General features: G+C 70.9%; 94 protein-coding genes, 2 pseudogenes and 1 riboswitch (1 of these 97 running past the window's edge). Of the genes and pseudogenes, 38 read left to right on the forward strand and 58 right to left on the reverse strand.

The window, feature by feature from the left end; all coding sequences use genetic code 11:
* Positions 1-122: 122 nt before the first annotated feature.
* Positions 123-986: a hypothetical protein gene (locus ACFU8W_RS12470; protein ID WP_384035369.1), complete on the reverse strand. Its 864-nt coding sequence runs from the start codon at positions 984-986 to the stop codon at positions 123-125.
* On the opposite strand from ACFU8W_RS12470, the gene ACFU8W_RS12475 reads away from it, so the two are divergent.
* Complete coding sequence (locus tag ACFU8W_RS12475; protein ID WP_384035372.1) at positions 985-1122, forward strand: hypothetical protein; 138 nt, start codon at positions 985-987, stop codon at positions 1120-1122. The genes ACFU8W_RS12470 and ACFU8W_RS12475 overlap by 2 nt on opposite strands.
* A gap of 12 nt (positions 1123-1134) precedes the next feature.
* On the opposite strand, the gene ACFU8W_RS12480 is transcribed toward ACFU8W_RS12475, so the two are convergent.
* Entirely contained in the window at positions 1135-3111 is a 1977-nt protein-coding gene (locus ACFU8W_RS12480; protein WP_384035375.1) for an acetoacetate--CoA ligase, read from the reverse strand.
* A gap of 181 nt (positions 3112-3292) precedes the next feature.
* Between ACFU8W_RS12480 and ACFU8W_RS12485 the strand changes: the two genes are divergently transcribed.
* On the forward strand, positions 3293-5647 hold the full coding sequence (locus ACFU8W_RS12485; protein ID WP_384035378.1) for a glycoside hydrolase family 31 protein: 2355 nt from the start codon (positions 3293-3295) through the stop codon (positions 5645-5647).
* A gap of 5 nt (positions 5648-5652) precedes the next feature.
* Here the strand turns inward: ACFU8W_RS12485 and ACFU8W_RS12490 are convergent, their stop codons facing one another.
* The gene (locus ACFU8W_RS12490; protein ID WP_384036190.1) at positions 5653-6165 is read right to left on the reverse strand and encodes an NUDIX domain-containing protein; all 513 of its coding nucleotides are present in this window, start codon (positions 6163-6165) and stop codon (positions 5653-5655) included.
* A gap of 109 nt (positions 6166-6274) precedes the next feature.
* On the opposite strand from ACFU8W_RS12490, the gene ACFU8W_RS12495 reads away from it, so the two are divergent.
* The 5 genes from ACFU8W_RS12495 to glpK all read left to right on the forward strand — a co-directional run bounded on the left by ACFU8W_RS12495 (position 6275) and on the right by glpK (position 10593).
* Positions 6275-7081 (forward strand): M15 family metallopeptidase, encoded by an 807-nt coding sequence (locus ACFU8W_RS12495; RefSeq protein WP_384035381.1) that lies wholly within the window; start codon positions 6275-6277, stop codon positions 7079-7081.
* A 126-nt stretch (positions 7082-7207) separates the two neighbouring features.
* The gene (locus ACFU8W_RS12500) at positions 7208-7555 is read left to right on the forward strand and encodes a DUF962 domain-containing protein (RefSeq protein ID WP_345511880.1); all 348 of its coding nucleotides are present in this window, start codon (positions 7208-7210) and stop codon (positions 7553-7555) included.
* Between the two features lie 81 nt (positions 7556-7636).
* Positions 7637-7780 (forward strand): hypothetical protein, encoded by a 144-nt coding sequence (locus ACFU8W_RS12505; protein ID WP_384036242.1) that lies wholly within the window; start codon positions 7637-7639, stop codon positions 7778-7780.
* A gap of 263 nt (positions 7781-8043) precedes the next feature.
* A complete protein-coding gene (locus ACFU8W_RS12510) occupies positions 8044-8805 on the forward strand; it encodes an MIP/aquaporin family protein (RefSeq protein ID WP_384035384.1) in 762 nt (253 codons plus the stop codon).
* 270 nt (positions 8806-9075) lie between these two features.
* Positions 9076-10593, forward strand: a complete 1518-nt coding sequence (gene glpK, locus ACFU8W_RS12515) for a glycerol kinase GlpK (protein ID WP_384035387.1) — start codon at positions 9076-9078, stop codon at positions 10591-10593.
* Positions 10594-10748: 155 nt separating this feature from the next.
* Here the strand turns inward: glpK and ACFU8W_RS12520 are convergent, their stop codons facing one another.
* Genes ACFU8W_RS12520 through ACFU8W_RS12535 form a run of 4 tightly spaced genes read right to left on the reverse strand, consistent with a single transcriptional unit; the run spans position 10749 to position 15143 of the window.
* Entirely contained in the window at positions 10749-11354 is a 606-nt protein-coding gene (locus ACFU8W_RS12520) for an ATP/GTP-binding protein (RefSeq protein ID WP_384035390.1), read from the reverse strand.
* Positions 11335-11772 carry a DUF742 domain-containing protein gene (locus ACFU8W_RS12525; protein ID WP_345511884.1) on the reverse strand — a complete coding sequence of 146 codons (438 nt, stop codon included), beginning with the start codon at positions 11770-11772 and terminating at the stop codon, positions 11335-11337. The genes ACFU8W_RS12520 and ACFU8W_RS12525 overlap by 20 nt, the downstream gene beginning before the upstream one ends.
* Before the next feature lie 9 nt (positions 11773-11781).
* Positions 11782-12225: a roadblock/LC7 domain-containing protein gene (locus ACFU8W_RS12530; RefSeq protein WP_327247502.1), complete on the reverse strand. Its 444-nt coding sequence runs from the start codon at positions 12223-12225 to the stop codon at positions 11782-11784.
* Complete coding sequence (locus ACFU8W_RS12535; RefSeq protein WP_384035394.1) at positions 12222-15143, reverse strand: nitrate- and nitrite sensing domain-containing protein; 2922 nt, start codon at positions 15141-15143, stop codon at positions 12222-12224. Before ACFU8W_RS12535 ends, ACFU8W_RS12530 begins: the two co-directional genes overlap by 4 nt.
* A gap of 412 nt (positions 15144-15555) precedes the next feature.
* Here ACFU8W_RS12535 and ACFU8W_RS12540 point away from each other — a divergent pair, with 412 nt between their 5' ends.
* The gene (locus ACFU8W_RS12540; protein ID WP_384035397.1) at positions 15556-16002 is read left to right on the forward strand and encodes a hypothetical protein; all 447 of its coding nucleotides are present in this window, start codon (positions 15556-15558) and stop codon (positions 16000-16002) included.
* 35 nt (positions 16003-16037) lie between these two features.
* Here ACFU8W_RS12540 and ACFU8W_RS12545 read toward each other — a convergent pair whose 3' ends face one another.
* The 9 genes from ACFU8W_RS12545 to ACFU8W_RS12585 form a co-directional block, all read right to left on the reverse strand.
* Entirely contained in the window at positions 16038-20918 is a 4881-nt protein-coding gene (locus tag ACFU8W_RS12545) for a hypothetical protein (protein WP_384035400.1), read from the reverse strand.
* Positions 20919-20971: 53 nt separating this feature from the next.
* Positions 20972-21907, reverse strand: coding sequence for a hypothetical protein (locus ACFU8W_RS12550; protein WP_384035403.1), 936 nt, complete (start codon positions 21905-21907; stop codon positions 20972-20974).
* 337 nt (positions 21908-22244) lie between these two features.
* Positions 22245-23771, reverse strand: a complete 1527-nt coding sequence (locus ACFU8W_RS12555; RefSeq protein ID WP_384035406.1) for a hypothetical protein — start codon at positions 23769-23771, stop codon at positions 22245-22247.
* An 18-nt stretch (positions 23772-23789) separates the two neighbouring features.
* On the reverse strand, positions 23790-27443 hold the full coding sequence (locus tag ACFU8W_RS12560) for a hydantoinase B/oxoprolinase family protein (protein ID WP_384035408.1): 3654 nt from the start codon (positions 27441-27443) through the stop codon (positions 23790-23792).
* A complete protein-coding gene (locus ACFU8W_RS12565; RefSeq protein WP_384035411.1) occupies positions 27440-28456 on the reverse strand; it encodes an SGNH/GDSL hydrolase family protein in 1017 nt (338 codons plus the stop codon). Before ACFU8W_RS12565 ends, ACFU8W_RS12560 begins: the two co-directional genes overlap by 4 nt.
* Positions 28453-29616: a glycosyltransferase gene (locus ACFU8W_RS12570; protein WP_384035414.1), complete on the reverse strand. Its 1164-nt coding sequence runs from the start codon at positions 29614-29616 to the stop codon at positions 28453-28455. Before ACFU8W_RS12570 ends, ACFU8W_RS12565 begins: the two co-directional genes overlap by 4 nt.
* Complete coding sequence (locus tag ACFU8W_RS12575) at positions 29613-30791, reverse strand: glycosyltransferase family 4 protein (RefSeq protein WP_384035417.1); 1179 nt, start codon at positions 30789-30791, stop codon at positions 29613-29615. The genes ACFU8W_RS12570 and ACFU8W_RS12575 overlap by 4 nt, the downstream gene beginning before the upstream one ends.
* Positions 30792-30931: 140 nt before the next feature.
* Complete coding sequence (locus ACFU8W_RS12580) at positions 30932-32350, reverse strand: HEAT repeat domain-containing protein (RefSeq protein WP_384035420.1); 1419 nt, start codon at positions 32348-32350, stop codon at positions 30932-30934.
* Between the two features lie 218 nt (positions 32351-32568).
* Entirely contained in the window at positions 32569-32961 is a 393-nt protein-coding gene (locus tag ACFU8W_RS12585; protein WP_384035423.1) for an ankyrin repeat domain-containing protein, read from the reverse strand.
* A gap of 314 nt (positions 32962-33275) precedes the next feature.
* On the opposite strand from ACFU8W_RS12585, the gene ACFU8W_RS12590 reads away from it, so the two are divergent.
* Both ACFU8W_RS12590 and ACFU8W_RS12595 read left to right on the forward strand, forming a co-directional pair.
* Complete coding sequence (locus ACFU8W_RS12590) at positions 33276-33470, forward strand: hypothetical protein (RefSeq protein ID WP_266988092.1); 195 nt, start codon at positions 33276-33278, stop codon at positions 33468-33470.
* 38 nt (positions 33471-33508) lie between these two features.
* The gene (locus tag ACFU8W_RS12595; RefSeq protein WP_384035426.1) at positions 33509-35134 is read left to right on the forward strand and encodes a hypothetical protein; all 1626 of its coding nucleotides are present in this window, start codon (positions 33509-33511) and stop codon (positions 35132-35134) included.
* Between the two features lie 220 nt (positions 35135-35354).
* On the opposite strand, the gene ACFU8W_RS12600 is transcribed toward ACFU8W_RS12595, so the two are convergent.
* Positions 35355-36854, reverse strand: a complete 1500-nt coding sequence (locus ACFU8W_RS12600; protein ID WP_345511898.1) for a PLP-dependent aminotransferase family protein — start codon at positions 36852-36854, stop codon at positions 35355-35357.
* A 102-nt stretch (positions 36855-36956) separates the two neighbouring features.
* Between ACFU8W_RS12600 and ACFU8W_RS12605 the strand changes: the two genes are divergently transcribed.
* From ACFU8W_RS12605 to ACFU8W_RS12620, 4 genes are all read left to right on the forward strand, one after another.
* The gene (locus tag ACFU8W_RS12605) at positions 36957-37658 is read left to right on the forward strand and encodes a YitT family protein (RefSeq protein WP_384035429.1); all 702 of its coding nucleotides are present in this window, start codon (positions 36957-36959) and stop codon (positions 37656-37658) included.
* Positions 37655-38419, forward strand: a complete 765-nt coding sequence (locus ACFU8W_RS12610) for a glycerophosphodiester phosphodiesterase (RefSeq protein ID WP_384035432.1) — start codon at positions 37655-37657, stop codon at positions 38417-38419. The genes ACFU8W_RS12605 and ACFU8W_RS12610 overlap by 4 nt, the downstream gene beginning before the upstream one ends.
* Before the next feature lie 47 nt (positions 38420-38466).
* A complete protein-coding gene (locus ACFU8W_RS12615; protein ID WP_384035435.1) occupies positions 38467-39843 on the forward strand; it encodes an MFS transporter in 1377 nt (458 codons plus the stop codon).
* 264 nt (positions 39844-40107) lie between these two features.
* A complete protein-coding gene (locus ACFU8W_RS12620) occupies positions 40108-40482 on the forward strand; it encodes an RNA polymerase-binding protein RbpA (RefSeq protein ID WP_007262928.1) in 375 nt (124 codons plus the stop codon).
* Between the two features lie 283 nt (positions 40483-40765).
* Here the strand turns inward: ACFU8W_RS12620 and fxsA are convergent, their stop codons facing one another.
* The 4 genes from fxsA to ACFU8W_RS12640 form a co-directional block, all read right to left on the reverse strand.
* Positions 40766-41356, reverse strand: a complete 591-nt coding sequence (fxsA, locus tag ACFU8W_RS12625) for an FxsA family membrane protein (protein ID WP_384035437.1) — start codon at positions 41354-41356, stop codon at positions 40766-40768.
* A 47-nt stretch (positions 41357-41403) separates the two neighbouring features.
* Positions 41404-42171, reverse strand: a complete 768-nt coding sequence (locus ACFU8W_RS12630) for a polyprenol monophosphomannose synthase (protein ID WP_345511904.1) — start codon at positions 42169-42171, stop codon at positions 41404-41406.
* A 527-nt stretch (positions 42172-42698) separates the two neighbouring features.
* On the reverse strand, positions 42699-44345 hold the full coding sequence (locus ACFU8W_RS12635; protein WP_384035441.1) for an amidohydrolase: 1647 nt from the start codon (positions 44343-44345) through the stop codon (positions 42699-42701).
* Between the two features lie 46 nt (positions 44346-44391).
* Positions 44392-44832 (reverse strand): Lrp/AsnC family transcriptional regulator, encoded by a 441-nt coding sequence (locus ACFU8W_RS12640; protein ID WP_024493538.1) that lies wholly within the window; start codon positions 44830-44832, stop codon positions 44392-44394.
* Between the two features lie 204 nt (positions 44833-45036).
* On the opposite strand from ACFU8W_RS12640, the gene ACFU8W_RS12645 reads away from it, so the two are divergent.
* Entirely contained in the window at positions 45037-45438 is a 402-nt protein-coding gene (locus ACFU8W_RS12645; RefSeq protein ID WP_266988076.1) for a hypothetical protein, read from the forward strand.
* 498 nt (positions 45439-45936) lie between these two features.
* Here ACFU8W_RS12645 and ACFU8W_RS12650 read toward each other — a convergent pair whose 3' ends face one another.
* Positions 45937-47109 carry an acyl-CoA dehydrogenase family protein gene (locus tag ACFU8W_RS12650; protein ID WP_384035444.1) on the reverse strand — a complete coding sequence of 391 codons (1173 nt, stop codon included), beginning with the start codon at positions 47107-47109 and terminating at the stop codon, positions 45937-45939.
* Between the two features lie 344 nt (positions 47110-47453).
* Here ACFU8W_RS12650 and ACFU8W_RS12655 point away from each other — a divergent pair.
* A pseudogene (locus ACFU8W_RS12655) lies at positions 47454-47687 on the forward strand (chitinase); the annotation flags it as partial.
* A 78-nt stretch (positions 47688-47765) separates the two neighbouring features.
* On the opposite strand, the gene ACFU8W_RS12660 reads toward ACFU8W_RS12655, so the two are convergent.
* A complete protein-coding gene (locus ACFU8W_RS12660) occupies positions 47766-47915 on the reverse strand; it encodes an SCO1431 family membrane protein (RefSeq protein WP_345511906.1) in 150 nt (49 codons plus the stop codon).
* 117 nt (positions 47916-48032) lie between these two features.
* Complete coding sequence (locus tag ACFU8W_RS12665) at positions 48033-49400, reverse strand: peptidase C39 family protein (protein WP_384035447.1); 1368 nt, start codon at positions 49398-49400, stop codon at positions 48033-48035.
* Positions 49401-49575: 175 nt separating this feature from the next.
* Here ACFU8W_RS12665 and ACFU8W_RS12670 point away from each other — a divergent pair, with 175 nt between their 5' ends.
* Positions 49576-50205 (forward strand): uridine kinase, encoded by a 630-nt coding sequence (locus ACFU8W_RS12670; RefSeq protein WP_384035452.1) that lies wholly within the window; start codon positions 49576-49578, stop codon positions 50203-50205.
* A gap of 360 nt (positions 50206-50565) precedes the next feature.
* Positions 50566-52479 (forward strand): AAA family ATPase, encoded by a 1914-nt coding sequence (locus tag ACFU8W_RS12675; RefSeq protein ID WP_384035455.1) that lies wholly within the window; start codon positions 50566-50568, stop codon positions 52477-52479.
* Between the two features lie 121 nt (positions 52480-52600).
* On the opposite strand, the gene ACFU8W_RS12680 is transcribed toward ACFU8W_RS12675, so the two are convergent.
* The 10 genes from ACFU8W_RS12680 to ribD form a co-directional block, all read right to left on the reverse strand.
* Complete coding sequence (locus ACFU8W_RS12680; protein WP_345511910.1) at positions 52601-53746, reverse strand: hemolysin family protein; 1146 nt, start codon at positions 53744-53746, stop codon at positions 52601-52603.
* Positions 53743-55113 (reverse strand): hemolysin family protein, encoded by a 1371-nt coding sequence (locus ACFU8W_RS12685; RefSeq protein WP_384035458.1) that lies wholly within the window; start codon positions 55111-55113, stop codon positions 53743-53745. Before ACFU8W_RS12685 ends, ACFU8W_RS12680 begins: the two co-directional genes overlap by 4 nt.
* Positions 55114-55296: 183 nt before the next feature.
* Positions 55297-55761 carry a PH domain-containing protein gene (locus ACFU8W_RS12690; protein WP_345511913.1) on the reverse strand — a complete coding sequence of 155 codons (465 nt, stop codon included), beginning with the start codon at positions 55759-55761 and terminating at the stop codon, positions 55297-55299.
* A 43-nt stretch (positions 55762-55804) separates the two neighbouring features.
* On the reverse strand, positions 55805-56653 hold the full coding sequence (gene hisG / locus ACFU8W_RS12695; RefSeq protein WP_037696727.1) for an ATP phosphoribosyltransferase: 849 nt from the start codon (positions 56651-56653) through the stop codon (positions 55805-55807).
* Between the two features lie 66 nt (positions 56654-56719).
* A complete protein-coding gene (locus ACFU8W_RS12700) occupies positions 56720-56992 on the reverse strand; it encodes a phosphoribosyl-ATP diphosphatase (protein ID WP_018524273.1) in 273 nt (90 codons plus the stop codon).
* 35 nt (positions 56993-57027) lie between these two features.
* The gene (ribH, locus tag ACFU8W_RS12705; RefSeq protein WP_266988058.1) at positions 57028-57513 is read right to left on the reverse strand and encodes a 6,7-dimethyl-8-ribityllumazine synthase; all 486 of its coding nucleotides are present in this window, start codon (positions 57511-57513) and stop codon (positions 57028-57030) included.
* Between the two features lie 29 nt (positions 57514-57542).
* Positions 57543-58841: a bifunctional 3,4-dihydroxy-2-butanone-4-phosphate synthase/GTP cyclohydrolase II gene (locus ACFU8W_RS12710; RefSeq protein ID WP_384035463.1), complete on the reverse strand. Its 1299-nt coding sequence runs from the start codon at positions 58839-58841 to the stop codon at positions 57543-57545.
* A complete protein-coding gene (locus ACFU8W_RS12715; RefSeq protein ID WP_345511917.1) occupies positions 58838-59482 on the reverse strand; it encodes a nicotinamide mononucleotide transporter family protein in 645 nt (214 codons plus the stop codon). The genes ACFU8W_RS12710 and ACFU8W_RS12715 overlap by 4 nt, the downstream gene beginning before the upstream one ends.
* Positions 59479-60087 (reverse strand): riboflavin synthase, encoded by a 609-nt coding sequence (locus tag ACFU8W_RS12720; protein WP_384035468.1) that lies wholly within the window; start codon positions 60085-60087, stop codon positions 59479-59481. Before ACFU8W_RS12720 ends, ACFU8W_RS12715 begins: the two co-directional genes overlap by 4 nt.
* Positions 60088-61188, reverse strand: a complete 1101-nt coding sequence (gene ribD, locus ACFU8W_RS12725) for a bifunctional diaminohydroxyphosphoribosylaminopyrimidine deaminase/5-amino-6-(5-phosphoribosylamino)uracil reductase RibD (RefSeq protein ID WP_384035470.1) — start codon at positions 61186-61188, stop codon at positions 60088-60090.
* Positions 61189-61348: 160 nt separating this feature from the next.
* Positions 61349-61479: riboswitch (FMN riboswitch) on the reverse strand.
* Positions 61480-61732: 253 nt separating this feature from the next.
* Here ribD and ACFU8W_RS12730 point away from each other — a divergent pair.
* Positions 61733-63818, forward strand: a pseudogene (locus ACFU8W_RS12730) (chitinase C-terminal domain-containing protein).
* A gap of 251 nt (positions 63819-64069) precedes the next feature.
* Here ACFU8W_RS12730 and ACFU8W_RS12735 read toward each other — a convergent pair.
* Positions 64070-65260 (reverse strand): ROK family protein, encoded by a 1191-nt coding sequence (locus tag ACFU8W_RS12735; protein ID WP_384035473.1) that lies wholly within the window; start codon positions 65258-65260, stop codon positions 64070-64072.
* A gap of 148 nt (positions 65261-65408) precedes the next feature.
* Here ACFU8W_RS12735 and ACFU8W_RS12740 point away from each other — a divergent pair, with 148 nt between their 5' ends.
* The 4 genes from ACFU8W_RS12740 (at position 65409) to ACFU8W_RS12755 (ending at position 70528) form a co-directional block, all read left to right on the forward strand.
* Positions 65409-66638: an MFS transporter gene (locus tag ACFU8W_RS12740; protein ID WP_384035476.1), complete on the forward strand. Its 1230-nt coding sequence runs from the start codon at positions 65409-65411 to the stop codon at positions 66636-66638.
* A gap of 399 nt (positions 66639-67037) precedes the next feature.
* Positions 67038-68429, forward strand: a complete 1392-nt coding sequence (locus tag ACFU8W_RS12745) for a uracil-xanthine permease family protein (protein ID WP_266988038.1) — start codon at positions 67038-67040, stop codon at positions 68427-68429.
* Between the two features lie 329 nt (positions 68430-68758).
* The gene (locus ACFU8W_RS12750; protein ID WP_345511922.1) at positions 68759-69667 is read left to right on the forward strand and encodes a UTP--glucose-1-phosphate uridylyltransferase; all 909 of its coding nucleotides are present in this window, start codon (positions 68759-68761) and stop codon (positions 69665-69667) included.
* A 159-nt stretch (positions 69668-69826) separates the two neighbouring features.
* The gene (locus tag ACFU8W_RS12755; protein WP_384036193.1) at positions 69827-70528 is read left to right on the forward strand and encodes a DUF5995 family protein; all 702 of its coding nucleotides are present in this window, start codon (positions 69827-69829) and stop codon (positions 70526-70528) included.
* 18 nt (positions 70529-70546) lie between these two features.
* Here the strand turns inward: ACFU8W_RS12755 and ACFU8W_RS12760 are convergent, their stop codons facing one another.
* The 6 genes from ACFU8W_RS12760 to ACFU8W_RS12785 all read right to left on the reverse strand — a co-directional run bounded on the left by ACFU8W_RS12760 (position 70547) and on the right by ACFU8W_RS12785 (position 78124).
* On the reverse strand, positions 70547-71488 hold the full coding sequence (locus tag ACFU8W_RS12760; protein WP_384035480.1) for a GNAT family N-acetyltransferase: 942 nt from the start codon (positions 71486-71488) through the stop codon (positions 70547-70549).
* A complete protein-coding gene (locus ACFU8W_RS12765) occupies positions 71485-73620 on the reverse strand; it encodes a peptidase C14 (protein WP_384035483.1) in 2136 nt (711 codons plus the stop codon). Before ACFU8W_RS12765 ends, ACFU8W_RS12760 begins: the two co-directional genes overlap by 4 nt.
* A gap of 76 nt (positions 73621-73696) precedes the next feature.
* Entirely contained in the window at positions 73697-74536 is an 840-nt protein-coding gene (locus ACFU8W_RS12770; protein ID WP_384035486.1) for an SDR family NAD(P)-dependent oxidoreductase, read from the reverse strand.
* Between the two features lie 191 nt (positions 74537-74727).
* Positions 74728-75573, reverse strand: coding sequence for an amidohydrolase family protein (locus ACFU8W_RS12775; protein WP_384035489.1), 846 nt, complete (start codon positions 75571-75573; stop codon positions 74728-74730).
* Positions 75570-76757 (reverse strand): mandelate racemase/muconate lactonizing enzyme family protein, encoded by a 1188-nt coding sequence (locus ACFU8W_RS12780; RefSeq protein ID WP_384035492.1) that lies wholly within the window; start codon positions 76755-76757, stop codon positions 75570-75572. The genes ACFU8W_RS12775 and ACFU8W_RS12780 overlap by 4 nt, the downstream gene beginning before the upstream one ends.
* A complete protein-coding gene (locus tag ACFU8W_RS12785; protein ID WP_345513237.1) occupies positions 76757-78124 on the reverse strand; it encodes an aspartate aminotransferase family protein in 1368 nt (455 codons plus the stop codon). The genes ACFU8W_RS12780 and ACFU8W_RS12785 overlap by 1 nt, the downstream gene beginning before the upstream one ends.
* Before the next feature lie 291 nt (positions 78125-78415).
* Between ACFU8W_RS12785 and ACFU8W_RS12790 the strand changes: the two genes are divergently transcribed.
* From ACFU8W_RS12790 to ACFU8W_RS12835, 10 genes are all read left to right on the forward strand, one after another.
* Positions 78416-79264, forward strand: a complete 849-nt coding sequence (locus ACFU8W_RS12790; RefSeq protein WP_384035496.1) for an IclR family transcriptional regulator — start codon at positions 78416-78418, stop codon at positions 79262-79264.
* 208 nt (positions 79265-79472) lie between these two features.
* Positions 79473-81623, forward strand: coding sequence for a peptidase C14 (locus ACFU8W_RS12795; protein WP_384035499.1), 2151 nt, complete (start codon positions 79473-79475; stop codon positions 81621-81623).
* A 41-nt stretch (positions 81624-81664) separates the two neighbouring features.
* Positions 81665-82921 (forward strand): Gfo/Idh/MocA family protein, encoded by a 1257-nt coding sequence (locus tag ACFU8W_RS12800; protein WP_384035502.1) that lies wholly within the window; start codon positions 81665-81667, stop codon positions 82919-82921.
* A 47-nt stretch (positions 82922-82968) separates the two neighbouring features.
* On the forward strand, positions 82969-84225 hold the full coding sequence (locus ACFU8W_RS12805) for an extracellular solute-binding protein (protein WP_345513233.1): 1257 nt from the start codon (positions 82969-82971) through the stop codon (positions 84223-84225).
* 319 nt (positions 84226-84544) lie between these two features.
* Positions 84545-85450, forward strand: coding sequence for a carbohydrate ABC transporter permease (locus ACFU8W_RS12810; protein ID WP_266988015.1), 906 nt, complete (start codon positions 84545-84547; stop codon positions 85448-85450).
* A gap of 2 nt (positions 85451-85452) precedes the next feature.
* Complete coding sequence (locus ACFU8W_RS12815; protein WP_384035506.1) at positions 85453-86403, forward strand: carbohydrate ABC transporter permease; 951 nt, start codon at positions 85453-85455, stop codon at positions 86401-86403.
* Positions 86404-86409: 6 nt separating this feature from the next.
* Positions 86410-87438, forward strand: coding sequence for an NAD-dependent epimerase/dehydratase family protein (locus tag ACFU8W_RS12820; RefSeq protein WP_384035509.1), 1029 nt, complete (start codon positions 86410-86412; stop codon positions 87436-87438).
* Positions 87439-87446: 8 nt separating this feature from the next.
* On the forward strand, positions 87447-88508 hold the full coding sequence (locus tag ACFU8W_RS12825) for a dihydrodipicolinate synthase family protein (protein WP_266988009.1): 1062 nt from the start codon (positions 87447-87449) through the stop codon (positions 88506-88508).
* Positions 88492-89505: a hydroxyacid dehydrogenase gene (locus ACFU8W_RS12830; protein ID WP_384035513.1), complete on the forward strand. Its 1014-nt coding sequence runs from the start codon at positions 88492-88494 to the stop codon at positions 89503-89505. The genes ACFU8W_RS12825 and ACFU8W_RS12830 overlap by 17 nt, the downstream gene beginning before the upstream one ends.
* 42 nt (positions 89506-89547) lie before the next feature.
* The gene (locus ACFU8W_RS12835) at positions 89548-90396 is read left to right on the forward strand and encodes a fumarylacetoacetate hydrolase family protein (RefSeq protein WP_384035516.1); all 849 of its coding nucleotides are present in this window, start codon (positions 89548-89550) and stop codon (positions 90394-90396) included.
* 6 nt (positions 90397-90402) lie between these two features.
* Here the strand turns inward: ACFU8W_RS12835 and ACFU8W_RS12840 are convergent, their stop codons facing one another.
* Positions 90403-92109, reverse strand: coding sequence for a flavin monoamine oxidase family protein (locus tag ACFU8W_RS12840; RefSeq protein ID WP_384035520.1), 1707 nt, complete (start codon positions 92107-92109; stop codon positions 90403-90405).
* Positions 92110-92159: 50 nt separating this feature from the next.
* A complete protein-coding gene (locus ACFU8W_RS12845; protein ID WP_384035522.1) occupies positions 92160-92957 on the reverse strand; it encodes a carbon-nitrogen hydrolase family protein in 798 nt (265 codons plus the stop codon).
* A gap of 306 nt (positions 92958-93263) precedes the next feature.
* Between ACFU8W_RS12845 and ACFU8W_RS12850 the strand changes: the two genes are divergently transcribed.
* Positions 93264-93833, forward strand: a complete 570-nt coding sequence (locus tag ACFU8W_RS12850) for a Repetin (RefSeq protein WP_384035524.1) — start codon at positions 93264-93266, stop codon at positions 93831-93833.
* 15 nt (positions 93834-93848) lie between these two features.
* Here ACFU8W_RS12850 and ACFU8W_RS12855 read toward each other — a convergent pair whose 3' ends face one another.
* On the reverse strand, positions 93849-94304 hold the full coding sequence (locus ACFU8W_RS12855) for an Lrp/AsnC family transcriptional regulator (protein ID WP_345513222.1): 456 nt from the start codon (positions 94302-94304) through the stop codon (positions 93849-93851).
* A 156-nt stretch (positions 94305-94460) separates the two neighbouring features.
* Between ACFU8W_RS12855 and ACFU8W_RS12860 the strand changes: the two genes are divergently transcribed.
* Entirely contained in the window at positions 94461-95435 is a 975-nt protein-coding gene (locus tag ACFU8W_RS12860; RefSeq protein WP_384035527.1) for a GDSL-type esterase/lipase family protein, read from the forward strand.
* A 322-nt stretch (positions 95436-95757) separates the two neighbouring features.
* Here ACFU8W_RS12860 and ACFU8W_RS12865 read toward each other — a convergent pair whose 3' ends face one another.
* Entirely contained in the window at positions 95758-97224 is a 1467-nt protein-coding gene (locus ACFU8W_RS12865; protein ID WP_384035530.1) for a GuaB1 family IMP dehydrogenase-related protein, read from the reverse strand.
* Between the two features lie 306 nt (positions 97225-97530).
* Between ACFU8W_RS12865 and ACFU8W_RS12870 the strand changes: the two genes are divergently transcribed.
* On the forward strand, positions 97531-98586 hold the full coding sequence (locus tag ACFU8W_RS12870) for a terpene cyclase (RefSeq protein ID WP_384035533.1): 1056 nt from the start codon (positions 97531-97533) through the stop codon (positions 98584-98586).
* A 146-nt stretch (positions 98587-98732) separates the two neighbouring features.
* Here the strand turns inward: ACFU8W_RS12870 and ACFU8W_RS12875 are convergent, their stop codons facing one another.
* The 3 genes from ACFU8W_RS12875 to ACFU8W_RS12885 all read right to left on the reverse strand — a co-directional run bounded on the left by ACFU8W_RS12875 (position 98733) and on the right by ACFU8W_RS12885 (position 102166).
* Positions 98733-99749, reverse strand: coding sequence for a sugar-binding transcriptional regulator (locus tag ACFU8W_RS12875; protein ID WP_037695464.1), 1017 nt, complete (start codon positions 99747-99749; stop codon positions 98733-98735).
* A 176-nt stretch (positions 99750-99925) separates the two neighbouring features.
* Positions 99926-100609, reverse strand: a complete 684-nt coding sequence (gene rpe / locus ACFU8W_RS12880) for a ribulose-phosphate 3-epimerase (RefSeq protein WP_384035536.1) — start codon at positions 100607-100609, stop codon at positions 99926-99928.
* Between the two features lie 123 nt (positions 100610-100732).
* Positions 100733-102166: an RsmB/NOP family class I SAM-dependent RNA methyltransferase gene (locus ACFU8W_RS12885; RefSeq protein WP_384035539.1), complete on the reverse strand. Its 1434-nt coding sequence runs from the start codon at positions 102164-102166 to the stop codon at positions 100733-100735.
* A gap of 73 nt (positions 102167-102239) precedes the next feature.
* Between ACFU8W_RS12885 and ACFU8W_RS12890 the strand changes: the two genes are divergently transcribed.
* Positions 102240-102476, forward strand: a complete 237-nt coding sequence (locus ACFU8W_RS12890) for a hypothetical protein (protein ID WP_384035542.1) — start codon at positions 102240-102242, stop codon at positions 102474-102476.
* A 244-nt stretch (positions 102477-102720) separates the two neighbouring features.
* Here the strand turns inward: ACFU8W_RS12890 and fmt are convergent, their stop codons facing one another.
* Positions 102721-103653 carry a methionyl-tRNA formyltransferase gene (gene fmt, locus ACFU8W_RS12895; RefSeq protein ID WP_384035545.1) on the reverse strand — a complete coding sequence of 311 codons (933 nt, stop codon included), beginning with the start codon at positions 103651-103653 and terminating at the stop codon, positions 102721-102723.
* A 229-nt stretch (positions 103654-103882) separates the two neighbouring features.
* Between fmt and ACFU8W_RS12900 the strand changes: the two genes are divergently transcribed.
* Entirely contained in the window at positions 103883-104431 is a 549-nt protein-coding gene (locus ACFU8W_RS12900) for a hypothetical protein (protein ID WP_384035548.1), read from the forward strand.
* A gap of 87 nt (positions 104432-104518) precedes the next feature.
* Here ACFU8W_RS12900 and ACFU8W_RS12905 read toward each other — a convergent pair whose 3' ends face one another.
* From ACFU8W_RS12905 to carB, 9 genes are all read right to left on the reverse strand, one after another.
* Positions 104519-106663, reverse strand: coding sequence for a primosomal protein N' (locus tag ACFU8W_RS12905; RefSeq protein ID WP_384035551.1), 2145 nt, complete (start codon positions 106661-106663; stop codon positions 104519-104521).
* Positions 106664-106786: 123 nt separating this feature from the next.
* Positions 106787-108010 carry a methionine adenosyltransferase gene (gene metK, locus ACFU8W_RS12910; protein WP_266987981.1) on the reverse strand — a complete coding sequence of 408 codons (1224 nt, stop codon included), beginning with the start codon at positions 108008-108010 and terminating at the stop codon, positions 106787-106789.
* 232 nt (positions 108011-108242) lie between these two features.
* Positions 108243-109454 (reverse strand): bifunctional phosphopantothenoylcysteine decarboxylase/phosphopantothenate--cysteine ligase CoaBC, encoded by a 1212-nt coding sequence (gene coaBC, locus ACFU8W_RS12915; RefSeq protein ID WP_384035555.1) that lies wholly within the window; start codon positions 109452-109454, stop codon positions 108243-108245.
* 148 nt (positions 109455-109602) lie between these two features.
* On the reverse strand, positions 109603-109875 hold the full coding sequence (gene rpoZ / locus ACFU8W_RS12920) for a DNA-directed RNA polymerase subunit omega (protein ID WP_037695306.1): 273 nt from the start codon (positions 109873-109875) through the stop codon (positions 109603-109605).
* An 83-nt stretch (positions 109876-109958) separates the two neighbouring features.
* A complete protein-coding gene (gene gmk, locus ACFU8W_RS12925) occupies positions 109959-110576 on the reverse strand; it encodes a guanylate kinase (RefSeq protein ID WP_376341605.1) in 618 nt (205 codons plus the stop codon).
* Positions 110577-110614: 38 nt separating this feature from the next.
* Positions 110615-110938: an integration host factor gene (locus ACFU8W_RS12930; RefSeq protein ID WP_014157387.1), complete on the reverse strand. Its 324-nt coding sequence runs from the start codon at positions 110936-110938 to the stop codon at positions 110615-110617.
* Positions 110939-111182: 244 nt separating this feature from the next.
* Entirely contained in the window at positions 111183-112022 is an 840-nt protein-coding gene (gene pyrF, locus ACFU8W_RS12935) for an orotidine-5'-phosphate decarboxylase (protein ID WP_384035559.1), read from the reverse strand.
* Entirely contained in the window at positions 112019-113128 is a 1110-nt protein-coding gene (locus tag ACFU8W_RS12940; protein WP_384035562.1) for a quinone-dependent dihydroorotate dehydrogenase, read from the reverse strand. Before ACFU8W_RS12940 ends, pyrF begins: the two co-directional genes overlap by 4 nt.
* Before the next feature lie 56 nt (positions 113129-113184).
* A protein-coding gene (gene carB / locus ACFU8W_RS12945; RefSeq protein WP_384035565.1) for a carbamoyl-phosphate synthase large subunit crosses the window boundary here: on the reverse strand, positions 113185-115343 show its 3' portion. The gene runs 1150 nt beyond the window's last position; only the last 2159 of its 3309 coding nucleotides appear in the window; its start codon lies beyond the right edge, outside the window — the gene reads right to left on this strand; the stop codon is at positions 113185-113187.

Genomic DNA, 115343 nt, shown 5'->3' on the forward strand with positions numbered 1-115343 from the left:
TTCTTCCGTCCCTGCGGCTTCGCCCGGTCCTTACGGATCTCGAAATCCATCGCACCCCTTGAACTGGGGTGTTGCGACGACCACTAGAACCCAAGCAGGTGGCGGGGAGCCCCTTCCTTCTCTCAGCGGTGGGCCTCCGGTTCGTCGGCGCCGATGTCGAAGCCTGCGCAGTACTCCACTCCCGACTCCGGCGAGACCGGGTCGCCGGTGTCCGCGTCGGTGCAGTAGGCGCTGAAGACCTCGCCGGCGGTGAGCGGTACGAGGCTGCCGCGGGTCAGTCGCCAGCCGTGAACCCGGTCCGGGGTCCCGGGGTTGCTCGTACGGAGGACGAGTCCGCCGTGGCTTTCGAGGGCGACGCCGACGGCGAGGACGGTGACGAACTCTGCCCCCTCTCCGGATTCGAGTCGGGCCGGCCCCGTCGCACCGCACTCGGTGTGGAGGACGGCGAGCAGTTGCTCGTTCTCCGTGGGGGTGCTGCAGACGAGGTGGTGGGTTCCCGGACCCGCCGTTTCCAGGGTGCGCATCAGAAGGTGGGAGGCCCGGTCGAAGGCGGCGCGGCCGATGTCCTGGCCGCAGTCGGCACATTCACCGAGGTCGGCCAGGAGCACCGTGGCGTACTCCCAGGTGGCCTGGCGGACCGCTCGGGAGACGAGGAGCGGGATCAGGGTGTCGATGGGTTGTCCGGTGTAGGCGACGGTGGCTCCGGCAGCCGCGACTTCGGCGGTGAAACGGCTGCGGCTGGCCGGGGCGTCGGGCGCGAGCCCGGATTCGGCGCAGTATTCCGCGTATTCCTCGGGGTCGAAGAGGGCGACCGTGGTGTGCATGCCCTGGGCCGCGAGGATTTTCAGCAGGCCCTCGACCTGCTGCAGATAGACGGTGTGGTCGTCGAAGGTGAAGGTGCGGTAGCGCCGCATGGCCGCGAAGTCCCGCTCGTCGGCCAGGAGGCCGATGGTGCTCGGTGCTTCGCGGCGCAGCGTGCGTCGCATGGACGTGGTGTTCCTGGTGTTCCTGGTGTTCCTGGTGTTCCTGGTGTTCCTGGTGTTCCTGGTGTTCCCTGTGTGCGCCATGACTCCCCCGGTGCGCTGCCGAACATTGCTCACTCAGAGTAATCGCGGGCACTGACAGTGCGGACTGTCAGTGGCGCTTGCGGGCCAGGTCCTCGTAGAAGTGGAGCAGTTCGAGGTTGTCGATCGAGCCGGGGTTGACGGCCTTGGCCAGCTCCGTTCCCTGGAGGAGGCGCTTGACCGGAACCTCGATGCGCTTGCCGGTGAGGGTGTGCGGAATGCCGGGTACCTCGATGACCTCGTCCGGGACGTGGCGCGGCGAGAGGTTGTCGCGGATGGTCTGTTTGATCCGGTCGCGCAGGCCTTCGTCGAGGGCGGAACCGTCGGCGAGGTGGACGAAGAGCGGCATCCAGTACCCCCCGTCGGGCTCCTCGAGGCCGATGACCAGGGATTCGCGGATCTCGGGGAGGCGTTCGACCGCTTCGTAGATGTCGGCGGAGCCCATCCGTACCCCCTGCCGGTTGAGGGTGGAGTCGGAGCGTCCGTGGATGATGACCGAGCCGTGGTCGGTGAGGGTGATCCAGTCGCCGTGGCGCCAGACTCCGGGGTACATCTCGAAGTAGCTGTCGCGGTAGCGGCTGCCGTCCGGGTCGTTCCAGAAGTGGATGGGCATCGAGGGCAGCGGGTTGGTGACGACCAGTTCGCCGACCTCGCCGAAGAGCGGTTTGCCTGCCGGGTCCCAGGACTGGAGGTCCGTACCGAGACAGGGTGCCTGGAGCTCGCCGATGTGTACGGGCAGGGTGGGGACCGCGCCGGCGAAACAGCTGCAGACGTCCGTGCCGCCGCTGACGGAGGCGATCCAGAGGTTGTCCGCGACCTCGTCGTGGAGCCAGCGGAAGCCGTCGGGCGGGAGCGGGGAGCCGGTGGTGGCCACGCACTGGATGCGCGAGAGGTCGAAGTCGCGGCCCGGGTGGATGTCGGCCTTGCGGCACGCCATGACGTAGGCGGCGGAGGTGCCGAAGAGGGTGGCGCCGGTCTGTTCGGCGACGCGCCACTGGGCGCTGACGTCCGGGTAGCCGGGGCTTCCGTCGTACAGCACGACGGTGGTGCCGGTGAGCAGGCCGGAGACGAGGAAGTTCCACATCATCCAGCCGGTGGAGGTGTACCAGAAGAAGCGGTCGTCCGGCCCGAGGTCGCAGTGCAGTCCGAGCTGCTTGAAGTGCTCGAGGAGGATGCCGCCCTGGGACTGGACGATCGCCTTGGGGAGCCCGGTGGTGCCGGAGGAGTACAGCACCCACAGCGGGTGGTCGAAGGGGACCTGCTCGAAGACGGGCTCGGTGTCCGCGGAGGTGAGTGCGGACCATTCGAGGGCGCCTTCGGGGGCGGGGGTGCCGAGCAGCGGGATGTGGACGACGGCGCGCAGGGTGGGGAGTTCGCGGCGCAGTTCGGCGACCGTCTCGGAGCGGTCGTGTTCCTTGCCGCCGTACCGATAGCCGTCGACGGTGAAGAGGACGACGGGTTCGACCTGCTGGAACCGGTCGAGGACGCTGCGGGCACCGAAATCCGGGGCGCACGAGGTCCAGACGCCGCCGACGGCCGCGGTGGCGAGAAGCGCGACGACCGACTGCGGAATGTTGGGGAGGTAGCCGCTGACGCGGTCGCCGGGGCGAACCCCCAGGGCACGGAGTTCGGCGGCGAGGGAGCCGACCTGACGGCGGAGTTCGGACCAGCTGACCGGGACCTGGGTGTGGGTCTCGTCGACATGGAGGAGGGCCGGTGCGCCGGCGCGGAGGGGGTCCTCGGCGGTGCGCAGGGCGTGTTCCGCATAGTTGAGGGTGGCGCCGGGGAACCACTGGGCGCCGGGCATGGTGCGGTCGCCGATGACGGTCTCGTACGGGGTGGAGAACCGGATGTCGAACCAGTCGGCGACGGCCTGCCAGAAGGTGTCCAGTTCGTCGACGGACCAGCGGTGCAGCTCCGGGTAGCCGCCTTCGGCCGGTGCTCCGTACCGCTCGGCCGCCCAGCTCTGGAAGCGGGTGACCGCCGCGGCGGCGATGCGCTCGGGGTCGGGCTGCCAGAGCGGGGCTTCGTTCGCTGCTGAGGTCATGGGGCGGCTCCCTGGCTGTACGGGTACGCGGGGTGGGCGTGTCACGGACGATGCCACGTGATCGTCTTCCGCACCAGGGTTCCCCACCCATGGTTACTTGTCCGGCTATGTGGTCCGGCCACGGGTGAACGGAAGTTGAACGGAGCCCGCTGACGCCTCGTCGGGTGGCAGGGTGAGCTGCATGAACGGTCGTGACCTGGTGCGCTCGGTGAAAATGGTGGGTTCGGTGCGGGGGATGCGCACGGTGCGCTCGGCCTGGCGACGGCAACGTGCGGATGCGCGGGCGCTGTCGCCCCGCGGCCCGGAGCGGGCCAGGGTGCCCGGTCTGCTGGCGGGGGCCGAGCCCGGGCCCGGTGGTGGTGTGGTCAGGTTCGCCCGTTCGGAGCTCTGCATCCGGGTTTCGGCGGGCGGTGCGGTGTTCTGGGCGTGGGACGGGGCGGAGCCGCTGCCGTCGTACGCGCTGCCCGGTCCGGCACCGGAGCCGGATCCGCGTGCCCTGCTGGAGCCGGGCAAGGACGGTGGCTGGCAGGTGGTGTCGGAGCGGCTGACCGTGGTGGTGTCCCGGCACGGGGCGGTGGAACTGCGCACGCCCGGCGGTGTGGTGCTCCGGCGGGAGCTGCCACCGCGATGGTGGGAGCCGGTGGCGGGGGGCTCCGCCCGGTGGGTGCAGCGGTCCGAGCTGCCGGCGGACGCCCGGTTCTTCGGGCTGGGCGGGCGGGGGGCGGGGCCTCGGCTGCGGGACGGTTCGTACGCGCTGTGGAACACCGATCCGGGCGGGCGCTTCGGACCCGGTGACGATCCGTTGTATCTGACGATGCCGGTGCAGGTGGTGGTCTCGGACGTGGGGACGCATCTGGTGTTCCACGACAACACCTGGGCGGGGCGGGTGACGCTCAGCGAGGGCGAGGAGGGCGCGGGGTCCGGGCATGACCGTCCGGGGATGTGCGAGGTGCGGATGGACGGGGGGCCGCTGCGCTGCTGGGCGTTGGCGGGGACGCCTGCCCGGGTGCTTCAGGGCTGGACGGCTCTGACGGGTGCGCCGGCGCTGCCGCCGTCCTGGGCGCTCGGTCCGCAGCACGCCCGCTGGGGGTTCGGGAGCGAGCGGGAGGTCCGGCGGGTGGTCGCCGGGTACCGGGAGCGGAGGCTGCCGCTGTCCGTGCTGCATCTGGACATCGACCATTACGACGGCCATCGGGTGTTCACCGTCGACCGTGAGCGGTTCCCCGATCTGGCGGGGCTGGCGAAGGAACTGCGGGAGGAGGACGGGGTGCGGCTGGTGTCGATCGTCGATCCGGCGGTGAAGGCGGAGCCGGGGAACGCGGTGTTCGATGCCGGTTCGGCGGTCGGCAGTGCCGGGGCGTTCGTACGGGACGCGCGGGGGCGGGCGGTGCACGGGGAGGTGTGGCCCGGGGAATGCGTGTACCCGGATTTCACCGATCCCCGGGTGCGGGAGTGGTGGGGCGGTCTGTACGAGGAGCGGCTGGCGCAGGGGTTCTCCGGGGTGTGGCACGACATGAACGAGCCGGTGTCGTTCACGGCGTTCGGTGAGTCGACGCTGCCGCGGTCGGCGCGGCACTGTCTGGAGGGCCTCGGGGGCGATCACCGGGAGGCCCACAATGTGTACGGGCTGGCGATGGCGCGGGCCGGGTACGAGGGGCTCCGCCGGCTGCGTCCGGACGAGCGGCCGTTCCTGTTCTCGCGTTCCGGCTGGGCGGGGATGCAGCGGTACGGGGGTACCTGGTCCGGCGACGTGGAGTCGGGCTGGCCGGGCTTGCGCGCCTCGCTGGCGCTGGTGCTGGGGCTCGGCCTGTGCGGGGTGCCGTATTCGGGCCCTGATGTGGGGGGCTTCGACGGGTCGCCGTCCCCCGAGCTGTATCTGCGGTGGTTCCAGCTGGGTGCCTTTCTGCCGTTGTTCCGTACGCACTCGGCGATGGACGCGGGGCGGCGGGAGCCGTGGGAGTTCGGGCCGGAGGTGCTGCAGCACGCGAGGGCGGCGCTGGAGGAGCGGGAGCGGCTGCGTCCGTACTTTGTGACGCTGGCGCAGCTGGCCCGGCTGACAGGTGCGCCGTATGTGCGGCCGCTGTGGTGGGGGGCGCCCGGGGACCGGGCGCTGCGGGACTGCGAGGACGCGTTTCTGCTCGGCGACGCACTGCTGGTGGCGCCGGTGCTGCAGCGGGGCACGGATCGGCGGGCGGTACGGCTGCCGCGGGGGCGGTGGTACGACACGGCGACCGGCGAGGTGCACGAGGGGCCGGGGCAGGTCCTGGTCGATGCGCCGTTGTCCCGGGTGCCGGTGCTGGCCCGGGCGGGTGCGGTGATTCCGGTGCGCGGCGCGGACGGCGGGCTGGAACTGGAGGTGTGGGCTCCGGCTCCTGGGCGTACCGGGGGCGGACTGGTGGTCCGGGACGCGGGTGAAGGATGGGAGGAGGCGGAGGTCGAGCGGTACACGTCACGGCTGTCCGGAGGCCGGGTCGTGGTGGAACGGGACGGTGGGGACGGTGAGGTGACCTGCCCGGTGCGGGTGCGCGGGGTGTGATGCAGTCAGCGGTAGCGGTAGCGCCCTTCGAACCAGGCGCGGGCGGCCCGGGTGTGCAGGGGGAAGGCCAGTTCGGCGGGGGCCCTGAGCAGGCTGTGGCCGGCTGTCTCGGCGGTGGGGACGGACGGCGGAAGCTCGGCGGCCGGGCGTTGGGGAAGGAGGCCGAAGAGGAGCAGGTGACCGTCCGGCGCGCTGAGGGCGTCGGCGAGGCGGACGTCCCGCTGGTCGGCCTCGATGCCGGTCTCCTCGCGGAGTTCACGGACAACCGCGTGTTGCCAGTCCTCGGCGTGGTCGATGAAGCCGCCGGGCAGGGCGAGGCCGCCGAGCCGGGGCTCGATGGTGCGGGTGATGACGACGAGCGCGGTGCCCTGCCGGTCGGTGACGGGGAGCAGGGCGACGGCGACCGGGAGGGGGTTGCGGTAGGCGATGTCGCCGCAGGCGGTACAGGTGCGGGGCCACATCTCGGATGCCGGCGAGGGATACGGCGCTCCGCAGCTGCTGCAGTGGGAGCCCTTCATCGGTTGCTCCACCTGTTTCCTCCGCTCGGTCTTCTTTTCTGGCGCGGACACGCGCGGACTGTATCCGATCGCGCTTCCAGGACCCCCATGAGTCATGGATGATGCGCCCATGACAGGTATCGCTTCTGCTTTCCGTGTCCTGGCAGCCACTGCCGCCGCCCTGCTCGCCGTCACCGCCGCCACCCCCGCGGCGCAGGCGAAGACCGAGCCGAAGGCGCCCGAGGAGTTCGTCGCACTGCGTTCGGTGGACCCCACGATCATCCAGGAGATGCGCTATCCCACCGGCCACAACTTCCTGGGCGAGCCGGTCGACGGGTACCGGCAGCCGCTCTGCATCCTGACCCGGCCCGCAGCCCAGGCCCTGCACCGGGCACAGACGCAGCTGCTGCGCCGGGGCTACTCGCTGAAGGTGTACGACTGCTACCGGCCGCAACGGGCCGTCGATCACTTCGTACGCTGGGCCGAGGATCTCGACGACGAAACAATGAAGGGCGAGTTCTACCCCCAGGTCGACAAGACGCGACTGTTCACTGACGGTTACATCGCCGAGAAGTCCGGACACAGCCGCGGCAGCACGGTGGACCTGACGCTGGTGAGGCTGCCCGCCGCGCCGACCAGGCCGTACCGGCCGGGCGAACAACTGGTGCCCTGTTACGCGCCGCAGGCCGAGCGGTTCCCGGACAACTCGGTCGACATGGGCACGGGATTCGACTGCTTCGACACGCTGTCGCACACCGACGACCCGCGGATCCAGGGTGTGCAGCGAGCCAACCGGCAGCTCCTGAAAACGACGCTCACGGATGCCGGCTTCGTGAATCTGGCCGAGGAGTGGTGGCACTACACCTTCAAGCCTGAGCTGTTCCCGGACACCTACTTCGACTTCCCGGTGGCGCAGCGGTCCGTCGCAGGGCACTGAGGCCCGCGGCGCGCGGTGGAACAACAAGTGGCCGGGACCACCCCCGCCGGTCCCGGCCGCTCATCCCCCCCTCTCGGACGCGGACGGGCCGTATCCGGTTGCGCTCCCAGCCATTACGGTGCCCGTATGTCACAGCAGACGTTCCATTCGTACGAAGAGTTCTGGCCCTACTACGTGGCGATGCACTCCAGGGCGGCGACCCGGTGGGTCCATCTGACGGGGACCCTGACCGGGCTCGCGGTCACCGCCTACGGCCTGGCCCGTGGCCGGAAGCGATATGCCGCGGCGCTGCCCCTGATCGGGTACGGCACGGCCTGGCCCGCGCACTTCCTGATCGAGAAGAACAATCCGGCCACCTTTGGGCACCCCGCGTGGTCGCTGCGCGGCGATGTGCAGATGATCCGGATGATGCTGGCGGGGCGCGATGGGGAACTGGCGGAGATCGCCGCCAAGTGGCTCGCCGAGAACCGCTGACCGTGGCACATATCTGACGGCACGTCAGATCCAGAGGCGGGGAAGGGTCATGTCGCACACGCACACACCCGTGGTGACCGGATGGTTCACCGGGGACAGCGTTCGCACGGCGGCACGGCGCGGCAGCGCGGCGCGACGGAGCGGCAGGTTCCGGCGACGCGCGCCGGAATCACCGCCGATCAGGGGCTGTTCGGGCACGGATCGGCGGTCGCCGCGGTCCGCTGAGACCTCCCGCGCCCATCCGCAACGCGCGGAAGCATCCGATCCATGCGTCATGAACTGGGTTTGCTGTCAGCGTTCTTGACGGACGATCAGCATCGGTGAACACTCCTTGCTCAGTCGCTGCCGCCACTCCCGCTCTGCGGCAGTCCGACATGGTCACCACGCTCGTCACGGACAGCCGGGCGGGGCAGCGAGCCTCCCTGCCCTCGGCCTCCGTAGCCATGGAAGCGACCGGCGAGACCCGCCGGACAACCCCCAGGAGCGCCATGAGCAATGGAGACATTTTCGTCGGGGAAGTCATCGGTACGGCAATCCTCATCCTGTTCGGCGCGGGTGTGTGCGCCGCCGTCACCCTCCACCACTCCAAGGCGAGAGCCGCGGGGTGGGTGATGATCGCCTTCGGCTGGGGCTTCGGTGTGCTGGCCGGTGCGTACACTGCGGCCCCGCTGTCCGGCGGGCATCTCAATCCGGCGGTCACGGTCGGCATCGCCGTCGACACCGGGAAGTGGGACAAGGTCCCCCTCTACATCCTGGGGCAGATGGTGGGCGCGATCATCGGTGCGCTGCTGGCCTGGCTCACGTACTACGCGCAGTTCCGCGCCAACGCGGACGAGGAGACGGCCGTGCCGACGCTGGGAATCTTCTCGACCGCTCCGGAGATCCGCAGTCCGGTTGCCAACCTCGGCACCGAGATCATCGCGACAACCGGTCTGGTGCTGCCGATCCTGGCCTTCGGGAAGAACGCCGGGATCGGGATCGGGCCGGTGGCGGAGGCAGAGGCTGGGGTCTACGGCTCCGGAATCTCCGTACTCCTGGTGTCCCTGCTGGTGGTGGGCATCGGACTGTCGCTCGGCGGACCCACCGGGTACGCGATCAATCCGGCCCGTGACCTCGGTCCGCGGCTGGTGCACGCACTGCTCCCGATACCGAACAAGGGAACCTCCGACTGGAGTTACTCCTGGATCCCGGTGGTGGGACCGCTGGTGGGCGGGCTCCTGGCGGGTGTCGTCTTCCATACCGCCTTCTAGTTGCCGTGACCGGCCAGGTCCGCCCCATGAGGAGCGTCGACCGGTGCGTGCGATCGCACGGCGGCCGGACGTTCTCGGATGGGGTCTCCGCTGCTCGACCGGAATTGAGAGCTCGGGGAAGGAGACACCAGGGCTTTTGGCCGACGCGGCGAGCCGGCGTGCCGGGCCGCGCTACGGGGCAAAGCTTGCCCGGAAGGGCACCAGCCATCCGGGTTCCGGTCATCCAGGTTCTGTCACTTCGGATTCTCGACCTTGCGACAAGGGGACGTCATGACGGGCAGTTTTGTCGCCGCCATCGATCAGGGCACCACATCAAGCCGCTGCATCATCTTCGACCAGGACGGCGCGATTGTCGCCGTCGACCAGCGCGAGCACCGCCAGATCTTCCCGAAACCCGGCTGGGTGGAGCACGATGCCGGCGAGATCTGGACCACGGTCCAGGCCGTGGTGGCAGGTGCGCTCGCCCGTGCCGGGCTGCAGGCGCAGCAACTCAGCGCGCTCGGCATCACCAACCAGCGCGAGACGACCGTGCTCTGGGACCGGGCGACCGGGCAGCCCGTCCACAACGCCATCGTCTGGCAGGACACCCGTACGGCCGCTCTCTGCCACGAACTCGGCGGCACGGACGGCCAGGACCGCTTCCGGGACATCACCGGGCTTCCGCTGGCCAGCTACTTCTCCGGTCCCAAGGCCGCCTGGCTGCTGGACCACGTACCGGGGCTGCGGAGCCGAGCCGAGCGGGGCGAGATCGCCTTCGGCACCATGGACTCCTGGCTGATCTGGAATCTCACCGGCGGCACGGACGGCGGGGTCCATGTCACGGACGTGACCAATGCGTCGCGCACGATGCTGATGAATCTGGAGACGCTGGAGTGGGATCCGTCGATCCTCACGGCGGTGAACGTCCCGGCGGCGGTGCTTCCGGAGATCCGGTCGTCGGCGGAGGTGTACGGGACCGCGGTCGGCGCACTCGCGGGGGTGCCGGTGGCCTCCGCGCTCGGCGACCAGCAGGCGGCGGTCTTCGGGCAGGCCTGTTACGAGCCGGGTACCGCCAAGAACACATACGGCACCGGGAGTTTCCTGCTCCTCAACACCGGGAACAGGCCCGTGCCGTCGAAGAGCGGGCTGATCACCACGCTCGGCTACAAGATCGGCGACCAGGCCCCTGTCTACTGCCTGGAGGGCTCGATCGCGATCACCGGGGCGCTGGTCCAGTGGTTCCGCGACCAGCTCGGGATCATCCGGAGCGCCGAGGAGATCGAGACGCTGGCCGCGAGCGTCGACGACAACGGCGGGGCGTACATCGTTCCTGCCTTCTCAGGACTGTTCGCCCCCTACTGGCGTTCGGACGCCCGGGGAGTCATCACCGGGCTCACCGGTTACGTCACCAAGGCGCATCTGGCCCGCGCCGTTCTGGAGGCGACCAGCTGGCAGACGCGTGAGGTCGTCGACGCGATGTACCAGGACTCGGGGGTGCCGATCACCACGCTCAAGGTGGACGGCGGGATGACGGCGAACCGGCTGCTCATGCAGCACCAGGCGGATGTTCTGGGGGTTCCCGTGATCCGACCGAAGATCTCCGAGACGACGTGTCTGGGCGCGGCGTACGCGGCGGGGCTTGCGACCGGGGTGTGGTCGGGGCTCGACGAGCTCAAGACGCACTGGCAGCGCGATGTGGAGTGGGAACCGCGCCTGGAGCCGGAGATCCGTGAGCGCGAGTACGACAACTGGCGCAAGGCGGTGGAGCGGAGCCTGGGCTGGCAGGAGGAGGGCGTCGGCAGCAGGTAGAGGCTCCGTTCGCGGTCCCGGAGGCGGTTGCGGACACGGTCCCGCGCCCGGTTACGGAGTACGCGGTTCCCTCCGCGATCCCGCATCCGGTGGCCCAACGACGCGCGGCCCGTACCCCGGTCGGCGGGGGTACGGGCCGCGTTCAGCCGCTGTGCTCAGGTGGTGGCCGGCTCGCGGAACCGGTCCGCGCGGGCGAGTGCGTGCTCGACGACCGCCACCAGCACGTCCCGTACCGAGGACCGGTCGCGCGCGTCGCACATGAGCACCGGTACCTCGGGGTCGAGGTCCAGCGCCGCCTGCACCGTTTCCGTCGGGAACCGGTCGGCTCCCTCGAAGCAGTTGACAGCGACGGTGAACGGGATCGCGCGCTGCTCGAAGTAGTCGACGGCTGCGAAGCAGTCCTCCAGACGCCGGGTGTCGGCGAGGACGACGGCGCCCAGAGCTCCCTGTGCCAGTTCGTCCCAGAGAAACCAGAACCGGTCCTGTCCCGGTGTGCCGAAGAGATACAGGACCAGGTCCTCGCGGAGCGTGATCCGCCCGAAGTCCATGGCCACCGTGGTGGTGGTCTTGGACTCGACTCCGGCCGTGTCGTCCACCGGGCGGCCGGCCTCGCTCAGCCGCTCCTCCGTACGCAGCGGTCTGATCTCGCTGACCGCGCCCACCAGCGTCGTCTTGCCCACGCCGAAGCCGCCTGCCACCAGGATTTTCAAGGTAACCGGCTCCACGGGCCGCCTGCTGCTGCTAGAGCGCCCGAAGGCCATTGATCACCTCGCGAAGAATGTTCACGTCCGGCAGCTCGGCCGGCGGAACGGGACGGGTCACATGCACCAGCTCGTCCTCGACGAGATCGCCGACCAGCACCCGGACCACCCCGACGGGGAGATCCAGACCAGACGCCAGCTCGGCGATCGACTGGGGCATGTTGCTGCAGAGTTCGACGATCTCCACGTGCTCCGGGGAGAGTGTCTGGTCCCGGCCGGGGTCGTCGGCCACCGGTTCGGGGACGACGATCGCGATCAGGTCGAGGCGGTGGCGGGACGCGCTGCTGGTACGGCCCCGGGTCATCGCGTACGGACGGACCACCGGCCCCGCATCGGCGTCGTACCACCGTGACGACTGCGGGTCGGTGGGAGCGGCCGGGGATCCGGGGGGTGTGCCCCGGGACGAGTCAGCGCTCATGCCCGCCCCTCACCCTCCGGCGGGCAGACCGGGCGTCCGTGGGGCGTTGGCCAGGTGTGCCCCCACACGCTTGACCATCAGTGTCATCTCGTACGCCACCTGCCCCACGTCGGAGTCCGAGTCGGCCAGCACGGCGAGACAGCTGCCGTCACCGGCGGCCGTGACGAAGAGGAACGCCTCGTCGAGCTCGACGACGGTCTGACGGACACGGCCCGCGTCGAAATGGCGCCCGACGCCCTTGGCGAGGCTGTGGAATCCGGAGGCGACGGCCGCCAGATGCTCACTGTCCTCCCGGGTCAGGTCCTTGGACGTGCCGGTGGGGAGGCCGTCACTGGAGAGCACCAGCGCCTTGCGGATACTGCCGACCCGCTCGACGAGTTCGTCGAGCAGCCAGTTGAGTTCGCCGGATCCCTGACGTGTGGCGTTGGATGCTGCGGCGTTCGGTGCGGTCATCGACCGTCCCCTCCCGGAGTGGTTCCTTGTGCTGTCTCACCGGGCCCGGTCGCTTCCTCGGCGTTCTGCCGACGGCCGCGCTGCCAGCCTCGCTGCAGCGATGCCATTCGGCTGCGCACCTCGTCCGCGTCCCGCTCGATGTCCTCGGACGGTTCCGCGCGGGCCGGCTCGGAAGCACGTACGCCGGATGTTTCGCGGAGCTGCGGGGCGAGGTTGGCCTGCCGGATCCGGCGGGGCAGTCCGCCCACGGTTCCCGGGTGCGATGAGGGTGCGGGCGGTGGTGTCGCTTCAGGGGATGCCGACGCGGGTGCGGCGGGCTCGGTGGATGTCCGGAAGCCGGTGGGCTGCCGGGGTTCGGTGGGCCGCCCGGTGACGGCGGCGGAGGCCCAGGCGTCACTGGTGGACTGCCCGGGGGCGGAGGAGGAGCGGCCGTTGTCGTACGAGGGCGCGCCGCTGTCCCCTCCGGTGTCCGCGGGCTCCTGGTCGGTGGTCGTCGGGTGCGCGCGGCCGGCATCGTCGATGCGGCGCCCCCGGTCGGTGACCAGCGTCGGCGACTTGCGTCGGGGCAGCGGCACCGGGCCGCCGGAGCGCATCACCCGGGCATCGGCCGTGGATCCGGAGATCTGGTCGGACGCCTGCTGGTGCTGTCCGTGGTCGGCGTCACGCCGGAGGTCGCGGGCGCGGAAGATGCCACCGCGTTCGCTCTCGGTGTCTTCGATGTCGGACACTCCGTCGAGAACCGGGCCGAGTACGGAATCGAGTACGGGATCCGACATGAAGCCGAGTGCGTCGACCGGCCCTTCGAGTTCGACCGGTCCGTCCAGGACGGTCGGGTCCGCGAGCCCGCTGGGGACCGGAGCGAGTACGCCGGGCCTGGACTCGCCCGGGCGATCGGCTGTCCGCAGGTCCGCTGCGCCGTCCCTGCGGTTCTTGTCGCTGTGCGGCCCCTCCTTGCCGGTCCTGCCACTGCCGATCGCCTTCTCGGCCCGCCGGTCGAGGCGGAATCCCGAGCCCTGCGTATCGACGGCGTCCGTGAGCAGGGCCGCCGGAATGAAGACGACGGCGGTCGTGCCTCCGTACGGCGAGGTCTGCAGGGAGACCCGGACGTTCTGTCGCTGGGCCAGTCGGCTCACCACGAAGAGGCCGAGCCGGTCGGTGTCGGAGAGCTCGAACTCGGGCGTCTCGGCGAGCCGCAGATTGGCGTCCAGAAGGACCTCGGGCGGCATGCCGAGGCCACGGTCGTGGATCTCGAGGGTGAAGCCGTTGGCGACGCGTTCGCCGTGCACCTGGACCGCGGTGTGCGGGGGCGAGAACACGGTGGCGTTCTCCAGGAGTTCGGCGATCAGGTGGGTGAGGTCGGCGACGGCGGGCCCGCCCACGCCGAGGCGCGGCAGCCGGCGGACCTCGATGCGCTCGTAGTCCTCGACCTCGGCGACGGCCGCGCGCACCACGTCCATCAGCTGGATCGGCTTGCGCCACTGCCGGGACGGCGCGACGCCGGAGAGGATCACGAGGCCTTCGGCGTGCCGCCTCATGCGGGTGGTGAGGTGGTCCAGGCGGAAGAGATCCGCGAGTTCATCGGTGTTCTCGGTGCGGCGCTCCATGGCGTCCAGCAGGGTCAACTGGCGGTGCAGCAGCACCTGGTTGCGGCGGGCGAGGTTGACGAAGACCTCGGAGACACCGCGGCGCATGTCGGCCTGCTTGACCGCGGCCTCGACGGCAGCGCGTTGCAGGGTGTTGAGTGCCTGGCCGACCTGGCCGATCTCGTCCTTCTCGTACCTCAGATGCGGGGCCTCGGTCTCGACGTCGACGTGCTCGCCCGCGGCAAGGCGGCGCATCACGCTCGGCAGCCGTACGCCGGAGACCTCGTGGGCGTCCTTGCGGAGCCGGGAGAGGTCCCGGACGAGCTCACGGCCGATGCGTACGGAGACGAAGACGGATACGAGCAGGGCGAGGAAGCCGAGAACGCCCGCGACACCGGCCTTGATCAGAACGCTGTATCCGGCGGGCCTGCCACGGTCCTGGAAGCGGTTGTTCATCTCGGTCGAGTCGTCGGCCAGCCGGTCCAGGACCGGCGGGGCCACTTCCTGCCAGCGTTCGGCGTCGACCGCGCGGGGGTCGTCGGTGGGGCCCGCGGCGACAATCTTGTTCTCCGCGGTGCGCAGCGGCTCGCTCTCCGGGCTCGCCCAGTACTGCTCCACCCGCCGCCGCTCCGCCGCCGGGAGGGCCTCGCTGTTGATCTCGACGAGCAGCTTGCGATTGGCGACGAGGTCGGAGATCTGTCGGAGTTCAGGCGCGTCGAGCCGGCCGGCGACGAGCGCCGAGGCAACCAGCGCGTCCTCCCGGGACAGCAATTCGCGGGCCCGTGAGACGCCGACCAGAGCACGTAGCTGCTTGTCCAGCACCACGTCTTCCATGGTGTGGAGACCGGTCAGGAAGCGGTAGCAGGGGTCGATGAGACCGTTGTAGAAATCGAGTGCCTGATTACGGTCGATGGTGCGCTTCTCGACCGAGTCGCGAAGCGCACCGAGACCTTCGACGGCGCTGAGGATCGAATTGAGCTGCGCTTCGGCGTCGGTGCTCAGGGCGTCGCGAACACTCTTCTGCTGTGCGCTCTTCTTGACGTCCGCCACGACGCGGTCGGTGGCGGCACGTTCGCGGCGCAGCAGGGGAAGGGCGTCGGAGGCGCGAGGGTCCGCGAGGAAGACGAGGGTCTGCCGGCGCTCTTTCTGGACCACCCGGACGGTGTCCTCCAGCGGGTGGCCGACCTTGTCCACGATCGTGCTCGCACCCAACAGCTGGTTGGCCTCGCGGCCGGTCAGGTAGGTGGCGAAGCCCCAGAGGGCGGTGAGGGAGACGAGCGGCACCAGCAGCAACGCCACGATCTTCCTGCGGATGGACTTTCCGCGAAAGCGCATGGCCTCCCCCAGCTCAGCCCCTCGTACGGGGGCGGTGTTCCGTCAATAAACGGCGCGAGCCTACTACTGCCTCACAGACAACTCGAAGGCATGTCCGGACGATTTTCGGCCGGACTGGCAGGCGCTGGGCGTGAGTTGTCCTGGTATCCCGTGAGATGAAGTTCGCGAAAGTGGCAGAAGAGCCCCGCCAGAGCGCCGCATTCCCCCACATGGCAGTTGGCTGGAAGTCTTCGTTTCGTGATGGATCGAGGGAATCTTCACCACGATTCACTCGTCTGTCTGTACGAGGGTCGGCACGGGGTAAGGGATTACGGAGAGGGCGTACGGTAGGACGATCCGGTCCGCATGCGCAGAAGGGCCGCATACCGGGCAACAACCCTGAAGTCGGACACTGGTGGGGAGTTGAAAGTCCTTGGACACGAAAGAGCGTCGGAGCACCGGGGCGCCGGCGGAGGGCGGGACACGGATCCCGCGGCAGCCGCTGTGGGTGGAGGAGCCCGCGGGACGGCGACGCATGCCGGATCCGGTACGTACGTCGGCCGTGCGCGCCGTGCTCATCATGTCGCTGACGATCATCCAGGCGATGGTGGCGCTCCTGGCCACCCTGACGGGCTCGTGGCTGGCCTTCCCCATGGTGCTGAGTGGCGTGGGCAGCACGGTGGTCGCCACCTGGTCGGTGCTGGACGTGTGGGTGACCCGCCAGGTCTGGAATCAGCGCCATGGCGTGGTGTCCGTGCCCAGCAGCTCGGCACGGAAGCTGCGCCGGGAGCGACGTGCGGCCCGTCGGGCGGCGAGGGCCGAGGACCGGGAGGCGGCTCGGATACGCCGCCGGGGCGCGGGCAACCTGTCGCGGGCTTGACCGCGCGTGCCCCGGCGGGACTTCCGACACACGCACTAGCCGGCCGGTGTCCCGGCACCTCTGGGTGACTCGGGGGCCCGTGGTGCGTCGGGGGCTTCGGCTGCCACTGATGCGTCGGGCGTCGCCGGTGTGCGCTTGAACATGCGGGTCGCGGTGATCTCTCCGTGCACCGTCTCGCCGTTCGGATCCTGCTGCGGCAGGCCGGGGCGCAGGTGCTCCTCCACGCTGATGTACTTCAGGCCCGCCCTCAGGTCCGCATCGTTGCGCAACCGGATGACCAGCGGGAATTCGGCGAGCGCCGTGGTGTCGAACAGTCCCGTGGTGTAGAGCAGTTGCACGCCGAGGGCGTCCGACACCGCGCGCTGGAGCTCCAGCAGATACGTGGCGTTGGCACGGCCGATGGGATTGTCGAGGAAGAGCGTGCCCGCGTGGCGGTGCTGGTGCCGGTCGCGGCCCCGGTCATTGCTGCGCAGAGCGGCCATCGTGCAGTACAGCGCGATGGCGGCGGTCAGCAGCTGGCCACCGGAGAAGACATCGCCCATCTGTCCGACCGGGACGCGTTCCGCGCGGAGCACCGCGTCCGGCTTGAGGATCTCCACGGCGATGCCCTTGGGCTCCAGCGCCGCCTGTACGCCGCGCAGGAGGAGGGACATGCCGTCCCGCCGCAGGTCGGAGTTCTTCTTGAGGGCGGCGCGAGTGGCCTCGTCGATGACGTCGCCGAGCCGCTCGGTGAGCGTCGCCTGGTCGGGCTCCTCGAATCGGATTCGCAGGAACTCCTGTCCGGACCACTCCCCCAGGCCCTCGGGCAGCTGGGAGAGCCGCTGGGCGGAACGGAGGGTGGTGAGTGCGGACTCCACGAGTCCGCGGAGCCGGTCGACGATGGAGTCGCGGTTGCGCTCCAGCTGGGCCAGCTCGTCGGTGAGGACGCGGAGCCGGGGCGCGAAGGCGGCGGCCCACTTCTCGGCGTGCTCGGGCAGTGCCGCGGCCGGGAGTTCGCGGATCTGCTGCCGGGCGGGGGTGCGGACCTGCTCGTAGCGGGTGGAGTTGGCGTGCCGTACGAGGACGTCGCTCGCCTCGCGCACGGCGCTTTCGGCGGCGGAGAGGTCTGCGGTGCAGCCGCGCAGCGAGCGACGGGCCTCGGCTGCGGACTGCCGGGCCTCGTCGAGGCTGCCGGGGTACGGCTCGGGGGCCTCCGGGTCGTCGTCGGCGCCGTGGTCCCTGAGAAGGTCGCGCAGCAGGGCGGCGGTCTCGTCGAAGCCTCCGGCAGATGCCTCGGCGGTGCGGTGGGCGTGGAGCAGTTCGGCGTGGGCGGCGCGGGCGGTGTCCAGGGCTCCGGTGGCGGTGCCGAGTTCGGCCGTGGCGGTGCGCAGGAGGGTCTGGGCCTGCTCGGCATCGGCGGGGACCAGCTCGTCGGGGAGCTCGGTGTGGTGGGTCTCGCCGTCGACCGGGGCGAGGCGCTCGGCCTCGCCGCGCAGCCGGCCGAGCTGCTCGCTCGCGGCGGAGGCACGGGTCTCCAGGAGCTGGACCAGGGATTCGGCGCGGGCGGCGGCCGCCTGGCGCGACGGGCCGTCGGCTCCGTCGGTGCCCTCGAGGAGCTGGGCGGCGCGGCTGCGGACCTTGTTGGTGAGCCGGTCCAGTTCGGCGAGGGCGGCGCTCTCGTCGCTCTCGGCCCGGGCCTGTTCGGCGCGCAGGTCGGCGCCGACGCCTACCTTCTCGTACAGCTGGGATGCGGCCCGGTAGGCCTCGCGCAGCGCGGGGAGGGCGGGGCGCGGGGCGTCGCCCTCGGGCTCAGGGAGGTTCTCCGGGGCGCCTGCGATCTCCGCGCGTTCGGCGCGCAGGGCTCGGGCGGTGCGGCGGGCGTCGTCGGCCGCCCGCTGGGCGGCCCTGCGGTCCTCGTCGGCGGCGCGGGCACGCTCCAGGCAGACGGTGGCGCGGGCCTCGGACTCGGCCGCCTCCTCGACCAGTTCACGCAGCCGTGCCTGCCATCGCGAGCGTTCGCGGAGCCGGTGGGCCAGGCCCGCAAGGGCGTCGGCGACGCGGCGGGCACGCTGGGCGGCCTCCTGGCGCTCGTCGCGGACGCGGGCGGTGTCCGCGGCGGCTTCGTCGGCCTCGGCGCGCGCCGAACGGGCCTCGGCGAGCAGGGCCCGGGCCGTCTCGGCGGCCGTGCGGGCGGTACGGGCGGCCTCGGCAAGCTCCGCGAGCATGCCGGGCGGGCAGTCGGCGCGCCAGGAGCCGATGCGGGCGGCGAGGGACCGGTCCCCGGAAAGGCGGGCCGCGAGCGTGCGGATGTCCTCGTCGCGGTCGGCGGCCCGGCTCCGCAGCGCCTGGCGTTCCTCGTCGGCGGCAAGCTCGTCGTGCATCGCCGGGTTCGGCGGGACGAGGAACACCCCGTCGGTGCTCGGGGCGGAGCCGGTGCCGGGGGCGGGCACGGGGGCGAGCAGTGCGGCGGTCGTGCCGACGGCCACTGCGGAGCGCGGCAGCAGGGCGGCGCCGCCGAGGACTTCGCGGGCGCGGGCGTGCGAGTCGGCGTCGGTGATGATCACGCCGTCGACGAGCTCGGGGCGAGCGGCGAGCACCGCCGCGTGGTCGGCGGGGTCGACGGCCTGGGCGAGGTAGCGCCAGCCCGGCAGGGCCGGGATGCCGTGCTCACCGAGGTATTCGACGGTGGCGAGCACGTCGGGTCCGGGCGGCAGCAGTCCGCCGTCGCCGAGTGCGCCGAGGATGCGGGAGTCGTCGGCCGCCGCGGTGCGCAGTTCGAAGAGGCGGCGTTCGGCGGCGGCGATGCCCTCGTCGAGCAGCCCCCTCAGCTCGTCGGCGCTCCGGTCGAACTCCTCCGCGGTGAGCGGCTCTTCGGCGATCAGGGAGTGCTCGCCCTCGCCGGTGCGGTCGGTGACGAGTGCCTGGCCGGAGACGGCCTGCCGGTCGGAACCGGCCGCGGCGGTGCCGGAGCCGGTGCCTGCTCCCGCTCCGTCCTCGCGCCCGCCCTGGGGCGCCACGCCGTGCGGTGCCGCGGTGCCCGGTTCGCCACCGGTGGCTCCGCGACGGGGCCGGGGCACACCCGCCCCGTGGACCGGGGGGAGGCCCAGCAGGTCGGCGAGGCGGTGGTCGGCGGCGATCGACTCGGCGGCCCTCAGCTCGGCCTCGTACGACTGTTCCGCCGCCTGCGCACCGTCAGCGGCGCGCGCCGCGGCGAGCTCGGCGCGGCTCTCGGCGGCCGCCGCTTCCCTGGCCCGGTCGGCTGCGGCTCCGGCCGCTTCCCGTGCGGCGTTCCAGGCGGCGACGGTGGACTGCTCGGCGTCGCTCGCGGCGAGAGCGGCCCGCGCCGGGTCGGCGTCCGGCGCGGTGTTGTCCAGCCAGCCCGCCCGTACGGCCTCGGCGGTCTCCTGCTCGACCTCGGCGAGGCGCTGGCGCAGATGACCGGCCTCGCTGCGGGCGCGCTGGGCCTCGGTGGCGGCGGTGGTGGCATCCCGGTGGGCGGTCTCGCCCGCGGCCTGGAGGGTGTCGGAGCGCTCCTCCTCCTCGTTGGCCAGCTGCTCTCCGGCTTCCGCGGCGGTATGCAGAGCGCGTACGAGGTCGGCGGCGGCGGTGGCGCGGGCGGCGAGCGCGGGTGCGGCGTCGCGTTCGGCCTCGCGGATGGCGACGGCGACGCGCGCGGACCGGTCGGCGGCGGCTCGGTGACGCAGCACGGCTTCGGCGGCCTGCCAGGCAGCGTGCAGGGTGCGGGCATCGACCAGCTCGCGACGCTGGGCGGCCGCGCCCTTCTCGGCTCCGGCCAGGGCCAGGGAGGCGTGCCGGTAGGCCAGTTCGGCGGTGATGAGGGCGCTGCGGCTGCGGGCCTCCTCGGCAGCGGTGACCGTGTGGGCGGCGCCCGTCACCTGCTGGGCGAGGTCGGCGGTGCGGCCGCGCTCCTGGGCGGCCCGGGCGGAGAGCCTGCGGGCAAGGGTGCGGGTGCGGCGTTCGGCGCCCGCGTGGATGTCGCGGGTACGGGAGCGGGTGCCGGTGGCCTCGACGATCCGGCCGAGCAGGTCGACGGAGCCTGCGGTGAAGTCGCGTTCCGCGGTCAGTTCGGCCCGGCGGCCCAGCTTGTTGCCGAAGCCGCTGACCAGATCGGCGAGACCGTCCGTGTCGCGGGTGTCCGTGACGGCGCGGAGCAGCAGGTCGGTGAAGTCGGAGTCCTTCTTGACTGCGAAGAGCCCGGCCGCCTCGCCCTCGTCGGCGTTCATCTCGCGCTGGTAGCGGAAGAGTTCCGGGTCGAGGCCCAGATCGCCGAGGTGCTCGTTCCACCGGTCGTGGATCTCTTCCCAGTGCACATCGAGGTGCTGGTAGAACTTGCCCGCGTCCGTGAGGGCGTCCCGGAAGCCCTTCATGGTGCGGCGCCTGCCCCGGGCACCGGACGCGCCTTCGACGGGCCGGCCGACGGCGACGGCCTCGGCGACCGGCAGCGAGTCGAGGCTGAGACCGGGTCCGGGGCGGAAGGAGTACCAGGCCTCGGCGAACTTCCGCGGGTCGTTGGAGACCTGCCGTCCGCGCCACTCGCTGACCTTGCCGACGACGACGCACTCGCCCGTGAGGGTGTGCTGCCACTCCAGGGCGACATGACCGCAGTCGTCGGCGAGCAGGAACTTGCGCAGTACACCGGAGCTGGCGCCGCCGAGGGTGTTGCGGTGGCCGGGCAGCATCACGGAGAAGATCAGCTTCAGCAGGACGGACTTGCCGCCGCCGTTCTCCAGGAAGAGCACACCGGCGGGTGCCGGGCGGCGCGGCGGGCCGACCGGCTCCTCCTCGAAGAACTCCGCCTGGGCCGGCGCGGGGTTGGGCACGGGTTCGCCCACTCCGCGCAGGTCAAGCACGGTGTCGGCGTAGCGCGCACCGGCAGGCCCGATGGAGTAGAGGCGGACCCGGGACAGCTCGTACATGGCGGCGGACTCTCGTCGTTCGGAAAGCAGGAGTGGGGCGGCGGTGGGGGTGCTCAGGCGTGGAAGGGCAGACCGGCGTCGGCCGCCAGCTCCAGGTCGTCGCCGTCGGGCGGCGGCAGCAGTGTCGCCGTTCCGTCGGTGACGGGTACGACGCCGAGTTCAAGGAGTTCGGCCATGGCGGCGGTACCCGCCATGTCGCGTACCTGCAGCTGATAGCGGGCGGTGGTACGGAAGGCTCCTCCGGAGTCGTCCCCGGTGCGCTGGAGGAAGCCCGAGTCGGTGAGGAAGGCGACGGCCTTGCCGACGATGCCGGTGGTGGATCCGGCCAGCCGCCGGGCGTCCTTCGTCGCGCCGGTGGCGCTGCGCCGGGCATAGATCCGCCAGGCGGCTTCCAGCCCTGGGACGTCAGTGGCCGGGTCGGTGTTGTCGCCGTGTTCCGCGGCCCGCTCCTCCAGGCGGTGGCAGGCCTGGCGTACGAACGCGTCGATGCCGTTGACCGTGATCCGGCCGATGTACGCGTCGTCGGCGAGATCCTCGGGGCGCGGGAAGGCCATGGCGGCGACGGCGAGATGGGCCAGCCCGTGCAGGAAGCGGTCGGCGGAGTCGGAGGAGGCGCGGCGGGCGTAGTCGCCCATGCGGACGGCGAAGACGGAGTCCTCGCCCGCCGTCACGGCCATGCCGGCCCGGGTGGAGACCTCCAGGACGACGAGACCGAGTCCGGTGGCCACGGCATCGGCGAGCCGGGCGAAGGGGGTCTCCTCCCGGTAGCGCCGGAGGAGCTCGGCGTATTCGGCGTCGCGGGCGGGCATCAGCTTGGGCTGCAGCCCGAAGGCGACGAGCCGGGCGGCGTCGGCCGCGTCGGCCGGGGTGACGGCCGTGGGTGCCGCAGTCTCGTGGGCGGCGTCGCCCTCGGTCGCGGGCCGGGCGGTCGCGTACCCGGCGGTCGGCTCGCTCCACGCGTCGGTGTGCTCTGCGCGGTGGTCGCTCACGACGGTCGCTCCTCGGTGCGGGATCTCGGTGGTACGGGGTGGGCGGCGCCGGCTCTCACGGCGTCCGTACGGAAGGGTGCGGGCGGAACCGCGCATCCGGAGGTTGCAGCCCTGGGGCGTGTGTCGGAAGTCCCGCCTGCCCCGCGACGCCCGGCACGCACGCTCGCTGCGTTGTCCGGCTCGCCCGAGTACGTCCAGTACGAGGACGACCCTCTGCCCTGCGATCGCACGCACCGGACGCCACCGGGCCCACCCTTCGGGCGGACGGCGGGACTTCCGACACACGCCCCAGGCCGGCGGTGATCAGGGCCCCGTCGGGTCCGACGCCCCCGCCCGCTCATGAGGCCTCCGAGCGGTCCGCGGCCATGCCCGCCGCGTCCAGCAGGGCCATGCCCACGATCAGGTCCGCCCCGCCGAACTCCGGGTCGTCCAGCCGGGTCCCGTCGTCGACGGCGAACAGCAGGCGCCGCTCGCCCTGCCGGTACGCGGTACCGACCGGCGGGGATGCTGCGTGCACCGCAAGCAGGGCGACCAGATAGGGCAGGTCCGGATCGCTCCGCCGGGCCTCGGCGAGGAGCCCGGAGAGCCGGCGCGGTGCGTCGTGCTCCAGATCGAGGAGGTTCATGGCGCTCACCAGCTGCTCCTCGCTGAACCTGCTGTCGTCCGGGGTGGCGATCAGATCCGGCTCGGGCATCTCGGCCCCCAGATGCTCCCGCTCCAGGGGCGGGGTGAGCAGCATGTCGACCAGGTCACCCACCCGCACCGAGGTGGGCGTGCGCAGCCCCGTGCCGTGGGCGAAGAACGCGTCGGTGACGCGGATGGCCTGTTCGACCGGGAGCGGCAGCAGCGGGGCGACCAGCTGGCCGTACAGGTCGAGGCCGGTCCTGGCCGTGGGGGTGGCGAACGCCTGCCGGTCCTGCTCGGCACGGAACAGCGGTCCTGCCTCCAGCAGGCGGGACTGCAGCTGGGTGTGGCGGCGGATGCAGTCCTTGACTATGTCGACGAGCTCGGCGGCGCGGCGCTTGTGCTCGGGGTCCTCCGCCTCGTCCCGGGCCTTGCGGATGTTGGTGAGGATCGCGTTCTCGTGGCGGTAGCGGTCGGCCACGTGGTCCAGTGCCTCGGCGATCATGTCGGGCACGGCGTTGAGCCAGTCGACGGCTCTGACGTTGCGCCGGGTCGCCTCCAGTGTCTTGCGGAGCGTCTCCGCGTACTGCACGGTGCGGTATCGGGCCTGTTCGGCGGCGAGCTGCGCATCGGCGAGGCGGCCCCGGCTGATCAGTACCTCCAGTTTCACCTCGGCGGCGATCTGGGCACTGGTGACGTCCGTGTCGAGAGCGCCGACCAGGACGTTGACCGCTTCGTCGGTGGCCCTCAGATAGACGCTGCCGCCGTAACCGGGGACCTCTTCGATCAGCTTGAAGTCGTAGTCCCTGCGGACATACACCCCGTCGGGGCCGAACGTGCCATATACCGCGCGGAAGCCGCGGTCCACGCTTCCGACGTTGATCAGATTCTCGAGCACCCAGCGGGCGACCCGCTCGTGCTCCGCGGCGGGACGGCGCGGGGCCTGGGCAGCGACGCGCGGGAGCAGCTTGGCCACTATCTGCTCGTGGTCGGCGCCCGTGTCGAAGTCCATGTGCAGTGTGACCTGGTCGATCGCGGCGAGCGCGACCTCCGCCATCGCGTAGACCGTGTACTCGCCGGCCAGATTCGCCTTGCGCACGTCGAGGTCGTGCAGCGGCGCCGTGCAGGCGAGCGCGCGCAGCCGCCGGGAGAGCCCCTCGTCGGCGGCCGGGCCCGGCGCGGGCCGCGGCCCCGCGCTGAGCTGGGGCGCAGCGTTGTCCGTGTAGGCAGGCGAAGTCACGCTGCACAGATTAGGTCCTCACACCGACAACGGTCGAAACGGCGCAGAAGCGACCGGTTGCCGCGCTCCGTATCCTCCGCCGCCGGGTGTGCACAGCACCAGCACATCGCCGGGCGCCAGTTCGGCCGTGTCGCACCCTTCCAGCGAGGTGACCGTGTTCTTCCCGTCGGCTCGCTCGATGTGCTGGCTGCCCAGCGCGCCCGGTTCGCCGCCCGCCATGCCGTACGGAGGGACGCGGCGATGTCCGGTGAGCAGCGCCACTGTGACGGGTTCGAGGAACCGGAGTCTGCGCTCGACCCCGCAGCCGCCGTGCCACCGGCCCGCTCCCCCGCTGCCGTCCCGTACCCGGAAGCTCTCGACCAGGACCGGGTAGCGCCATTCGAGTACTTCGGGGTCGGTGAGCCGGGAATTGGTCATATGGGTCTGCACGGCGTCGGTGCCGTCGAAGCCGTCGCCCGCGCCCGAGCCGCTGGCCACCGTCTCGTAGTACTGGACGTGGTCGTTGCCGAACGTCAGGTTGTTCATGGTGCCGGAGCCCTCGGCCTGGATGCCGAGCGCCCCGTACAGCGCGCCCGTGACGGCCTGGGAGGTCTCCACATTGCCCGCGACGGTGGCCGCGGGATGGACGGGCGCCAGCATCGAACCGGCCGGGACTGAGACCTCCAGGGGCTTGAGGCAGCCGCTGTTGAGCGGGATGTCGTCGGCGACCAGGGTCCGGAAGACGTACAGAACCGCGGCCATGACGACGGACTTCGGGGCGTTGAAGTTCCCCGGCTGCTGCGGTGAGGTGCCGGTGAAGTCGACGATCGCGCTGCGGGCGGTACGGTCCACGGTCAGCGCGACCTCGATCACGGCGCCGTTGTCGGTCTCGTAGCGGTACGAGCCGTCGTGCAGCCGCCCGATGATCCGGCGTACGGATTCCTCGGCGTTGTCCTGCACGTGGCCCATGTACGCGTCGACGGCCTCGGCGCCGAACTGGTCCACCGTGCGACGCAGTTCCGCGATGCCCTTCTCGTTGGCGGCGATCTGGGCCCGCAGATCGGCGAGATTGGTGTCGGGGTCGCGGGACGGGTAAGCGGCGGTGGTGAGCAGCTCGCGGGTCTCGGCCTCGCGGAACCTGCCGTCCCTCACCAGCAGCCAGTTGTCGAACAGCACCCCTTCCTCGTCGATGGTGCGGCTGAAGGCGGGCATGGAGCCGGGGGTGATGCCGCCGATCTCGGCATGGTGGCCACGTGACGCCACCAGGAATCTCAGCCCCGACCCGTTCTCGCCGCGTTCGTCGAACACCGGGGTCACCACCGTCACATCGGGCAGATGGGTGCCCCCGTGGTACGGGTCGTTGATGGCGTACACGTCGCCGGGGCGCATCGTGGAGCCGTTGCGCCGCAGCACTTCCTTGATGGACTCCCCCATCGATCCGAGGTGCACCGGGATGTGCGGGGCGTTGGCGATCAGGTTGCCGTCCGCGTCGAAGAGCGCGCAGGAGAAGTCGAGCCGCTCCTTGATGTTGACGGAGTGGGCGGTGTTCTCCAGGCGCACGCCCATCTGCTCGGCGATCGACATGAAGAGATTGTTGAACACCTCCAGCATGACCGGGTCCACCCGCGTGCCGACGGCGGTCCGGTCGGGGCGCGGGCGGGCCCGGGTGAGCAGCAGATGGCCGGTGTCGCCGATGGTGACCTGCCAGCCGGGGTCGACGACGGTGGTGGCGTCGGCCTCGGCGATCACGGCGGGACCGGTCACGGTGTCCGACGGCTGCAGGGCCTCGCGCCGGTGGAGCGGGGTGTCCTGCCATCGGCCCTCGGCGAACATCCGTACCGTGTCGTGGGGTTGTGGTGTGCCTTCGCGGACCGTCCGGTCCACCGGGTGCGGTACGTGCCGGCCCGCCGCGCCGGTCGCCTCGACCGACACCGCCTCGACGAGCAATGGTCTGTCCATGATGAAGCCGTAGCGGGCGCGGTGCTCGTCAGTGAACGCCCGTGTCATCGCGGGCGCGGTGTCCAGGTCGACGGGCAGGCTCGCGTCCGTGCCGGCGTAGCGCAGGAGGACCCGGGCATGGGTGCTGATGGCGCTGTCCTCGAGGCCGTCGGCGCGCAGTTCGGCGCGTGTGCGGGCGGCCAGTTCCGCGCAGAGCGCGTCGACCGTGGTCGCGGTGCCTTCGGCGTCCAGCTCCGCTTCGACGGACTGTTCGCGCATGGCGGTGGCGTCGGCGAGTCCGATGCCGTACGCGGACAGCACCCCGGCCAGCGGTGGCACGAGGACGGTGTCGACGCCGAGTGCGTCGGCGACGGCGCAGGCGTGCTGACCGCCGGCGCCGCCGAAGCAGGTGAGGGCGTAGCGGGTGATGTCGTGGCCGCGCTCCACGGAGATCTTCTTGACCGCGTTCGCCATGTTGAGCACGGCGATCTCCAGGAATCCGGCCGCGGTCTCGGCTGCGGTACGTCGCGTGCCGGTGGCCTGTGCCACCTCGTCGGCGAGTGCCCCGAACCGCCGGCGCACGACGTCGGCGTCGAGCGGCAGGTTTCCCTCCGGTCCGAAGACTGCCGGGAAGTGCGCGGGCTGCACCCGGCCGAGCATCACATTGGCGTCGGTGACGGTGAGCGGCCCGCCCCTGCGGTAGCAGGCCGGGCCGGGGTCCGCGCCCGCGGAGTCGGGTCCGACCCGGTAGCGCCGGCCGTCGAAGTGCAGGACGGAGCCGCCACCGGCCGCAACGGTATGGATGTTCATCATCGGGGCGCGCATCCGGACCCCGGCCACCTGGGTGCCGAGCTCGCGCTCGAACTCGCCCGCGTAGTGCGAGACATCGGTGGAGGTGCCGCCCATGTCGAAGCCGATGACCCGGTCGAATCCGGCCTGTCCGGACGTACGGGCCATGCCGACGACCCCGCCGGCGGGACCGGACAGCACCGCGTCCTTGCCGCGGAAGTGCGCGGCTTCCCGCAGTCCGCCGTTGGACTGCATGAACATCAGCCGGACGGACTCCAGTTCGCCCGCGACCTCCTCGACGTACCGGCGCAGGATCGGCGAGAGGTACGCGTCGACGACGGTGGTGTCGCCGCGCGGTACCAGTTTGATCAGCGGGCTGACCTCGTGCGAGCAGCTGACCTGGGTGAAGCCTGCCTCACGGGCCGCGGCGGCGACGGCGGCCTCGTGGGCGGGGTGACGGTAGCCGTGCATCAGGACGACCGCCGCGCTGCGGAAGCCGGCCGCCCTCGCGGCTCTCAATTGCGCCGCCGTCGCAGGCAGATCGAGGGGGGTGAGGGTCCGGCCGTGCGCATCGATCCGTTCCGGGACCTCGATCACCCGGTCGTACACGGCCTCCGGCAGCAGGATACGTCGGTCGAAGAGGCGCGGACGGTTCTGGTACGCGATGCGCAGGGCGTCCCGGAACCCTGCGGTGGTGACCAGGACGGTCGGCTCCCCACGCCGCTCGAGCAGGGCGTTGGTGGCGACGGTCGTGCCCATCTTCACACTGCCGACCCGGTCGGCGGGGACCGGGTCGGTGGGACCGAGGCCGAGCATGAGGCGGATCCCGGCGACGGCGGCGTCGCGGTAGCGGTCCGGGTCGTCCGAGAGGAGCTTGCGGGTGACCAGGTGCCCGTCGGGATCGCGGCCCACCACGTCGGTGAACGTGCCGCCACGGTCGATCCAGAACTCCCAGCGTCCCGTCATCCCTCCATACTGACGCGCGGCGCGGACAACACGGACGCGACGTGCCGCCCCTCGGGCGTGACGGCGGCAAGCGCGCCCTGCAACGCCTGGTCGGAACGCCGGTCCAACTGCCCGCTCGTGCCGCGCGCCCAGTGCCGTACCTCCGCTCCCGCCAGGCACAGCAGCTGAGGCAGCAGATCGGTGCTCCGTCGCACCAGCCACCCGGTGCCCGCCGTGGCCAGCCAGAACAACGAGTCGGCACGGCTGGGCGGCGGCTGCTCCGGCTCGCGTCCGGGCGGGGCGCCGTGGACAAGACCGCGGGCGGCGAGCAGAGCGTGGAATCCGGCCGCGACCGATCGATGGCCGCGCTCGGCCGGATGGAGCCGGTCGACGCTCCACTGCGAACGGTCGGAGACCCATGCCCCGTCCGAGACGTGCAGATGGACGGCGTCGTAGCGGGCGGACAGGGCATGCACCACGGCATTCACCGCACTCTGGCGCCGGGCCAACGGGCGCCCCAGGGGTGCGGGCAGCCCGAGGACGGAACCGGGATCGGGCAGACACGCCGTCAGGAGTACGGCTCCGCCGCCGGTCAGGAGCGCACAGACCTCGTCCAGCCGCCGGGCGATGAGCCGGATGTCGAAGGAGCGGCGGAGGGTGTCGTTGACGCCGACGACCACGGAGGCGAGGTCGGGCCGGAAAGCGGCGGCGGCCGGAGCCTGCCGGTCACGGACGTCGCCGGAGAGCGAACCGCTGACGGCGAAGTTACGGAACTCGACGCCCCGGTGGCTGTCGCCGATGCCCTCGGCAAGCAACGCGGCCCAGCCGCGCCGGCCACCGGGGACAGGATCACCGACTCCTTCGGTGAACGAGTCCCCGAGCGCGGCGAACCGGATCGGGGAATGGGGGCTCCCGGGCGGGGCGGACGGTTCCGGCAGAGCCTCCGTGACCGGCGCGGCCACGGGCACCCTTGGCACGACCGGCACCGCCACGGCATCCTCTGCGCCGTCCGCCGGCGCCTGCACCCCCGTCATGTCCGCGCCCCCCGGATCCCGCCCCGCTCCGGCACCTCGTGCGCCGCCAGGAACGCGGCCACCGAGCGGTCCCAGCCGAAGAGTTCGGCACGTTGTCGCGCCGCCGTGCGCCGCTCCCTCTCCGGGCGCGCCAGCAGTTCCCGCACCGCCGCGGCGAATGCGTCGCCGGTGTCCGCCGCAGCCACTCCCGCACCGCCGATCACCTCCGGCAGGGCTGAACTCGCGCTCGCCACCACCGGGGTGCCGCAGGCCAGTGCCTCCAGGGCCGAGAGGCCGAACGTCTCGGCGGGGCCCGGCGCCAGGCAGATGTCGGCCGCGGCCTGCAGATCCGCCATCCGCTCCCGGTCGCGCACATGGCCCAGGAACTCGACCGGCAGCCGCTCCGCCCGTACCCGGCTCTCCAGCCCCGCGCGCAGCGGCCCGTCCCCCGCGACGAGCAGCTTCGCAGGTACGCCCAGGCCGTTCAGGACGGCGAGGGCGTCCAGGGCGCGGCCGGGACGTTTCTCCACCGAGAGGCGGGAGCCGAGCAGAAGCAGTACGGACCGGCCGTGCGCATGCCGGGCGCGCAGGACCGTGCTGCGGCGGCCGGGGCGGCAGCGCCGCAGGTCCACGCCGAGCGGGGCGCGGACCACGTTGCGGGCGCCGATCCGTATGAACTCGCGCTCCGCCCACTCCGTGGTGCAGACGATCCTCGTGTAGGCGTGAGCGCTGAGGATGTTGAGGCGGTCGGCGGCACGTCCGGCCGCGGCCGGCGGTACGCCCCAGGTGCGCAGCACCCCGTCCGCCGTCTCGTGGGAGACCATCACGGCGGGCACCCTGGCGCGGCGCGCCCACTCGCCCGTCCAGCGCAGGGTGGTGCGGTCGGAGACCTCCAGACGGTCGGGACGCAGCGTTCCGAGGAGGTCACGGAGCCTGCGGCGGCCGGCCAGCACACGGTAGCCGCCGCTGCCCGGCAGCACCGGACCGGGCAGGGTGATCACCCTGCCCTGCTCGGTGTACACATCGCCGGCTCTGTCGCCGGGGACGACGAGCACCGGCTCGTGCCCGGCCGCGAGGTAGCCGCGGCCGAGTTCGTCCAGGGCCGTGCGCAGTCCGCCGGAGGACGGGGTGACGAAGTTCGCCAGGCGGACGATGGTCGTTCCCCGCTCGCGCCCGGTCATGCGGCCACCGCCGGCCGGTCGCGCAGCACCTCGTCGTAGTGGCCGAGCAGCTGATCGCCGACGGCTTCCCAGGTGCGGCCCTCGACCATGGCCCGCCCGGTCCGCCCGTACGCCGCCGCTAGGGCCGGGTCCGCAACGAGTGCGCCGACGGCCGCCCGTACGGCATCGGTGTCGTGCGGCGGGACCAGCAGCCCGGTCCGCCCGTGGTCGACGAGATCGAGCGGTCCGCCCGCCGCCGGGGCGACCACGGGCAGACCGGAGGCCATCGCCTCCTGCACGGTCTGGCAGAACGTCTCGTACGGGCCGGTGTGCACGAACATGTCCAGCGAGGCGACGATCCGGGCGAGGTCGTCCCCGGTCCTGCGGCCGAGGAAGACGGCGCCGGGCAGAGCCGCGCGCAGAGAGGGGCCGCTCGGGCCGTCACCGACGACCACGACCCGCACCCCGGGCAGTCCGCAGGCCCCGGCGAGAAGTTCCACGTGCTTCTCCGGGGCGAGCCGGCCGACGTATCCGACGAGCTTCTCCCCGCCGGGGGCGAGGCGCCGGCGCAGCGCCTCGTCGCGCAGCGCGGGCCGGAACCGTACGGTGTCGACGCCACGCGGCCACAGCCGCACCCGCTCCACCCCGTGGACGGTGAGGTCGCGGACGGCGGCGGTCGACGGAGCGAGCGTGCGGTCGGCGGCGCTGTGCACGGCGCGCATCCGGCGCCAGGCGGTGTTCTCGCCGGCGCCGAGGTACGTACGGGCGTAGCCGGCCAGGTCGGTCTGGTAGACGGCCACGGTCGGCAGCCCCAGCCGGGCGGCGGCAGCCATGCCGCGGACGCCGAGCACGAACGGCCCGGCGAGATGGACGAGTTCGGCCCGGTGGGCGATGAGGGCCGCGGTCAGCCGGCGGCTGGGAAGCGCCACCCGGACCTGGGAGTAGCCGGGCAGCGGCAGGGACGGGACACGCACCACGGGGCACGGCGCGGCCGACGCGAAGAGGTCGGTGCCGCCCGAGGTGCCCGGGTACGGGGGTGAGGAGGAGCGGGACGTGGTCGTCGCGCCGGCGGTGGCCGGGGCGATGACGAGCGGTTCATGGCCGCGCGCGGCGAGATGCCGAGCGGTCTGCAGGGTGCAGTGGGCCACGCCGTTGACATCGGGCGGGAAGGACTCGGTGACGATGACGACACGCATACCCGTGTTGTCGTCGCACCGGACGTGACTGGGCCGACTTGGATCTTTCCCCCCGGGGAACGTCCCATGAGCGTTGGACGTCCGTGGGCGGGTACGCCGCGCTCCCCCGAAGCGCTGCGTCCTGCTGTGCGTGGAGCGGGTCAGACAGCGGGGGCGTCAGGCCCGATCCTGCTGCGTACCGCGGTCTGCACCTCGGCCTCCTCGGCCGGGTCGGCGGCCAGTCGGCGCAGCCGTTCGGCGACCCTGATGTCGCCGGTCTCCGCATGGAGTGCGGCGACCTCGCGGGTGGACTCCTCGCAGTCCCACAGGCATTCGACGGCGAAGCCGGTGGCGAAGGAGGGGTCGGTGGCGGCGAGCGCGCGGGCCGCCCGGCCGCGCAGATGGGAGGAGGACGTCTCCCGGTAGACATGGCGCAGGACGGGTGCGGCGCAGGCGATGCCCAGTCGGCCCGTGCCGTCGACCAGGGTCCACAGGCGCGGTGCGTCCGGTCCTTCACCGCGTACGGCGTCGCGCAGGGCGGCGAGGACGAGGGAGGCGTCCTCGGCTCCGCCCCGGCAGGCGAGCACACCGGCGGCGGAGGCGCCGAGCGCGTCGGGCCGTCGGGCCCAGTTCCTGGCCCGGTCCACCGCCGCGTCGCCGCACATCCGCTCGAAGGCGGCGACGGCCGCGTCGGCGACGGTGCTCGACGGGCTGACCGCCGCGGCCTCGATGAGGTCGAGGACAGCGGGGTCCCTGACCTCGGAGAGGTAGTGCAGGGCAGCGCATCGGGCGCCGTCCGGACCGCTGCGGGCGGTCTCGACGATCAACGGCCGGTCCTCGGGACCGGCGACGGCAGTCAGGCAGCGCGCGGCCGGTACGTGGAGGACGCTGCCGCGGTCCAGTCCCTGCTGGGCCCAGTCGAACACGGCCTGGACGCTCCAGCCGGGGCGTGGGCCGCCGGGCCGCATCTGCCGCTGCCAGCGGTCGAACGAGCCCTGTTCGGAGGCGGCCCTGACCCGGGCGCCGACCGCTTCACGCGGGTCGTCGGCCCACAGCCGCCAGGGCCGGGGTTCGAAGGCGTCCCGTACGGCGGCCGCGAGTTCGGCGGCGCCCTCCTCGGTGGCGGGGAACCGGCCGAGGACGGGCACGGCGAGGGAACGGAGCCCTGCGTCGTCGTCACGCAGGGCCAGCTCGTCGAGAGCCCACGCCCAGTTGGCGCCCGTCGCCGCGTACCGCCGCAGCAGGGCCAGGGCGTCGCCGCGTCCGTACGAGGCGAGGTGGCCGAGGACCGCGAGGGCCAGGCCGGTCCGCGAGTCGTCGGTGTCGATGTGGTCGTCGGGATCGCAGAGGTGCCGCTCGATCTCTTCGACGCCGCCGTCGAGGTCGAGATACAGGCGTGCGTAGTAGAGGGAGCGGTTCTCGACCTGCCAGTCGTGACGCGGATCGCTCAGGACACAGTGGTTGAGCGCCGCGAGGGCCTCGGGGCGCGGTGCGGCAAGCGCGTGGAGCGTGCCGTCGCCGCGGCCCCTCTGCAGCAGGCCGAGCAGGGTGCCGCTCGGCGCTATGAACGGATCGAACATGGGAGAAGCCTCACATCAAGCTGTCGACGCAACCGGGACTGTGCAGTTCCAAGTGCCGGGTGGGCACTACGCCGCGCAGCAACATGATCGGCCGACCGCCGTCTTCTGCTTGCTGTAGACCATCTTCCTCTGCCTCTCGTCGGTGGCCCGAATCGGGCCCGCGACGTCATGATGACCCAGCCATTTCGCCACCGCGACCACATTTACGGCGAACCCGTTCAACGGGAGCCGAAGAGTTCCAGCAGGTCGGCCTTGCCGAACATGCGTGCGGTGTCCGTTGCGGACGGTGTGCCGGCGTCCGGGTCGGCGCCCGCGGCGAGCAGCGCCTCGATCACCGCGCCCTCGCCCTTGAAGACGGCTCCGGCGAGCGGCGTCTGCCCGCGGTCGTTGGCCCGGTCCGGGTCGGCTCCCCGGCTCACGAGGGCGGCGACCGCGAGGGCGTGCCCGTGGTACGCGGCGAGCATGAGCAGCGAGTCGCCCCGGTCGTTGGTGAGGTTTGCGGGCACACCGGCGTCCACGTACGCGGCGAGCGCCTCGGTCTCCCCGCGGCGCGCCAGGTCGAAGACCTTGGTCGCCAGCTCGACGACCTCGGGGTCGGGAGCTTCGCTCATCGGACGGACCGCCTTCCATTAACGGGTTTCGCTGCTGTCGGCCAGGGGGGTGGTACGCCGTGGGGGCCGTACGAGTGAATCGACAGGGTACTGCTCCGCGGCGCACATGCCGCGACCTGGCCGCGGCAAAGGATCGCGTCGCGCGAGGCCGGAACGGTGCGCGGAACCGGAAGTTCCGTCCGCACCGCGTTCCCCTGTCGGCCAGTCCAGTGAAAAAAACGAGTTTTCACCCAATTGCAGCTTTTATCCTATAGATACTTTTTGTGAGCCTGGAAGGACTCATGGTGACTGTCCCCCAAACAGGAGAACCACTCATGAACCTTTCCATGTCTGGCGTCGTCATCCTCGGCATCATCGTCTTCCTGTTCTTCAGGAAGGACGGACTGAAGGGCTCGCACGCTTTCGTCACCGCCCTGTTCGGCTTCTATCTGGCAGGCACCGCCATCGCACCGAGCATCACGGCGGGCGGCGCGAGCCTGGCCAGCCTCCTGGGCGGGATCAAGTTCTGACCCGCCGCGACCGCTCCCACCCCTTCAGGAGAACCGACGTGGCCCGGCGACCCCTTCCCCGCATTCTGAGCAGCGGCAGCGCTTCGATCGCTCGCAGTCGCGAGTTCGCGCGCACGGCCGCCGGCAACGCCACCGACGTCCTCCATCCGCTGATCAGGGTCGTTCGTGGTCTGCGGCTGCTGGCGGGTGCGGGACGGCAGAAGTGGGCCGCGACGCCCAAGGAGCGGCGTAATCCCATCCTGTTCCTCATCGCGGCCTGCGTACTCGTGGTGGTGCTCATCCCGTACGGGCCGCTGCTCGCCCTGGTCACTGTGATGGGCGCCGCCGCATGGAAAGGGCGGGAACGCACGCCCGCGAGGACCGGTCCCGGCAAGGCCGAGACGGGGCGGCTGCAGGCGCTGTACGAGGCGCTCGTGCCGTACTTCTCCGTCGCCGATGACCCCAGCCCGCTGTTCGCCCACGGTGGCGACTGGGCCAAGGCGTTCAGCGACTACGAGTTCGACGGCGACGGGCGCGTCACCCGGCTCCACGTCTCGTACCCCGCACACTTCACCGACAGCGAGGCCGCCTCCCGCACCCGGATCGAACAGCTGCTGCACGCCAAGTCAGGCCGTGGCCGCGAGTACCACTTCGCCTGGAACGAGGAGGGCAACCAGCTCGTCATGAACGTGCTCGACGCACTGCCCACCTCGATCGCCGCACAGCGTTTCGTCACCGCGCCGGGCGAGACGGTGCTGGGATTCACCGACAACGACGCGGTACAGCGCACCGTGCCGGTGACCGACGGGGACACGACCCGGGACGCGCCCCCGGTGGTCTGGCGGACCGGCGCCCGCTCCACCGAGCCGCATCTGCTGATCGTCGGACAGCCCGGCGGCGGCACCACCACGCTGATGCGCTCCATCGCCATCCAGGCGCTCCAGCACGGCGACGTCCTCATCATCGAAGGCAGCGGAACCGGTGAGTACGCCTGCCTGACCGGGCGCGCCGGCGTGCTGGCCATCGAGTGCGGACTGGCCGGCGCACTGACCAGCCTGGAGTGGGCAGCCCATGAGACGGAGCGGCGGCTGATCGCCGCCAACCGGGCCCGGCAGGCGGGGCACTCCGCGCCCGAGGACACCAGGCGCCCGCTCTGGATCCTGCTGGACCGGCCCAGCGTCCTCGGTCATCTGGCGGCCGCCGACGGCAGGCCCGACCCGCAGGAGCTGCTGCAGGTACCGCTGCGGCACGGCCGCGCGGCCAATGTCACCGTGGTGCTGGCCGACCAGTTCGACAGCCTGGACACGCTCAGCGAGACAGTACGGACCCACACCAGAGCCCGCGTCGTGCTCGGCCACAGCTCCCGCGACCAGATCGAGACGGTGCTCGGCCTGGAGCCGCACACCACACCGACCCCGGACGTCCCGCCCGGCCGGGGGTACGTGCGGCTCGGTACCGGTCCGGTGCTGCGGCTCCAGGTTCCGGCCACGCCTGATCCGTACGACGACGCGACGAGCGAGGCGCACCGCCAGGCGGTGCTCGATCTCCTGCCCACGGGGCAGACGCCGCCCGAGGCGACCGTTCCGGATCCGGCGACTCCGGCGACTGCGACCCCTTTGACCCCGCAGAACGCACTGACCGCGGAGATCGCCCTGACCCCCGAACAGATGTCGCTCAGCGACTAGGTGTACTGACCCGTGAGGTTGGGGACGCACGCTCGCTGTGTTGTCGGGCTCGCCCGAGTACGTCCCGTACGAGGACGACCGCCTTGCGATCGCACGCACCGGACGCCGCCGGGCCCACCCTTCGGGCGGACGGCGGGACTTCCGACACACGCCCTGGGCGCGGAAGGGGCGGGGAGGGATCGCGCGATCCCTCCCCGCCCCTTCCCCTGTGCCTCGGCCGTCAGGCGACGAACGTGCGAGGCGCCTCCGCTCCCGCGCTCGCCCCCGACCCCACAAGCTCCGCCGCCGCCGCGAGCCGTACCGCCGCCTCGTCCGCCACCGGACCGCCGACCGTGAACGGCAGCCGTACGTACCCCTCGAAGGCGCCGTCGACGCCGAATCGCGGACCGGACGGCACCCGCACCCCCACCCGCTCGCCCGCCACGGCCAGCCGTGACCCCGAGAGTCCGCCGGTGCGCACCCACAGCGTCAGCCCGCCGCGCGGCACCTGGAACTCCCACTCCGGCAGCTCCCGGCGCACCGCCGCGACCAGCGCGTCCCGGTTCTCCCGCGCCTGACCGCGGCGGAGCTCCACGGCCTCCTCCCAGCCCCCCGTGCGCATCAGCCAGTTGATGGCGAGCTGTTCCAGCACGGGTGTGCCCATGTCGGCGTAGGCGCGGGCGGAGACCAGACTGCGGATCACGTCCGGTGCGGCCCGCACCCAGCCGATCCGCATGCCTGCCCAGAACGCCTTGCTGGCCGAGCCGACGGTGAGCACGGTGCTGCCCGCCGGGTCGAACGCACAGACCCGGCGCGGCATCTCGACATCGACGTCGAGGTACAGCTCGTTCATGGTCTCGTCGACGACCAGGACCGTCCCGGCGGAGCGGGCCGCGTCCACCAGGGCCCGCCGCTGGCTCTCGTCGGCGAGCGCGCCGGTGGGGTTGTGGAAGTCCGCCACGACGTACGCGAGCCGGGGCGCCGCGTCGCGCAGCACCTGCCGCCAGCGGTTCATGTCCCAGCCGCCGATCCCCTCCTCCATCGCCACCGGCACCAGCCGGGCGCCCGCCTCCCGCATCAGCTGAAGGATGTTGGCGTACGAGGGGGACTCCACGGCGATCCGCTCGCCGCGCCCGGCGAAGAGGTGGCAGATGGCGTCGATCGCGCCCATCGCACCGGTGGTGACCATGATCTGTTCGGGCATCGTCGGGATGCCGCGCTCGGTGTAGCGGTCGGCGATCATCTGCCGCAGCGCCGGCAGCCCGGCCGGATAGTCGCCGTGGGTGTGCGCGTACGGCGGCAGCTCCTCCAGGGCGCCCTGGACGGCGCGGGTCAGCCAGGGTTCGGGCGCGGGCAGCGAGGCACAGCCCAGGTCGATCATCGAACCGAGCGACTCCGGGGGCAGCGGTTCCAGGCCGCGCGCGGGCAGGGGGTTGCCTGCCGGGACCGCGGTCCAGCTGCCCGCGCCGCGCCGGGACTCCAGGAATCCCTCGGCCCGCAGCGCCTCGTAGGCGGCGGCAACGGTGGTGCGGCTGACGGACAGGGCGAGCGCCAGCTCGCGTTCGGCGGGGAGCCGGGCGGCGACCGGCACCCGGCCCTCGAGGACGAGCAGCCGGACTCCGTCGGCGAGCGCGCGATAGGCGGGGGGCCTGCGGGCGCCGGGGCCCATCGGCTTCTGCTGCTGGGCCTGGAGCTGCCGGGCGAGCTGCGCGGCACCGACGGCCGAAGTCCACTGCGCCATGTAAATCAGTCCACCTTCCTCGGATTGGCCATAGTTGGCAGCCAATCCCCTGCCACAGAGTGTCATGCGGCAGTCCACCACCACCACACGAGGGAGCACATCTTGTCCGTCACCGCCGTCCCCCGCCGGGCGCATCTCACACGGCGGCTGATGCAGCTGTACGTCGGTCTGGCCCTGTACGGGGCGAGCTCGGCGCTCATGGTCCGCGCCGGGCTCGGACTCGAACCCTGGGGGGTGCTGCACCAGGGCCTCGCGGAGCGAACCGGGCTGTCCATCGGTGTCGTCGCGATCATCGTCGGCGCGGTGGTCCTCCTTCTGTGGATACCGATGAGGCAGCGTCCCGGGCTCGGCACGGTCTCCAATGTCTTCGCCATCGGCCTCGCCATGGACGGCACACTCGCCCTCGTCCCGGAGTTGCACGGTCCGGCGGCCCGGATCGTCGTCATGGTTGCGGGGATCGCGCTCAACGGTGTCGCGACGGGGCTGTACATCGCGGCACGGTTCGGCCCCGGGCCGCGCGACGGCCTGATGACCGGACTGCACCGGCGCACCGGCCGCTCCGTCCGCCTGGTCCGTACGGCGATCGAGGTGGCCGTGGTGGCGACCGGCTTCCTGCTCGGCGGCTCCCTGGGCGTGGGCACGGTTCTGTACGCGCTGTCCATCGGCCCGCTCGCCCAGCTGTTCCTGCGCTTCTTCGCGGTCCCCGAGGCGAAGCCGGCCGACGAGACCGTCGCTCCCGCGCCGGAGTCAGGCACCACCGCCGTCACCGTCCGGCCATCGGAGGAGGCCATACTGCCGCAGTGACCTCTGCACGCCACCCTTATCTGGACCATCCCGCGACGATCCCGTTCGCCCACCGAGGCGGAGCGGCGGACGGGATCGAGAACACCACGGCCGCGTTCCGCCGGGCCGCCGATGCCGGTTACCGCTACTTCGAGACCGATGTGCACACGACATCGGACGGACGTCTGGTCGCCTTCCACGACGCCACCCTGGACCGGGTGACGGACGCCCGTGGCCGGATAGCCGACCTGCCGTGGAGCGAGGTGCGGCGGGCCCGGGTGGCAGGCCGTGAACCGCTGCCGCTGTTCGAGGAGTTGCTGGAGGCGTTTCCCGACGCCCGCTGGAACGTGGACATCAAGGCCGAGCCGGCCCTTGTCCCGCTGATCGACCTGATCCGCCGGACCGACGCCTGGGACCGGGTGTGCGTCGGTTCGTTCTCGGAGGCCCGGGTGGCCAGGGCTCACCGCCTCGCGGGCCCCCGGCTGGCCACCTCGTACGGCGTCCGCGGCGTCCTGGGCCTGCGACTGCGCTCGTACGGCATACCGGCCGCACTGCGCGCCGGAGCGGTGTGCGCGCAGGTCCCGGAGAGCCAGAACGGAGTCCGGGTGGTCGACCGGCGCTTCGTCCGGGAGGCCCATGCGCGCGGGCTCCAGGTCCATGTCTGGACGGTGAACGAACCGGAGCGGATGGCAGCTCTCCTCGATCTCGGTGTGGATGGCATCATGACCGATCACATCGAGACGCTGCGCACGGTGCTGAGCGAGCGGGGGGCCTGGGCCTGACGCCGGCCCGGCGGCGTCCCCACGGGGAGATACGAGGGGGGTGCGGGTTGAGCGCCGAGACCGCCGACACCGCTGAACCGACGCCGGAACGCATCAACGACGGTGCCGACGCCGCGGACCGCAGACGCGAACAACGCGGCTGGTACTTCTACGACTTCGCGTGTTCGGTCTACTCGACCAGCGTTCTCACCGTTTTTCTCGGCCCCTATCTGACGTCGATCGCCAAGGCCGCCGCCGACGCCGACGGTTTCGTGCACCCGCTCGGCATCCCGGTGCGCGCGGGTTCACTCTTCGCCTACGCGGTCTCGATGTCCGTCGTGGTGGCGGTGGTGGTGATGCCGATCGCGGGTGCCGCCGCCGACCGCACGGGCCGCAAGAAGCCCCTGCTGGCCGCCGCCGCGTACGTGGGGGCGGCCGCGACGACCGGGATGTTCTTCCTGGACGGCCACCGTTACCTGCTCGGCGCGTTCCTGCTGATCGTGGCGAACGCGTCGATCTCGGTGTCGATGGTCCTCTACAACGCGTATCTCCCACAGATCGCCGAGCCCGAAGAACGCGACGCCGTCTCGTCCCGGGGCTGGGCCTTCGGCTACACGTCGGGGGCGCTCGTCCTCGTCCTCAATCTGGTCCTCTACACGGGCCACGAGTCATTCGGTCTCTCCGAGTCCGACGCGGTACGGATCTGCCTCGCGTCGGCGGGGGTCTGGTGGGGAGCCTTCACGGTCGTACCGCTGCGACGGCTGCGTGACCGGCGGGTGGCGCCGGGCGGTGAGGGCGCGGTCGGCTCCGGCTGGCGGCAGCTGCTCGCGACCCTGCGCGACATGCGCCGCCATCCGCTCACGCTCTCGTTCCTGCTCGCCTATCTCGTCTACAACGACGGCATCCAGACGGTGATCTCCCAGGCGTCGGTGTACGGCTCCGAGGAGCTGGGCCTCGACCAGACATCCTTGATCACGGCCGTGCTGCTGGTGCAGGTGCTGGCGGTGGCCGGGGCCCTGGGCATGGGCCGGCTGGCACGGGTGTACGGCGCGAAGCGCACGATCCTGGCCTCGCTCGTCGTCTGGACCCTGATCCTCGTCGCCGGATACTTCCTGCCCTCGGACGCCCCGGTCTTCTTCTATCTGCTGGCCTCGGCGATCGGCCTGGTCCTCGGCGGCAGCCAGGCACTGTCCCGCTCGCTGTTCTCCCATCTGGTGCCCCGCGGCAAGGAGGCGGAATACTTCTCCGCGTACGAGATGAGCGACCGCGGACTGAGCTGGCTGGGGCCACTGGTGTTCGGTCTCGCGTATCAGCTGACCGGCAGCTATCGGGATGCGATCATCTCTTTGGCAATCTTCTTCGCTGCCGGTTCCGTGCTGCTCGCGAGGGTGCCCGTGCGGCAGGCCGTTGCGGCTGCGGGGAATCCCGTTCCTGAACGGATTTAGACGTTGAAGTGAAAGGCCGGTAGTGTACGCCTTTGGCCTGCCCGGAGGACCGTTACTGCGAGTGGAAGAAGCCGAACCGTTGGGTGACAACTTCTGCCGAATGTGACAAACCGGGCAATGTTGGGTACCCAACTCTGAAAAAGCAGCGGCACGACGGGCGACGCATGACCGGCAACGGGAATCTTTGCCGCCGACCGGACGTTGACCGGATGACGACGACAGCGACACCTGTCCTGTGGGCGACAAGCCCGGGAGGCACGATTCATGAGTGAGCGAGCTCTCCGCGGCACGCGACTCGTGGTTACCAGCTACGAGACGGACCGCGGCATCGATCTGGCCCCGCGCCAGGCGGTGGAGTACGCATGCCAGAACGGACATCGATTTGAGATGCCGTTCTCGGTAGAGGCGGAAATTCCGCCGGAGTGGGAGTGCAAGGCGTGCGGCGCCATGGCACTCCTGGTGGACGGGGATGGCCCCGAGGAGAAGAAGGGCAAGCCTGCGCGTACGCACTGGGACATGCTCATGGAGCGGCGCACACGCGAGGAGCTTGAGGAGGTGCTGGCCGAAAGGCTGGCGGTTCTGCGCTCCGGAGCCATGAACATTGCCGTGCACCCGCGGGACAGCAGGAAGTCTGCCTGACCGCGCGACACCGCAGAGAGACAGAGCCGCGGGCGGGGCGGGGGGCGCGGGGGCGGCCCCCGGCCGTGACACACCGAGCGTGTGTCACGGCCCGCGGCTCTGTCGCGTCCCACTGGGTGCCGTGGGCGTCCTGCGGCCTGCTCTTCCGTCGCCGGGCGGCGTTCGGGTTCGGTTTCTCCGTCCCGGGCGTGCATGCCGGACAGGGGAACTCGAGCCCGTCCGGCGACTGAGGACAGCCGTTCGGACGGGGGCCCGTTCAGGTGCGGTTTCGGACGAGGACCCCTCAGGGGGTGAGCGGGGGGCGCGGGCCGCTGTCGGGGCGCGGGCCCGGCTGAGTCTCCGTGTCGCGGATGACCTCGCCCTGGACGACCTTTCCGTCCGGACGGTGGATCCGGGCCTGCTGGAACGCATCGGAGAGGCTGCCGGGGGCCCCGGTGCGCATACGGCGATCCAGGGACCGCTCCGCGTACCGGCCGAGCGTCGCGCGGACCGGCGGCACCAGCAGCAGGAGTCCCGCCACGTCGGAGATCATCCCCGGGATGATGAGCAGCAGCCCGCCGAGCATCAGGAAGCCATTGCCCTTGCTGCCCGACGGGGCGGTGGACGGCGCCGCGGCCTCGCCGGGCCGGCCCGGCATCCGCTGGAGCGTCTCGGTGAGGTTGCGGAAGGCCCGGCGGCCGGCCGCCTTCATCACCGCGGCCCCGAGTACGACGCCCCCGATCAGGAGCAGCAGTACGGTGAACCCGCCCGCCACGTCCGCCACCAGGGTCAGCAGCCAGATCTCCAGCACTGCCCAGGCGGCGATGGCGAGGGGGACGAAGGTACGGGCGCACGAGCGCCTCGGTGCGGTCGGGGGCGGGGTGCCGGTCGTCATGGTCCCCAGTGTGCCTGGACGGACGTCCAAGCGGGACAAGGGGGTGATCAGGAGGACTTGCGGCCCAGGACCCGGTTCGTACGGGCGGTGACGCCCCAGGCCGTGACCCGCCACAGCGCCTCGACGAGGATGTCGCGGCTCATCTTGGAGTCACCGATCTCGCGGTCCACGAAGGTGATCGGGACCTCGACGACGTGGTATCCCGCGTCGATGGTGCGACGGGCCAGATCGACCTGGAAGCAGTACCCCTGGGAGGCGACCTCGTCTAGGCCGATCCCCTTCAGGGTCTCCGCCCGGAAGGCCCGGTAGCCGCCGGTGACGTCCCTGGTCCGCAGTCCGAGCAGCAGCCGGGAGTAGGTGCTGCCGCCGCGGGAGATCATCTCGCGGGACTTGGGCCAGTTGACCACGCGCCCGCCCGGCACCCAGCGGGAGCCGAGCACCAGGTCGGCACCCTTGAGGGCGGTGAGCAGCCGGGGCAGTTCCTCGGGCTGGTGGGAGCCGTCGGCGTCCATCTCCACGAGGACGCCGTAACCGTGGTCGATGCCCCAGCGGAACCCGGCGAGGTAGGCGGCGCCGAGCCCTTCCTTGCCCTTGCGGTGCAGGACCTGGACGTGGCTGTCGGCGGCGGCGAGCTCGTCGGCTATCTTCCCCGTGCCGTCGGGACTGTTGTCGTCGGCGACCAGGATGTCCGCGTCCGGTACCGCGGCGCGCACCCGGGTGACGATCGGCTTGATGTTCTCGGCCTCGTTGTAGGTCGGGATGATCACCAAGGCTCTGCCGAGCGGGCCGTATCGCCTCTGACCGCCGTCGTTCACTTACTGCCCCTCACGTCCGTACACAGGTGCACACCATATCGATCGCATCAGGGCCGGAGGCCGACGCGGTAGGCACCTGTCGGGCAAGCGCCCGGACAGAAGGAGGAAAGTACGGACAGAACTGCGGATCGGGGCCCGGCGCCCTTCGGGCCGACCTGGGGCCCGCTGGCTGCGGGTCGACCGAGAGCCGTTGTCTACTGAACGTCCGGGCCCCACCCGGGTCACACCCGCCGTCCGGTTCACACCTTCCCTCGCCCCCGAGGCGCGGGCGCTGAACCTGGCTGTCAGTGGTGGTGCGCCGGTGCGGCACACCACCCCATGACCCAGCGGCGTTCGACGACTGCGTGGAGGTTTAACCGGTCGGACGTCCTGTGGTGGACTCGGCCGAACCTACCGGCCCGTGGGCGCCTCCTGTCAATACCCGTCTGACCTGCGATGTTTACCGAAGTTGCCTGGTCAGTACCGGAGATACGCAGGTCGCGGGGAAGCGGGGGCGCCTTCAATCGGCGGTACGAAATATCGGGACGTCACTCGTTCGGCCGCACGTAGACAGTTTGTCCGAAGATCACAGTCCGCAGACAGACCGGGAGGTCGCCGCCCGGGGTGAGATCCGGCAGGCCGGGCGTCCCGGACCTCGGGTCGGTCGACCAGCGGGCGACCCGGTCGTCGGGGGCCTGGACCACGAGCTCCTCGGTGCGCCAGACCGCGTAGTCGGCGGGGGCGCCGGGAACGAGGGTGCCCGCGTCGTCGCGGCCGACGGCCCGCCAGCCGCCCCTGGTGTGCGCGGTGAAGCCGGCCCGTACGGAGATCCGGTGCTCCGGCGTCCGGTGGAACGCAGCGGCCCGTACGGTCCCCCACGGGTCCAGCGGGGTCACCGGGCTGTCCGAGCCGAAGGCAAGGGGCACACCGGCCCGCAGGAGGCCCGCGTACGGGTTCAGGGTGCGGGCCCGGTCGGCGCCGAGCCGCTGGGCGTACATGCCGTCCTCGCCGCCCCAGGCGGCATCGAAGGCGGGCTGGACCGAGGCGGTCAGCCCCAGCTCCGCGAAGCCGGCGATCGTCTCGGGGGTGAGCATCTCGGCGTGCTCGACGCGATGACGTGCGGCCCGGATCCGGGGCAGCCCGAGCGTCTCGGATGCGGCCCGGACCCCTGCCACCACGGCGGAGACCGCCGCGTCGCCGATGGCATGGAAACCGGCCTGCAGACCGGCCTCGGTGCAGGCGGTGACATGGGCGGCGATCTGCGCGGCGTCCAGGTGGGCGGCGCCCCTTCCGCCGGCCGGTCCGTCGGCGTAGGGCTCGTGCAGGCACGCGGTGTGCGAGCCGAGGGAACCGTCGACGAAGAGGTCACCGGCCGCGCCGATCGCGCCGAGTTCGCGGATCCTGAGCGCATCCTTCTCGTCCGCGACCTGCTCGGCCCAGTAGCCGAAGACCCGCGGTCCCGGTCGCCCGGCGGCGAGCTTCAGCAGGGCGGTGAAGTCCTCCTCGTCGGAGATGTCGGGTCCGCCACACTCGTGAAGGGTGCCGATGCCGAGCGAGGCGGCGTGGTCCAGGGCGGCACGCTGCGCCTCGGCACGCTGCTGCGGCGAGATCGCGCCATGGGCGGCGGAGCGCACGGCGTGGTGGGCGGCGCCGGTCAGCGGGGCGTCGGGGCGGTAGCCGGCCAATGCGGTGACGCCGGGAACCAGATCGAGGAGGGCGGTCGTGACGACGGCGGAGTGCACATCGATCCGGGGTAGATAGAGCGGTCGGCCGCCGGCTGCGGCGTCGAGCTCGGCGCGCGACGGAGGCCGCTGCTCCGGCCAGCGCGTCGCGTCCCAGCCATGCCCGAGGACGACCCGGTCAGTGGGGTGCGCGGCCGTGTACGCGCGTACGAGGTCGAGGGCCTCGGCAAGGGTGCGAGCGCCCGCGAGGTCCAGGCCGGTGAGGGCGAGGCCGGTCGAGGTGGTGTGGACGTGCGCGTCGGTGAACGCGGGAGTGACCAGGGCCCCTTCGAGGTCGATCACTTCGTCGACGCCGCTCGCGAAGGCGTCGGCGGCCCCTTCCGACCCCACCCAGGCGACATGGCCGCGTTCGACGACCATGGCGGTGGCGAAGGGATCGGCGGGACTGTGGACGTCTCCACCGCGCAGCAGCACGGTGCGGTGTTCGCTCTGGGAGGCGGTGCTCTCGGTCATGGCACCAGTCTCGCCCTTGTTCGGAGCGGCGCCGTCCGCGCCCCCCTCAGATCTGCGGGGGGCGTGCCTCGTACGGGGTGGAGAGGACGACCGTGGTGCGGGTGGAGACCCCGGCCAGCGAGCGGATCCGGGTCAGCAGATGCTCCAGCTCGAGCGGGGTCGCGACGCGCACCTTGAGGATGTAGTTCTCGTCGCCCGCGACGCTGTGGCACGCCTCCAGTTCCGGTACACCGGCGAGCCGCTCGGCGATGTCGTCCGGCGCGCTCGGGTCGAACGGCTTCACCGAGATGAACGCGGTGAGGGGCAGCCCGACGGCCTCGGGGTCGACGACCGCGGCATAGCCCCGGATCACCCCGCGCTGCTCCAGCCGACGGACTCGCTGATGAACGGCCGAGGTGGACAGGCCCGTGGCCTTGCCCAGGTCGGTGTAGCTCATCCGCCCGTCCTTGACGAGCAACTCCACAATCTGACGGTCCAGCTCCTCCATGCGGATCAACCTATGGCCCCAGGTCCCTCCAGGCACAGTCGTAGGGCCCCCGAACAGGGCACCTGCAGGGGGCATGTGACGAATGCCACAGGTTTACGGATGGGTAGCCGACGACCTCGCGGTTACGGCGGATGCGCGACGGGAAGTGCTTGCTGTGGTCGAGGCCGTGGCGCCTTGCCGGCCCACCCGAGGGGGAGAATCTCCATGCAGAGCCTGAAGCTCACCGGACGTACCGAACCGGAGCCTGTTGAACCCGTCGAGGACTCCGCTCCCGACGCGTACGACACTTTTGAGATGTACCGGGTGATCTGCCCGGACTGTGCGCAGCCGATCGCGCTACTGGCCGACGAGGATGTGCTGCCGGAACACGCGCTGTGCCCGACGCCGTGGAACCCGTTCGTCCTCACGGTGTGCGCCGGAACCGGTCGCGATGCCGCGCAGGCACGTCCGGCCGACGAGTCGCTCGAGCTCCAGGAACAGGAGATGGGACTGCTGCTGACGCTCCCGCAGGGGCTCGACTGGAGGATGCAGCCGTTCTCGCACGCCGGTGGCGCGGGTTCGCGCCCGCTGCGGGTACCGCACCAGATCCGCCGCAACGCCGCCTGAGACACCCCGACGCCGCCTGACGCGTATCGAAGGCGGTGACGGGCGGCGACTCTCCGTCTGCCGGATTCCTCCGGCAGACGCCGGCACAGGCGTGCTGCACCACGACGGCCGGGCCGGCGTGGTGCGCGCGATCGAGCCACGCCCACGCGGCAGGGGAACCTGGCGAACGGGCGCTCGAATCCTCGCAGCAGTGACCCGGCCCCGCCCCACGGCGTTGGCCCTGCATGACCCTGCTGCAATCCACGGCCGGCCCCGGTCGTCGCCGTCTCGCCGCTCCGCCCCCCGAAGAATCGGTTCCGCAGCCCGGTTCGCAGCCGGTGCCCCCCTCGGCCTCCAGCCCGTCAGCGCCGCGCGCGGTGCCGCATACGGCGGATCCGCCCATCTACCGGGCGATGCTGAGCCATTGGGAGTCCACCGGCAGGACCCTGCCGGGCCGCCATGACCAGGAGTGGAACCGGATCATGACGACGCCCGTGTGGTCGGACCGGCCGTTGCGCCTCAGCGGGTCTCGGGACCCGCGAGGTGGCGCGCGATGACCATGCGCTGAATCTGATTGGTTCCCTCGACGATCTGCAGCACCTTGGCCTCGCGCATCAGCCGCTCGACGGGGAAGTCGAGGGTGTAGCCGTAGCCGCCGAGCACCTGGACGGCGTCGACGGTGACCCGCATGGCCGTGTCCGTACAGAACAGCTTGGCCATGGCCGCCTGCCGGGAGAACGGCCTGCCCGCGTCGCGCAGCCTCGCCGCCTCCAGATAGAGCGCACGGCCCGCCTCGATCTGGGTGGCCATGTCGGCGAGCATGAACCGCAGCCCCTGGAAGTCTGCGATGGGGCGGCCGAACTGCTGCCGCCCGGTGGCATATCCGACGGCCTCGCCCAGGGCAGCCTGCGCGACGCCGATGGCGCAGGCTGCGATGCCGAGCCGCCCGGAGTCGAGTGCGGACAGGGCGATGGCGAAACCCTGCCCTTCCTCACCGATCCGGCGGGCGTCCGGCACCCGTACGCCGTCGAAGTGCAGCTGGGCGGTGGGCGAGCCCTTCATGCCCATCTTCTTCTCGGGGAGGGCCGCGTTCAGCCCCTCGGCGTCGCCGGGGACCAAAAAGGCGGTGATGCCGCGGGCACCCTCGACACCGGTCCTCGCCAGAACCGTGTAGAAGTCGGCGATACCGCCGTGGGTGATCCACGCCTTGGTGCCGGTGATGACCCAGTCGTCGCCGTCACGTACGGCCTTCGTGCGGAGCGAGGCCGCATCCGAGCCCGAGGCCGGCTCGGAGAGGCAGTAGGCACCCAGCAGGCCACCTCCCAGCATCGCCGGCAGGTGTTCCGCCTGCTGCTCCTTGGTGCCGTATCCGGCGAGCGCGTGGCAGGCGAGCGAGTGGACGCTGACGCCGAGGCCGACGGTGAGCCGGGCGGCCGCGAGCTCTTCGAGCACCTGGAGGTAGACCTCGTAGGGCTGGTCTCCGCCGCCGTGAGCGGAGTCGTACGGCAGACCGAGCAGTCCGGATTCGGAGAGCAGGGTGAAGACCTCGCGCGGGAACCGGCCCGCGTCCTCCTCCTCCGCCGCGTTCGGCGCGATCTCCCGCTGGACGATGTCGCGGACGAGCGCGACGAGCTGCCTGGACTCCTCGGTGGGCAGACGACGCTCCACCAACTGCGGGGCACGGTCGGACATGACGGCGCTCTCCTCCCTGTCGGGCGTTGCGGCGGCGCGCGCGCGGGGTGTGAGCGGCTCCGCCGGGGGATCTCCGGACCGGGGCCCGGAAAAGCACTAGTACCCAAACCGCTGCTGCCCTCCCGGATTACGAGAGTTGCTGGCCAGCGGCCGTGGCGGGTCGAGTATGCCCGATCGGACGGTATCCGTCACGGGGTGACAGAGGGGGTGCCCGGACGACCCGGGCGGGGCCGGACGACCAAGGGAATGGTCCGAACCATTGACCCAACTGGCCTAGTCCATCTACGGTTCCGGGTGAACCGGCTTTTCTGCGTTCATGCCAAGTCTGCGGCGGGGTCATTCGCGTACCCGCATCGAAACTGCTACTCGGTATCGGGTTCTACGGGCACGGCCGGACGGGTGTGACGCAGGACTGGCCGGGCGGCACGGCGACCGGCGCCGACCGATGGAGCTACGACACCCCGGCCACCATCGCCACGAAGATTCAGTACAAGAACCAGCAGGGCCCGGGCGGCGCCTTCTTCCGGGAGCTCGGCGGTGACACCGCCGACGGCGAGCCGACCAAGGCGATGGACTGACGGCTGCGGATCGACGCGGGAAGGGGCGGAGAGCCGGGCAGGCTCCCCGCCCTTCTGTGTGCGCCGGGCGCACCACGGTCACATGAGGCCGAGCTGGGTGAAGAACATGGCGATGACGACGACGAGCGTCCAGCCCAGGAGGTTCTCCACCAGCCCGGACCGGTCCTCGGGACCTCCGGTCCGTGCACGGCGGCGGGCAGTGATGGTTGCGGCGGCGGTCGCGGTCATGGCATCCCACTCGGTCGGCTGGCAGTGAACGTCCCCCGGTGACCCGACCACAGTGCCAGCGGAACGGGCCCTCGGGGTAGAGACATCGGTCACTGCCCCGAGGTGCGCCGGTGCGTTTCAGGCGACCCCGACAGCGGCCAGAGCCCGCTTCTGGGCCGGGGTCGGGTGCGCCGGGAAGTACAGGTAGCAGACGCCGCCTGTGCCCGACACCACTTTGCCGCTCGCGTTGTAGCGCTTGGTGCGGAGCCAGATCGTCTCCCACTCGTGGCGCTTGTAGATCCGGCGGACGGCCTCGTTGCTCGGCGAGGCGGGGTCGTTGGCGATCACGTCGCCCTCCGCTGTGAACCCGATCACGGTCATGAGATGGCCGGAGGTCCCGTACCCGGCCCCGGTCAGCTCCGTCTTGAGGAACGACTGCGACGTTATGGCCGGGATGCCCGCCCGGATCAGCGTCTCCAGGTCCGTCAGCGAACTCAGCCGGGTCACCACCGCGCTCATGTCGTCGTACGTGGCGGCATAGGCGGCGTTGAACGGCCAGTTGCCGCAGCCCTCGTACTGGTAGTCGTACGTGAAGCGGGCCGCGTGGCAGACCTGTGGGTCCGCGAGGCCTGGCTTCACCCAGGCGAGATCCTCGGTGGTGGGCGTGCGCCCCCAGTACTCGATGATCATCTGCGAGGAGGTGGGGCTGCACCACGCCTCACCGCCGTTGTCGTACTCCGGGTACTGGCCGACGTGCACATTCTGCGAGTAGCGCGGCACCGGCAGCTCCCGGGCGAGGCCGGGCGTGCTGGGCTCCACGGTGAACCGGTCGGGGATGTCCGAGGCCATCGCGCCGAGCCGCCACACCGTCGGCGTGAGGCGACTGCCCGGCGTCCGGTAGAGGGTGAGCCGCAGCCGGTAGGAGACCAGCCGCAGCCCGCTCGCCGCGTCGTCCACCGAGAAGGTGTCCGTCCAGATCGAGCTCTTGCCGTCGGTCTGGTCGTCGACGGAGGTACGGCGGATGTCGCCGTCGCCCGCCGCCCAGCGGCCCATCACGTACCAGGGGGTCTCGGTGTCGTCCGAGTAGCTGCCGCACAGCTCGATCTGGATCCAGGTGCCGGCCGGGGCGTCCGCGTTCCAGGACGCGATCACCTCGGTCGCCGGGACCGACGAGCAGTGGCGCGGCGAGGTCCAGGTCGCGTACTCCCAGGCCGCCGTCTTCCCGGTGTGCGGGTCGGTGTAGTCGGTACGCCCCTGCGGGGTGCCGATCACCAGTCCGGGCCGTCGTCCCGCGACGGCGCGCGTCCCGGCGCCGGAACCGCTGCGCCAGTCCGTGTACGTACTCCAGGAATGGTTGTCCACCAGGGATGCGGCAGCTGAGGGCGCGTGGGGCGGGGCGAGCGAGGGCGCGGCGGCTGCGGAGCCTGCGGACGCCGCCGCGCCGGCGCCGGCGGCCACGGCGAGCGCGGCGGTCAGCACGGTTCTGCGTGAAGTCGGTCTGTTCATGGGCGAGACCCCCGGTCGTAAGCGGAATGGGGCTGCGGGTGCACGACAGTGCGCCAACTATTGCGGTTCGCAGCCGGATTGGGCCAGCGATTCGCCTCGCGTCGCGGAACAAATATTGGTCTGGTCCACTGGCGTGACCTGCGGTTGCTTCGCATCGCCTCGTACGCTGGTCCGCATGAACGACCTCGCACGCCTCGCCTCAGGACTGATCTCCCTGCCGCCGTCCTGCGGTCCCGTGCGGCTGATCGCCGTCGACGGTCATGCGGGATCGGGCAAGAGCACTCTCGCCTCCCGCCTCTCGGTGGTGCTCAAAGACGCACCCGTGCTGCATCTGGACGACCTGGCCACCCACGAGGAGCTGTTCGGCTGGACGGACCGACTCCGGGACCAGGTGATCGGCCCGCTGTCGCGCGGGGAGACGGCACACTACGCGCCGTACGACTGGACAGCCCGGCGCCTCGGCCCACCGCAGACTCTGGAACCGGCGCCGGTGGTACTGATCGAGGGAGTGGGCGCCGGCCGCCGGGCCCTGCGCCCGCATCTCGCACGGCTGTGGTGGATGGAGCTCGACCCCCTGGCGTCCTGGCAGCGGGGCCGACGACGGGACGGGCCGGCACTTTCGGCCTTCTGGGACGGGTGGACCGTGGCCGAGGAACAACATTTCGCCGCCGATCCGTCGCGCCCGTACGCGGATGCTCTGGTACGCCAGTTGCCTGTGGGGTACGAGTGGCTGGAGGGGCCTCGTACGACAGCAGGAGCGAACCATTCCGTCACCCACCGTGAGCCTCCGCGCGCGACGTACTGACCAGTCGGAAAACGGCCCGGAAGTACCTCAACTCCGCTTGACCCGGGGACGGTACAGGTCTTACGTTCTCAATGTGCGGCTTTTCGGAGCCCCCACAGACGCGAAGCCCCCGGTTGTTCCCCCGTGATCGGGGGCTTCGTCCTGTCCCCGCACCCCCCTTCGCATGGTTGTTCACCGGATTCCGCTTACCCTCGGTAACGGTCCTCGTTCTGCTTGCGGTGCTCTTAATCGCGCACTACCTGCGCAGGTACGATGCCTCTCGGTGCGGTCAATTCCCGTCCACGGCAGTGCGGTTCAGCGCGCCTGGACGGCTGGGTCGTGCGGCGGGACAACCTGGGGGCACGGCTTGTGGGGGACCTGATGGACATCGGCACGCAGGGCGCACAGGCCCCGGCCGACCTCGCCTGGCTGCGCGGCGTGGACGCCTACACGATGGGCGCCTATCCGCAGGCCGAGGAGGAGTTCAGAACGGCGGTGCGGCTGGATCCCGGCATGGCGGACGGCTGGCTCGGCCTCCACGCCCTGCGGATCGACACGGCGACCGCGCTGCTGCGGATGTACCGCCACCGCGAACGCTTCGGCGAACAGCGCACCCGCCATCGACGCACGCTCAACTCCTGGTACTGGCTGGGCTGGTGGGTACAGCCCGTACTGGAGAGCCCGCGTGATCTGCTGCTCGCACACGCCTCGCACTGGCTGGACGGACGCCATGTCCCGGAGCTGGACCGGGCGCTGGCCGAACTACCCCCCGTGGACACGGACCCGCAGGTGCGGTTCCTGCACGCCTGCCGCTCGTATCTGGTCAAGGACTGGGAACAGCTCGTCCGCCACACCGAACAGCTCGTCGACGATCCGCTGCTCGGCATCGAGGCGGGGCTCTTCGGCGGGATGGCGCGGGTGCGGCTGGAGATGTACGGGCAGGCCGAGCCACTGCTCTCCACCGCGCTGATGCGCTGCCGCAGCGAACAGCCGCAGCGCAAGGAGCTGCGCTACTGGCTGGCCCGCGCACACGAGGGAACCGGGCGCAGCGCGGCCGCCCTGCCGCTCTACAGAGCAGTGCACCGGATCGATCCGGCGTTCATGGACACCTCGGCGCGGCTCGCCGCGATCGCGGACTACGACGGGCTCGAAGGGTCCGACGAGACGGCCGGTCTCGCGTCCGTGTCGCTGACCGGATTCGGTGCCGACTCCACGTCCGCGGAGGCGCTGCCGGACGGGGACTCGCTGCTCGGCACCGATCTGGTGGGCGGGCGGGAACTGCGGCCCGGCGGCGACCCGCAGAACCTGCCGGGCGTCGGGGTACCTCCTCGGACAGACGGAGCACGGGAGAAGACCGCCGTGCCCGGACAGTCGTCGCAGGCTTTCCCGGCGGGGCCCAGCGATCCGGTGCTGCTCGCCGCGGCGCTGGCGGAGCTGGAGCGGATGGTCGGCCTCGAACCGGTCAAGCGCCAGGTCAAGGCGTTGTCCGCGCAGCTGAACATGGCGCGGCTGCGGGCCGGCCAGGGACTTCAGGTCCAGCCGCCGAAGCGCCACTTCGTCTTCTCCGGCCCCTCGGGCACCGGGAAGACCACAGTGGCCCGCATCCTGGGCCGGGTCTTCTACGCGCTGGGGCTGCTCGGCGGCGACCATCTCATCGAGGCCCAACGCTCCGATCTGGTCGGTGAGTTCCTCGGGCAGACAGCGGTCAAGGCCAATGAGCTGATCGACTCGGCGCTGGGTGGGGTGCTGTTCGTCGACGAGGCGTACAGCCTCTCCAACTCCGGCTACAGCAAGGGCGACGCGTACGGGGACGAGGCGCTGCAGGTCCTCCTCAAGCGGGCCGAGGACAACCGGGACCATCTCGTCGTCATCCTTGCGGGCTACCCCGAAGGCATGGACCGGCTGCTGGCCGCCAACCCCGGGCTCTCCTCCCGGTTCACCACCCGGGTGGACTTCCCCAGCTACCGGCCGCTGGAACTCACCTCGATCGGCGAGGTACTGGCCGCCGACAACGACGACGTGTGGGACGAGGAGTCCCTGGAGGAACTGCGCTCGATCAGCGGCCATGTCGTCGACCAGGGCTGGATCGACGAGCTGGGCAACGGACGGTTCCTGCGCACGCTGTACGAGAAGAGCTGCGCGTACCGGGACTTGCGGCTCTCCGGGTACGCGACGGTGCCCACCCGCGACGATCTGGCGACGCTGCGACTGCCGGATCTGATGCAGGCGTACGGCGAAGTGCTGTCCGGCCGGGGGCCCGTCGACCGGGGGCAGCAGGAGCCTCCGCCGCTGTAGCCCGGCCGACCGGGTGGGCGGTGTCGTGGTGACGGGCGCCTCCCGTTGGACGGTTCGTCCTCGATCGCCGGACGGGCTTCACTGAGCGCCCGTCCGGCGAGGAGACCTGGCACGACCGTCCTCAGTCGCCGGACAGGCTCGAGTGGGCCGACGGGCCCGATGCGGTTGCCAGCGGTTGCAGTTCGTCCGGGACGGGGGCTGTCGGCGCCACGTCCACCGTCCGGCGGGGTATCGAGATCCGGTGCGCCGGGTCGCGCACCTCGCCCACCAGCATTTCCAGGACGTCCTCCATCGCGACCAGGCCGAGGATCCGGCCCGATGCGTCGGCGACCTGGGCCAGATGGGTGGCGGCGCGGCGCATCACCGTCAGGGCATCGTCCAGAGGCAGCTCCGCGCGCAGTGTCGCCATCGGGCGCCAGATGCGCTGCGGGACCGCCCGTTCGCCGTCCTCCAGGTCGAGGACGTCCTTGACGTGCAGATAGCCCATGAACGGGCCGCCGCCCTCCGCGCATACGGGGAAACGTGAGTAGCCGGTCCGTACGGTCAGCTCCTCGATCCTGCGCGGGGTGACCGACGGGTCCACCGTCACCAGAGCTGCCCTGGCGAGCAGCACATCGGTGACCGGCCTGCTGCCCAGCTCCAGGGCGTCCTCCAGCCGCTCCTGCGCCTCCGGTTCCAGCAGCCCGGCCTGGCCGGAGTCCTCGACGAGCCGGTTGAGCTGCTCGCTGGTGAAGACGGCCTCGACCTCGTCCTTGGGTTCGACGCGGAAGAGCCGCAGCACCAGCCGGGCGCAGGCGCCCAGCGCCGTGGTGACGGGGCGGCACAGCCGGGCGAAGCCGACCAGGGCCGGGCTGAGCCACAGTGAGGTCTTCTCCGGGGCTGCCATCGCCAGGTTCTTCGGGACCATTTCGCCGATGACCAGGTGGAGAAAGACCACGAGGACGAGCGCCAGCACGTAGCCGAGCGGGTGAATGAGCCCCTCGGGGATGTGAACCGCGTGGAAGACCGGCTCCAGCAGGTGGGCGACGGTCGGTTCGGCGACGGCTCCGAGGGTCAGGGAGCAGACAGTGATGCCGAACTGGGCGGCTGCCATCATCTGCGGCAGGTTCTCGAGGCCGTACAGCACTTGGCGGGCCCTGCCGGACCCGGCCGCCGCGAGCGGTTCGATCTGGCTGCGACGTACGGAGACGAGTGCGAACTCGGCACCGACGAAGAAGCCGTTCGCCAGGACGAGGAGCCCGGCGAAGAGCAACTGGACCACGCTCATCGTGCGGCCTCCAGGACACCACGGCCGGCCGAGGGCTCGTCGACCGGTTCGGCCACATCGGCGATGCGTACGAAGCGGACCTGCTCCGCGCGGTAGTGACCGACCTGGCGGACCGAGAGCCGCCAGCCCGGCAGCTCGGCCCGGTCGCCGGGGGCGGGGATCCGCCCGAGCAGATCGGCGACCAGTCCGGCCACCGTCTCGTACGGTCCTTCCGGTACGTCGAGGCCTATCCGGCGCAGCGTGAGGACCCGGCAGCTGCCTTCGGCGTCCCAGGCGGGACGGCCGTCCTCGGGGGCGGCGGCGACCAGTTCGGGCCGGTCGGCGCCTTCCGCGTCGTGCTCGTCCCTGACCTCGCCGACCAGCTCCTCGATGATGTCCTCCAGGGTGACGACCCCGGCGGTGCCACCGTACTCGTCGACCACGACGGCGATCGGCTGCTCCTTGCGCAGGCGCTGGAGCAGCTGTTCGACCGGGAGTGTCTCGGGTACGAGGAGGGGCGGTACGGCGATCCGGCCCGCGGTGGTGCGCAGGCGTTCCTGGGCGGGCACGGCGAGCGCGTCCTTGAGGTGGATCATGCCGACGACCTCGTCGATCCGGTCCCGGTAGACCGGGAAACGGGAGAGGCCGGTGGCGCGGGTGAGGTTGAGGACGTCCGCCGCGGTGGCGGTCGACTGCAGGGCGCTGACCTTCACGCGCGGCGTCATGACGTGCTGCGCGGTGAGTCCGGCGAGCGACAGGGTCCGCACGAAGAGATCGGCGGTGTCCTGTTCGAGGGTGCCCGCCTCGGCGGAGTGCCGGGCCAGGGAGACCAGTTCACCGGGGGTGCGGGCGGAGGCCAGCTCATCGGTGGGTTCGACGCCCAGCAGACGGACCAGCCGGTTGGCGACGGTGTTCAGCAGCGTGATCACCGGCCGCAGAGCACCGGCGAAGCGGTGCTGGGGGCCGGCCACGAACCGGGCGACCTGGAGCGGCCTGGAGACCGCCCAGTTCTTCGGTACGAGCTCGCCGATCACCATCTGGACGGCGGAGGCGACGAGCATCCCGATCACCACGCTGGCGCCGGGTACCGCCCCGTCGGGGAGGCCGGTCGCGGTGAGGGGTCCGGCGAGCAACTGGGCGAGGGCCGGTTCGGCGAGCATGCCGACGACCAGTGAGGTGATGGTGATGCCCAGCTGGGTGCCGGAGAGCTGGAAGGAGAGCTCGCGCAGGGCGTCGACGACGGTACGGGCCCGCCGGTCGCCCTCGGCGGCGGCGCGCTCGGCGTCCGGCCGTTCCACCGTGACGAGCCCGAATTCGGCCGCCACGAAGAATCCGTTGGCGAGGATGAGAAGGAATGCCGCACTCAGAAGCAGCAGGGGGATGGTCATACCGCCGCCTCCTGGGAAGGGGCGGCGCAGGTACTACCGGACGATCCGTCCATTGCTGGAGGGAGTCACTCCTTGGGTCGCAGGAAAGCCCCGCCGGCCTTGGGGCCTCTGGTGCGGGGCGGGACGCACAGGGCGCCACCGCCCTCCAGAGTAATCAAGAAGTGGCCGTGCGGGGCAGGGGGCTCAGCCGTTCTCCGTACACGTGCCGTGGTTCTCGGCGAGTGCGCGGAGCGTACGGGCGTCGCGAATGGCTTGTTCCTTGGCGATTCCGGGCTGGATGCCCAGGGCGGGCATGCTGGTCCCGTCGCTGAGGTCGAGAAAGACCCACGGGTCGCCGACGCGCAGGTTGACGCGGAGGATCTCCGCCCAGGACAGCCGTCGGGTGCGGGTGAGATTGACCACGGTCACCCCGTGGTCGTCGGCGACGACCTTGGGGCGGCTGAGCAGAGCCAGGACGGCGAAGAAGAGCAGCGCGGTGAAGATGAAGCTGACCCGCTCCCCCGGGCTGAGCTGGTCCAGGCTCATCGCGATGACGGTGATGACGACGAACATCGCCGCTCCCACGGTCAGCAGGACCACCCGGGTACGGGTCGGCCGGAAGGTGACCGGGAGGGTGGGAAGTTCGGGCCGGGGCGCGGGGGCGGACATGGTGTTCTTCTGTCTTCCGGGGGGATCGCTGGCGGTCCGGCCGTCAGAGGCGGCAGGCGTGGATGGCCGTGGTGAGGATGGCGCGGGCGCCGAGTTCGTACAGGTCGTCCATGATCCGCTGGGCCTCCTTGGCGGCGACCATGGAGCGCACGGCGACCCAGCCTTCGTGGTGCAGCGGGGAGATGGTCGGCGACTCGAGGCCCGGGGTGAGGGCGACGGCGCGCTCCAGGTGCTCGACGCGGCAGTCGTAGTCCATCATCACGTAGCTGCGGGCGACCAGGACGCCCTGGAGGCGGCGGAGGAACTGCTGCACCTTGGGGTCGTCCTCGGAGGCACCCGTCCGGCGGATGACGACGGCTTCCGACGTCATGATCGGCTCGCCGATCACTTCGAGTCCCGCGTTGCGCAGGCTGGTGCCGGTCTCCACCACATCGGCGATGACCTGGGCGACACCGAGCTCGATGGCGGTCTCGACCGCGCCGTCGAGGTGGACGACGGAGGCGGTGACGCCGACGTCGGCGAGGTGCTTGGCCACGATGCCCTCGTAGGAGGTGGCGATCGTCATGCCGTCGAAGTCCTGCGGCCCTGCGGCCGTGCCGGGCTTGGTGGCGTAGCGGAAGGTGGAGCGGGCGAAGCCGAGCTGCAGGATCTCCTCGGACTGCGCGCCGGAGTCCAGCAGCAGATCGCGACCGGTGATGCCGATGTCGAGACGGCCGGAGCTGACGTAGATCGCGATGTCGCGCGGACGCAGGTAGAAGAACTCGACCTCGTTCTCGGGGTCGACGAGGACGAGTTCCTTGGACTCCTTGCGCTGCTGGTAACCGGCCTCATGGAGCATCGCCATCGCAGGCCCGGAGAGAGAACCCTTGTTGGGGACGGCGATGCGCAGCATGAGGTCAGGTTTCCTTTGTGCGAAGGGGATTTCTACGGACGTGACGTGCGGAGTGCGGAAATGTGCTCAGAGGTGGGCGTAGACGTCGTCGAGAGAGATTCCGCGGGCGACCATCATCACCTGGACGTGGTACAGCAGCTGGGAGATCTCCTCGGCGGCGGCGTCCTTGCTCTCGTGCTCGGCGGCCATCCAGACTTCGGCGGCCTCCTCGACGACCTTCTTGCCGATGGCATGGACGCCCTTGTCCACCAGCTCGGCGGTGCGGGAGGTGGACGGGTCGCCGTTGGCGGCCTTGAGCTGCAGCTCGGCGAAGAGCTCTTCGAAGGTTTTGTTCGCCATGATGGTCCTTAGCGTACGGGGTCCCGGACCCCCGTTCAGCGCCAGGGCTCGCTGACGGTGCGAAGCGTGGCGGCGGTGGCGACGGCCGCAGTGACCGCTTCGTGCCCCTTGTCCTCGTTGGAACCCTCGAGTCCGGCCCGGTCGAGCGCCTGCTCCTCGGTGTCACAGGTCAGTACGCCGAAGCCGACCGGGACACCCGTGTCGACGGCGACCTGGGTGAGACCGTTGGTGACGCCGTGGGACACGTACTCGAAGTGGGGGGTGCCGCCGCGGATGATCACGCCGAGGGCGACGATCGCGTCGTAGCCGCGGCCGGCGAGGACCTTGGCGACGACCGGGAGTTCGAAGCTGCCGGGGACCCGGAGCAGGGTCGGTTCGTCGATGCCGAGCTCGTGCAGGGCGCGCAGCGCGCCGTCGACGAGGCCGCCCATGACCTTCTCGTGCCACTGGGCGGCGATCACCGCCACTCGCAGGTCACCGCAGTTGCGTACGGACAGTTCGGGTGCGCCCTTGCCGCTCATGTCTCTCCTACCGCTCGTTTCCGTGCTCGTTACTGGTTGCCGCAGGTCGACACCGAGGCGGTGTCGAGCCAGGGCAGGTCGTGTCCCATGCGGTCCCGCTTGGTGCGCAGGTACCGCAGGTTGTGCTCGCCGGCCTGGACGGGCATCGGCTCGCGTCCGGTGATCGCGAGGCCGTGCCGCAGGAGCGCGGCGGTCTTGTCGGGGTTGTTCGTCATCAGCCGGACGCCGTGGACGCCGAGGTCCTTGAGGATCTGGGCGCCTGCCGCGTAGTCCCGGGCGTCGGCGGGCAGGCCGAGCTCCAGGTTGGCGTCGAGGGTGTCGACGCCGCGCTCCTGGAGTTCGTACGCGCGCAGCTTGGAGAGCAGGCCGATCCCCCGGCCCTCGTGGCCGCGCAGATAGACGACGACGCCGCGGCCCTCTTCGGTGATGCGCTGCATGGAGGCGTGCAACTGGGGGCCGCAGTCGCAGCGCTGGGACTGGAAGATGTCGCCGGTCAGGCACTCGGAGTGGACCCTGACGAGGATGTCGTCGCCGTCACCGAGGTCGCCGTGGACGAGCGCGACGTGCTCGACGCCGTCGACGGTGGAGCGGTAGCCGTACGCGGTGAACTCGCCGAACGACGTCGGCAGCCGGACCTCGGCCTCGCGGCGGACGGTCGGCTCGGCGGAGCGGCGGTACGCGATCAGGTCCTCGATCGAGATGATCGTGAGGCCGTGTTTGCGGGCGAACGGGACCAGCTCCGGCAGCCGCAGCATGACGCCGTCCTCGCCCGCGATCTCGACGATCGCTCCGGCGGGGCGGAGCCCTGCGAGCCGGGCCAGGTCGACGGCGGCCTCGGTGTGGCCGTTGCGGACCAGGACACCGCCGGCCCTTGCCCGGAGCGGGAAGATGTGGCCGGGGCGCACGAAGTCGCCGGCGCCGGCCCGGCCGCCCGCCAGCATCCGGAGCGTGGTGGCCCGGTCGGCGGCGGAGATGCCGGTGGTGACACCGTGCTCCGCGGAGGCGTCGACCGAGACGGTGAACGCCGTGCGCATCGACTCGGTGTTGTGGGCGACCATCTGCGGCAGGTCGAGCCGTTCCAGCTCGTCGTTCTCCATGGGTGCGCAGATTAGGCCGCGGCACTCGCTCATCATGAAGGCGACGATCTCGGGAGTGGCCTTCTCCGCGGCGATGACGAGGTCGCCCTCGTTCTCCCGGTCCTCGTCGTCGACGACGACGACGGGGCGGCCGGCGACGATGTCGCGGATCGCCTGCTCGACGGGGTCGAGGGACAGGTCCTCGGCCATGCTGTGGTCTTCCCGGTGCAACCAGGTGGGCTGGGCAGTCATGCCGTGGCTCCTTCCAGAGCGGGTGTCCGCGTACGCAGCCACCAGTCGCGCATGCCCCACAGGACGAGGGCGCCGTAAATGACGTAGACGAAGCCGGAGAAGGCGAAGCCGTTGGCGAAGTTCAGTGGCACGCCGACCACGTCGACCAGGAGCCAGGCGAACCAGAACTCGACCATGCCGCGCGCCTGGGCGTACATCGCGACGACCGTGCCGACGAAGATGTACGCGTCGGGCCACGGGTCCCACGACAGTGTCGGGAACGCGGTGAACAGGCCGCCGACGGCGAGCGTGCCGAGGGCCGCGCCGCCGACCAGGTAGGCACGCTCGCGCCAGGTGGCGAACCGTACGGCGATGGAGCCGTCCTGGGCCTGCTGCCTGCCGCGGTTCCACGACCACCAGCCCCACCCGGCCACAGCGATGACCACCAGCTGCTTGCCCGCGCTGCCCGAAAGGTGCGCGGAGGCGAAGGCGACCAGGAGGATCACACCGGAGAGCAGCTGGGCGGGCCAGGTCCATATGGAACGCCGCCAGCCGAGCGCGAGGGCGACCAGACCGACCGTGTTGCCGATCATGTCGGACCACTTGATGTGCTGGCCGAACAGGGCGAAGGCCTCCGAGTTGAGCCAGTCGACCGCGCTCACTTCGTGCCCTCCCGGTCCCGGTCGCCGAGCAGCCGCTCGACGTACTTCGCGATGACGTCCACTTCGAGGTTGACCGGGTCGCCGGGCTCCTTGATGCCGAGCGTGGTCAGGGCGAGGGTGGTGGGGATGAGGCTGATGGTGAAGTAGTCGGGTCCGGCGTCGACGACGGTCAGGCTCACGCCGTCGACGGTGATCGATCCCTTCTCCACCACGTAGCGGGTCAGCTCCGCCGGGAGGGAGATCTTCACGATCTCCCAGTTCTCGGAGAGCTTGCGCTCCACGATGCGGCCCGTGCCGTCGACGTGTCCCTGGACGATGTGTCCGCCGAGCCTGCCGCCGAGCGCCATGGGGCGCTCCAGGTTGACCCGGGAGCCGGTGTCCAGAGCGCCGAGGCTGGACCGGTTCAGGGTCTCCGCCATCACATCGGCGGTGAATTCACCGTCGCCGAGATCGACGACGGTGAGGCAGACGCCGTTGACGGCGATGGAGTCGCCGTGCTTCGCGCCTTCGGTGACGACGGGACCGCGCAGGCGGAATCGGGAGGCGTCGCCGAGCTTCTCGACGGCGGTGACCTCACCCAGTTCTTCGACAATTCCGGTGAACACTCAGTTTCCCTTCCGGTCAGGGCCGGGGACGGCGGTGATGCGCAGATCGGGGCCGATGCGTACGGTCTCGGTCACATCGAGGCGCAACGCCTGGGCGATGGTGGAGATTCCGGCGTCGGCGAGGGCTGCGGGGCCCGCGCCGAGGAGCACGGGGGCGAGGTAGCCGACGACCTTGTCGACCGTTCCCGCCGCGACGAAGGCCCCGGCCAGGGTCGGGCCGCCTTCGAGGAGTACGGAGCGGACGCCGCGCTCGTGCAGGGCGGCGAGCAGGGCGGGGATGTCCAGGCCGCGGCCGGTGGCGGCGCGCGGCAGCCGCAGGGCGGTTCCCTCGGGAAGACGGCCGGTGTCGGCGTCGTCGGCGACCGCGATCAGGGTGGGCGCCGTGGTGTCGAGGACGCGGGCACCGGGCCGTACCGCGGTGGCGTCGGTGTCGACCACGACCCGGAGCGGCTGCACGGCACCTTCGATGCCACGTACACCGAGCTGGGGGTCGTCCGTGCGGGCGGTGCCGGATCCGACCACGACGGCGTCGGCCTCGGCGCGCAGCCGGTGGACGTCGGCGCGGGACTCCGCGGAGGTGATCCAGCGGCTGGTGGCGTCGGCGGCCGCGATCCGGCCGTCGAGGGTCGCCGCGTACTTCCACAGCACGTACGGACGCCCGAGCCGCACCGAGGTCAGCCAGGCGGTGTTGCCCGCCTCGGCGAGTCCGCCAAGGAGTCCCTGCTCCACGGTGACCCCGGCGGCACGGAGGGTGTCCGCACCCCCGGTGGCCTGCGCATTCGGGTCGGCGACCGCGTACACGACACGGCTGACGCCGGCCTCGATCAGCGCCTGGGCGCAGGGGCCGGTGCGACCGGTGTGGTTACACGGTTCGAGGGTGACGTAGGCGGTGCCGCCGCGGGCCTTCTCGCCTGCTTCGCGCAGGGCGTGGATCTCGGCGTGCGGCCCGCCGGCGCGCTGATGGAAGCCTTCACCGGCCGGCTGTCCTTCGGCGTCGAGGATCACGCATCCGACGACCGGATTGGGGCTGGTGGAGCCGAGTCCGCGGGCGGCGAGCGCGATCGCTCGGCGCATGGCGGTGGTGTCGGCTGCGGTGTCCACCGGGTCCTCCTGCCTCTTCGGGCACGGACTCCGGGGCCTGTCGATGACGACAGATGAAGCGGAACGCAACAGGGGACGCCGAAACCGAAGACACGGACGCAGGTGCTCCGGGGAATCCCGGACACACGTCCGCCGACGGCGGCGTACCTGTGACGGACCGCCGCGCACTGCCTCCCATCCGGACTTTAACCGTCGGTCCAGGAATCCCACCTGGTCAACCGGCCGCTGGATGCGGACGGGTCGCGGACTATAACCGCCGGTTCGGAATTGCACCGACCCCGGAGTGCGCTGCTACTGGTACACGATCAGTGTGCCACGCCTGCCCATGGGCCATGCGGGTGAGCGCCTGTGGAGTGGCTCACAGACGGGCCGGGGAGCCTTCCGGGCGAGGTCGCATCCGGACATCCCATGGGCAATGGTCTAGTCCTCTTGATCTCTGCGTCACCTCCAGGGAACGGCCCCGCGGTGTGCGCACGCCCGTGGCCCAACCCGACCCACCCCCTTGCCAGTTGCGTTCTGCCGACCTCTCCAGGAGGAACGACACGTGCTGTCCCCCACTCGTGCGAGAGCCACCCTGCTCGCAGCCGGCGTAGCCGTCGCCGGACTGCTCATGGGCTCGCTCGCCGCCACCCCGTCGGCCGCCGCCGACCAGGAGTCCTGTCGCCCCGACGGGCTCTACGAGACCCCTGGCGTCCCGGTCCCCTACTGCTCCGTCTACGACAGCGACGGGCGCGAGAAGATGGGCGCCGACCACCAACGGCGGGCCATCGGATACTTCACCAACTGGCGGACCGGGAAGGACGGCAGGACCGCCTGTCTCGCGTCCGACATCCCCTGGGACAAAGTCACCCATCTGAATTACGCGTTCGCGCACGTCGACGGCAACAACAAGATCTCCGTCGGGGCCGACGGGCCGGACAATGCCTCCACCGGCATGACCTGGCCCGGCGTCGCAGGCGCCGAAATGGACCCGGACCTCCCCTACAAGGGCCATTTCAACCTGCTCAACAAGTTCAAGAAGAAGCACCCGAACGTGAAGACCATGGTGTCGGTGGGCGGCTGGGCCGAGACCGGCGGCTACTTCGACGACAGCGGCAGGCGGATCGACTCCGGCGGCTTCTAGGCACTACCTGCTGAGCGTCGCCGCACCGTCCTCCGGCTATCTGCCGCGCGGCATGGAGACCTTCCAGGTCCAGAAGTACCTGGACTACGTCAACATCATGTCGTACGAGCTGCACGGCGCCTGGAACGAGTGCGTCGGCCCGAACGCGGCACTCTTCGACGACGGCAAGGACGCCGAACTCGCCCAGGCGGGCGTCTACTCGACCGCGCAGTACGGCGGCACCGGCTACCTCAACACCGACTGGGCTTACCACTACTTCCGCGGCTCGATGCCGGCCGGCCGGATCAACATCGGTCTGCCGTACTGCACCCGCGGCTTCAAGAACGTGCAGGGTGGTACGGACGGGCTGTGGGGCAAGGCCGCCACGACCACCTGCCCGACCGGTACCGGTCCGACCAGGTGCGGTGACGGCGCCGTCGGCATCGACAACCTCTGGCACGACGAGGACACCAACGGCCAGGAGGCGCCGGCCGGTTCCAACCCGATGCGGCACGCGAAGAACCTGGAGAAGGGAATCGTCGGCGACTACGTCACCGACTACGGGTTCACCGCGGGCACGGAGCTGACCGGCACATACGTCCGTAAGTACGACTCCACGCTGGTCGCCCCCTGGCTGTGGAACGCGGAGAAGAAGGTCTTCCTCTCCACCGAGGACGAGCAGTCGGTGTCCGCCAAGGCGGACTACGTCGTCGACAGGGGAATCGGCGGCACGATGATCTGGGAGCTCACCGGGGAGTACGGCTGGAACGCCGCCAAGGGGCAGTACGGGCAGGGCTCCACGCTCACCACGGCGATGTACGACAGGTTCAAGTCGGCCACCCCGTACGGCGCGAAGCGGTCCACCGTCGATCTGCCGTCCCACGCACTCGACATCGACGTGTCCTTCGACCAGTTCCCGCTCGGCGATTCCAACTACCCGATCAGCTCCAAGCTGAAGATCACCAACAATACGAAGACCACGCTGCCGGGCGGCACCGAGTTCCGGTTCGACTACTCGACGTCGGCCCCCGCCAACGCCAAGGACCAGTCGGGCTTCAACACGACGCTCGTCCGCAGCGACCACACCGCCGCGAACAACATCGGCGGCCTGAAGGGCGACTACAACCGCGTCTCGCTGAAGTTGCCCGCCTGGCAGGCGCTGGCGCCCGGCGCCTCGGTACAGGTGGACTTCGTCTACTACCTGCCGACCTCCACGCCGCCGAACTGGACGGTGACCTTCGACGGGAAGTCGTACGCCCTGGCCGCCGATCTGGCGCGCGGCACCACGGTGGTCGAGCCGGGCACGGGGACGAGCCCGTCGACCGGCCCCGACCCGTCGACGAGCCCGGGCCCGGATCCGACCGGTGGCAGCTGCTCGGCGGCCACCTGGAGCGCGACCGCGGAGTACGGCGCGGGCGCGACCGTCGGCTACGGCTCGCACCGGTGGAAGGCCAAGTGGTGGACGAAGGGCGAGACGCCCGGCACCACCGGCGACTGGGGTGTCTGGCAGGACCTCGGCGCCTGCTGACCCGGCTTCCATGACCGCCCATTCCCCGGTGGGATTTCGTCGTGGCGCGCAGGGCACTGCGAACTCTCCCGTATGACGAAGTCGCCTGAACAAAAGCCGAGTTGGCCGTAGTCGTGTGCGCTGCCCCTGAACCTCGTTCGCAGAGGGCGGTTCGCTCCGGCCGCCCGGGCCGAGGAGACCTTGGGGCACGCGTGCCGAGCGCCCCGGCCGCCCCGAGGGAAGCCCCGTCGCGTACGGCCTCGTGGCCCGGGTCAGCCGCCCGCGGTGAACAGCTCGTCCTGAGCTGCCTCGCGGGCGGCGAGCAGCGCGCCGCGCAGTACCGCGGAGCCGCCGAGCACGCCTGCCCTGACCTCCGTGCGCAGCGGGGACATCGCGGCCAGCCGTTCCTCGACCCGGGACGCCAGCGCGTCGCCGCCCGCATGGCCGACCTCGCCCGCGAGGACCACACAGCCTGGGTCGATGACCGAGGCGACGGCGGCGGCACCCACCGCGAGACGGTCCGCGAGCGCGCCGAGGAACGCCTCGCTCTCCCCCTCCCCCGCCAGAGCTGCCCGTACGGCGGACGCCGCGGCGGGTTCCTGTTCCCCGGAGCCCGGCCGTGTCCGTGGGTCGATGCCGTGCCTCCGGGCCAGTTCACAGACCGGCGCGGAGCCGACCAGGGAGTGGAACCCTCCGTCGCAGTTGGCCGCGGAGGGCACTCCCGTCGCGCCCGGCACGGGCAGGAAACCGATCTCGCCCGCGCCGCCGGAGGCCCCGCGGCGCAGCTTGCCGTCCAGCATGACGGCGGCGCCGATGCCGTGGCCGAGCCAGAGCAGGACGAAGGTGTCACGGCCGCGAGCCGCTCCGGCGCGGTGCTCGGCGACGGCGGCGAGGTTGGTCTCGTTCTCGACGAGCACGGTCGCCGGCAGCCGCTGCTGCAGCACCCGGACCAGGCGGCGGTGCCAGGCGGGCAGGCCGGTGGTGTCGCGGAGCTCGCCGGTGACCGGGTCGATCAGGCCGGGGGCCCCGATGCCGACGCTGTGCAACGGTGCGGCGCCCGCCTCGCGCGCGGTGCGTTCCAGCAGCGCCGCGGCCTGCTCGGCGGCGGCATGGGTTCCGGTGTCACTGCCGATCGGCAAGCTGGCCTCGGCGAGCGTGACGCCGAGGAGATCGGCGACGACGACGGCGACGCTGTCGGTCCGTACATCGAGAGCGGCGAGGTGGGCCCGGTCGGCGACGATTCCGTACAGCCGGGCATTGGGGCCGCGGCGTGCGGCGCCGCTCTCGCCGACGACCCGGATCAACCCGGCGCCCTGCAACCGCTCCACCAGATCGGCGACGGTGGGGCGGGAGAGTCCGGTCAGGGTCTTGAGCTGGGTGGCCGTCAGCGGGCCGTCCTGCTGGAGCAGTCGCAGGGCGAGCCGGTCGTTGATGGCCCGGGCGGTGCTCGGTGATGCGGGCATGCCGAGATCCTTCCAGATCACTGCCGCACGGGAATGAATGTCATGGCCTATTTATCAGGCAGGGTTCCTGATAGTTTACTGGCCGCACCGTGGAGAGGGGCGCCGGGGTCACCGGCGGCAGAGAATTCCCAGGGGAGGGAACGGCAGCATGACGACGGATTCCACAGAGACGGTCTTCGGGACGGAGCAGGTACGGCGGGCCAGGTTCGCCGTCGCCGCGGTCTTCACCGTGCACGGCGCCGTGACCGGCAGCTTCGCCACCCGCGTGCCCTGGATCCAGGACCACGCCGGGGTCAGCGCGGGCCAGCTCGGTCTCGCCCTGGCGTTCCCGGCGGTCGGCGCCTCGCTCGCCATGCCGCTGGCCGGTGCGATCAGTCATCGCTTCGGCGCCAGGACGGCGCTGCGCGGGCTGCTGGCGCTGTGGACGCTGGCGCTGGTCCTGCCCGCTCTGGCGCCGAACCTGCTGACGCTGTGCGCGGCGCTCTTCGTGTACGGGGCATCGGCCGGCATGTCGGACGTGGCGATGAACGCCCTCGGTGTCGAGGTGGAGAACCGTCTCGACAGATCGATCATGTCCGGGCTGCACGGGATGTGGAGCGTGGGCGCCCTGATCGGTTCGGCGGCGGGCACAGTGGCCGCGCACCTGGGCGCCGACGCCCGGCTGCACCACACCGTCGCCGCCCTCGCGCTCACCACGCTCGGCCTGATCGCCTGTCAGGGCGTGCTGGATCTGCGCAGCGAACCGGACGAGGAGCCGCCACCGCGGTTCACGCTGCCGCCCAGGTCGGCGCTGGTCATCGGCGCGGTGGGCTTCTGCGCGGTGTTCGCCGAGGGGGCCAGCCTCGACTGGTCGGCGGTCTACCTCCGGGACATCATGGACAGTTCCGCGGGACTCGCGGCCGCATCGACGACGGCGTTCGCGCTCACGATGGCGGTGGCCCGGATCGCCGGGGACAAGGTCGTCGACCGGTTCGGCGCGGTCAGGACCGTGCGGGTCGGGGGCGTGCTGGCGACGGCCGGCGGGCTGCTCGTGGTCACGTCACCGAACTCGGCGCTCGCGATGTGCGGCTTCGGGCTGCTCGGCCTCGGTGTCGCCGTCGTCGTCCCGCTCGCCTTCGCGGCGGCCGGACGCAGTGGTCCGAACCCGAGTCAGGCGATCGCGGGCGTTGCCACCATCACGTACACCTCGGGGCTCATCGCCCCGTCGGCCATCGGTTCGCTGGCCGAGGCGACCTCGCTGCTCGTCTCGTTCGGCCTGGTGACGGTGCTGGCGTTCGGACTGGTGCTGGGCGCCGGCGTGTTGCGGGCGGGCGACCGCCGGGTCGCCGCGAAGGGGGTCGACGTGCCCGGCACTGCGGCGGCCGAACCCCGCGCCTGAACCGTTCGGCCAGGCGGAACGAGGTGTTCCATGGCCGCCGAAGAGGCGGCCGGGACCAGAACGGCGGTCAGAGCGGCCACAGCGGTGAGCGGGGCACCGAGACGCCGACGGGGTCTTCCACTCATTGAGCACTCCCCTCGCGGAACCAGCTATGTGAATGATGTTCACGAGTAAGACCGTGCAAGCGAAGAGCCGCCTGTTCGGAGTGGCAATGCCTCGCGCACGATTCATGAATGGGACCCGGCCCAGGAGTCGACGTAAGGGAACCCCGACACGAGTCAATGGGCGCTCCGGCATTACCATGGCGCTGATCTTTTCCGCGGACCGCGCCGGGCCGGACGAACGGCACCGGGCACCGGGCACCGCACGGACCCACACACGGACACACAGGGAGCGACCATGGGCGGCCTCGGCGTGCGCTGGACCTTGCACGGCGACGGAAAGACCCCCGCACCGGGGGCCGTGGTCCGTCCCGACGAGCGGCTCTCCTGGCCCCGTACGTTCGGGCTCGGCGCCCAGCACGTGGTGGCCATGTTCGGCGCGTCGTTCGTCGCTCCCGTGCTCATGGGCCTGGATCCGAACCTCGCGATCATGATGTCGGGTGTCGCGACGGCCATCTTCCTGCTGGCCACCCGCGGCCGGGTGCCCAGCTATCTGGGCTGCTCGCTCTCCTTCGTCGGCGTGGCCGCGACGATCCGGGCCAGCGGCGGGGACAGCGCCGTCGTCACCGGGGCGGTCTTCGTCGTCGGCGTGGCACTCTTCCTCGCGGGTCTCGCGGTGCAGCGGTTCGGCGCACGGATCATCCATGCGGCGATGCCGCCCGTGGTCACCGGCGCCGTCGTCATGCTCATCGGCTTCAACCTGGCGCCGGTCACCGCGTCGACCTACTGGCCGCAGGACCAGTGGACCGCACTGATGGTGATGCTGTTCACCGGAATGGCCGTCGTGTGCCTGCGCGGATTCTTCTCGCGTATCGCGATCTTCCTCGGCCTGGTCTTCGGCTATGCGCTCTCCTGGGTCCTCGACCGGGTCTTCGGCAAGATCCATTCACCGGCGGGCGGCTCCGAGGCGATCGACCACTGGCGGCTCAACCTGTCGGGTGTCTCGAAGGCCGACTGGATCGGACTGCCGTCCTTCCATGCCCCGAGCTTCGAGTGGTCCGCGATCCTGGTCGCGCTGCCGGTCGTGATCGCACTGATCGCGGAGAACGCGGGGCACGTCAAGGCCGTCGGAGAGATGACCGGTGACTCGCTCGACGACAAGCTCGGAACCGCCATCGCGGCGGACGGCGCAGCCTCCATGCTCTCCACCGCCGTGGGCGGCCCGCCCAACACCACGTACTCCGAGAACATCGGCGTCATGGCCGCGACCCGTGTCTACTCCACCGCCGCGTACTGGGCCGCCGCCTGCTTCGCCCTGCTGTTCGGTCTCTGCCCCAAGTTCGGTGCGGTCGTCGCCGCGATCCCGGGCGGGGTACTCGGCGGCATCACCGTCATCCTGTACGGAATGATCGGCCTGCTGGGCGCCCAGATCTGGATGAGTGGCAACGTCGACCTCCGCAACCCGCTGAATCTGGTACCGGCCGCCGCGGGCATCATCATCGGCGTCGGCGGGGTCAGCCTGAAGATCACGGACAACTTCGAGCTGAGCGGAATCGCCCTCGGAACCATCGTCGTGATCACCGGCTACCACGTCCTTCGGGCCTTCGCCCCGGCCCATCTGAAGACCCAGGAGCCCCTGCTGGACGCCGGTACGTCGTCGTACGACGACACCAGGCCGCCCACCCAGTAGCCACGCCCGACAGAGGTCCGCGGGTCATCCGGATGAGCCGACCCCTTACGGCCTGCACCAGGCCGTAAGGCCCTGTCCCATCGGGCCGCGGTCGGCCCCCGATATGGCACCGCCGGCCCGAACAGGGCGGACGGAGCAAACGGACCGAGAGTCGACGCTGCGCCGCCGGGGCGGCCGCGCCGGGGTCACGCCGGGGCATGAACCGGTCGGCCATCAGGGAAACGCAGGTCCACTGCACATCGTGGACGCACAGGTCGCTCGGACCAGCTGATAGCGTCGTCGGCCGTGGTACCGAGTGGGGTGCCGCACCGGGCTGCCGAAAGGAACTCATGTCCGCCACGATCCGGAGGGCAGTCATCCCCGCCGCGGGCCTCGGCTCACGTCTCCTCCCGCTCACCAAGGCAACGCCGAAGGAGATGCTCCCGGTCGGTGACAAGCCGGTGATCGAGCACACCGTGCGAGAACTCGTGGCGTCGGGCATCACGGACATCACCATCGTCGTCTCGGGCGGCAAAGGGCTGATCCAGGACCATTTCCGACCCAACCCGGCTCTCGTCGCCCAGCTCCGCGCCGACGGCAAGACCGCATACGCCGATGCCGTGGAGGAAGTCGGTGAACTGTCCAGGCTCGGGCACATCACCTACCTCGACCAGCACGGCCCGTACGGCAACGGAACCCCTGTCCTCAACGCGGCGCGGAACTTCGGCGACGAGCCGATGCTGGTCCTGTGGCCCGATGACGTCTTCGTCGCCGGGACTCCGCGTGCGCAGCAGCTGATCAGGGCGTACGAAGCGACGAGTTGCCCCGTACTCGCCCTCATGCCGATGAGCCCCGCCGACTCGCACCGTTACGGCGTGCCCGTCGTCAAGGAGGACCTGAACGACGGGCTCCTGCGCATCACCGGCCTCGTCGAGAAGCCGCAGCCGCAGGACGCCCCGTCGGCGTACGCGGCCATCGGTGGATACGTGGTGACCCCCGGCATCATCGACGAGCTGCGCCGACAGACGGAACGCTGGTACCAGCACCGCACGGGTGAGGTCTACCTGACCGACGCCATCAACGTCTACGCGGGCAGCCGCGCCGTGTACGGGCAGGTCATCGAGGGCCAGTGGTACGACACCGGCAATCCGCTGGCCTATCTCACCGCCCAGTTCGCCGCGGCGCTCGCCGACCCGGAGTACGGCCCCCATCTGCGCAGTCTCGCGCAGGGACTCGGTGACCCGGTGGCCTCCGCCTGACCACGAACCGTCGCACCGACCCGTCCGGAGCATCGCCGGGCCGGCCTCCGGGTCACCGATGGCTCTGCCGTCGTTCCCCCGTTCCGATGAACCCGCGGCCGGTCGGCGCCAGGACGGGCCCGCGGCTGGGACGCTGCCCCCATGGCGCAGTTCAAGCAGATGGAGCAGTTCACGGACCGGACCGGTCCCGTCGCCGCGCCGCCCGATGTCACCTCGGTGATCGGGCGGATGCGTGACTTCCAGTCCTCCTGGCCGCCGGTGGACGGGGTGGCCGTCTTCAACCGGGTCTATCTGACGGTCACCGAGACCGTCGACCGGCGGATCACCGGTGGCGCGTTCGCGGACCGGGCGGCCGCGGCCGCCCTGGATGTGCGGTTCGCAGAGCGCTATCTGACGGCGGTCGACGCGGCGACGGCCGGGCGCCGGCCGCCCGACTGCTGGCGCCCGCTGTTCCAGTACCGGCGCCATCCCGGCGTACGGCCGCTGCAGTTCGCACTGGCGGGCATCAACGCACACATCGGCCACGACCTGGCACTCGCGGTCGTGGACACCTGCCAGGCGCTGCGCTGCGCTCCGCCGGAGCTGGAGGACGAGTTCGACCAGGTGGGCGATCTCCTCGTGATGCTGGAGGAGCAGATCCGGGAGGATCTGATGCCGGGGCCCGACCTGCTGGAGGTCGCGGATCCGCTCACCCATCTGCTGGGGTCGTGGAGCCTGGAGCGGGCCCGTGAGGCAGCGTGGTCTGCGGCCCGGGTGCTGTGGCGGCTGCGTGATCTCCCGCTCCTCGCCGAGGAGTTCCGGCAGCGCATGGACGCCGGGGCCGGTCTGGTGGGGCGCTGTCTGCTCACTCCTTGCCGCTGACCGCGCCCCGCCGGTTCCTCAGAAACTGTCGCCGTACCAGTGGACGGCTCCGGGCGCGGTGACCGTCGCCCGTACCACCGCCGGGTCTGCCAGCAGCGGTCGGGCCATGCCCACGTACTCCTCCCCGGCCACCGCGTCGGTGAGCAGTCGAGGCAGGGCTGCCCGGACCTCGGCGGTGTCGGGGAGCCGGACGCGCGCGCGGGTCGGACCGGTGTCACGGCTGCGCGCAGCGGCCGCCGCCAGCAGGTCGCCCAGGGCCTGGGGTGCCCGCGGGTCGACCGCGCATTCCCGTACCTCCAGAACCTGTTCGCCGTGGTGGGTGACGAGCATGGAGACGATCCTGTGGGAGTCCGGGTCCTCGGCGACCAGGGTGCGGTCGAGCGGCCCGTACCAGGCAGGGATGCGTACGGCCCATTCCTCGTCGGTCCGCACCGAGCTGAGCGGCCGGTGCTCGTCGTATGCCGCCCGGAGTGCGGCCAGGGCCGGGCCGTCGGCGGGTGTGGCGGTGCGGATACGTAACCGGCCGCCGGCCGGGGGGCCGCCCCGGGCGATCGCGCCCTCGGTGACGGGGCTGGGGAACTCCTGCCAGCCCGAGCCTCGGTAGACGCCGGGCGTTCCGGTGAAGAGGAGCGACCATGCGCACAGCTCCGCCGTCATGGTCCGTTCCGCCTCGACGAGCAGCCGACGGATGAGCCCCTGGCCGCGCGCCTCGGGCCGGGTGGCGACGCTGCCGAGGCCGCCGACCCGCTGCGGCACGCCGTGCACGTCGCGGAGTTGCCTCGGCACGTAGACGACGACGGCGTCGATCCGTCCGTCCTGCTCCGCCACGAAGGTGCGGTGGTGCCGGTCCGGATCGAGGGCGTACAGAGCGGGGAGGTGCGGGGCGACGAAGCACTCGCCCCAGAGTGCGGCCAGGGCGGGCTCGTCGGCCGGGGTCGCGGTCCGGAGAGTGGCGTTCACAGCGTCAGATTGCCTTCCGTGCGGACGGAGTTGCTGTCCTCCGGCATGGCCGTGCGCTTCGTGCCCCGCTCCACGCATGACGTGTGGAGCAGGGACTCCAGTGCGCCCGGGGCGAGATGGAGCGTTCCGCCGGTGAATCGGCTGCCGGTCGCCGCGTAGTGGTTGGTGCCTTCCGCGATCCGGATGTGCGCGGTGCCGGAGTCGGCGGTGACGCTGGTGAGGGAGGAGATGTCCCAAGTCAGGGTGGCGTTGCCGGCGGCGCGGCCGAGGAGTGCCTTCGCCTTGTTGCTGCCGGTGAGGCGGGTCCCGCCGGTGACGGTGATCCGCTGGTCGCGTACGGCGCTGAGCTCGACGCCCGTGTTGTCGTATGTGCCGCCGTCGATCCGGAGGTCCGCCGATCCGATGGAGAGCGGGGCCGCGTTCTCGGCGCCGATGACGGTGCAGTCGGTGAAATGGACGGGGCCGGCGCCACGCAGGATCACCCCGTCGACGCCCTTGAACGTGCAGCGCACGAAGTGGACCTGCGCGGTGACCGGGGTCTGGACGAGGACGGCGCCCGCGGGCAGCTCGAACGAGCAGTCGCTGATGACGGTCGGTCGCGTGGAGCGGGCGGAGCGCTGGGCCACGGCGAAGGTCCTGGCGGTGCAGCCACGCACCTGGGCACCGTCGGCGTTGACCGTGAGAGTGCCCGCCTGGTCGAAGGTCGGACGGGCGATCACCGTGATGTCTTCGAGCGTCAGATCGGTGATCTTGGTATTGGCGGTGAACCAGGAGCAGACGTGTCTGCGCACGGTGATCCGCTTGGCGGAAATACCCCATTGTGCACCGGAGTTGGCGATGTCCATCAGCCCGGAGTTGCCGTCGAAGAGCAGATCGTGTTCGTACTGCCCGTGGGTGGTGAAAGGGTTTCCGCCCGCGTCGTCGCCGTCGCCGTGGCAGTTCACGACGGTGCAGTAGGCGGAGGCGGTCAGGTCGTTGAGATGCCGGACATTGCTGGTCGTGCAATCGGCGACGCGGCCGTAGAGGCAGTAGATCTGCTGGGTGAGATAGCCCGCGCCACCGTAGTCGACGGTGGGCGGGTTCTTCAGGGAGCACTGCTCGGTACGGAACCGGGTGCACCACCGGCGCATGACGACCGGCCAGAAGCTGCCGGTGGCGTGAATGCCGGAGACGTCGCAGCCGACGGCGTACTCGAAGCTGACCGGGTGCGAGCCGGTGTACTCGTCGGGCCCCGCGCCCTCGAAGACGAGATTACGGATGTGCGTGTTCAGGACCGGCTCGATGCGGGTCCAGGTGAGCCTGCGCCCCTCGGCGAGTTCCCAGCCGTTGAGGTAGCCGATCCGGATGTGTCCCCCGTCGACGATCTCGGTGATCTCGACCAGCTTCTGCAGCTCGCGCTCGTCACCGCCGCCGCCCGCGACCGGGTCGACCTGCACGGACCACCACTGGCCGACCTCGAACGCCGTGGCATCCGGGACCGGGAAGGTGTCCGTGAGTTCGATGACCTTGCCCGACAGTGCGTGCTTGACCGTGGTGTCGGTGACGGTGCCGCGGAAGGAGAGGACGGCGCCGAAGGGGTTGTCGTGGGTGTTCTTCTCGATGCCGTCGGTGACCATGCGGTGGCCGCCGAAGTCGAGTTCTATGTGGGAGCGGTTGAAGAGGTGGCGCTTGGTGAAGTGGAGGTCGGTGTGGGCCTCGATGCGGTGGATCGAGGTGTCGGCGATCATCGCGTCGAGGGCGGCGTCGGCCGGTTCCTCGGTGTCGAAGTGTCCGAAGGTACGGAAGTCGACGGTCCCGTTGTGGAGTTGGACCCAGCGGCCGGATTTTCCGCCGGTGGGTGCGATCACGGTGCCGCCGTTGTGGGCCGTGTCGGACTTCTTGTCCCAGCGCACGGCCATCGCGCCGCCGTCGCCCGGGGCGTGGTAGCCGGCGACCAGGACCTGGGCGCCGTCCTCGAACGGTGTCGTGTTCAGCGCGCGCAACTCGGCGACCGTGTCGACCGTCGACACGGTCGACGCAGGGGAAGGGGCCGCCTGCGCGGCACCGGTGGCCACGGCCGAACCGGCCACGACCAGACCGGCCAGACCCGAAGCCCGCAGCAGATTACGGCGTGACGATGCATTGACGGACATGGCGGAGGTGCTCCTCGCGTTGTCGATGCGTGCGTGATGCGTGATCGGTCGGGCACGTGATACGTGCGCGACGGCGTCAGACGGTGTTGCGGTACGGCGGCATGAACCGCATGCGCGGCATCTGGTCGGCCAGCACTCCCCCGTCGACGACCAGGCGCGCACCGGTCAGGTACGCCCCGGCGTCCGACGCGAGGAGCAGCAGCGCGCCCACGCACTCGTCGGGCTGCGCATAGCGGCCGAGCGGGATCCGCTCGCGGTACGCGGACTCGAACGCCTCCCGGTCGAACGGGAACTCCCCGTCGATGGGCGTCTCGACCATGCCGGGGGCCAGGGTGTTGGCGGTGATGCCGTGCGGGGCGAGCTCGACCGCCAGGGTCTCGGTGAGCAGTTGGGCGGCGGCCTTGGACGCGTTGTAGTGGGCCAGGCCCGCCTCCGCCACCAGGGCGTTCTTCGACGTGATGGTGATGATGCGGCCCGCGGCACCGTCGGCCGTCATGTGTTCGGCGATGCGCTGGCTGAGGAAGAAGACCGCGTCGACGTTGACCCGCATGATGTGCGACCAGCTCGCGGGGGTGATCTCGTTGAAGCGCTCCAGCGCTGCCGTGCCCGCGTTGTTGACCAGGATGTGCAGCGGTCCGGTCTCGGCACGTACGGTGTCGACGAAGCCGGCCAGGGCCTCGATGTCGGCAAGGTCCTGCCCATAGGTCCAGGACCTCCGCCCGAGCGCTTCGACGGCCGCGGCCGTCTCCGCGACACCGTCGGCGCCGGGCAGGTCGACGAGGACCACATCGGCGCCCGCCTCGGCGAGCCCGACGGCGAAGGACCGGCCCAGGCCGCGGGCGGCTCCGGTCACGACCGCGGTGCGGCCGGTGAGGTCGAAGCGGTCGGTACCGCGGGGCGGGACGGCTGCGGTCATGGCGGGATTCCTCCTGGCGGGGTGGTACGGGGAGGTGGGCCGCCGCACCGCACCAGGGGGGTGAATTGCGCGGCGGCCCGGCTGCCGGACGACGGCCGGGGAATGGGGGAAGACCCCGGTGTCGTACCGGCAGGATCACGGGAACGGCAGGTGGTGCCGTTCGGTCCCGGTGGATCGTGGGGGCTGCGGGATCAGCCGTTCAGTCCCAGCAGGTCCAGCGACGGCCGGTGGATGATCTCTTCCACCGCGTCCACGTCGAGCGGCGGCAGGCCGGGGATGCCGGGGATGCGGGCGATCTCCCGCAGCCCCTTCACCGAGTCGTCGACCGTTGTGAACGGGTAGTCGCTGCCGAACATCAGCTTGTCGAAGACCCCGTAGTCCTGGACCAGCCGGAGGCTGTGCCAGAGCTGGAAGGGCCGGTAGTGCAGGGCGCTGACGTCCGCGTACACATGGGGGTGCTTGCGGATGACGGCGATGCACTCGCCCTCGAACGGGTGGCCGAGGTGGGCGAGGACCATCCGTAGTTCCGGGTGACGGATGGCGACCGCGTCCAGGTGGCGGGGCATCGCCCATTCCAGCGGGGCGTTCGAGACGAACGTGGTGCCGGTGTGGACGAGGAGCGGCAGGCCGTGCCGTTCGGCGTACCCGTACAGCTCGTCGTACTCCTCTGCCGCAGGGTCGAAGCCCGCGTACATCGGCATCAGTTTGATGCCGCGCAGGCCGAGCTCCTGATGGCCGTAGCGGAGTTCGTCCTGCCAGCCGGGCTGGGTGGGGTCGAGCGAGAGATAGCCGATCAGCCGGTCGGGGTGTGCTCCCGCGTACGAGGCCACGGCGGCGTCGTCGACCCAGAGTCCGCTGCGGCGGGCCTTGCCGCCGACGACGATCGTACGGGTGCCCTCCGGTGCGGTGGCGGCGTACTCCTCCCACTTCACCGTCAGGTCGACCTCCCCCGCGTGGGCGCGGGCCGAGTCGGACTTGAAAGGGTCGGTGAAGTCGTGGCTGTGCCGGAAGAGATGGGAGTGGACGTCGACGATCATGTCCGGTTCCGCTTCTCCCAGCCGTCCGCGAACATGTTCCAGAAGCGGTGGCTGGGTGGGTGTTCCTCGAAGACCTCGTCGACGAGTTCGACGCCGATCCCGGGGGCGGTCGGCAGGCCGATGCGGCCGTCGACGATCGGGAGCGTGCCCTTGAGGGCGTCGAAGACGTACGGCTCCAGGAGCCCGTCGAAGGTTTCGAGGATCTTGAGGTTGGGGATTCCGAGAGTCGCGTGCACCGAGACCGTGGTGCAGAGCGGCGAGTTGGAGTTGTGCGGGGCGACGAGCATGCCGTGGGTATCGGCGATCGCGGCGAGCTTCCGTACCTCGGTGAAGCCGCCGGCCATGGAGAGGTCGGGCTGGATGATGTCGACGGCGTTCGTCGCGAAGAGCTGCTTGTACTCGTAGCGGTTGTGGAAGTGCTCGCCGCCGGAGATCGGGAAGGCGGCGCGCTGCCGCAGTTCCGCGTACCGCTCGACGTGGGTCCAGGGCATCGGCTCCTCGAACCAGCCGATGTCGAACGGCTCCAGCTCGCGGACCAGCCGGGCGGCGGTCGGCATGGCGAACCGGGCATGGCCCTCGATGAACAGGTCGACATCCGGTCCGACGGCCTCGCGGACCGCGGCGACGAGGTCGATGGAGCGGCGCAGCTCGGCACGCTCCAGCTCGTGGAGTCCGGGGCCGAACGGATCGAACTTCAGGGCGGTGAAGCCCTTCGCCACGGTCTCCTTCGCCTTGGCCGCGAAGGTCTCGGGCTCGCGCTCGCCGGTGTACCAGCCGTTGGCGTAGACGCGTACCGTGTCGCGGCAGGCGCCTCCCGTCAGGCGGTACGCGGGCACGCCCAGCGCCTTGCCCATCAGGTCGTACATCGCCTGGTCGAGGCCGGACAGGGCGATGCCGCCCATGTCGCCGCCGCGCAGGAAGTCGCCCTGGTAGACGCGGAGCCACAGCTCCTCGATGTCGAACGGGTCGGCGCCGATGAGGTGCCGCCGGGCGAGGGCCTCGGTGAGGGCGCAGACCTCACCGACCCGGTAGGGGTGGGTGATCTCGCCGATGCCGGAGAGGCCCTCGTCGGTGTGGACCCGGACGTAGCCGAAGTCGCGCCAGGAGGTGCCCAGCATCAGGGTCTCGACCCGGGTGATCCGTCCGGCGGGGCCGGCCGGGCGGGTGCGGTTCACGGTAAGCATCAGCGGGCTCCGCCCATGGTGGAGGTGTTCTCGAGGTCGCGGGCGCCGCCCTCGGCGAGGACGGCCTTGACGGCGGCCTCGGTGCCCTCGATGAGGCGGTCGACGTCGGCGTCGGTGTGGGCGTAGCTGATGTGGCTGCGCTTGAGGTTGAGCGGCAGCTCGAACAGGCCGTGGTCGAGGAGCCTGCGGCGGTAGCCGACGAACAGTGAGGCGTCGTTGTCGAGCAGGTCGGCGTAGGTACGGGGGGTCTCGCCCGGCATGAAGTAGCTGACGAAGACGGAGCCGTAGCCGGTGACGACGGCCGGGACCCCGAGGCGCTCGTACAGTCCGGTCAGCTCGGTGCGGACGCGGTCACCGAGCCGGAAGACGTACTCGTGGACCGGCTCCTCGCGGAGCTTGCGCAGGGTGGCGAGGGCGGCGGCGACGACGGACGGGTGTCCGTTGTACGTGCCGGCGAAGAAGGCGGGGGCGCCGGGGCGGGTGGAGAAGAGGTCCATCAGGTCGGCGCGGCCGCCGATCGCGCCGACGGGGGCGCCGTTGGCGATGGCCTTGCCGAGGGTGGTGAGGTCCGGAGTGATGCCGGAGATCTTCTGCCAGCCGCCGATGTCGTGACGGAAGCCGGTGATGACCTCGTCGAAGATCAGGACGCTGCCGGCCTTCGTGGTCTCCTCGCGCAGGGTGGTGAGGAATTCCTGGAACGGCAGGAGCGTGCCGACGTTGTGCGGGACAGGCTCGACGATGACGGCGGCGATGTCGGAGCCGTGCTCGGCGAAGGTGCGGCGGACGGCGTCGCTGTCGTTGAACGGCAGGACGAGGGTGGCCTCGAGGACCTCGGGAAGGATGCCGGTGGAGATCGGGTCGTGGCCGCCGACCATCGAAGGGGCGGAGATGACATTGAGGCTCACCGAGTCGTGCCAGCCGTGGTAGCAGCCCTGGAACTTGACGACGAGACGGCGGCCGGTGGCGGCGCGGGAGACGCGCAGCGCGTGGAACGTGGCCTCGCTGCCCGTGCTGGTGAGGAGGACCTTCTCGATCGACGGGATCAGCTCGGTGAGCTGTTCGGCGAGGAGGATCTCGCCTTCGGTGACGCCGACGCCCATGTGGCCGAGCGTGGCGCCGGCCTCTGCGGTGGCGCGGGCCACGTCGGGGTCGTTGTGGCCGAGCAGCGGCGGGCCGAACGCCGAGTGGAAGTCGATGTACTCGCGTCCGTCGGCGGTACGGAACCGTGCGCCGTCGGTCCCGGTGACGACCAGGTCGGTCAGTCCGGGAACACTGCGCTGACCGCTGTTCACGCCACCGGGTACGACCTGGCGGGCGCGCTCGGCGAGTCGGGCTCCGGATTCATTGCCTACCGGGCCTGAACTCATATCGCTTGCTCCTTGCGTCGAGAGTCGTCGGTTTTCGCAGGCCCTGCCCGGCCTGCGATTCCCTGGCGCCATCCGCCCGGCAGTCGCCGCAGGAAGTGGTGGTCCGTGGTGCGTGTTTCTTGGGTGTTTCACTTTTTCCGAACGCTGTTCTGTAGAGCAGAACAGTGCCTGGATATTACGTCCGCCCCCGGTGCCGGTCAACCCCTTTCCGGCCGCGAGAGGCCCATTCCAGGCAGGTTCACCTCGCGCAGGGGTCCACTCAACCCGCGTAAGGGACTAGGCTGTTCTGCTATGACGAACAGTGCTGCCCCAGAAGAACCGAAGTACTGGGTCAAGAGCGTGGCCAGGGCAGCGGACATCCTCGAAGCGCTCGCCGCCCCCGCACAGGGGAACGGCCTCAGCGTCACGGAGGTCGGCCAGGCCTGCTCCATCTCCAAGAGCGCCGCCTTCGGCATGCTCCAGACCCTGCGCGCGTACGGCCTCGTCTCGGACGACGGCGAGGGCATGAACCGCCGCTACCGGCTCGGCATGAGCCTGGCCAGACTCGGCGACCGCGCACGGTCCCAGGTGTCCCTGCGCGGGGTCGCCCACCCCGTACTCACGGAACTGACCAGCACCACCGGCATGGCCTCCCGGCTCGCCGTGCCCGAGGACGGCCATGCGGTCGTCGTGGACCAGGTCGAGCTCGATCAGCGCGTCCGGCTCGATCTGCGGATGGGGCAGCGCGAGCTGCCGCACTGCACGGGCCTGGGCAAGGCACTGCTCTCGGCGGTGCCGGAGAGCGAGGCCGCCGCGGTGATCGAGCGGTTCGGACTGCCCCGGCGCACCTCCCGCACCATCACCGACCCGGCCACCTTCCTGTCACATCTGCGCGACATCGCCCGGGTCGGCTACGCCCTGGACGACGAGGAGGACGCCGAGGGCATCATCTGCATCGGCGCGCCGGTCTTCGACGACCGTTCGGTGTGCGCGGGGGCCATCAGCATCACCGGGCTCAAGCTCGGCCTGCCGGCCTGGCGTTACCAGGAACTGGGCGGTCAGGTCCGGGACGCGGCGCGACGGATCAGCGTCTCGCTGGGCTGGGTCGCCGACGCGGACAGCTCGACGGACCCCGAGCGTTCCGACGGAATCAGGTCTTGACCGATCGGCTCCATCGGCCGTAGGTTCCCTGCCAACCCCGATGACATTCAGACGACATCGGCGATTTACCCCTTCCGGTCCGCTTCCGACGCCTGCCCACCGCGTTGTGAACAGCTGATGGCCGGACCTTTTTCAGCCATCCGCCTCATGGCAGTCCACCGCAGGAACGCTCCCTCATTTTCGGCACTTCTCGGAAGGCGAAGTCCGCATGAGCGTTCCGCACCACCACACCCCTGCCCAGTCCCGTCGCGCGCTGCTGCGGGCTTCGGGTCTGGCCGGTCTGGTCATGGCCGGTTCGGCCGTGGCCACCGGCTCGGCGCAGGCCGCACCGGCACACGCCGGCGACGTGCAGCGTGTCGACACGGTCGCCGAGCTGCGCGCGCTGAACACGACACCGTTCGAGGACGGCGCCCAGATCCTGGTCGCCGGCTACCACGCCCCGGGCGACGGCGGCGCGATGGCCGTGCGCTGGGACAAGAAGTCCGACACGGCCCACAACGGCGGCACCGTGATCGCACCCACCGGCGGAGAACCCGGCCGCTGGGTCCAACTCCACAACGGGACCGTCGACTTCCGTACCTTCGGACACTTCGACACCGAGGAACCGGCCGACGCCGCCCTCGACGCGATGATCGCCGACACCTCGATCCACCGCATCGAGGCCCACACCGACCTCCACTTCACCAAGCGCCACCTCTTCAACCGCTCCCACATAGAACTCGACTTCGGCGGCCACCGCATGGTCACCGACGGCATCGAGAAGAACACCCACGACAACCCCTTCGGCGCCGTCCTCTCCTTCCGCGGCACCGTCACCGACACCGTGCACACCCACACCCTGGGGGCGGCGATGCCGGACCTCTCCGATCTCTTCGAGGTCGGCGACTCCGGGAAGTTCTCCGTCGGCCAGTGGTGGGCCGTGGAGATCAACGCCCTGTCGGGGAAGTACGAGAAGGAGATCCAGCGTCTCGTCCAGGTCACCGATGTCGTCGATGCGACGCACATCCGGGTCAACTACCAGATCGGCTGGGATCTGGCAGCCGGCCGGACGCTCACCTGGACCCGGATCGAGCCCGTCGACCGCGCCCATGTCCGCAACCTCGTCTTCGAGGGCTGGGGCGAGGACGAGATGACCGGCTCGCACCCGGTCGCCTACGAGTACGCGGTGCGGTGCGACGTTTCCGGAATCGAGGCCGTCGGCACGTTCTGGCCGGTGGTGATGCGCCGCTGGTGCACGTACTACCGCACCGAGCAGTGCTCGCTGACCAACCCGAAGTCCGTCACCTACGGCGGCGCGGGCTATCTGACCCAGCAGATCTACTGCCTGTACGGGCATGTCGAGGACTGTCACACCTCCAATGCCCGCCACCTCAACGACTTCACGGCCTCGGCCTACTGCTATGTCACCAACTGCCACGGCGACGGCGACGACGAGGGACCGTTCGTGACGCATGGTCAGTTCGAGCACGACCTCGTCTACACGGGTAATTCCGGTCTGATGACGTTCGCCAACTCGGGCGCCGCCTGGGGCGGTCGGGCCAAGCGGATCACCGTACGTCGCCACGCGTGTTCCTGGTTCGTCGCCCGGGTGAAGATCACCGATCTGACGCTCGAAGACGTTCTGGTCATCGGCAAGAAGTCGCTCTCCGGCTCCGGAATGCTCTGGGTCAACGCCGACGGTGTGCAGCTGCGCGGGTGCACGGCGAGCGGGCCGCTGATCATCTCCCAGGCGTCCACGCTCTCCGCCCGGCCCAATGTGATCGCCGACTCGGCGTTCACGTTCGCGGCGGGCGCCGAGGTCACCCAGGCCAATGTGGCCGCCCCGGTCACCCTCGCACGGACGACGCTGAACGGGGTCGACGGTGCGGTGTTCAACGGAGCCGGGCGACTCGTCCTCGACCAGTGCACCCTCACCGGCTCCAAGGACACCGCGCCCGTCTCGCTCGCGCACACCGACATCACCGTGGCCGGCGGCGAACTCCGCAACACCGGGCTGAAGTTGACCTCGGTCAAGGACCAGCGGCTGCGGATCGACGGCGCCCGGATCAACGGCACCAACAAGGACGGCGCGCTGCTGTCCCGTACCGGCACCGGCCGCACCGTCGACTGGCAGCTGTCCGGTCTCGACTCGACCGCACCCAAGGACACCGCCCATGTGCTGGTCACCGAGGGCCCCAACCGCTACCGGGCGACGGGCTCCACCTTCACGGGCGGCCGGCTCGAACTGCGGCCTGCGGCCTTCGCCGGCTCCGGAAGCCATCTGCTGCACACCGGCTGCGTCGAGGACGGCACCGAGCGCACCGCGCTGCCGGACGAAGGCGGCCGCGTCGCCCACACCGCGGCCACGCTGCGGTTCTGACCGCACCACCGAACCCACCCACTGAGTCCCAGGGAACCCCCGTGTCCACGCATCCCCCGATCACCGGCCGACCCGTCCGGGTCGCGCTCGTCGGCGCCGGCAACCGCGGTCTGACGTACGCCGAGTGGATCAAGGCGCACCCCGACCGCGCCGAACTCGTCGCCGTCGCCGACCCGCGCCCCACGGCGCGTGCCGCGGCGGGCGCGCCCGTGGAGTTCGACGACTGGCGGCCGCTCGTCGAGAACCGCATCGCGGACGCCGTCATCGTCGCCACCCAGGACCGCTTCCACGTGGAGCCGGTGCTGGCCCTCGCCGAGGCCGGTTACGCGATCCTCGCCGAGAAGCCGCTCGCCCCGACCGAGGACGAGACCCGGAAGATCGTCGAGGGCGTCGAGCGGGCCGGGGTGCTCTTCGCGGTCTGCCACGTCATGCGCTACACGCCCTACACCGACCTGGTGAAGGAGATCGTGGACTCCGGCGTGCTCGGGCAGCTGGTCTCCCTCGACCATCTGGAACCGGTCGGCTGGTGGCACTACGCCCACAGTTACGTACGCGGTCCCTGGCGCAGCGAGAAGGACTCGTCGCCGATGCTGCTCGCCAAGTCGTGCCACGACCTGGACTGGATCACGTACATCATGGGCGGCCGGATCGAGCAGGTCACCGGTTTCGGCGGACTGAAGCACTTCCGGCCGGAGAACGCCCCGGCCGGGTCCGCCGATCGCTGTCTCGACTGCGCGGTGGAGTCCGACTGCCCGTACAGCGCGCTGAAGCTGTACATGCCGACGCTGCGCGAGAAGGGCGCGGTCTGGCCGGTCACCCATGTCACCGAGGCGACCGACGAGGCCGGGCTGGTGCGGGCGCTGCGCGAGGGTCCGTACGGCGTCTGCGCGTACCGCAGCGACAACGACGTGGTCGACCACCAGGTGCTCGCCATGCAGCTGTCGGGCGGGGTGACCGCCACCTTCCAGATGGTGGCGTTCACCGAGCAGACCCATCGGCAGACCCGCATCTTCGGCTCGCACGGCTGGCTGCGCGGTGACGGCGAACGTGTCACCGTGCAGGACTTCCGTACCGGCGAAACGACTGTCCGCGAACTCGGCGTATCCGGTTCGAACGCCGCCGATGGGCACGGGGGTGGAGACGCCGCGCTGGTCGAGGCGTTCGTGACCGCCGTGGCCACCGGTGATGCCGGGGCCGTCCGCTCCGGTCCCGCCACATCGCTCGGCAGCCATCTCGCGGCGTTCGCCGCCGAGCGCGCCCGGCACACCGGCACCGTCCAGTCGGTGCCGACCAAGTGACATCCCCTCACCCCCGCCCCACCCTCACGTCCTCGGAGGACCACCTCATGTCCCGTCTCCTCACCCGCCGTTCCAGAGTCCGTGCCGTGGCCGCCCCCGTCCTGGCCACCGCGCTCGCCGCCGGTGTGCTGGCCGGCTGTTCCGGCAGCGGCAGCGACGACAACACCGTCACCATGTGGACGTACCCGGTCATCTTCGACGAGGCCAAGAACAAGGCGTACTGGGACGGCCTGGTCAAGGCGTTCGAGAAGAAGCACTCCGGCGTCACGGTGAAGGTGGAAACCTTCCCGTGGGCCAACCGCGACACCGCGCTGGCCACGGCGATCGCCTCCGGCAAGGGCCCGGACGCGGTCTACCTGATCCCGGACCAGCTGCCGAAGTACGCCAAGAGCATCGTCCCGGCCGACGACTACATGCCGGCCGACGCCAAGTCGGACTACACGGACTTCGCGCTGAAGTCCGTCACGGTCGACGGCAAGGCGCTCGCCAGCCCGATCCTGACCAGCGCCAACCCGCTGATCTGCGACAAGCGGGTGTTCGCCGCGATCGGCGAGAAGACCTACCCGACGAGCTGGGCGGAGCTGGAGGCGCTGGCGCCGAAGCTCAAGAAGAAGGGCTACTACGCCACCAGCTACAGCGGCGACACCCAGCAGACGCTGAACATGACGTTCTACCCGCTGCTGTGGCAGGCGGGCGGCGACGTCTTCTCCGAGGACGGCAGGACGGTCACCTTCAACGACGCGGCCGGGGTCAAGGCCCTGACGTACCTGAAGAAGCTCGTCGACGGCGGCTACACCGACAAGGACCTGGTCACGACCACGCCGAAGCTGGAGCAGACACCGGTCGCCAAGGGCAAGGTGGCGTGCACCTGGCAGAACACCCCGGCGGACGTCGAGCCGTTCTGGGGCAAGGAGAACATCGTCGTCCAGCCGCCGCTGAAGGAGGCCGAGTCGATCGGTTACGGCACCGTGGGCGCACTGTCCATGCTGAAGGGCGCCGACAAGAAGAACACCGGCGACTGGCTGAACTTCGTCGCCGAGTCGCAGAACGCGGCCGGTCTGCAGAAGGCCGCGGGCTACTTCCCTGCCCGTAAGTCCGGTGGCGACCTGTATCCGGACGACGCGCTCCAGACGGCGGTCGGCGCGACTCTGCCGAGCATGACCGTGGGTCCGCTGCACGACAAGGCCCGCGAGGTCCAGGGCGTGCTCGCGCCGGAGATCCAGGCGGCGCTGCTGGGCAAGAAGAGCCCGCAGGAGGCGCTGGACGCGGCGCAGAAGGCGGCCCAGGGAATGCTCGGCCGCTGAGCCGTGACGGGCGGGGGCCGACCGGCGCCCGCCCGTCACCACGGGGCGCGGCGCGCTCCGCACCGAAGCCCCGCCGGGAGTCCGGAGCCACGAACCCGGACCCCCGGCGGACACCCCCGCGCCGCCGGCGCGGGCCCGCAGAGCTCACCCGGCACCCCGTACAACACCCGGCACCACACTCAGCCGGCCCCCGACCGGGACCCGGGCGTACACCCCGCGTCACCGGTACGGTTCCGCGCCACCTGGCGCGGAACACCCGCGCAGCCCCCGCGGGGGCCGCGCACCCACCGCAATTCCCTCGTCCCGCAAGGAGATCCCCGTGGCAGTCGTCGCGGAACCCACCCGCCGGGGCCGTCGCAGCGGGCCGCAGGCGCGCCGCGAGGCCCGGATCGGCCTGCTCTTCGTCCTTCCGTGTTTCCTGCTGTTCCTCGCCTTCCGGTTCGGTCCCGGCGTGGCCGGTGTGCTGATGAGCTTCACCGACTACTCCCTGACCGGCGGCGGCAGCTTCATCGGGCTCGACAACTTCACCCGTCTCTGGGACGACCCGCTGTTCTGGCAGGCGCTGAAGGTCACCGTCCTCTACACCGTCCTCGCCGTGCCCGGCACCCTCATCGCGTCCGTGTCCCTGGCGCTGATCACCCGCCGTGCGTTCCGCGGCGCCAGGTTCTTCCGTTCGGTGTTCTTCCTGCCGGTCGTCACCTCGCTGGTGCTGGCCGCGACCGTCTTCGTCTGGATCTTCTCGACCGGCGGCCCGTGGTCGACCCTGATGGGCTGGTTCGGGATGTCCGAGGGCTCCTGGCTCTCCGACGACGTCCTCGTCCTGCCCGCGCTCGCGATCGTCGGCGTCTGGTCCCGCTTCGGTTACGGGATGCTGATCCTCCTCGCCCGGATGCAGGACATCCCCCGGGAACTGGAGGAAGCCGCGCTCACCGACGGCGCGGGCCCCTGGCAGCGCTTCCGGTACATCGTGCTGCCGCAGCTCAAACCCGCTCTTTTCTTCCTTGCCGTGATCGAGACGACGGCCTCGTTCCAGGTCTTCGACGCCGTCTACACCATGACGGGCGGCGGGCCCGCCAACGCCAGCTACACGCTCGTCTTCCAGCTCTACGACGCGGGCTTCAAGTACTTCGACCTGGGTTACGCCTCCGCCATCGGCGTCGCACTGTTCGTGCTGACGGTGGTGGTCGCCGTGATCCAGCGGCTCGTGATCGGGAAGGACCAGTGACCATGACCGCAACACCCGTGGAGACCGAGAAGAAGGCCCCCGCACCCCAGGCGCCCGCCGGACCCGACCGGGCCGCCCGCCGCGCCGGACGCAAACTGCGCAAACTGTCCGAGCAGGACACCGTCCCGCACGGCATGCGCGCCACCCTGGCCGGCCGGATCGCCCGCGGCTTGCTGCTGACGGCGGCCGCGATCGTGACGATCTTCCCCTTCTACGCGATGGTCGTGCTCTCCCTGAAGCCGTCCGCGGCGGTCGAGTTCCCCGGCAGCCTGCTGCCCTGGCCGCTGACCGGCGAGGCGTACGACACCGTCATGAACGCCCAGGACGTGCCGCGCTGGCTGGTCAACACCCTGGTCTACTCCGTCGTCTCGGTCGTCGGCGTGCTGCTGCTCGCCTCGCTCGCCGGGTACGCGTTCGCCAAGAAGCGGTTCCCCGGCCGGGAGACCATGTTCTGGTCGTTCCTGTCGATGGTGATGGTCCCCTACCACGTCACGATGATCCCGACCTTCGCGATGATCGCGAAGCTCGGCGGAGTCGACACGTACTGGGGTCTGATCGTGCCGACCCTGGCCAACGCCCAGGCGGTCTTCCTCATGCGGCAGTTCATCCAGGGACTGCCCGACGAACTCTTCGAGGCGGCCCGCCTCGACGGCTGCAACGAGTGGCAGATCTTCCACCGGATCGTGCTGCCGCTGCTGAAGCCCATCCTCGCCACGCTCGGCGTGTTCGTCTTCCTGTGGCACTGGAACGACTTCCTCTGGCCGCTCGTCATCGGCCAGTCCACCGATATGCGCACCCTCACCGTCGGCATCGCCTCGCTCCAGCAGCAGAACGTGCCGCTCAATGTGGTGCTCTCCGGCTCCGTCATCGCGTTCGTGCCCATCTTCGCCGCGTACATGGTGGGCCAGCGCTACTTCACCGAGGGCGTCACCGCGTCCGGAATCAAGGGATAGCCACGCATGTTCACCGATGAGGCCGCTCTCGAAGAGCGGCTCGCCACCCCCTCCCCCGCGCTCGTCGCCGACCTCGGCCGCCTCGAAGGCGATCTGCTGGTCCTCGGCGCGGGCGGCAAGATGGGCCCCAGTCTGTGCCGGCTGGCCCGGCGTGCGCTGGACGCCGCCGGACGTACGGACACCACGGTGTACGCCGTGTCCCGCTGGTCGGACCCGTCCGCCGCCGAGGAACTGGGGAGAGCAGGGGTCCGTACCGTCGCCTTCGATCTGATGGACCCGGCCGCCGATCTGGCGGAGCTGCCCGACGCCGGGAACGTCGTCTTCATGGTCGGCGCCAAGTTCGGCTCGGCCGGGGCGCCTTCGCACGCCTGGGCGGTGAATGCCGCCATGCCGGACCGGGTGGCGCGCCGCTGGTCCGACTCGCGGATCGCGGCGTTCTCCACCGGCAATGTGTACCCGCTGGTGCCTGTCTCCTCCGGCGGCTGCACCGAGACCGACCCGGTCGGGCCGGTCGGCGAGTACGCCATGTCCTGCCTGGGCCGTGAGCGGATCTTCGACCACGCCGCGCTGACCCGCGGCACGTCGGTCGCCACCATCCGCCTCAACTACGCGGTCGACCTGCGCTACGGCGTTCTCGCCGACATCGCGTACCGCGTGCAGGCGGGCGAGCCCGTGGATGTGACGACCGGTCATGCGAACGTGGTGTGGCAGGGGTACGCCAACGAGGTGGCGCTGCGCTCGCTGCTGCATGCCACCGACGGCCAGGCGTTCACCCTCAACCTCACCGGCCCCGAGACCGCTTCGGTGCGCCGGATCGCCGAGTGGTTCGGCACCGAGTTCGGCCGGGAGCCGGTGTTCGAGGGCGAGGAAGCATCGACGGCGCTGCTCTCCGACGCCAGCCGCTGTCATGCTCTCTTCGGCTACCCGGACGTCACCCTGCGCACGCTCGTCGAGTGGCAGGCCGACTGGCTGCGCCGCGGGCTGCCGCTGTCCGGCAAGCCCACCAAGTTCCAGGTCCGTGACGGAAGGTTCTGATCCACTCCATGTCCACTCCCTCCACCGCGGCCACGGCCACGCCCTCCCTCGACGCGCTCGCCCGGGGGGCGGTGATCCCCGCCCACCCGCTCGCACTGCACGCCGACGGTACGTTCGACGAGCGGCGTCAGCGTGCGCTGACCCGCTACTACCTGGCGTCCGGTGCCGGCGGTGTCGCCGTCGCCGTGCACACCACCCAGTTCGAGATCCGGGAGCCCGAGGTCGGTCTCCTGGGGCCGGTACTCGAACTCGCCGCCGAGACCATCGACGCCGAGGCGGGCCGCCCCTTCATCAAGGTCGCCGGCGCCTGCGGCTACACCGCGCAGGCCGTCGCCGAGGCCGAGACCGCCGCCGCGCTCGGCTATGACGCCGTGCTGCTCAGCCCGGCCGTGCCGGGCGCCGACGAGAAGGGTCTGCTGGAGCGGGCCCGCGCGGTCGGCGAGGTGCTGCCCGTGATCGGCTTCTACCTCCAGGAGGCCGTCGGCGGGCGCTATCTCTCCCCGGCGTTCTGGTCGGCCTTCACCGATCTGCCGTCCACGGTCGCCGTGAAGGTCGCTCCCTTCGACCGGTACCGCACCGCGGATGTCGTGCGGGCGGTGGCCGCCGCCGACCGCGCCGACGAGGTGGCGCTCTACACCGGCAACGACGACGACATCATCGGTGACCTGCTCACCCCGTACGAGACGGCGAACGGCACGCGGCGCTGGTTCGCGGGCGGGCTCCTCGGCCAGTGGGCCGTATGGACCAGCTCCGCCGCCACCCTCCTCGACGACGTCCGCGCGGCCCGCGCCGGCGACCACGCGGCGACGGTGCGCTGCCTGGCCCGCCGCTCCGAGCTGACGGACGCCAACAGCGCGGTCTTCGATGTCCGCGGCGCGTTCCGCGGCTGCATCGCGGGCGTGCACGAAGTGCTGCGTCGGCAGGGCCTGTTGGCGAACATCCGATGCCTGGACCCGGCGGAGACGCTCTCCCCCGGACAGGCGGACGAGATCACCCGGGTGGCCGCGGCCTACCCTTGGCTGACCGATGACGCCTTCATTGCGGAGCACCTCGATGCCTGGCTCTCCTGACCGCCCCCGGGTCGTCGTCGCCGTACCGCCCCAGCTGCGCGCCCAGTTCTTCACCGGCGCGGTCTGGCAGGAGCTGGCACGGGCGGCGGAGCTGACCGTCCTCGACGAGCACTCCGACCGGGCGGCGTTGGCAGCGGCGCTGCCCGGCGCCCAGGCGCTGATCCTCTCCTGGCGCGCCCCCAAGGTCGACGCCGAACTCCTGGCGGCGGCAGACCGGTTGGAGCTGGTGGCGCACACCGGCTCGGCCGTCGCCCCGTACGTCACCGAAGAGGTGTTCCGTCGAGGGATCCGTGTCACCCAGGCCGGGGACGAGATGGCCCGGCCGGTCGCCGAGGTCGCACTCGCCTTCACCCTGTCGCTGCTCCACCGCATCCAGCGCTTCGACCACGCGCTGCGGGGCGGCGCCGAGTGGGCGGCGGCGAGCGAGGCCCCGCCCCGCCACGAGATCCACGGCAGCGACATCGGGGTGATCGGCGCGTCCCGTACCGGGCGGGCGTACATCGCGATGGTGCAGGCGATGGGCGCGCGGGTCTCCGTCACCGACCCGTTCCTGTCCGAGACGGACGCCAGGGCACTCGGCGTGAAGTCCGTCCCTCTGGACACACTCCTGTCGCGCAGCCGGATCGTGGCCGTGCACGCGCCGGTGACCGAGGAGACCCATCGGATGATCGGCGCCGGACAGCTGGCGCTGATGCCGGACGGGGCGGGCCTGGTGAACACGGCGAGGTCATGGCTGGTCGACGAGGACGCGCTGCTCGCCGAACTGCAGTCGGGCCGGATCGATGCGGCGATCGATGTGTTCGACGCCGAGCCGCTGCCGTCGGACCACCCGTTCCGCGCCCTGCCGAATGTGCTGCTGACCCCGCATCAGGCAGCGGGCAGTGTCGAGTGCCGGCAGCGGCTCGGCGCCAGTGCGGTCGGCGAAGTGCTGCGGCTGCTGGCCGGGCAGCCCCCGGCCCATGCGGTCACCGTCGACGCCCTGACCCGCCTGCACTGATCCACCGCGTCGTTCCCCTTACCCCTCAGGAGAGTTCACCCCATGCGACTGATGCGCATCGGCGAGCCGGGCCATGAGCGTCCGGTCCTCGTCCGCCCCGAAGGCCGCCACTACGACCTGTCGGGCGTCACCGACGACATCGACGGCGTGTTCCTCGCCGCGCTCACCGAGAAGCCGAGCCTGATCCCCGCCGAGTCGAAGCTCCCGGAGACCGACATCACCGGGCAGCGGATCGGCGCGCCCGTCGCCCGTCCGCACGCGCTGCTCTGCATCGGCCAGAACTACGCGGCCCATGCCGCGGAGTCCGGGGCCGAGCCGCCCGAGCAGCCGATCCTCTTCTACAAGTCGCCGAACACGATCGTCGGCCCGTACGACGAGGTCCTCATCCCGCGCGGTTCGAAGAAGACCGACTGGGAGGTGGAGCTGGCCGTCGTCATCGGCCGCCGCGCCGCCTACCTCGACTCGCCGGCCGACGCCGCCTCGTACATCGCCGGTTACGCCGTCAGCAACGACGTCTCGGAGCGCGCCTTCCAGCTGGAGGAGTCGGGTGGCCAGTGGTCCAAGGGCAAGAGCTGCGCCACGTTCAACCCGCTGGGCCCGGTGCTGGTGACGGCCGACGAGGTCGGCGACCCGCAGCAGCTGCGGCTGCGCAGTTACGTCAACGGGGAGCCGCGACAGGACTCCAGCACCGCGGACATGATCTTCAGCGTGGCGCATCTGGTGCACCATCTGTCGCAGTATCTGGTGCTGGAGCCCGGGGATGTCATCAACACCGGTACGCCGCAGGGCGTGGCGCTGTCCGGTCGCTTCCCGTACCTGGGACCGGACGATGTGATGGAGGTCGAGGTGTCCGGCCTGGGCCGGCAGCGCAGCGTCTGCCGGCCCGCGTAACGCCGCTCAGTCCTCCGGGAGTTCGACCGGGGCGATGTCGTCGAAGACATCGCCGGGGCCGGGGTTCGTCGCGTCCGTGGCACCGCCGAAGTGGTTCATCACACCCCAGACGGCGTTGAGCGCGGTCTGCACCGCGCCTTCGGCCCACCCGGCCGTCCAGGAGATGTCGTCGCCCGCGAGGAAGAGTCCCCGCTTGTCGGCGGGCAGCCGGTCCTGCATGAAGTGGGTGAACAGCCGCCGCTGGTAGCGGTAGTGGCCCGGCAGGTTGGCCTTGAACGCACCCATGAAATAGGGCTCGTTCTCCCAGGAGACGGTCACCGGGTTGCCGATGATGTGCTTCCTGATGTCGACGTTCGGGTAGATCTCGCCGAGCGACTTCAGCATCACTTCCATGCGCTCGTTCGGGGAGAGCGGCAGCCACTTCAGGCTGTCGTCGCACCAGGTGTACGAGAGGCAGATGACGGCCGGCTTGTCCGGCCCGTCGTCGAGAAGGTACGTGCCCCGCGTCATCCGGTCGGTGAGCGTCATCGACATGGTGTCGCGCCCGGTGGGAACCCCCCTGCCGTCGACGGCCTTGTCCAGCCAGAACGGCCGGTCGACGGGCACGAACAGCTTCGACGACTCCATGTAGTGGGTCCGCTCCATCGCCGTCCAGTGGTCGATGGGGAACAGCTCGTCGTCGCAGGCGATCTTGGAGAGCAGCAGCCAGGACTGCCCCGTGAAGATCGCCGCCCGGAAGGTGCGGATGTCGCCGGTCGCGTCGGTGACGGTGATCCGGTTCCCGGCGGTGCGGTGCAGCCGGGTCACGGCGGGACGGGGCTCCCCCTCGTGCAGCGAGGACAGCGAGGTACCGAGCGGCCAGTGCACGATCTTCTGCGGCTCGCGGTCCCAGAGCCGCAGCGGGAGCTGCTGGCTGCCGCCGACGATCCCGCGGTGGTGGTCGTCGGCCTCGGTGTAGACGACCCGCAGGATCTCCAGGATGGAGTTGGGGAAGTCGGTGTCCCAGCCGCCGGTGCCGAACCCGACCTGGCCGAAGATTTCGCGGTGCCGGAACGACTTGAAGGCGTCGGAGGCGCAGAGGAAGCCGTAGAAGGTCTGGTTGTCGAGCTTCTCGACGAGCCTCGCCCAGATCTCCCTGATCCGCGGGACGTCGCGCTCGCGCATCGCCCGGTTCATGTCGGAGAAGTCGGCGCCCTCCTCCAGGCAGGCGTTCCAGGCGTCCATCACGTCACGGTAGACCTGCGGGAGGTCGTCGATCGTCTCCGCGTAGTGCGACTCGCCCTTGAGGTCGACGACGGTCGACGGGGTGGCCGGCGCGAGCGGGTTGGGGAACGGGCTGGTCTCCAGGCCCACCAGGTCGATGTAGTGCTGCAGCGCGGTGGACGACGGCGGGAAGCGCATCGCACCCATCTCGGCGGTCAGCGAGGGGTCGCACCCGTCGAAGCCGACCGTACGCAGGCGGCCGCCTATCCGGTCCGCCTCGTAGACGACGGGCTTGAGGCCCATCTTCATCAGCTCGTACGCCGCCACGATGCCGGAGAGCCCGCCGCCGATGACCGCCACCTCGGCGCCGTGCTCGGTCGCCGGTATCTGCCCCAACCCCGCGGGGTGCGCCAGGAAGTCGTCGTACGCGTAGGGGAAGTCCGGACCGAACATGGTGATCGGCGGCTGCGCGTCGGTGTGCTGGACGGCGTTGGGCACCGTGGACGTCATGGGGTGGGGACTCCTTGCGAGGGCAGGGGAAGAGAGAGGGCGCGGAGGACTCAGACGAGGGAGCCGTACAGACCGGGCCGGCGGTCCTGCAGATACGGGTTGGCGGCGCGGGACGCGCTCAGGAACTCCGGGTCGACCTCGCCGATCACGAGTTCCTCACCACGTCCGGCACGGGTGCGGACCGTGCCGTCGGGGCCGGCCAGACAGCTCAGCCCGACGAACTCGAACTCGCCTTCCGGACCGGTCCTGTTGACGTACGCGACATACATCTGGTTCTCGAAGGCGCGGACCGGCACGACGGACTCGGGGACGAACTGGAAGGGGTGCATCTGCGCGGTCGGCACCAGCAGCAGATCGGTGGCGGCGAGGGCGTGCGCCCGTACGTTCTCGGGGAACTCGACGTCGTAACAGATCATGATCCCGATGCGTACGCCGTCCAGTTCGGTCTGGACGACGGTCTGCTCGCCGGGGGTGAACCACTGCTGCTCGAAGCAGCCGAAGAGATGGGTCTTGCGGTAGTTGGCGAGCCGGGTGCCGTCGGGGCCGATCAGTTGCGCGGAGTTGAAGATCAGCTCGTCCGCGCGCTCCGGGTATCCGTAGAGGACCGCGAGCCCGTGCCGTACGGCGATGGAGGCGACGGTCTGCGCGGAGGCGCCGTCGGCGGGCTCGGCCAGCAGGGGTACGTCGTCGCCGATGGCGTACCCGGTCAGGAACAGCTCGGGGCAGACGAGCAGCCGCGCCCCGGCGGCTGCCGCGCGCTCTGCCGCCTCGTCGAGGGTCTTGATGTTCTCGGCCACCGAGCCCGGACGTCCGGAGCTCTGGAGCAGGGCGGTGCGCAACGGCGGCATGGCTGACCTCGGGCAGTGCGGGCGGGGCGGGGACGTATAGACGGTACGGGCCGGTAATCCGGCCGGACAAGGCGCGAGCGTTGCGCGCCGACCGTCGATCCATTGCGCAATTCGCCGGTCCGGCGGTGATTCGTTGCGTGGAGCGTCTGCGCAGGTCACAGGGGTGATATCGGTCTCGGGTCGGAGTGGGTTCCCGCCGCGCGGCGGAGAGCGGACGGGGACCTCGGCGCGATGTGCGGCGGCGGTCCCGCCGGAAGAGTGGGAGCCGTCCGAGCGACTCCCGCTCCGCCCTACGGAAGGCCTGTCATGAATCGCATCGTGCACATCCGAACCCGGCTCGCCGCGATCGCAGCGGCGCTGCTGATCACCGCGGGCGCCGCCGGCTCGGCAGCGGCGCTCGGCGACCGGGCCCCCGGAACTGCGAGTGGGCAGCGGGAAGCGGCAGCCCTGACCGGTACGGCGAAGCTGCACCGCCCGGCCGGGGACGACATCACCTTCACCTTCGACGCCCACCTCGCCGCGAAGGACACCATGGACCCGGAGCAGGCGTACGGCACCTTCCGTTTCCGCCACGTCTTCCCGAACGGCACGTCCGGCTGGGCCGAGGGCTCGGTGGACTGTCTGGTCACCGGCGGCAAGGTGGCCGTGGTCACCGGTGTCATCACGGCGACCGACATCGGCATCAAGGGCAAGCGGGTCGGCATGTCGGTCCATGACCTGGGCAGCCACGACCGGCTGGGGTACAGCTGGCTGAACCAGGAGGCGGAGGACCACCTGCCCCCGTGCATGTCCTCGGCCCCGTTCGAGAAGGTCCAGGCGGGCACAGGCGACTTCACGGTGCTGCCCTGGCACCCGGAGTACGAGCAGAAGAGCTGACGCCCGCCCGCCGGATCAGCCCGGCGTCCCCGAGGAGTACCGCCGCAGCAGCGGTGACAGCACCAGCACGGACTTGGTTCGCTCCACATACGGCTCGCCCGCGATCCGCTCCAGCACCTGCTCGAAGTGGCGCATGTCGGCGGCGAAGACCTGCACGATCGCGTCGGCCTCCCCGGTGACCGTGGAGGCCGAGGCGATCTCGGGGTAGCGCGCCAGGCCGTTCTTGATCGCTTCCGGGGAGGTGTTGCGGCTGCAGTAGATCTCGATGAAGCCCTCGGTCTCCCAGCCGAGCGCCGCCGGGTCCACCCGCACGGTGAATCCGGTGATGGCCCCCTCCGCACGCAACCGGTCGACCCGGCGTTTCACCGCGGGCGCGGACAGGCCGATGATCGCGCCGATGTCGGCGTAGGAGCGGCGGGCGTCCTCGGCGAGGGCGTGGACGATGCGTTCGTCGAGATCGTTCAGTCGCACTTCAGGTGGATCACTTCTCTGCGATGGCCGGTCGGGGCGTCGGCAGCACGGTGCCGCAACCGAAGTAGAACACGTGGTGGTGGGCGGGGCCGTACGGACGTCGGCGCGGTGCGACGGGGGTAGGGGTGGAGTGCGTACCCGGCGAATGGAGCTCCGATGACCTGGCTCGACCCCGACCCCTTCCTGCGAGGTGTCGCCTGGCGGGACGGCGTGTGCCCGGTCCGGGCCGACCCGGCCGATCTGGCGCGGCTGCCGTGGGACACCGCGGAGCGGGCGCTGCTGCCGACCGGAGTCCGGCTGGAGTTCCTGGCTCCGGGAGCGCGTGCGGTGGAGATCCGCTACCGCGCCGCGGCCCGGGGCGCGGCGGACGGCCGGGCCGGGCTCTTCGCCCTGTGGCAGAGCGGGCAGTGTGTGGCGGAGGTCCTCGCCGGGCCCGCCGAGGAGGCCGTCACCGTGATCGGACTCCCGCCGGGGGAAGGCCCGTTCACCGTCCATCTGCCGGAGACGCTGGGCCCGGCGATCCTGGGGCTGCGGGCGGTGGGCGGGGCCCTGCTGCCCGCCCCGGCGCGGCCGCGGTGGGTGGTCCACGGGGACTCGATCACCGAGGGCTGGTGGTCGACGCGCCCCGCCCACGCCTGGCCCGCGGTGGCGGGCCGCACGCTGGGCCTCGACCCGGTCAACCTGGGATACGCGGGTTCGGCGCGCGGGGAGTTGTGCGTCGCCGAGCAGATCGCCGGGCTCCCGGCCGATCTGCTGACGCTGGCCTTCGGTACGAACTGCTGGTCGTCGGTACCCTTCTCGGCGCCGCTGCTGTACGAGACGGTGCGCGCCTTCGTCGCCCTGGTGCGCGCGGGCCACCCGGGGACGCCGATCCTGCTGGTCTCCCCGCTTCTGCGCCCGGACGCGGAGGACACCCCGAACGCCCTCGGAGCCACGCTGTCCGAGCTGCGGACGGCGCTGGAGCGGGCCGGCGCGAGCCTCGTCCGGGCGGGGGACGCCCGGCTGTCGGTGCTGCCGGGACGGGACGTCCTGGGCCCGGAACACCTGGTGGACGGCCTCCACCCGGACGACAGCGGCCACGCCCTGCTGGCGGCGGCGGTCGCAGATGCCCTCACCCCGTACGTCCGCTGACGACGGAGAACGTCCGGGCCGCACCAGCGGCCCGGACGCAGCCCTTGTGAACGACCCTGCGGGTCAGCACACCCAGGGCCCCTCGTGTGGATCATGCTGGGCCCGCGGGGTCCGGCGCGCACCTCTGCGGCGTTGTCGTCGGTCGCCGACTCCCCATGACCCTCAGGCCCTCGAGCCCCCGGGGACCCCCTTCGCGTGGGCTCCCGCCCCGGCCTTGCGGCTGCACGCATCGCGGCGGCGTCAGCCGCTCCCCGACCCGGCCCTTGGCGATCGCACGCACCGGACAACGCTCCGCATGGGGCAAGCATTGCCGGTCACGGCACTAGCTCCAGCTGGCGTGCAGCGGCTTGCCCTCGGCGTAACCGGCGGCACTCTGCACACCGACGACCGCCTTCTCGGCAAACTCCTCCAGGGACGCCGCACCGGCGTATGTGCAGGAGGAGCGGACGCCCGCGATGATCGAGTCGATCAGGTCCTCGACGCCGGGACGGACCGGGTCCAGGAACATCCGCGAGGTGGAGATGCCCTCTTCGAAGAGCGCCTTGCGGGCCCGGTCGTACGCGGACTCGTCCGACGTACGGTTCTTCACGGCGCGCGCGGACGCCATACCGAAGGACTCCTTGTAGTACCGGCCGTCGGCGGACTGCTGGAGGTCGCCGGGCGACTCGTACGTACCGGCGAACCAGGAGCCGATCATCACATTGGACGCGCCCGCGGCGAGCGCCATGGCGACATCGCGCGGGTGGCGGACGCCGCCGTCGGCCCACACGTGCTTGCCGTGCCTCTTCGCCTCGGCGGCGCACTCCAGCACCGCGGAGAACTGCGGCCGTCCGACACCGGTCATCATCCGCGTGGTGCACATGGCACCGGGGCCGACCCCGACCTTGATGATGTCCGCGCCGGCCTCGATGAGGTCGCGCACGCCCTCGGCGGCGACGACGTTGCCCGCGACGATCGGCACCTGCGGGTCGAGCGCCCGAACCGCGCGGACCGCGCTGATCATGGACTCCTGGTGGCCGTGCGCGGTGTCGACGACGAGCGTGTCGACGCCCGCGTCGAGGAGTTGCTTGGCCTTGCCCGCGACATCGCCGTTGATCCCGACGGCGGCGGCTATCCGCAGCCTGCCGTCGGCGTCGGTGGCCGGGGTGTAGAGCGTGGCGCGGAGCGCAGCCTTGCGGGTGAGGATGCCGACGAGCCGGCCGTCCGCGTCGACCGCCGGGGCGAGCTTGCGGTTGGCGCCGTCGAGCTTGTTGAACGCGTCGCGCGGGTCGATGTCCGCGTCGAGCAGCACGAGGTCCTTGGACATGACCACGGAGAGCTGGGTGAAGCGGTCGACACCGGTCAGGTCGTGGTCGGTGACGACACCGACGGGCCGCTGCTCCTCGTCGACGACGACGCCCGCGCCGTGGGCACGCTTCGGGAGCAGGGACAGGGCGTCGGCGACCGTCTGGCCCGGGGCGAGCACGATCGGCGTGTCGAGCACGAGGTGGCGCGTCTTCACCCAGGAGATGACGTCGGTGACGACATCGATCGGGATGTCCTGCGGAATGACGACCAGACCGCCGCGGCGGGCGATCGTTTCGGCCATCCGGCGGCCCGCGATCGCCGTCATGTTGGCGACGACGAGCGGGATGGTCGTGCCGGATCCGTCCGGCGAGGAGAGGTCGACCCCCTGGCGGGAACCGACCGCTGAGCGGCCCGGAACCATGAAGACATCGTCGTACGTGAGGTCGTACGGGACCGCGGGGGACTGTGTATATCGACCGGTGCCGGGTTCAAGAAAACGCATAACACTCATATTTTCACGCGAAATGGCGCAGGTCGCTGCCACGAAGACACAGCAAATGACCCCCGCGTTCGTACATTCCTCCAGGGAGCGAGTGCGGGAGCCCCGGGCAAGTGAAACCTGCCTTGCCGGGGGACCCTACCCGAATGGCATGCGAACCATTCGCGATCATCTTCCCTGGACCTGGCGACAAGGGGTCGGGTAGCTTCAAATGCGCAGGTCCCGCGGGCCACGACAATGTCCCGAGAAACAGGTGGAACGGCCCCAACTTCCGTCATACGTACGACCGGAGAGGATCCAGGCCCGCCCGTGGAGAACGAACTGCCGGACATTTACTGCCCGTTCCCCCAGCGGACGAATCCGCACGTCGCGCACACCCGTGAACACCTCGACAAATGGACGCGCAACACCGGCCTGGTGCACCGCGATTCAGCCAGGGAGCGCTTCGAGCAAGCCGACTTCGGCGCCTTTGTCGGCATGGTGTACCCGACCGCAAATGAGCACAATCTCGACCTCGTCGCCGACTGGTTCGTGTGGCTGTTTCTCGTCGACGACCAGCTCGACGACGGCCATCTCGGCCGCAGCCCGGAGCGGGTGCGGGACGTCGTCACTCTGATGCGCAGCGTGGTCGAGGGCACCGGAACCGGCCCGCTGCCGGACGAGAACCTCCCGGCCGCCGTGGTCGCCCTGGTCGACCTGTGGGAACGTACGACGCCGAACGCGGCGGCGCACTGGCTCCGGCGCTTCGCCTGGCACCTGGTCACCTACCTCACCACGGCCACCACCTGGGAGGCGGGGAACCGGGCGGACGGTGTCGTGCCGTCCGAGGACACCTACATCGCCAAGCGGCGGCACACCGGCGCGATACATGTCTGCATGGACCTGATCGAGATCGTGGCCGGCATCGAGGCGCCCGAGTCGATCCACAACGATCCCCGGTTCATCGTCGCCGTGGAAACCTCGTGCAACGTCGTGTGCTGGGCCAACGACGTGTACTCGTACGAGAAGGAACAGGTGCTCGGCGAGATCCACAACCTCGTCCATCTGGTCCGGCACCATCGCGGTTACGGAAAGCAGCAGGCGCTCGAACACGTCTGCGCGGAGATCGCCACCGAGACCGAGCGCTTCCTGGCGGCCGAAGGCGAACTGCTCATGGCCCACCCCCAGCTGTCCGGGATGCTCCTCCCCTACCTGGACGGGATGCGGAGCTGGATGCGCGGCAACCTGGACTGGTCGCGGCAGACCCCGCGCTACAACCCGGCCGACGTCAACCAGTACAAGGCGCCGGAGCAGTACCTGGAGGCGACGGTCCTGGGCATCGGACCGGAACCCGCCGACTGCGGGGCCGAGGGACGCGTCGGCTGACGATCACGCAGAAAAGAGCAGGACAGTACGGAGAAAGCCGGGTGCGCGTGCCGCACCCGGCTTTCCTCCTGGCCCTTCGTCCTCGCGACGACGCCGCAGAGGTGCGTGCCGGCCCCCGCGAGCCGGCCTGATCCGAACGAGAGGCCCTAATCGCCGTCCGGGTCGGCACGCTCCAGCGCGGGCCGCTGCGGCGCCGCCGACTCCGTCAGCAGATAGTCGGCAGCGGCCGTGTCCGTCACCAGGCTGGTGACCAGACCGGACCGCAGGACCGCCCCGATCGCCGCCGCCTTGCGCTGGCCGCCCGCGATCGCCACCACCTCGGGGATCCGGCGCAGCCGGTCCGCCTCGACCGTGATGCACCGCTCCCCCAGGTCGCGGCCGACCCGGCGCCCTTCCGTGTCGAAGAGGTGGGCGGACATCTCGGCGGCGACGCCCAGCGACGCGTAGTGCGCCCGCTCCTCGTCCGTGAGCATGTCGTGGACGGTGGAGATACCCGGCTCCCACGAGCCGATGGAGACCGCGGCGACCGTCACCTTGTCGAAGTATTCGAAGGCACGGGCGATGCCGGTCTGGTGACGCAGCGCGGCGGCCGTGGCCGGGTCGGGCAGCAGCATCGGCGCATAGATCGGGTGGGCCTCGCCGCCGGACACCTGGGCGGCCCTGCGGACCGCCTCGACCGAGCCGCGCTCGGCCGTTCCCGCGTCGTACACCCCGGTCAGCTGGACGACCGTGCACGGCGGCAGCCGGTCGAGGGCCGCCGCCATGTGAATGGTGGACCGGCCCCAGGCCAGGCCGAGCACATCGCCCTCGTTCACCAGTTCGCCCAGGAGGTCGGCCGCGACCTCGCCCAGGTTCTCCGGGTCCGGGGCGTCGTCCTCCTCCTCTGCCGGAGATTCGACGACGACCGCATGCCGCAGCCCGTAGCGGGCCCGCAGCGCGTCGGAGCGCTCCGCGTCCAGTTCTGCGGGGACCCGGATCTCGATCCGTACGAGGTCACGCTCAAGGGCTGTCTCCAGGACCCGGGCCACCTTGAAGCGGCTGACGCCGAACTCCTCGGCGATCTGGATCTTCGACTTCCCCTCAAGGTAGAAGCGACGGGCCATGGCCGCCGCCTGCACCAGCTCCGCGGGCCCCATCCGCAGGGCGGACCTGCCCGCCGACATTGCAGACACCGCGATCTCCTCACTGCTGTTCACACGCTCGATACGCCGTTCATCCTGTCAGATACGGCAATCCTTGATCGGTCCCGTCGGACCGCGTTCATCTGCACGTGGCCGGGCCGACCGGCAATCGGGGGCCGGAGTCGGTCCTGTCGTCACTGCCGACGTCCCCGCCGGCTTCAGTGGTTGCACGCCCAGGCCGCCGAAGCGATGGTCCCGTCCGCCTTGGTACGCAGAGCGCGTACCGCCTCGGCCGGGTCATTGGCCCCGTACACCGCCGAGCCGGCGACGAAGACGTCCGCGCCGGCCTCGGCGCACCGCTCGATGGTCGACTCCGAGACGCCACCGTCGACCTGCAGCCACAGCTCCAGACCGTGCTTGGAGATCAGCTCACGGGTGCGGCGGATCTTCGGCAGCATGATGTCGAGGAAGGCCTGGCCGCCGAAACCCGGCTCCACCGTCATGATCAGCAGCATGTCGAGCTCGGGCAGCAGGTCCTCGTACGGCTCGATGGGCGTCGCCGGCTTGAGCGCCATCGAGGCGCGGGCGCCCTTGGTCCGGATCTCCCGCGCCAGCCGTACGGGCGCCGCCGCGGCCTCCACGTGGAAGGTGACGGAACCGGCACCCGCCTCGACGTACTGCGGCGCCCAGCGGTCCGGGTCCTCGATCATCAGATGGCAGTCCAGCGGCGTGTCCGTGGCCCGGCTCAGCGATTCCACGATCGGCACGCCGAGGGTCAGGTTGGGCACGAAGTGGTTGTCCATCACGTCGACGTGGAGCCAGTCGGCGCCTTCGACGGCCGTCGCCTCCTCGGCGAGACGGGCGAAGTCGGCGGACAGGATGCTCGGGTTGATCTGGGCCATGTGCCAAGCCTGCCACGTTCCGCGGCGCTTCCCTGCCTCGGTGCGCCCCAAAGCCTCACGGGATCATTACAGTTCGCGCAATCCCGGCGAATCGGCCCGCACCAAGGCCCCGGAAGGGTGCCGTCAGGCCGTACGACGCAGCAGCGCGAGGTACATCGCGTCCGTGCCGTGCAGGTGCGGCCACAGCTGGACGTCGGGTCCGTCGCCCAGCGCGGGCACACCCGGCATCAGCGGACGCGCGTCCACCCACTCCGCCTCGACCGGTTCACCGCCCCGTCCCTTGAGTACGTCGTCGACCACCACCCGGGTCTCCGCGAGATGCGGCGAGCAGGTCGCGTAACCGACGATGCCGCCGATCCGCACGGCCTTCAACGCCTCCCGCAGGAGACCGCGTTGCAGCGGCGCGAAGTTCTCCAGGTCCTCGGCGCGGCGGCGCCAGCGGGACTCCGGGCGGCGGCGCAGCGCGCCGAGGCCCGAGCACGGTACGTCCATCAGGACCCGGTCGAAGACGCCGGGCTGCCACGGCGGGCGGGTGCCGTCGGCGGTGATCACCTGGTACGGGCCGGGGTTGCCGACCAGCGCCCGCTCCACGAGACGGGCCCGGTGCGGCTGCTTCTCGGCGGCCAGCAGGGCGGCTCCGCGTTCGGCGGCGAGGGCCGCGAGCAGGGCGGCCTTGCCACCCGGTCCGGCGCACCCGTCCAGCCAGCGGCTGTCGCTGCCCTCCACCGGCGCATTGGCGAGGGCGGTGGCCACCAGCTGGCTGCCCTCGTCCTGGACCCCGGCGCGGCCCTCCTGCACGGCGCCCAGGGCGCCGGGCTCGCCGCCCTCCGCCATCCTTACGGCATAGGGGGACCAGCGACCGGGGAGGCCGTTCTCGTCGCCGAGGGCCGTGAGCAGTTCCTCGGTGGTGGAGCGGCCGGGGCGGGCGACGAGGGTGACCTCGGGCCGCTCGTTGTCGGCTTCGAGGAGGTCCTCGATCCCGGCGCGGCCGCCACCCAGCGCATCCCAGAGCGCGGAGACGATCCAGCGCGGATGCGAGTGCACGACAGCCAGGTGGTCCTCGGCGTCCTCGTCGTACGACGGGGCGACACGCGCCACCCAGCCGTCGAGGTCGTCCGCGGCGACCTTCCGCAACACGGCGTTGACGAACTTGGCGCGCCCTTCACCGAGCACCACCCGGGCCAGCTCCACGCTGGCGGAGACGGCGGCGTGGGTGGGGATACGGGTGCCGAGCAGCTGGTGCACGCCCATGTTGAGCACGTCGAGGACCGGCGGGTCGACCTCGCGCAGCGGCCGGTCGATGCAGGCCGCGACGATCGCGTCGTATGTGCCCTGGCGGCGCAGCGTCCCATAGACCAGTTCGGTCGCCAGCGCCGCGTCCCTGGCGTCGAAGTCGCCCTTGGCCCGTGCCTTCTTCAGCAGTGGGGGCAGGACGAGGTTGGCGTACGCGTCGCGTTCGTCGACGGCCCTGAGCGCCTCGAAGGCGAGGAACCGGACCGGGTCCTTCTTGGGCCGGCGATGCGGCTTGGCGGGACGGCGACGCTGCTGGTCGTTCACGTGAAAGGTGCTCCGCTGATGGTGAGGGGCGAATCCTCCCAGCGTAATCCCTCCGTACCGGGACAGTGGCTGAGTGAGCTGCCGGGACGCCTTCTCCCGACCGGTCACGGCGGAGGAGGCGAAGGCGCTGGTGGCCTGCTTCGGGCCCGACGACTGCTACGGCATCGCGTGGTCGCTGCTGCACCTCATCGAGACCGGTCCGAACCCGGTGCTGACCACCGAGCCCGCTCCGGGCGCCGATGAGTGGCACCACAGGCTCCGGACACGGGCCGTGAACGGCGGCCTCGTCCCCGGCAACGCGACCGCCTGAGTGCCGGGAGGGGCGCTAGTACTGCGACCGGAAAGGTCCACCGGCTCGCGACGCCCGGCAAACCTGTCCGGACAACACACCTAGTGCCGTGACCGGCAATGTTTGCCCCATGAGGAGCGTCGTCCGGTGCGTGCGATCACAAGGCGGCCGGAAGCCCTTGTAGCGGAGCTACCAGGGCTTTTGGCCAACGCAGCGAGCGTGCGTGCTGGGCGGCGCGACGGGGCAAAGCTTGCCGGGAGGGGCACTAGATCCCCACCAGCTCCCCCGGGACGATCCGCACCCCGCGCGCCCAGTCCGCGGCCCGCATCGGCTTCTTGCCCTGCGGCTGGACCCAGAGCAGCTCGACCGCGTGCGATCCGGTGCCGACGTACACATGGTTCTTGGATGCGGACAGCTCACCGGGCGCCAGGTCGGCGCGGTCCAGGACGGGCACGGCCTGGACCAGCTTGAGGCGTTCCCCGCGGAAGAGCGTCCATGCGCCGGGGGCGGGTGTGCAGCCACGCACCACCCGGTCGACCCTCAGCGCCGGTGCGGACCACTGCACCTCGGCGTCCTCGACGGCGATCTTCGGTGCGAGGGTGACGCCGTCCACGGGCTGCGGCACGGCGTGCAGCGTGCCGTCCTCGATGCCGTCCATGGTCGCGGCGAGCAGCCCGGCACCGGCGAAGGCGAGCCGGGTCAGCAGATCACCGCTGGTGTCCGTGGGCCGCACCTCCTCGGTGAGGACGCCGTACACCGGGCCCGAGTCGAGCCCCTCCTCGATCAGGAAGGTCGAGGCGCCGGTGACCTCGTCGCCGGCCATCACCGCGTGCTGGACGGGGGCCGCGCCACGCCAGGCGGGCAGCAGCGAGAAGTGGAGGTTGACCCAGCCGCGGGCGGGTACGTCGAGGGCGATCTTGGGCAGCAGCGCCCCGTACGCGACGACCGGACAGCAGTCCGGGGCGATCTCCCGCAGCCGCGCGAGGAAGTCCTCGTCACGCGGGCGGGCGGGCTTGAGCACCTCGATCCCGGCCTCCTCGGCGCGCTCGGCGACGGGGCTGGCGACCAAGCGGCGGCCGCGCCCCGCGGGGGCGTCGGGCCGGGTGACGACGGCGGCCACCTCATGCCGGTCGGAAGCGATCAGGGCGTCCAGGGCGGGGACGGCAACCTCGGGGGTGCCTGCGAAGACGAGCTTCATGGGTGGCTGACTGCCTCTCGGGCCGAGACGTACGGTGACGAGCAACGCACAAGTCTATGGGCCATCCGCCAGGGGGGCGTACGCACGACCGTACGCCCCGCGCTTCGATGCATACGCCCCCGGAGCGTGACCACATCGCCGGGTGACGCGTTGGTCAAGAGAGATTGACCGAAGCGGGTCGCCACGGTGCGGCCCGGCCCCCTTCAACGCCGGTTCGAGAGGCTTCTTCATGGCCGACCACGCAACCCACGACGCCCAAGCGCGGGCCAGCCTGCATCTGTTGGTGCGGGACATCGAGCGGGTCCGGCGGCAGGTGGACGCACTGCGCACGCTCACGGCCCAGCTGGGCAACGTCTACCGTCCGCGCCGCTCCGGCCCGTCCACGGGCTTCGTCGTCTACGGCAGGGCCCCGGCCCCCACCGTCAGGCTGGCCCAGGAACTGCGCGACAGCGTCGAGACCCTGGTGACGGCGGCAGTGGACTTCGACCGCTCACTGGGCTTCTCCTGGGACGCGGTGGGCTCCGCGCTCGGAGTCACCAAGCAGGCGGTCCACCGGCGCTACGGCGCCCGCCGGAACACCCCGCAGCCGGGAACCACCGAGGTGGCAGCCGAGACCGTCGCGCCGCGTTCACTGCCCGTGACGCCCGGATCCGGCACGGCTCCGGTGCTGCCCGCCGTACCCGCCGCCCGCTCCATGCCCCCGCAGCCCTCATCGGACCGGCCGCCCCTGCGCGAGGAGCTGCGCCCCGGCGTCTTCCCCGGCCCGCGCAACGGCTGACCGACTCCCCTCTGCCCCACCGTGCCTGGCGCACGGCGGGGCAGTCGCATGTGCGCCGTCCACCGGGCCGGTGGGCGGTGGGCCGGGTCAGCCGATGTCCGGGGGATCGATCCTGATCCGGACCGGATCACCGCTGCCCCGGGCCGTCCGCGCGGCCTGCGCCGTCTTCAGCGCGGCGGCCAGCGCGGCGCCGCTGCCCGGCGGAACCCTGAGCAGTGCCCGCTCCCAGCTCTCCCCCAGCGGCGCGTCCCACGGTCTTCTGGGTCTGCCGGGGTCGGTACCCGGAACCGGGACCGGGCCGAGCACCTCCGCCTCCGGCGGCAGTTCGGCGGCGGCAAGGAACGCCGCGAGCGCCTCCGGCAGGCCGGTCACCGACGCCATCCGGGACACCGGCGGGAAACCCAGCTCGGCGCGTTCCGCCAGCTCGCGGCGGGCGTGCCCGACCGGGTCCCAGCGCACCAGCGCCTGGACCGGCCGCAGGGTCGGTTCGGCGACGATCACCACCGTGCCGCCGTCCGGCTGTCCCCGTACCAGCGAGGCCGCGGCAGTCCAGCGGCGCAGCGCCTCCTCGCCGGCCCGCAGATCGGGGCGGCCGACCATCGCCCAGCCGTCCAGCAGCAGCGCGGCCGCATAACCGCCCGCGGCGACGGGTTCGGCGCCCGGGGTGCTCACGACCAGCGCGGGCGCGTCCGGCACGGAGTCCAGGATGTGGTCGCGGCCGGACGTCCGCACCGGCACGGCGGGGAAGGCCCGGCCGAGTTCCTCGGCGGTCCGGCGGGCGCCGACGATCTGGGCCCTCAGCCGCTGGGATCCGCAGGCCGCGCAGTGCCAGGCGGTCTCGGCCCGCCCGCACCACGCACAGTTGAGATCCCGCTGGTCCGGCGCCTCCAGCGGCCCGGCGCAGTGGCGGCACCGGGCGGGTTCACGGCAGCGCTCGCAGGCCAGCCGCGGCGCGTATCCGCGACGCGGCACCTGGACCAGCACCGGTCCGTGGCGCAGCCCGTCCCGTACGGTCTGCCAGGCGAGACTGGGCAGCCGCGCCGCCCTGGCCGCCCCGTCCCGGGCCAGCTCGCCGTCGCCGACGGTACGCACCAGCGGCGCCGCGATCCGCAGCTGCTCCCGGTCCGCACGCAGCGGCAGCGCCCAGCCCGTCTCCACCAGCTGGGCGGCCTCCACGGTGCAGCTCGTGCCGCCGAGCAGGAACGCGCACCGGCCGTGCGCGGCCCGCAGCTCCAGGACCTCCCGGACATGCGGGAACGGGGCGTTGTCGTCGCTGTGGCTCGAATCCCCGTCGTCCCAGACGGCGACCAGGCCCAGGTCCGCGACCGGAGCGAACATCGCGGCCCGTGTCCCGACCACCGCACGCACCGATCCGCGCCGCACGGCAAGCCACTCCCGGTAGCGCTTCTCGGGCCCGGATTCGGCGGTCAGCAGGGCATGGCGGCCCACCCCGAGCAGTTCGGTGAGCGCGGAGTCCACGCGCCCCGCCGTGCGCCCGTCCGGTACGACCACGAGCGCGCCCCGCCCCGAGGCGAGCGTGGCGGCCACGGCCCTGGCGATCTCCTGGGGCCAGTGCGGCCCGGGCAGCGCGGTCCATACCGCCCGGGGGGCACCGCCCTCGGCCAGTGACCGCAGGAACGCGGGCCCCTGCTCGTACCGCTCCCAGCTCCCGGGCGACGGCGCAGGTGGCGGCGGCAGCGGCTCCGGCGAGGGCCTGGACTCGGCCCGTCCGTTCCTGGGCGGCACGGCGAGCTGCAGTACATCGGCGAGGCTGCCGGCATACCGGTCGGCCACCGCGCGCGACAGAGCGAGCAGCTCGGGTCCGAGCACCGGCTCGGGCGACACGACATAGGCCAGCGCGGCGAGCGCCCCCGGGTAGTCCGACTCGGCACGCCGCTCGATGAGGAACCCGTCGATGAGGCCGCCGCCCTCACGCCGCCCACCGCGGACATTGCGCCCCCCGGCGCCGAACCGCACCCGCACGCGCACCCCGGGCTGTGCCTCGGCGTCGAGCTCCTCCGGCACGGCGTAGTCGAAGTACTGGTCGAGGTGGAGCACGCCCTTGTTGACCAGCACCCGGGCGACGGGCAGCTCCTTCGCGAGCGCGGCGCCCCGCCAGGTCCGCGGTTTGGCCCGCGGCACCTTCGCCTGCCGCACGGTCTCCCGAATGAGCGCAAGCTGCTCCGGCGCCCCGCCGTCGGGCTCCGCGGACTGCTCGTTGTTGCTGCTCACAGCCCAATTCCTACCAGACGCCACTGACAGCGGCCCCGGGCGGAACGCCCCGGCCGCACGTGCCGGGGCCCGGACACCGCGTGCGGTGTCCGGGCCCCGGCGTACAGAGCGAGTGCGGCAGCCCTACAGCCCGGCCGCCTTGCGCAGTGCTTCCACGCGGTCCGTGCGCTCCCAGGTGAAGTCGGGGAGCTCACGGCCGAAGTGGCCGTACGCCGCGGTCTGGGCGTAGATCGGACGCAGCAGGTCGAGGTCGCGGATGATCGCGGCCGGGCGGAGGTCGAAGACCTCGCCGATGGCGTGCTCGATCTTCTCGGTCTCGACCGCGGCGGTGCCGAACGTCTCGACGAACAGGCCGACCGGCTCGGCCTTGCCGATCGCGTACGCGACCTGCACCTCGCAACGGGCCGCGAGGCCCGCCGCGACGACGTTCTTGGCGACCCAGCGCATCGCGTACGCCGCCGAGCGGTCAACCTTCGACGGGTCCTTGCCCGAGAAGGCGCCGCCGCCGTGACGGGCCATGCCACCGTACGTGTCGATGATGATCTTGCGGCCGGTCAGTCCGGCGTCACCCATCGGGCCGCCGATCTCGAAGCGGCCGGTCGGGTTGACCAGCAGCCGGTAGCCGTCGGTGTCCAGCTTGATGCCGTCCTCGATCAGCTGCGAGAGGACGTGCTCGACGACGAACTCGCGGATGTCGGGGGCGAGCAGCGAGTCCAGGTCGATGTCGCTGGCGTGCTGCGAGGAGACGACGACGGTGTCGAGGCGGACAGCCTTGTCGCCGTCGTACTCGATGGTGACCTGGGTCTTGCCGTCGGGGCGCAGGTACGGGATGGTCCCGTTCTTGCGGACCTCGGACAGCCGGCGGGAGAGCCGGTGCGCGATGTAGATCGGGAGCGGCATGAGCTCGGGCGTCTCGTCGCAGGCGTAGCCGAACATCAGGCCCTGGTCGCCCGCGCCCTGCTTGTCGAGCTCGTCCTCCTCGTCCCTGCGGGAGGCACCCTCGACCCGCTTCTCGTAGGCGGTGTCGACGCCCTGAGCGATGTCGGGCGACTGCGCGCCGATGGACACCGAGACACCGCAGGAGGCGCCGTCGAAGCCCTTCTTCGAGGAGTCGTAGCCGATCTCCAGGATCTTGTTGCGCACCAGAGTCGGAATGTCGGCGTAGGCCTTGGTCGTGACCTCACCCGCGACGTGCACCAGACCGGTGGTGATCAAGGTCTCGACGGCGACGCGCGAAGTCGGGTCCTCGCGCAGGAGGGCGTCGAGAATGGTGTCGCTGATCTGGTCAGCGATCTTGTCGGGGTGACCCTCGGTAACGGATTCCGAGGTGAAGAGACGGCGGGACACATCGCTCCCTGGGGTTGCAGCGGCTGCTGGCTGATCATTGGCGGACGGCCGGGAGCTGCGCCCGGCACGATCCGGCATCAGTTTATCGGTCGCTGTCGGCTGCCGGGCCACGTGTCTCGCCCTTTGGGAGTTCTGTGACCTGCGGCACTGACGTCCGCGGTACGAGAATCACCCTCCGGAGAAGCCACTCACGCCCGGATATGGAAGGTTTTTTACCGGTGTGAGAGCTTAATCACGCCTGGGGCGAGAAGCGTGCCGACACGAGATCCCAGACCGTGTCGGCGAGCCCCTCCTTGGGACCGTACGGCACCGGGGTCTCGCCGCCGTCGGCCGCCAGGACCACCGCCTCGTTCTCCTCGGAGCCGAAGGTCTTGCGCTCCCCCACCTCATTGACGACGAGCAGGTCACAGCCCTTGCGCAGGAGCTTCTCGCGGCCGTTGGCGAGCACGTTGTCGGTCTCGGCGGCGAACCCGACGACGATCTGGTCCGGCGTCGCCCGCTCGGCGGAGACCTCGGCGAGGATGTCCGGATTGCGGACGAGCACGATCGGCGCGGGCTCCTGGCCGTCCTTCTTCTTGATCTTCCCCTCGGCGTACTCGGCCGGGCGGAAATCGGCGACCGCGGCCGCCATCACCACGACATCGGCGTCGGACGCGGCCTTCAGCACCGCCTCTCGCAACTGCACCGCGGTGCCGACCCGTACGACGTCGGCGCCCGACGGATCGGGCAGTCCGGTGTTCGCCTCGATGAGCGTGACCCTGGCCCCGCGGGCGACCGCGGTACGGGCCAGCGCGTACCCCTGCTTCCCGGAGGAGCGGTTGCCGAGATAGCGGACCGGATCGAGCGGCTCCCGCGTACCGCCCGCGCTGATCACCACATGGCGGCCCACCAGGTCCGGCGCGACGGGCCCGCGGGCCAGCACCCGGCGGCAGACCTCGAAGATCTCGCCGGGATCGGGCAGCCGGCCCTTGCCGGTGTCGACGCCGGTGAGCCGGCCGACGGCGGGCTCGATGACGACGGCGCCACGCCGGCGCAGCGTGGCGACGTTCTCCTGGGTGGCGGGGTGCTCCCACATCTCGGTGTGCATGGCGGGCGCGAAGACCACCGGACAGCGAGCGGTGAGGAGCGTGTTGGTGAGCAGGTCGTCGGCGAGACCGTGGGCGGCCTTGGCGAGCATGTCGGCGGTGGCGGGGGCGACCACGACGAGGTCGGCGTCCTGCCCGATGCGGACGTGCGGCACCTCGTGGACGTCGTTCCACACCTCGGTCGACACCGGGTGCCCGGAGAGCGCCGACCAGGTGGCGGCACCCACGAACTGAAGTGCGGACCCGGTCGGGACGACCCGTACGTCATGACCGGACTCGGTCAGCCGTCGCAGCAGCTCGCACGCCTTGTAGGCGGCGATACCCCCGCTGACCCCCAGAACGACCTTCGGCTTCTCCACTGCGTCTCCCCGCACTCGGGTACGTACCTCGGACACGTACAACCCCCATGCTGCCTCACGGCACCGAAGGCACCCCCACGACCCCGGACACACCACAGGCCCGGCGATGGTGGCCGCCGGGCCTGTGGTGAAGGTGCTCTGTTCCTGCTTACTGAGCGGGGCCCTCGATGGCCTCGGAGGTCAGCAGGCCCGCGTTGATCTCGCGGAGCGAGATCGAGAGCGGCTTCTCGTGCACGTGGGTGTCGACGAGCGGACCGACGTACTCGAGAAGGCCCTCGCCGAGCTGCGAGTAGTACGCGTTGATCTGACGCGCGCGCTTGGCGGCGTAGATCACAAGGCTGTACTTCGAGTCGGTGGCCTCAAGGAGCTCATCAATCGGCGGGTTGATGATGCCCTCGGGCGTGGTGATGGAAGAGGACACTCTCTGCCTTCCGAAGGGGGTAAAGATCAAAGAAAACTTTGATTCTGCGGATTCCGCCGGGGTGGTGCTCCGGTTCGGCTGGTTCAGGCGCTGCTGTCACGGCGGGCGGAAGCCTGAAGCATCAAGGCTAGCAGCTCACGTGATACGTCCTCGACGGAGGTGTTGACCAGCGTCGTATCGAACTCGGATTCGGCGGCGAGCTCGACCTTGGCGGCGGAAAGCCGACGCTCGATCACCTCGGGCGCCTCGGTCCCGCGGCCGGTGAGCCGGCGCACCAGCTCGTCCCAGCTCGGCGGGGCGAGGAAGACCAGCCGTGCGTCGGACATCGACTGGCGGACCAGCCGGGCCCCCTGGAGATCGATCTCCAGAAGGACCGGCTCGCCCGCGTCGAGACGTTCGAGCACGGCGCGGCGCGGTGTGCCGTACCGGTTGCCGGCGAATTCGGCCCACTCCAGCAGTTCGCCGTTGGCGATCAGCTTGTCGAACTCGTCGTTGTCCACGAAGAAGTAGTGGACACCGTTGCGCTCCCCGGGGCGCGGCTTGCGGGTCGTCGCCGACACCGAGAGCCAGACCTCGGGGTGCACCTTGCGCATGTGAGCGACGACCGTGCTCTTGCCGACTCCGGAGGGGCCGGAGAGCACGGTCAGCCGCGGACGTACGTCCGGGGGTACGGGGGACGTCCCCCGGGATGTTGCAGCCATGGAGCGATTATCCCCGTTCTCAGGGGTGCCTGAGCACGTCAGGCGGCGGAGCCGCCGAACTCTCGCTCCAAGGAAGCGATCTGGTTGGAGCCGAGACCCCGCACACGGCGGCTCTCGGAGATCCCGAGCCGCTCCATGATCTGCTTGGCGCGGACCTTGCCCACGCCGGGCAGGGACTCCAGAAGGGCGGAGACCTTCATCTTGCCGATGACGTCGTTCTCCTGGCCCTGCTTGATGACCTCGTGGAGCGAGGCGCCGGAGTGCTTGAGTCGATTCTTGACCTCGGCCCGCTCCCGGCGAGCCGCGGCGGCCTTTTCGAGCGCGGCTGCGCGCTGTTCAGGGGTAAGGGGCGGAAGAGCCACGCCTACGTCACCTCGGATGTCGATCTGTCGGATACGGACCGGTGAGGAACCTAGTCGGCCCACACCTGGTGAGCAACGAACAACCTGTGCACGTTCGCTCTCGACGGAGACTAGCGGCCAAGGCCGCCGGAGTCAGCGAGAACAGACGAAAAGTCCTGGTCAGCCTGAGCCGACCAGGACATTTCAGGCATAACAACCGCGTTTTCAGGTCATGATTCCGTCAACACGCTGTTACATGGCATGGTCAGCTTTCCTGAACGGCTGCACGGACCTCATCCGTGAGCCGTTCGGCGGCTTCGCGCAGCCCTGACGCGTCCGGTCCGTGGCGCAGCACGCCCCGGCTCACGCTCGGCAGCACGTTGCCCACCGCGGCACCGAAGACACCCGGCAGATCGGCGGGGGTGGCACCCTGGGCGCCGATCCCGGGGGCCAGCAGCGGTCCGTTGACCGCCAGATCCACGCCCGCGTCGCCGAGCGTGGCGCCGATCACGGCGCCGACCGAGCCGAGCGGCTCGGCGCCCTCGTTCTCGGCAGCCACGTGGTCGAGCATCACCTGGGCCAGCGACCGGCCGTCCGCGGCGGTGGCGCGCTGCACCTCGGCGCCCTCGGGGTTGGACGTGAGTCCGAGGACGAAGACGCCCGCACCGGAAAGTACGGCCGCGTCGAGCGCCGGACGCAGCGAGCCGAAGCCGAGGTACGGCGAAACGGTGAGCGCGTCGGAGAACAGCGGCGAGTCCTTGTCCAGATAGGTCGCCGCGTAGGCGCCCATGGTGGAGCCGATGTCACCGCGCTTGGCGTCCATCAGGACGAGCGCGCCGGCCGCCCGCGCCTCCTCGACGCCCTTCTCCAGGACGGCGATGCCGCGCGACCCGAACCGCTCGAAGAACGCGGACTGCGGCTTGAGGACGGCGACCCGGTCGGCCAGCGCCTCGACGACGGTGCGCGTGAAGCGCTCCAGGCCCGCGATGTCGTCGTTCAGACCCCAGGAGGTGAGCAACGAGGCGTGCGGGTCGATGCCGACGCAGAGCGGCCCACGGATGTCCATGGCACGGCGCAGTCGTGCGCCGAAGGGTTCACAAGTCACTTCGTGGCCTTCCGGGTCTCGGCGCCGACGGCCTCGGCGAGAGTGGCGTACGGGGAGGAGGCGAGGCGTGCGGCCAGGCCCTTGTGGATCGCGCGGGCGTAGAACGGGCCCTCGTAGATGAAGGCGCTGTAGCCCTGGACGAGGGTGGCGCCGGCGAGGATGCGCTGCCAGGCGTCCTCTGCGGTCTCGATGCCGCCGACGCCCACCAGGGTGATCTCGTCGCCGACCCGCGTGTAGAGGCGCCGCAGGACCTCCAGGGAGCGCGCTTTGAGGGGCGCGCCGGAGAGTCCGCCGGTCTCCTCGACGAGCGACGGCGAGGACTTCAGCCCGAGGCCGTCGCGCGCGATGGTGGTGTTGGTGGCGATGATGCCGTCCAGACCGAGCTCGACCGCGAGGTCGGCGACCGCGTCGACGTCCTCGTCGGCGAGGTCGGGGGCGATCTTGACGAGGAGCGGCACCCGGCGGTCGCCGACGGTCCGGTCGGCCGCCTCGCGCACGGCGGTGAGCAGCGGCCGCAGCGCCTCGGTGGCCTGGAGGTTGCGCAGACCGGGCGTGTTGGGCGAGGAGACGTTGACGACGAGGTAGTCGGCGTGGCGGGCGAGCCGCTCGGTGGACTTCACGTAGTCGCCGACGGCCTCGGCCTCCGGCACGACCTTGGTCTTGCCGATGTTGACGCCGACCGTCGTCCGGAAGACGGGGTTACGGGCGGCCAGGCGCTCGGCCACGGCCGCGGAGCCCTCGTTGTTGAACCCCATGCGGTTGATCAGCGCCCGGTCCGCCACAAGGCGGAAGAGGCGCTTCTTGGGGTTGCCGGGCTGCGGCTCGCCGGTGACCGTACCGATCTCGATGTGGTCGAAACCGAGCATCGACATGCCGTCGATCGCGACGGCGTTCTTGTCGAAGCCCGCGGCGAGGCCGAACGGGCCGTGCATACGCAGGCCGAGGGCCTCGGTGCGCAGCTCCTTGTAGCGGGGGGCGAGCGCCGCGGCGACGAAGGTGCGCAGGACGGGGATGCGGGCCGCGAGGCGGATCCACCGGAAGGCCAGGTAGTGGGCCTGCTCCGGGTCCATCCGCTTGAAGACCAGCCGGAAGAAGAACTTGTACATGGGAGTGTCCTCACAGAGAGGGGGACACCGTTTCCGGTGTCCCCCTGCTGGGCTGCCTAGTCGCGGGCCGCGGTCAGATGTTCCGCGTGTTCCTGGAGGGAACGTACGCCGACGTCTCCGTGGGTGAGCGCGTCGATGCCCTGGACAGCGGCGGCGAGCGCCTGGACCGTGGTCAGGCACGGCACCGCGCGGGCCACGGCCGCGGTACGGATCTCGTAGCCGTCGAGGCGGCCGCCCGTCCCGTACGGCGTGTTGACGATCAGGTCGACCTCACCGTCGTGGATGAGCTGGACGATGGTCCTCTCGCCGTTCGGGCCCTCGCCCTCGGACTGCTTGCGCACGACGGTGGCGTTGATGCCGTTGCGCTTGAGTACCTCGGCGGTGCCGGAGGTGGCCATCAGCTCGAAGCCGTGGGCGACCAGCTCGCGGGCCGGGAAGATCATCGAGCGCTTGTCGCGGTTGGCGACGGAGATGAAGGCACGGCCCTTGGTGGGCAGCGGGCCGTAGGCGCCGGCCTGCGACTTGGCGTACGCCGTGCCGAAGACCGAGTCGATGCCCATGACCTCACCCGTGGAGCGCATCTCCGGGCCCAGGACCGTGTCGACGCCGCGGCCGTGGATGTCGCGGAACCGCGACCACGGCATGACGGCCTCCTTGACGGAGATCGGCGCGTCGAGCGGCAGGGTGCCGCCGTCACCGTTCCTCGGCAGCAGGCCCTCCTCGCGGAGCTCGGCGATGGTCGCGCCCAGCGAGATGCGCGCGGCGGCCTTGGCGAGCGGCACCGCGGTCGCCTTCGACGTGAAGGGGACGGTGCGGGAGGCGCGCGGGTTGGCCTCCAGGACGTACAGGATGTCGCCGGAGAGCGCGAACTGAATGTTGATCAGCCCACGGACGCCGACGCCCTTGGCGATGCCCTCGGTGGAGGCACGCAGCCGCTTGATGTCGTAGCCGCCGAGGGTGATCGGGGGCAGCGCACAGGCGGAGTCACCGGAGTGGATGCCGGCCTCCTCGATGTGCTCCATGACACCGCCGAGGTAGAGCTCGGTGCCGTCGTAGAGCGCGTCGACGTCGATCTCGATGGCGTCGTCGAGGAAGCGGTCGACCAGGACCGGCCGGGTGGGGCTGATCTCGGTGGACTCGGCGATGTACGAGGAGAGCCGCGTCTCGTCGTACACGATCTCCATGCCGCGGCCGCCGAGCACGTACGACGGGCGTACGAGGACGGGGTAACCGATCTCGTCGGCGATGCCCTTGGCCTCGGCGAACGTGGTGGCGGTGCCGTGCTTCGGTGCCGGGAGTCCGGCCTCGGCCAGGACGCGGCCGAACGCGCCGCGGTCCTCGGCGGCGTGGATCGCCTCCGGGGAGGTGCCGACGACCGGCACCCCGTTGTCCTTGAGCGCCTGCGACAGACCCAGCGGGGTCTGGCCGCCGAGCTGGACGATGACACCCGCGATCGGGCCCGCGAGGGACTCGGCGTGCACGATCTCCAGCACGTCCTCGAGCGTCAGCGGCTCGAAGTACAGGCGGTCGGAGGTGTCGTAGTCGGTGGAGACGGTCTCCGGGTTGCAGTTGACCATCACGGTCTCGTAGCCCGCGTCGCTCAGCGCGAAGGAGGCGTGGACGCAGGAGTAGTCGAACTCGATGCCCTGACCGATGCGGTTGGGGCCCGAGCCGAGGATGATCACCGCGGGCTTGGTGCGGGTCGCGACCTCGCTCTCCTCGTCGTACGAGGAGTAGAAGTACGGCGTCTTCGCGGCGAACTCGGCGGCGCAGGTGTCGACCGTCTTGTAGACCGGGCGGATGCCGAGCGCGTGCCGCACCTCACGGACGACGTCCTCGCGCAGACCGCGGATCTCGGCGATCTGGACATCGGAGAATCCGTGCCGCTTGGCCTCGGCCAGCAGCTCGGGACCGAGCTTGTCGGCGGCGGCCAGCTCGTCGGCGATCTCCTTGATCAGGAAGAGCTGGTCGACGAACCAGGGGTCGATCCTCGTGGCGTCGAAGACTTCTTCCGGCGTGGCGCCGGCCCGGATCGCCTGCATCACCGTGTTGATCCGGCCGTCGGTCGGGCGGACCGCCTCGGCCAGCAGCTCGGCCTTGTCGCCGGGCTCACCGGTGAAGGCGAACTGCGAGCCCTTCTTCTCCAGGGAGCGCAGCGCCTTCTGGAGCGCCTCGGTGAAGTTGCGGCCGATCGCCATGGCCTCGCCCACCGACT

It is taken from the genome of Streptomyces sp. NPDC057565, assembly GCF_042801455.1.
GTDB lineage: Bacteria > Actinomycetota > Actinomycetes > Streptomycetales > Streptomycetaceae > Streptomyces > Streptomyces yanii.

Excerpts from the sequence above, each read along its gene's own strand:
- ACFU8W_RS12475 (WP_384035372.1), top strand. The coding sequence starts at position 985 with ATGGACGTGGTGTTCCTGGTGTTCCTGGTGTTCCTGGTGTTCCTGGTG.
- ACFU8W_RS12825 (WP_266988009.1), top strand. The coding sequence starts at position 87,447 with ATGTCCACTCCCTCCACCGCGGCCACGGCCACGCCCTCCCTCGACGCG.
- ACFU8W_RS12575 (WP_384035417.1), bottom strand. The coding sequence starts at position 30,791 with ATGCGTGTCGTCATCGTCACCGAGTCCTTCCCGCCCGATGTCAACGGC.
- ACFU8W_RS12685 (WP_384035458.1), bottom strand. The coding sequence starts at position 55,113 with ATGACCATCCCCCTGCTGCTTCTGAGTGCGGCATTCCTTCTCATCCTC.
- ACFU8W_RS12670 (WP_384035452.1), top strand. The coding sequence starts at position 49,576 with ATGAACGACCTCGCACGCCTCGCCTCAGGACTGATCTCCCTGCCGCCG.
- hisG (WP_037696727.1), bottom strand. The coding sequence starts at position 56,653 with ATGCTGCGCATCGCCGTCCCCAACAAGGGTTCTCTCTCCGGGCCTGCG.
- ACFU8W_RS12545 (WP_384035400.1), bottom strand. The coding sequence starts at position 20,918 with ATGTACGAGCTGTCCCGGGTCCGCCTCTACTCCATCGGGCCTGCCGGT.
- ACFU8W_RS12900 (WP_384035548.1), top strand. The coding sequence starts at position 103,883 with ATGGCCGACCACGCAACCCACGACGCCCAAGCGCGGGCCAGCCTGCAT.
- ACFU8W_RS12815 (WP_384035506.1), top strand. The coding sequence starts at position 85,453 with ATGACCGCAACACCCGTGGAGACCGAGAAGAAGGCCCCCGCACCCCAG.
- ACFU8W_RS12650 (WP_384035444.1), bottom strand. The coding sequence starts at position 47,109 with ATGTCCGACCGTGCCCCGCAGTTGGTGGAGCGTCGTCTGCCCACCGAG.
- fxsA (WP_384035437.1), bottom strand. The coding sequence starts at position 41,356 with ATGACGACCGGCACCCCGCCCCCGACCGCACCGAGGCGCTCGTGCGCC.
- ACFU8W_RS12830 (WP_384035513.1), top strand. The coding sequence starts at position 88,492 with ATGCCTGGCTCTCCTGACCGCCCCCGGGTCGTCGTCGCCGTACCGCCC.
- ACFU8W_RS12660 (WP_345511906.1), bottom strand. The coding sequence starts at position 47,915 with ATGACCGCGACCGCCGCCGCAACCATCACTGCCCGCCGCCGTGCACGG.
- ACFU8W_RS12790 (WP_384035496.1), top strand. The coding sequence starts at position 78,416 with ATGACGAACAGTGCTGCCCCAGAAGAACCGAAGTACTGGGTCAAGAGC.
- ACFU8W_RS12690 (WP_345511913.1), bottom strand. The coding sequence starts at position 55,761 with ATGTCCGCCCCCGCGCCCCGGCCCGAACTTCCCACCCTCCCGGTCACC.
- rpe (WP_384035536.1), bottom strand. The coding sequence starts at position 100,609 with ATGGCCCAGATCAACCCGAGCATCCTGTCCGCCGACTTCGCCCGTCTC.
- ACFU8W_RS12560 (WP_384035408.1), bottom strand. The coding sequence starts at position 27,443 with ATGACGGGACGCTGGGAGTTCTGGATCGACCGTGGCGGCACGTTCACC.
- ACFU8W_RS12480 (WP_384035375.1), bottom strand. The coding sequence starts at position 3,111 with ATGACCTCAGCAGCGAACGAAGCCCCGCTCTGGCAGCCCGACCCCGAG.
- ACFU8W_RS12735 (WP_384035473.1), bottom strand. The coding sequence starts at position 65,260 with ATGCCCGCATCACCGAGCACCGCCCGGGCCATCAACGACCGGCTCGCC.
- ACFU8W_RS12530 (WP_327247502.1), bottom strand. The coding sequence starts at position 12,225 with ATGACCGCACCGAACGCCGCAGCATCCAACGCCACACGTCAGGGATCC.
- ACFU8W_RS12505 (WP_384036242.1), top strand. The coding sequence starts at position 7,637 with ATGGTTCACCGGGGACAGCGTTCGCACGGCGGCACGGCGCGGCAGCGC.
- ACFU8W_RS12645 (WP_266988076.1), top strand. The coding sequence starts at position 45,037 with ATGCAGAGCCTGAAGCTCACCGGACGTACCGAACCGGAGCCTGTTGAA.
- ACFU8W_RS12785 (WP_345513237.1), bottom strand. The coding sequence starts at position 78,124 with ATGAGTTCAGGCCCGGTAGGCAATGAATCCGGAGCCCGACTCGCCGAG.
- ACFU8W_RS12795 (WP_384035499.1), top strand. The coding sequence starts at position 79,473 with ATGAGCGTTCCGCACCACCACACCCCTGCCCAGTCCCGTCGCGCGCTG.
- ACFU8W_RS12635 (WP_384035441.1), bottom strand. The coding sequence starts at position 44,345 with ATGACCGAGAGCACCGCCTCCCAGAGCGAACACCGCACCGTGCTGCTG.
- ACFU8W_RS12470 (WP_384035369.1), bottom strand. The coding sequence starts at position 986 with ATGCGACGCACGCTGCGCCGCGAAGCACCGAGCACCATCGGCCTCCTG.
- ACFU8W_RS12805 (WP_345513233.1), top strand. The coding sequence starts at position 82,969 with ATGTCCCGTCTCCTCACCCGCCGTTCCAGAGTCCGTGCCGTGGCCGCC.
- ACFU8W_RS12865 (WP_384035530.1), bottom strand. The coding sequence starts at position 97,224 with ATGCGTTTTCTTGAACCCGGCACCGGTCGATATACACAGTCCCCCGCG.
- ACFU8W_RS12500 (WP_345511880.1), top strand. The coding sequence starts at position 7,208 with ATGTCACAGCAGACGTTCCATTCGTACGAAGAGTTCTGGCCCTACTAC.
- ACFU8W_RS12680 (WP_345511910.1), bottom strand. The coding sequence starts at position 53,746 with ATGAGCGTGGTCCAGTTGCTCTTCGCCGGGCTCCTCGTCCTGGCGAAC.
- ACFU8W_RS12750 (WP_345511922.1), top strand. The coding sequence starts at position 68,759 with ATGTCCGCCACGATCCGGAGGGCAGTCATCCCCGCCGCGGGCCTCGGC.
- ACFU8W_RS12490 (WP_384036190.1), bottom strand. The coding sequence starts at position 6,165 with ATGAAGGGCTCCCACTGCAGCAGCTGCGGAGCGCCGTATCCCTCGCCG.
- ACFU8W_RS12580 (WP_384035420.1), bottom strand. The coding sequence starts at position 32,350 with ATGTTCGATCCGTTCATAGCGCCGAGCGGCACCCTGCTCGGCCTGCTG.
- ACFU8W_RS12665 (WP_384035447.1), bottom strand. The coding sequence starts at position 49,400 with ATGAACAGACCGACTTCACGCAGAACCGTGCTGACCGCCGCGCTCGCC.
- ACFU8W_RS12745 (WP_266988038.1), top strand. The coding sequence starts at position 67,038 with ATGGGCGGCCTCGGCGTGCGCTGGACCTTGCACGGCGACGGAAAGACC.
- ACFU8W_RS12495 (WP_384035381.1), top strand. The coding sequence starts at position 6,275 with ATGACAGGTATCGCTTCTGCTTTCCGTGTCCTGGCAGCCACTGCCGCC.
- ACFU8W_RS12875 (WP_037695464.1), bottom strand. The coding sequence starts at position 99,749 with ATGTCGGCGGGCAGGTCCGCCCTGCGGATGGGGCCCGCGGAGCTGGTG.
- ACFU8W_RS12535 (WP_384035394.1), bottom strand. The coding sequence starts at position 15,143 with ATGCGCTTTCGCGGAAAGTCCATCCGCAGGAAGATCGTGGCGTTGCTG.
- ACFU8W_RS12565 (WP_384035411.1), bottom strand. The coding sequence starts at position 28,456 with ATGACGGGGGTGCAGGCGCCGGCGGACGGCGCAGAGGATGCCGTGGCG.
- ACFU8W_RS12700 (WP_018524273.1), bottom strand. The coding sequence starts at position 56,992 with ATGGCGAACAAAACCTTCGAAGAGCTCTTCGCCGAGCTGCAGCTCAAG.
- ACFU8W_RS12755 (WP_384036193.1), top strand. The coding sequence starts at position 69,827 with ATGGAGCAGTTCACGGACCGGACCGGTCCCGTCGCCGCGCCGCCCGAT.
- ACFU8W_RS12940 (WP_384035562.1), bottom strand. The coding sequence starts at position 113,128 with ATGTACAAGTTCTTCTTCCGGCTGGTCTTCAAGCGGATGGACCCGGAG.
- glpK (WP_384035387.1), top strand. The coding sequence starts at position 9,076 with ATGACGGGCAGTTTTGTCGCCGCCATCGATCAGGGCACCACATCAAGC.
- ACFU8W_RS12845 (WP_384035522.1), bottom strand. The coding sequence starts at position 92,957 with ATGCCGCCGTTGCGCACCGCCCTGCTCCAGAGCTCCGGACGTCCGGGC.
- ACFU8W_RS12590 (WP_266988092.1), top strand. The coding sequence starts at position 33,276 with ATGAACCTTTCCATGTCTGGCGTCGTCATCCTCGGCATCATCGTCTTC.
- ACFU8W_RS12525 (WP_345511884.1), bottom strand. The coding sequence starts at position 11,772 with ATGAGCGCTGACTCGTCCCGGGGCACACCCCCCGGATCCCCGGCCGCT.
- ACFU8W_RS12850 (WP_384035524.1), top strand. The coding sequence starts at position 93,264 with ATGAATCGCATCGTGCACATCCGAACCCGGCTCGCCGCGATCGCAGCG.
- ACFU8W_RS12510 (WP_384035384.1), top strand. The coding sequence starts at position 8,044 with ATGAGCAATGGAGACATTTTCGTCGGGGAAGTCATCGGTACGGCAATC.
- ACFU8W_RS12585 (WP_384035423.1), bottom strand. The coding sequence starts at position 32,961 with ATGAGCGAAGCTCCCGACCCCGAGGTCGTCGAGCTGGCGACCAAGGTC.
- fmt (WP_384035545.1), bottom strand. The coding sequence starts at position 103,653 with ATGAAGCTCGTCTTCGCAGGCACCCCCGAGGTTGCCGTCCCCGCCCTG.
- ACFU8W_RS12600 (WP_345511898.1), bottom strand. The coding sequence starts at position 36,854 with ATGGCGCAGTGGACTTCGGCCGTCGGTGCCGCGCAGCTCGCCCGGCAG.
- ACFU8W_RS12640 (WP_024493538.1), bottom strand. The coding sequence starts at position 44,832 with ATGGAGGAGCTGGACCGTCAGATTGTGGAGTTGCTCGTCAAGGACGGG.
- ACFU8W_RS12765 (WP_384035483.1), bottom strand. The coding sequence starts at position 73,620 with ATGTCCGTCAATGCATCGTCACGCCGTAATCTGCTGCGGGCTTCGGGT.
- ACFU8W_RS12485 (WP_384035378.1), top strand. The coding sequence starts at position 3,293 with ATGAACGGTCGTGACCTGGTGCGCTCGGTGAAAATGGTGGGTTCGGTG.
- ACFU8W_RS12780 (WP_384035492.1), bottom strand. The coding sequence starts at position 76,757 with ATGCTTACCGTGAACCGCACCCGCCCGGCCGGCCCCGCCGGACGGATC.
- ACFU8W_RS12675 (WP_384035455.1), top strand. The coding sequence starts at position 50,566 with ATGGACATCGGCACGCAGGGCGCACAGGCCCCGGCCGACCTCGCCTGG.
- ACFU8W_RS12570 (WP_384035414.1), bottom strand. The coding sequence starts at position 29,616 with ATGACCGGGCGCGAGCGGGGAACGACCATCGTCCGCCTGGCGAACTTC.
- ACFU8W_RS12860 (WP_384035527.1), top strand. The coding sequence starts at position 94,461 with ATGACCTGGCTCGACCCCGACCCCTTCCTGCGAGGTGTCGCCTGGCGG.
- ACFU8W_RS12520 (WP_384035390.1), bottom strand. The coding sequence starts at position 11,354 with ATGGCCTTCGGGCGCTCTAGCAGCAGCAGGCGGCCCGTGGAGCCGGTT.
- ACFU8W_RS12775 (WP_384035489.1), bottom strand. The coding sequence starts at position 75,573 with ATGATCGTCGACGTCCACTCCCATCTCTTCCGGCACAGCCACGACTTC.
- ACFU8W_RS12840 (WP_384035520.1), bottom strand. The coding sequence starts at position 92,109 with ATGACGTCCACGGTGCCCAACGCCGTCCAGCACACCGACGCGCAGCCG.
- ACFU8W_RS12770 (WP_384035486.1), bottom strand. The coding sequence starts at position 74,536 with ATGACCGCAGCCGTCCCGCCCCGCGGTACCGACCGCTTCGACCTCACC.
- ACFU8W_RS12835 (WP_384035516.1), top strand. The coding sequence starts at position 89,548 with ATGCGACTGATGCGCATCGGCGAGCCGGGCCATGAGCGTCCGGTCCTC.
- ribH (WP_266988058.1), bottom strand. The coding sequence starts at position 57,513 with ATGAGCGGCAAGGGCGCACCCGAACTGTCCGTACGCAACTGCGGTGAC.
- ACFU8W_RS12710 (WP_384035463.1), bottom strand. The coding sequence starts at position 58,841 with ATGACTGCCCAGCCCACCTGGTTGCACCGGGAAGACCACAGCATGGCC.
- ACFU8W_RS12820 (WP_384035509.1), top strand. The coding sequence starts at position 86,410 with ATGTTCACCGATGAGGCCGCTCTCGAAGAGCGGCTCGCCACCCCCTCC.
- gmk (WP_376341605.1), bottom strand. The coding sequence starts at position 110,576 with ATGGCTGCAACATCCCGGGGGACGTCCCCCGTACCCCCGGACGTACGT.
- ACFU8W_RS12740 (WP_384035476.1), top strand. The coding sequence starts at position 65,409 with ATGACGACGGATTCCACAGAGACGGTCTTCGGGACGGAGCAGGTACGG.
- ACFU8W_RS12620 (WP_007262928.1), top strand. The coding sequence starts at position 40,108 with ATGAGTGAGCGAGCTCTCCGCGGCACGCGACTCGTGGTTACCAGCTAC.